We start from the raw sequence: 115,343 nt of genomic DNA on the forward strand, positions 1-115,343 counted from the left end.
CGGGCCACGTCGGCCTTCGACCACACCATGTACAGGGGTACCTCGCCGGAGGACGGGTGGATCTCGACCCAGCGCTCCCGGGGGGGTACCAGGTGGTCGCCCAGGGGCGGGCTCCGGCGCTGCATCTCGAGGAGGTCCTGCCGGGTCGTGAACGGCAGGCGGCGGATGTCATCCAGGCTGCGGATGTCCCGGGGGCTCACCCCCGCCGCGTCCATGCGCTGCCGGTAGAAGGGCGAGTGCCTGTAGAGCCGGCTCACCTGGCGGCGGAGGCGCTCCAGCTGCAACGCCCGGAGCCGGTCCCGGGGCATCGCCTCGACATCCGGTCGGAGCACGGGCCCCTCCCCCCGCGGTTCTTTCTTTGCTTCGATTCCATTTGGCAAGAATCGTGCCAGGACCAGGGGAACGCCATCGCAGACCCCGCGGGTCCGGCCGGGAACTGGTGGAGGGCGCGCCGGTGCGGGTGGCAGGATGGCTCCCCGGGCGCGCGGCGCCGCCGTGGACCCTATGCACGCGCACATAGCCCCGGCGCCGTGCGGGCCGGGGCAGATCGTCTGCATAGAACCGCTGCACGCAAAGGAGGATTTGTTCCGCCTATGACGAACTGCATAGCAACCCATGCAGATCGGCATGGCAGGGGGGAGCCCACCTGAACCGGGCGCTTCTCTTCGTGAAGGCGCTGGTGGAAGCGCTGCCCGACGGGGCCATCGTGGTCGACCCGGGCGGCCGGGTGGTGGCGGTCAACGAGCAGGCCGCGGCGCTCTGCGGGCTACCGGCCGCCGCCATGGAGGGCCGTGGGCTGGGGGAGCTCGCCGGCCTCGCGCGGTGGATGCCCCCCTCGCTCGGGCTGGCCCTGGAAGGCGAGGAGCGCCGCAGCTTCATCCAGGAGGTCGAGGGGCGACGGGTGGTCGCCAGCGCCATCCCGCTGCGCGCGCCGGACGGGCGCCGGCTCGGGGTGCTGGGGCTCCTCCGGGACATCACCGAGCTGGACCGGCTCCAGCGCACCGTCGAGCGCCTGCAGCACACGCAGGAGCGGTACAAGGACGAGCTGCAGGGCCTGCGCCACTCCTGGGCCGAGCGGGACGAGGTGGTGGCCGTCTCGGCCCCCATGCGGCGCGTGCTCGATCTGGTCGAGCGGGTCGCCCGGGTGGACTCCACGGTGCTCCTCCTGGGCGAGTCGGGATCGGGCAAGGGCGTGATCGCCCGGCTCCTCCACCGCCTCAGCCCGCGGGCACAGGGGCCGTTCGTCAAGGTGGACTGCGCCTCGATCCCCGAATCCCTGATGGAGTCGGAGCTGTTCGGCTACGAGTCGGGCGCCTTCACCGGGGCACGGCGGGCCGGCAAGGAAGGGCTGATCGAGCAGGCGCAGGGTGGCACCCTGTTCCTCGACGAGATCGGCGAACTGCCGCCAGGCCTCCAGGCCAAGCTCCTGCAGGTCATCCAGGAGCGCCGGTTCACCCGGGTGGGCGGGGTGCGGCCCGTGGAGGTGGACGTCCGCATCCTCGCCGGCACCCACCGGGATCTCCAGGAGATGGTGCGCCAGGGGCAGTTCCGCCCCGACCTGTACTACCGCCTCCACGTGGTGCCGGTGACCATCCCGCCCCTGCGGGACCGCCCCGAGGACATCCCGGTGCTCGCGCGCCACTTCCTCGACCGTTTCCGCGTCCGCTACGGCGTCGAGCGCCACTTGCACCCCGAGGTCGTCGAGGCCTTCCTCCGGTACAGCTGGCCCGGCAACGTGCGCGAGCTGGAGAACATGATCGAGCGGCTCGTGGTGACCGCCGAGGGGCCCGTGATCCGGCTCTCCGACCTCCCGCCGGCACTCTGGGGCGGCGCCCGCGGCGCCGTCCCGCGGGTGGAGGTGCACGGCATCATGCCGCTCAAGGAGGCGCTGGAGGAGGTCGAGCGGCAGCTGCTCACCCAGGCCCTGCGCCTGTACGGGAGCACCACCCGGGTCGGCGAGGCCCTCGGGATCCACCAGAGCACGGCGGTGCGGAAGCTGCAGAAGCTGCGGCTGCGCGGCGCCGGCCCGCCCGCCGTACCGGCACAGGAGCGGAGCGGGTGATCGCCCTCACTGGACGGCCCCGAGCAGGCGCAGGCCGCGGCTCAGCTTGCTCTCCCGTTCGGGGACGAGACGGGCTCCGGCGTCTTCGGCGGCCCGCGCCAGCAGCCGGCCGAGATGTTCCAGATCCGCCTCGGTTCCCGCCGGTGTGGCCTCCACCTCGACGTCGTGATACACCGGTTCGCCCGGAACCCGCTCGTAGCGGACACGGTCGAGGGACAGGGTCGCCACCACGAGCGCTCCCCGGCGCACCTCCCGGCTGACCCGCTCGGTGGCGGCCACCAGCACGGGGAGGAGGGGTCCAGCCCGGTCGCCGGCGGCCAGGGCCGCCACCGGGATCCAGCCTTCGCCGGCAGGGAGTCCCGCCCTCTGTAGAGCCTCCCGCAAGCTCTCGGGTTCGAGCGGCGCCTCGTATTCCTCCCGGACACTCAGGCCGCTTTCCTGGCGCAGCGTGCGCTTCACCGTCACGAAGGGCCGGCCGCCGGCGTTCCGGATCCGGAAGGCGACGCGGCCCGCGCGCAGCCGGCCGCCGGCCGTGTCGTAGTACACGTCGCGGATCGAGACGGCCCGGGCCGGCCCCAGCGCGTACGCCGCCCCCAGGGCCGGCAGCCGGGCCAGGTATTCGAGCAGCGCGCCGGGACCGCCCGGACCGCCGCCGGCGACCGTGAGCTTGATCTCGCGCTCGGTGCTGCCCCCGGGCGTCACGGCAGGAACTCCGCCCAGACCCGGTTGCCCAGGCGCAGGCCGCGGGGGGTGAGGCGCCAGCGCCCACCGGCACGGGCCATGAGGCCGGCCCGCTCCAGCCGGCCGAGCACGGTGCCGTACACCTCGGCCAGGCTGCGGCCGAAGCGGCGAAGGAAGCGCTCCTCCTCCACGCCGTCCGTGAGCCGGAGGCCGAGGATCATGGTCTCGGCCATCTGTACGGGCAGGTCGAGCGCCTCGCCGCCCTCTTCCGCGGTCCCCCGCTCCCGGACGGCCTGCCGGTAGGCCGCCGGAAGCCGGACGTTCCAGAAGCGGCGACCGCCCAGGTACGAGTGGGCGCCGGCGCCCAGGCCAAGGTACTCCTCGTTTCGCCAGTACACCAGGTTGTGCCGGCACCGGTACCCGGGCCGGGCGTAGTTCGAGACCTCGTACCGCTCGTAACCGTGGGCGGCCAGGAAGGACCCGGCCAGGCGGTCCATGGCCTCTTCCTCTTCTTCAGGAGGGAGCGAGAGCCGGCCGGCCTCGTACAGGGCGTGGAAGGCGGTCCCTTCCTCCACGATGAGGCTGTACGCGGAGACGTGCTCCGGGCCCTGCGCCACGGCCCACTCGAGGGTCTCCCGGAACTGGTCGGTGGTCTGTCCGGGCAGGCCGTACATGAGGTCGAGGTTCAGGTTGCGGAAGCCGGCGAGGCGCGCCAGCCGCACGGCCTCCTCCGCCTCCCGGGCGGTGTGGACCCGGCCGAGGCGGCGGAGCAGGTCGTCCTGGACCGCCTGCACGCCGAGGCTGATCCGGTTGGCCCCGGCCTCCCGCGCGGCGGCGAGCTTCTCCCCTTCGACGTCGACGCTGCCGGGGTTCGCCTCGACGGTGAACTCGGCGTCCGGGGCGACCGGGAAGAGCTCGCGGACCCGCCGGACGACGCGGGCGAGCAGGTCGGCGTCGAGCTGGGTCGGCGTGCCCCCGCCGACGAAGACGGTGGGGACGACCGGGTCGCCGGCGGGGAAGCCCGGCGCGGGCGCGGGCAGGCGGCCGGAGGCGAACCGGCGCGCCCAGTGCTCCATCTCCCGCTCGAGGGCCGCCACGTACGCCTCGTGCTCGGCGCGGGCAGTCCCCGCGTGGGAGTTGAAGTCGCAGTACAGACACTTGCGGGGGCAGTACGGGATGTGAACGTAGAGGGCGATGGGCCGCACGGTCCTCCCCCCTTCCCCGCCCCGGCGGGCGCGCGGGTCACTCGCCGTCGTCCGTGCGCAGGACGGCCATGAACGCCTCCTGGGGGATCTCCACGGAACCGATCTGCTTCAGGCGCTTCTTGCCTTCCTTCTGCTTCTCGAGGAGCTTGCGCTTGCGGGTGACGTCGCCGCCGTAACACTTGGCCAGGACGTCCTTGCGCAGGGCCCGGACGGTCTCCCGGGCGATGATCCGGCTTCCGATCGCAGCCTGGATCGGCACCTCGAACTGCTGGCGCGGGATCAGCTCGCGCAGCTTCTGGACGAGCGCGCGGCCGCGGCGCTCCGCCTTGTCCCGGTGGACGATGACCGAGAGCGCGTCCACCGGCTCGCCGTTCACGAGGATGTCCATCTTGACCAGCCTGGACTCCACGTACCCCTCGAACTCGTAGTCGAGGGAGGCGTACCCGCGGCTGCGGGTCTTCAGCTGGTCGAAGAAGTCGTACATGATCTCCGCCAGCGGCAGCCGGTACGTGAGGAGCACCCGCTTCTCGCCGACGTATTCCATGTTCAGGAAGGTTCCCCGCCGGTCCTGGCACAGCTCCATGAGGGGCCCGACGTACTCGGCCGGGGTGACGATCTGCGCCCGCACCACCGGTTCCTCGATGCGGTCGATGGTCGTGGGCGGCGGCAGCCTGGCCGGGTTCTCCACCATCTCCACGCTGCCGTCCGTCTTGACCACCCGGTACACCACGCCGGGGGCCGTGGCGATGAGGTTCAGCCCGAACTCCCGCTCCAGGCGCTCCTGGACGACGTCCATGTGCAGCAGGCCGAGGAACCCGCACCGGAAGCCGAAGCCGAGGGCCTCGGACGTCTCTGGCTCGTACCGCAGGGCGGCGTCGTTCAGCTGGAGCTTGGCCAGGGCATCCCGGAGCTGGTCGTAGTCGGCCGAGTCCACGGGGTAGAGGCCCGTGAAGACCATGGGAGTCGCCGGGCGGAAGCCGGGCACCGGCTCGGCGGCCGGGCGGTCGGCCCCGGTGATCGTGTCGCCGACTCGGACGTCGCGGACGTCCTTGATCGCCGCCGCCAGGGCCCCCACCTCGCCGGGCCCCAGGGCGTCGATCGGCGTGAGGCGGGGCCGGAAGACATAGAGCTCGTCGACCTGGAACTCCTTGCCGCCGCCCATCATCCGGATTCGGTCGCCCACCCGGAGGGTGCCGTCGAAGATCCGGAAGTGCACCACGACGCCCTTGTACGGATCGTAGAAGGAGTCGTAGATGAGGGCCTTGAGGGGCGCGGCGGGATCGCCGGAGGGGGGCGGGATCAGCGTCACGATCGCCTCGAGGATGTCCCGGGTGCCGATCCCCTCCTTCGCCGAGGCCAGGATGGCGTAGGAGGCGTCGAGGCCGATCGTCTCCTCGATCTCGCGGCGGACCCGCTCGGGGTCAGCCCCCGGCAGGTCGATCTTGTTGATGATCGGGATGATCTCCAGGTTCTGCTCGAGCGCCATGTGGACGTTGGCCAGGGTCTGGGCCTCGATGCCCTGGGACGCGTCCACGACCAGGAGCGCCCCCTCGCAGGCCTTGAGCGCCCGGCTCACCTCGTAGGTGAAGTCGACGTGCCCGGGCGTGTCGATCAGGTTGAGGATGTACGTCTGACCGTCGTCGGCGCGGTACTCCATGCGCACCGACTGCGCCTTGATCGTGATCCCCCGCTCCCGCTCGAGCTCCATGGTGTCGAGGACCTGCTCCCGCATCTCACGGCGGGACAGCGTCCCGGTGTACTCGATCAGCCGGTCGGCGAGGGTGCTCTTCCCGTGGTCGATGTGGGCGATGATGGAGAAGTTCCGGATCCGTTCCTGGTCCACCATGGGCTGCGCACCGGCCTCCCGGGCGTTCCTCGGGTCCGCGTTATTATAGCAGAGCCCGGAACCGGTGAGCACGGGCCGCCCGTCGGGCGGCCGTCCCCCTGGCCGCGCTTGCGGCGGGCCGGTTCTCGATGATGCAATTCGGAGTTAGATGCCATCTATCTGCATGGGCACCGGCAAAGGCGTTTTCACTTGGACGGCCCCCACGCCCGGCCCCTACCATAGGAGGTGCACGACACCCCAGGTCCGCAGGGCACGGAGGCGGTTGCACGGTGATCGGACAACGTGTAGCGAAGCTGCGCGCCGCACGGGGCGAGTCCCTGCGCGAAGCGGCGCTGCGCACCGGCGTCAGCCACACCACGATCGCCCGGATCGAGAAGGGCGAGGTCACGTGCTCGTTCCACAGCACGCTGCGGAAGATCGCTGACGGGTACGGTGTGCGGCTGGAGTACCTCCTGACGGGCCGGGAACCCCAGCAGGACTTCTACGAGGCGGTGCGCCGTCTCCCGCCGGACGTGCGAGCCCGGCTGTACTTCGTGCATCCGGCCGAGCGGACCCGCCTGGTACTGGAATACCTCCTCGCCGAGTTCCCCGAAGAGTTCACCCTCGAACAGGTCGCCCAGAACGCCGGGGTGGAGCCGCGCCGGCTCCAGGATTTCCTCGCGCGGCAGGACCGGCCCGCCGACAGCGACGAGCTCTACCTGCGCGTCGCGGCGGCGCTCGGCCGGCTCACGGGGATCGACCTGCACTGGATCCGCTGTGGCTGTGCGCCCGACGAGGTGCCGGGGCACCTCTCCCCCGACACCCTAGCGGCCTACCTGGCGGTCGTCCGCAAGGCCGTCGAGGCCGGGGTCCGCCCCGAGACCCTTGCGCTGGCCATCGACCTGCTGAGCGTCCGCTCCGAGGCCGCACTTGCCGCCGGTCGCGCGTGACCCGGGCGGCCCTCTGGACGGTCTGGCAATCCTAACGCCTCCCTGGGCCGGAACCGCACACCCGGTCCAGCAGCGCGTCCCGGAGCGCCTCCGGACCCGGGAGCCGGAGGGCAGGCAACCCGCCGCCGATCTGGGCCGCGCTCATGCTCACCTGGCGCAGGGCAAGGGCCACCACGACCGCGACCACGAGCGGAAGCCACTGGACCCGGCGCCGGCGCACCGGGCGGACCGGCCCGAGAAGCCACTGCAGGTCGCGCGAGGGACGGACCCCTTTCACGGAGATCACCCCGCGTAGTATCTCCAGACGACCGCGGCTTCCGCCCCCTCCGGCGCGCGCCCCGCCTTGGCTCCGCCGGCGCCGCCCGCGCCGCGGAGCGACTCCGTCCCCGGCGCCTCGCCGGCGGCGACGAGGTCCGCGACCACGCCCGCCACGAGCTCGGCGGCGCGCAGGGCCTCCTCCATGCTGTTCTGCGCCGAGCCGAACTCGAGGAGCAGCGCCCCCGGCCGCAGATCCTGGTTGTACCGCTGGTTCCGGCGGATGATGCCGCGGGAAAGCCCGGGGTAGCGCTGGTTCATGGCCTGGTGCAGTCGCTCCGCCCAGGCCAGGTTCTCCCGCCAACGGGGGTGCGGCAGGTCCCGGTCGCCCATCCCGACCACGATGGCCACCCGGGCGACCGCACGGCCGCCGACCTGCACCGTCGTGACATCCCGCGGGGCGGCGTCCCGGTGCAGGTCGAAGAGCACCTGGACAGTCGGAAAGCGGTCCAGGATGTACTCGGCGGTCTTGCGGGAGTAGGCGTACGCGCCCAGGTACGTGTACGCGTTGCGCGAGGGCGAGTGGACCACCGTGATGCCGCGCTCGCACAGGCGCTCGGCCAGCCGGCGCCCTACCCGGATGATGTTCCGGTTCGGGTCGGTGGAGGACACGAGCTGCCACTCCTCGTCGGTCTTGGGCTGAAGCCCGGGGAACTCGGAGATGTACGACTCGTAGTCGTGTGTGTGGTAGATCCCGACGAGGGGAACGCCCCCCGCCACCACGGGGGTGCCGGGAGGGCGCGCGCACCCGGCTCCGGCGGGCGTGCGTCCCGCGGTGGCACGTCCGGAGACCGGCGGGGAACCGGGTGCCGGGCCGGGCGGAGGCGGGGAGACGCCCGGGCCGCCCGGTAGACCTGCCCCGCCGGGAGCCCCGCCGGCGCGGGAGGCTTGTCCACCTCGCGGAGGGCCCGGGGGGCTCTCCGGCAGCTCCAGCCGCCGCGGACCGGTGAGGAACGGGAACAACGCCTGCAAGAGCGTCCGCGGTCGGGACGTGCCGTACAGCACGAGGCGCGGCCCGGGCCGACCGAGATACGGGATGGCCCGCGCGAGGAGGAGCCGGGCGGTGGCCGCATCCGGGCGGAAGATCGACTGCCACAGGCCGCCGGGCGGGGGCTCCTCGCGCTCCCAGGTTCCGCCGGGGGAACCACCCGCACCGGACACTCCCCCGCCCGACTCCCCGCCGTGCGCCGGGGCGACGGCCGGCACGGAGGCGGGCGCCGGCGGCCGGCGCTCCACCAGAAGCCCGAGCAGGAACAGGACGACCATCACGTACGCGAGGGCGACCGGCCGCACCCGCCGCAGGCGCTGCATCGCGCAGCCTCACCCCCCGTGGCGGCGCCGTCCCCGGCCGCCTGCCGGCGCTCCGGGCCGGCTTCTGTCCGATGCTATGCCCCCACGCGGCCGGTTATGTCGCACGCACCGCTTCGCCGGCCTGCCCCCCTCCGAGATCGCGCAGTCGCCCCTCGATCCGCACCACAAGCATGCGGATGTCTTCTTCGAAGAACTGGAGCCGGCTGCGGCCCGGCAGATGGAGGTCCACCTGCCAGCCGCCGAAGAAAGGCGACACGATGAACCGGGCCCCCCGCCCTTCCAGGTGCGCCCGGCCGCTCTCGATCGACTGGACGCTGAGGCCAAGCTGCGTAGCCATCGCTCCGGCGATCTCCTCCAGTGTCACCTGTGGCCCCCCTCCCCTTCCCTCGGGTTGCCCACAGGGTTCTCTGCGGGGGAGGGCGGGTCCTGCCCGGCGACAGAAAAGCTCCAGCCCATCGTCCGGACTGGAACTTTTGCGTCCGCGCCGGGTGCCCCTCCGCTAGCGCAGCTCGGTCGGGACGAAGGCGTCGATGAGGCCGATCACGAAGGCGGCGATCAGGGCTCCGACGATCGTCACCGTCACGCCCGGCATGAGGACTCCGACCAGGTAGATCACGGCAGCGGCCACCAGAAAGCCGACGATGCCGCGACCCTGCGGTGAGATCGCCCGACCGAACACGCGCTCCACCAGCCAGCCGATCGCGGCGATCGCCAGCGCCGCCCACAGCGCCGTCCAGAACCCGGCGATGCTGAAGCCCGGCACCAGCCAGGCCACCGCGAGCAGAACGAGTGCCGAGACCACGAAGCGGACAACCGCCCCGAGCATCCGCGCTCACCTCCGCGGGTATTGTCCCCTTCGCCGGTCCCTGTATTCGGCGTTGTCACGGCCGAATGCGCATGCTAGAATACCCGTCGTGGGAGGTGAAGAGCGGTTGGCGAACCACAAGTCGGCGGTGAAGGCGGCCCGGCGGGCGGCCAAGCGGGCGCTTCGCAACCGCATGTGGAAGAGCATGGTGAAGACGGCCATCCGGCGCGTGCGGGAAGCAGTCCTCGCAGGCAACGCGGAGGCAGCGCAGGGTTTCTTGAGCAAGGCCTTCAAGGTGATCGACAAGGCTGCCAGCAAGGGCGTCCTGCACCCCAACACGGCCGCGCGGAAGAAGTCGCGCCTTGCCCGGAGCCTGGCGAAGAGCCAGACGGCCTGACCGCCCGGTTCACCTCCGGTTCCGGCGACAAGTTCACACGAAGACGAAGGAGAACCCGGCGACGCACCGTTGCGGAGCGGGTTTTTCTCTTTTTCTTCTCGTGTTCGATCTCACCGCGCCGGGCGGGACGCCAGGGTGGCCCGGAGCAGTTCGCCGTACTGGCGCGCGACATCGGGCCACGCCGTCATCCGCCGGGCCAGCGCCTTCCGGCCGACCTCCTGGCGAAGGGCGGGGCTCGTCAGGAGGGCCTCGAGAGAGCGGGCCATCGACTCGGCATTCCCGAAGGTGACCAGGATCCCCGCCCCGCCGGCGAGGAAATCGACCGCCTCGCCGAACGGGGTGGACACCACCGGCTTGCCGAGCGCCAGCACCTGAGGCAGGAAGGCGGCGGCGCCGGTGGCCGTCCGCGGCGCCGGCAGCAGGACCACGTCGGCCAAAGCCAGGTGAGCCAGCAGCTCCTCCTCGGAGAGGTGCGTGCCCACGAGCAGCACGTTGCCCTCGAGTCCCAGCCGGCGGATCCACCACTGCAGGTGGTCCCGGTACGTTTCCCCCCGGGCGGCCCGTTCCCCGGGCTCGGTCCCGCCGATGACCACGTACAGCAGGTCCGGCTGCGCGGGGCGCACCAGGCGGATCGCCTCGAGGGCCAGCTCCAGCCCCTGCCCGGGACCCATCACGGTCGGGGTCACGACGACCGGGCGGCCTTCGGCCCCGATCTGCTCCCGAGCCCGCGCGACCACCTCCGGAGGCGGCGGACCCTGGACGCCTCTCGGGATGAGGGCCGTCTTGTGGGCGGGTACGGCGTACACCGACTCGAGGAGGCCGCGCGCCCGGCTGCTCAGGGCCACGACGCGGCGGGAGCGGCGGGCGAGGCGGATCAGGACGTGTCGCTGGGTCGGGGTAGGGTCCGGCCGCACGCTGTGCACCACCGTGACCAGCGGCGGCTCGAGGCGCCGGGCGAAGTCGAGGATCGCGTAGCCGTCCTGGGCGCCGTACAGCCCGGCCTCGTGCTGGAGGAGCACCGCGTCGACGCCCAGGCCGTTCAGGACCTCGGCGGCCTCCCGGTACGAGTTGGGATCGCCCTCGCACAGCTCCGCCACCACCTCGGAACCGTAGCTCGCCTCCCCGGGGTACCGTGAGGCCGCCACGACCCGCACGGGCTGCTCGCAGATTCCGGTTTCTTCCAGCCCGGCGGACAGCGCCGCAGAGAATGCCGCCACCGGGCAGGGACGCGGTCGCCATGCCGAGACCAGCGCCACCCGCATCGGGCGCACCCCCGTGTGCCTCTGCCTGTTTGGTTCCACTCCAAACCGTAAACAAGCATGCCCGCGGGCGGCAAGGTGAATGCCTTCCGGCGATGCAAGGATCTGCCAGAACCGTGCGTCAACGGGTCAAATCAGGCCGCGCCCACGAGGTCGAAGAGGAGCGTCTCCAGGACGAGTTGCCCGTCTGCGCCCGACTTGAGCTGGAGGTCCGCCTCCAGGAGGACCTCCAGCGCGAACTGCAGTTGCTCGCGCCTCAGGCGCCGGGCCTGCCGGTCGAGTTTCTCCCAGTAGCGCGGGTGCTGCCCCTTCTGGCGGGCGATGGCCGCCGGGGACAGCCCCCGCTCCCGCAGCGAGCGGGCTTCCAGGAGCCGCCGGAAGTGGCTCGCCAGCGTGGCCAGCAGCCGCAGGGGCGCCTCGCCCGACGCCAGCATCCGCTGCAGGAGGGCTTCGGCCTGCCCGAGCCGCCCCTCCGCCACGGCATCCACGAGGTCGAAGATCTGCACCTGGGCCGTGCCCGGCACGAGCGCGAGCACAGCCCGGGTGTCGATCCGCTCTGCCGCACCCACGTACAGCACCAGCTTCTCGAGCTCGGCCGACAAGGCGTGGAGGTCGGTGCCGATCTTCTCGAGCAGCGCCTGCGCCGCTTCCCGGTCGAGCCGCTTCCCAAGCGCGGCGGACTTCGCCTCGAGCCAGCTCAGCGCCTGGTCCTGGGACAGCGGCGAGCACTCGACCTCCACCGCCTTCTCCAGCAGGGAGCGGGTGAGCCGCCGCCGCCGGTCGATGTCGCCGGGCGCGTGGAGCACCAGGCACGAGAAGGGGGCCGGTGCGGCCAGGTACTCGAGGAGCCGCTCGGCCTCGCCGGAGGCCCGGTCGCGGTCCTCACCGTCCTCGGGGCCTGCGTCCCCGCCCGCGCGGCCCGGGCCCAGGAGCCGGCACTCCTTCAGCACCACCAGCCGGCGATCCGACAGCAGGGGCGGCGTCCGGGCGAGGAGCACGCCCTGCCGTACCTGATCGGGCCCGGGCTCCACCAGGCTCTCGTTGAAGGCTTCCGTACCCGGTGGGACCAGGCGGGTCCGCAGCGCCGCGAGGAACTCCGCCACCTGGTACGCGTCGGTGCCGTGCACCAGGTAGAGCGAAGCGACCTCTTCCTGCAGCCGCCGGAGCGCCTCCGGCTGACGCATGCACCTCACCTCCCGACGGGCGCGGCCACGGCGGGAATTCAGTTCGACCCCGCAGCGCCGCTCCTCCTGCAGCGGGGCGCGCCCGCAGGAACCGGATCGCTTCGCCGTGAACCTTTGAACCATGAAGCGTGCGCTCGCCTTCATCCTGCTCCTCAGCCTGGCCGGCCTGGCGGGCACAGGCGCGGTCGCCGCCACCCGCACCGCGTGGCGGCGGCTCGCCGCGCCGGTGCGGCGGGCCGGCGCCCACGAAGGCATCGCCGCGGGCGGACAGGCCGCCGGGGCGCCGCCGAAGCCGGCGGAGCCGCTGGTGCTGGTCCTGGTCGACGGCCTGGATGCGGCGGCCGCGCGCCGATTGCCCACCTTCGACTACCTGGCTCGCGCCGGAGGTTTCGCCACGGTGGAGGGGCCGTCGCCCGACTGGCCCGTGACGGCCTGGGCGACCGTGCTCACGGGCGAGGCACCGGCGGATCACGGCCGGGTGCTCCCCAGCCCCCTGCCTCCCCTCGCCGGGCCGAACCTGGTGGCGACCGCCCGGGAGATGGGCGTGTCCGTGGCCCTTGCGGGGGAGCCGGCGTTTCTTTCCCTGCTGGGGGCGGAGGACCCCCAGGAGGCGTTTCCCGTCCCGCCGGGGTGGTCCGGGACCGGCAGCGCCTTCATGGCAGCCGCCCGCAGCGCGCTGGGCCGGGAGGCGCACCTGACCGTGATCCAGATCGGCGGGCTGCACGCCGTCGCTCACGATCTCGGCCGCAGTGGAGATACGGCGCGCCCCCGCGCGGCGGAGGGAGCCGACGGCCCCCCGCCGGCGGAGGAGCGGTGGGCGGAGGCCCTCGGCTGGCTCGACGCCCGGCTCGCCGCGGTGGCGGGCCAGATCGACCTGAGCCGCACGACGCTGGTCGTGCTGGGCACCTTCGCCAGCGGACCGGGTCGCGCCCACGGCCGGGGCGACCCGGTCCCGCTCGCCGCTGCGGGGCCGGGGCATGCCGCCCTCCTCCGGACGCCACCGACCTCGCTGGCCGAAGTCGGTCGCCGGCTGGCCGGTCTTGCCGGCGTCCCGTCGCCACCGCCCCGAAGCCCTGCCGCACAGCCGGCGCTCGCCGGATGGGCGGCCGCACGGTGGGAGCTGGTCCGCCCCCGGCTGCCGTGGGTCGCCGCCGGGCTCTTCCTGGGCGGCCTCTACCTCCTCCTGGCGCTGCGCAGCGCCATCGGCCGGGCCCTCCTCGCCGGCCTCTTGACCTATCACGTGGCCTACTACGCCCTCTTTGCCGCCTTCGGGGGGCGGCTGTCCACTGCCCTGCCCGCGCTCGAAGGACTGGGTTTCGCCTTCTGGCGCGACCGCGCGGCGCAGGCGGGGGGTGCGGCCCTTCTCGCCGCAGCCGTGACCGGCGTCCGCCTGGGCCGCGAGGGGAGCCGGCCACGTCACGCCGCCCTGGGCGGGATCCACCTGGCGCTGGTGATCTGGTGCACCCTGGCGCTGCAGGCCCTGCCGGTGCTCCTCGTCATCGGCTGGGATGGACCCGTCACCTTCCCGGGCACCGGCTGGACGGTGAAGCTCTTCCTCGACCTCATCCAGGGTGCGTTCGTCGGTCTCGGCGCCCCGGTCTGGGCCGGGGCGGCCGGGGTGGCGGCGGCGATCCGCCGGCGCCTGTCGGGGGCGGAACCCGGACCGGTCCCCGTGCCTCCCCGCGGCGCGGCGGGGATACCGGTCTCGCCGCACCATCTGGGTTCGGTGCCGGTCGCCGCGAGCCGCATGCGGCCGTCTGGGCGGCGGCCGGCGAGGCGCCCACCGTCACGCTGAGAGGTAGCCCACCCCGGGTTCACCACGTCCCGAGGAGGCGGCCGCCTTCCCCCGGCAGGCCGGGGAACTGAGTGCGCACACTCAGGGCGCCGGACGCCGGGTCGCCCCGGACGCAGACGGTCCCGTGACGCTCCGTGCGGTACTGGGCGGATGCACCGGGCACGCGCGGGGACCCGGAGCCGGCCGTCGGGGCCTGTCCCGCCACGATGACCACCCGTGCCCCCGCCGGCAGGGCAGACGCCGGGGATTCGCCTTTCGCCGTCACCTGGACGACCGCGGGGGATCGCCACGCTCCCGGCGGACCGCTGGCCGCGGCGGCCGCGCCGGCGATCCGGACGGCGAGAGCTCCCGCCTCGACCTGCACGAGCAGGCCATCCGGAACGCCGGGTGCCTCCGGCGCGGGCCAGGCAGCCAGGCGCACGCCCGGACGCGGCTCCCACCTCTGCGGACCGCCGGCTTCGGACACCAGCCGCACCGGCACGCCCGCCACCCGGGCCATGTCCCGCACGTCGAGCCAGGCACGGGGCGGGTCGTTCACCTGGGGGGTCCAGAGCTCGGCCACCGGATGGGTGGCGAGAACCGTCGCCATGCCACCCGCCTCCCCCTGCCGCGCGGACGTGACGACGGCCAGGTCCAGCCGGCGCACCCCCTGCCGGCGGAGGAACAGGACGACCACGTCGCGGCCGGCGTCGACGCCGGCGTTCGGCCGGGCAGGGCCGGCGTCGACCAGGACGGCCTCTCCGCCGGGCAGCCGCAGCACCGTGGCGGCGCCGGGCCCGACGTGCAGGAAGCAGGCCTCGAGGCGTTCCCGGCTGGTGAAGGAGGGTAGCGCCGGGCCGATCGCCGAAGCCACGCCGGCCCCCGCCAGCAGGGCGAAGCCCGCAAGGGCGGGTCCCGGGCGGAGCAGGCGGCCCGCCGCCCGCCGCACGGGGTCCCCGAGAACCGTCCTCCACCGCCACGCGGCGAGGGCGGCGTAGTACAGCGCCAGCGCCGCCGGGCCGGGCGGACCGATGGGGGCGCCGGCCAGCGGCAGTTCCGCCAGTCCCTCCAGCGGACCGGTCAGGAGGCCTGTGAGGCCCCCCGCCAGGCGGAGCGCCGGGGCCGCGAGGAGCGGGTGGATGAGGCCCAGCCCCATGCCGAACGCCGCCAGAGGCACGAGTGCCAGCACCACGAGCCCCACCCACAGGTTGGCCAGCGGCGAGATCAGCGTCACGTAGCCGAAGCGGCTCAGAAGGAGCGGTTCCACGGCCGCGCCGGCGGCCAGGGTGACGGCCAGGGGTGCGGCGACGGCGGGGAAGAGGTACCGCCCGAGCCGGCTGGCGATCGGCGGGCCGAGCGCCAGGATACCCAGGGTGGCCAGGAACGAGAGCTGGAACCCCAGGTCGAACAGCATGCCGGGCGCAGCGGCCAGGAGAACGAGGGTGGCGGCGGCCAGGCTCGAGTAGCCGTCGGACCGCCTGCCCTGGGCCTGACCGGCGTAGTGGAGGGTCGCGGCGACGCCGGCGCGGAGCACGGGCGGTCCGGAGCCGGCGAGCACGCTGTACGCCCAGATGGCGGGAACCACCGCGAGGGCCGCCGCCCGCCGGGGGGCGCCGAGCCGGGACAGCGCCCAGGCCAAGGGGCCGGTCACCAGGGCGACGTTCCCGCCGGAAGCTGCCAGGACGTGATAGACCCCGGTGAGGCGAAAGGCGTGCCGCCACCGGTCCGGGATCCCTTCGCGGTCGCCCAGGACGAGGCCGGCCAGGAGCGCCGCCCGCTCTGCGGACAGCCACCGCTCCGTCACCGCCCGCAGGCGCTCGCGGGCGGCCTGCGCCCACCGGTGGAGCGCGCCCGTGGCGCCCGGGCCGGCATCCTCGGGTGTAACCCAGGCGGCCACCGTGAGAAAGATGCCGCGGCGGGCGAGTTCTCGCCGCAGGTCCTCCCCGATTCCCGGCAGGGTGAGCGGCGGGACCACCGGCACGCCGCGCACCCGGACCCGGCGGCCCGGAGCCGGCAAGGAACCGGGCGCACCCCGGGCGGCCGGCGCCCGCCAGGTCACGTGCAGGGGCTCCCTGACCGGGACCGGCCCCGCGCGGCGGACCGTCCCGTCGAGCAGGCGCACCGCCTCGGCCCGCACGACCATCTCGGGCCCGCTCCGGCCAATCCCGGCGTTCAGGACCGTCCCGACCACCTCGACGGGACGGTCCACGTATGCGCGCAGGGCCCCCGGCCCGACCCACCGCGGGGTGGCGTGGCGCAGCGCCCCTGCCAGGAGCGCGGCCATCAGGAGGGCGCCGGCCGGAGGCGGCTGCCCGCGCCGGGCGGACAGGGCGACCGTGCAGGCCGCAGCAGCCAGGCCGGCGAGGGGCAGCAGCGGGTGCGGGCGAAGCCAGTCGGCCGCCCAGATGCCCGCGGCGAAGGCGGCCGCCAGGGCCACGAGCGGACGCGGCCTCACAGGGTGAGGTAGGGCCGGAGCTGCTCGAGGCGGGAGGCGCCGATCCCCGGCACCTGCAGCAGGTCCTCGATGCTCCGGAAGCGCTCCACCCGGCGGCGGTGCTCCACGATCCGCTCCGCCAGCACCCTGCCGATGCCGGGGAGGGTCATGAGCTCCTCCACGCCGGCCGTGTTGAGGTTCACCCGCCCCGGAGCGGTTCCCGCCACCCCCGCCTCCCGCCCGCCGGCACCGGCGCGCGGCGGCGCCGCGGCGGGACCGTGGTCCGCCCCCAGTGCTTCGGGTGGCAGGTTCGCGCCCGGAGCGAGGTCCCGGCGCGAGGGGACGAAGATCTTGTCGCCATCGGCCACCGGGCGGGCGAGGTTGAGCGCCCCGGGCAGCGCCTCGGGAAGCGGTTGGGCCGCCGCCACGGCGTCGGCCACCCGCGCGCCGGGCTCGAGCCGGTGAACGCCGGGCGCCGCCACCGCGCCCGCCACGTGCACGGCCAGGGCCTCCCGGCCCTCCGGGCCCTGCCGCGGCGCCTCGGACCCCGGCGCCGGTCCGACGGGTGCCGGCGGCTCACGCCGGGGCCAACCGACCGTGCCTCCCGCCGGCGTCCCCGTCCCCTCGTCCCCGGCCGGAGCCGCCGGCGGCGGCCCGGGCACCTCCCTCGCCCGGTACGCCCGGTAGCCCAGCACGATCACCGCGCCGGTGAAGACGCCGAGCAGCGCGGTGGCCGCCCAGCGCCGGTACCCTTCGAACTCCACCGACCATCCCCCCGAAGGGGGAGTTCGGCGCCTGTTTGGTATTTCCTGCTAGATCTGGGTTCACAAGGTCCACTCGTACCGGCCCGTTCCTTCCCCGCCTGCCCCGGCGTCGGGGTCCGGCGGGAGGAACGCCTCCACGCGGCTCACCCCTGCGAGGCCGGAGAGCGCCTCCCGGACGCGCGCCGCCTCGTCGGGCGCCCGGAGGAGCCCGCGCACGTGCAGGGTGTCGCCCTCTGCCCAGACCGTGAAGCGCTGCGCGCCCAGCCCGGCGCGCTCGAGCCGCTGCCGCGCCTCCCGGGCAGCCCGGGCCTCCCCTTCCTCGCCACCGGCCTCCACCTCCAGGTGCGCGCGGACCTCACGGACACCTGCCACGCCGGCGGCGATCCGCTCCGCCTCCTCCGCCGCCCCGGGCCCGGGCACCCGGCCGAGGAGTTCGACGGACCCACGCCCCAGTCGCGGCGTCACCTGCCGGGTGGCCGGATTGGCGGCAAGCCGCCCCCGGAGTTCTCCCGCACTCTCGCCGTCGGTCCACCCCGGCTCCGCGCCCACGGTGAGGTCGTTTCGCACGTCCCCGACGCCCGGCACGGTGCGGGCGATGGCTTCCGCCGCCTGCTTCTGCGACAGGGTGTCGACGATCCCGTAGAGCCGCACCGTGTCACCGTGGGCCTCGACCCGCACGTCCAGGCCCGCCGATTCCGTGCGCGCCAGGAGCGCCTCCTTCACCCGGCGCTCCAGCCGGGCCTCCTCACGTTCCCCGTGCCCATCCTGCGCCACGTGCCTTGCCTCCTTCGCCGCCGGAACGGGTCCACGTACGCCCGGATGTAGTGTGCGCGGCCGGCGCGACGCCAGGGCCAGCGGGACAGGGCGCGAGACGAGGACCCCGTTTTCTGCCAGTGAGCAGATGTTCGGTATGTTGTTACCGTTTCCGGGAGGAACTGGCTCAAAAACGGCGAAGGAATTTCCTCAGATGGCGGAGCGGGAGCGGCAGGCGCGGGACGCGGCGCCGCGGGTACCGCTCCGGCGCCCGCCAGCCCGGAGGTGATCAGGTGGGTATGAGGACGCTGGCGGTGTGGGCTCACCCGGGGTGCGCGACGCTGGCCGACGCTGCGGCGGAGGTCGCGGCGGAACTGCACGACGGAGGGTTCACCGTGGCAGTGGTGGCGGGCTGTGGAACGGACTTCCATCGCGAGGTGCTGTCCCGGTTCACCGAGACCCTTCTGGTCTACACCCCGGAGGAGTTCGCTTCCTTCCGGGAGGAGGCCGTTGCCAACGTGGTGGGGCTCCTGCACCGCCGCCACGACGCGGTGCTCATCCTGGGTCTGCTCGGGGCCGGTGGACCGCCGCCTTGCTGGGCTTCGGCGGCCGAACATCACGTCCTCCTCCTTCCCGCCGACCCGGCGGCCGCGGCGAGCGTGAGCGAGTGGGTCGGCGGCTGGCAGCGGGCCGGCCGGCCTCTCCCCCACCTCCTGGTCGAGCCGCGGCCCGAGGGCCCCCCGGCCGAGGAGGTCAGCCGGGCCTGCGGGCTGGAACTCATGGGCACGACCGCGGACGTGGCCGGCGCCCGGGAAGAACGCAGGGTGCAGAACCGGGAGCGCATCCGCCGGATCATCCAGGCCGACCGGTCCGAGGCCGGCGCGGACCGCCCACCGGTGCCGTCCGAGATCGAGCCCGACCCCGAGCTCGTCCAGGACCTCGTGCAGACGGTGGAACTGCTGGCGGCGCTGGGCCGCCGCCGCCAGGCCCTGGAGCAGAGCACCGCGGCGGCGCAGGAGGAGTTCGACCGGCTGCGCTCGGCCATGCTGGGCTGCATCGACTCCGACGAGGACCCGGTGGACGGCATCATGGAGGAACAGGTGCGCGCCCTGGTACAGGCCAAGGCGCGCCTGCGGGCCGCGCGGCGGGAGCGGTCCCGGCTGATCGAGGAGATCCGCGGCCCCGCTGCCAGGCTGCGCCGGTGGCTCGACTCGGTCGCCGACGAGGCCGGCTGACAGGCCGGCCGCGGGGAGGTGTGTGCGGGCTCCGGCGGGCGCGCGTCCGGGGGGCGGGCTCCCGCCCGCCCCCCGGAGCACGTATCCTCCGTCCGCCGGCTTCCGTCAGCGCACCACCACGCTGACCAGGCGCCCCGGCACGACGACGACGTTCTCGACCGTCTTCCCGTCCGTGTAGGCCCGGACCTTTTCCAGGGACAGCGCCATCTCCCGGATCTCGTCCGCGGAGGCGCCGACGGGCACCTGGATGCGGTCCCGCACCTTGCCGTTGACCTGGACGGCCATCTCCACGGTCTCCTGGACGAGGGCCGACTCGTCCACTTCCGGCCACGCCTCCAGGTGCACGCTGGTGGTGTGGCCCAACCTCTCCCAGAGCTCGTCCGCCAGGTGTGGGGCGAACGGCGCCATCATCCGCACGGCTGTCTCCAGCGCCTCCGCCAGGACGGCCGGATGCTGGCGGTCCTCCGGGACGTTCGCACGGTAGTCGTAGACGGCGTTGACGAGTTCCATGATGGAAGCGATCGCGGTGTTGAACGCGAAGCGATCCTCCAGATCCGTGGTCACCTTCCGGAGCGTGCGGTGGACCACCCGCCGCAGCGCCCGCTCGGCCTCCCCCAGGGCCGGCGCCTCCGCCGTGGCCGCCTGCTCGCCCGCCCCCACCGGTGCCAGGTGCCGGGCTGCCTGGACCACCGGCACGCTGCTGGTGACCATCCGGTAGAACCGGTTCACGAACCGGGAGGCGCCCTCGATGCCGGCGTCCGACCAGTCCAGGTCCCGCTCCGGCGGCGCGGCGAAGAGGATGAACACCCGGCAGGCGTCGGCGCCGTAGCGGTCGATCATCTCCTCGGGGCTGACCACGTTCCCCTTGGACTTGGACATCTTGGCGCCGTCCTTGATCACCATGCCCTGGGTGAGCAGGGCGGTGAAGGGCTCGTCGAAGTCCAGGTAGCCCATGTCCCGGAGGGCCTTGGTGAAGAACCGGCTGTAGAGCAGGTGCAGGACGGCATGCTCGATGCCGCCCACGTACTGGTCGACGGGCAGCCAGTACCGCACCTTCTCGGGGTCCCACGCCCGCTCGCTGTTGTGCGCGTCCGCGTAGCGCAGGTAGTACCACGAGGAGCACATGAAGGTGTCCATCGTGTCCGTCTCCCGCCGGGCGGGGCCGCCGCACGCGGGGCAGGTCGTGTGCACGAACCCCTCGTGGCGCGCCAGCGGAGAGGTGCCCTCGCCGGTGAACACGAGGTCGGGCGGCAGCAGCACCGGCAGCTGATCCTCCGGCACCGGCACGATGCCGCACCGGTCGCAGTAGACGATCGGGATGGGGGCGCCCCAGGCCCGCTGACGGGATACCAGCCAGTCGCGGAGCCGGTAGTTGACCTTGCGCGCGCCGATCCCCTGCTCCTCGAGGTAGTCGGCGATCCGGCGCTTGCCCTCCTCGCTGGGCAGCCCGCTGAAGGGGCCGGAGTTCACCATCGTCCCCGGATCCACGTACGCCTCGGTCATGCCGTCGGGGTCGAGTGGCCTGTCGGGAGGCTGGATGACCACCCGGATCGGCAGGCCGTACTTGCGGGCGAAGGCGAAGTCCCGCTCGTCGTGCGCGGGGACGCCCATGACGGCGCCGGTGCCGTACTCGTAGAGGACGTAGTTGGCGATCCAGATGGGCACCCGGTCGCCGCTCAGCGGGTTGATCGCGTACGCGCCGGTGAAGAGGCCGACCTTCTCGACGTCCTCCGCCGTCCGGGCGATCTCGCTCTGCGTGCGGACCCACTCGACGAACCGCCGTACCTCGTCCGCCTGGGGCTTGCCCTCGATCAGGCGCTCCACCAGCGGATGCTCGGGGGCCAGCACCATGTACGTGACGCCGAAGACCGTGTCCGGGCGGGTGGTGAACACGGGGATCGGCTCGCCGGTCCCCTCCACGCGGAAGACGATCTCGCAGCCTTCCGACCGGCCGATCCAGTTGCGCTGCATGATCCGCACGCGCTCCGGCCACTTTGGCAGCTTGTCGAGGTCCTCGAGCAGCTCGTCCGCGTAGGCGGTGATGCGGAAGAACCACTGCTCCAGGTTCTTCTTCGTCACCACCGAGTCGCAGCGCCAGCAGCGGCCCTCGACGACCTGCTCGTTGGCCAGCACGGTCTCGCAGGAGGGGCACCAGTTGACCGGCGCCTCCTTGCGGTACGCCAGCCCCTTCTTGAAGAACTGCAGGAACAGCCACTGGGTCCACCGGTAGTAGTCGGGCCGGCACGAATACACCGCCCGGTCCCAGTCGTAGGAGTACCCCAGGGACTTGAGCTGTTCGGTCATCTCGGCGATGTTGTCCCACGTCCACCGATCCGGCGGGATGCGGTGCTGGATCGCGGCGTTCTCGGCCGGCATCCCGAACGCGTCGAAGCCCATGGGGTGCAGGACGTTGTACCCACGCATCCGCCGGAAGCGGGCGATGGCGTCCACGATGGTGTAGTTGCGCACGTGCCCCATGTGGATCTTGCCCGAGGGGTACGGGAACATGGCCAGCGCATAGTACTTGGGCCGGGCCGGGTCCTCCGTGACCTTGTAGATCCCGGCCTCTTCCCACCGCCTCTGCCACTTGGGTTCGACTTCCTTGAACGGAAAGCGCTCCTCCGCGCTCACACGGGTCCCTCCCCGGCAACGTGAACCGAACGTGCACCAAACCAAGAGCCTCCCGCCCCGTAGGGACGGGAGGCTGTCTCCCGCGGTACCACCCTCGTTGGCCGGCCGTGCGGCCGGCCCGCTCGTCAGGGGGTAACGTCCCCAACGGCCCGGGCTTTCCCCTCGATCGCGAGAGGGCTCACCCGGACAGCTCCGGGGCGAGGTTCAGCCCCCGCGCCCACCGCCCTTCCACCCGCCGGCGGCTCTCTGCAGGGCCGGAGTGGCCTACTGCTCCCCGTCATCGCGATCCCTTATGCAGTCTTTACTATTATGCGGGGTGCCGGGGGCCCCGTCAAGCCGGCCCGACCATGCCGTGCGGCCCCACGGTGCCGGCGAATCCCCTCACCGTGCACCCGCCAGCACCCGGTGGTCCAGCAGGGGGGCATCGCCCCAGAGCCGTTCGAGGCTGTAGAAATCCCGTTCCTCGTTACGCAGGATGTGCACCACGACGTCGCCGTAATCCATGAGCACCCAGCGTCCCAGCCTGTACCCCTCGGTGTGGTGCGGACGGACGCCCATCTCGGCGAGCTTCTCCTCCACGTGGTCCGCCAGGGCCCGAACCTGGATGGGGGTCGCCCCGGAGCACACCACGAAGAAGTCCGCCACCGAGCTCAGCTTCCGGATGTCCAGGATCTGAACGCGCTGTGCCTTCCGGTCCTCCAGCAGCTGGGCCACGTGCTGTGCAAGCTGGGTGGAGGTCAAACGGGCATTCTCCTTCCTGTACTGGATTTGCCTGCCTACTGTTATTCTATTCCATGACGGGGTCCGCGGGCCATCGCTTCGCCCACCCGCGGCGCCAACTCCCGACGCGCGACGGACGCACCGAGCGTGGCTACCCCGCGTGGCGCATGCACGACGCACAACTCACTACTCACCACGCACTACTGACCGCTGGAACCGGCCACGGCTTGCCCGCGCGCCGGCGCTCCGCCAGGAGCCAGTTGCGCGTGCGGACAGAGCCGAGGTGAAGCAGCCGCCCGGTCCGGAGGACGTACGCGATGGTATGATCGAGCCCCGCCAGGAGGGCCTCGTCCAGGTCCCGCTCCGCCAGCCGGCGGAGGATCTCCACGCCGGGGAAGTCCCGCCCGGGCTCGATCATGTCCGCCAGCCAGATCACCTTCTCGAGGAGCCCCATCCCCGGCGTGCCGGTGGTGTGCCAGCGGATCGCCGCGAGGACCTCCGGGTCGCGGGCCAGCCCCTCCTCCCGGACGAGTTCGGCGCCCACGGGGGCGTGCAGGAGATCGGGGAAGGCCTCCTCCGCCGGGTCGGCGATCACCCCGAAGCGCCGCCCGAGTTCCAGGAGCCGCTCCGGGGGAAGCCCCTTCGCGTAGTCGTGGAGGAGGGCCGCCAGCCGGGCCTTCTCCGGGTCGGCACCCCAGCGACGGGCCATCGCCACCGCGGCGTCCACGACGCCCCGGGTATGCCGCAGACGCTCGTCATCCAGCCTGCAGCGCAGGGCCTCCTCGATCCGCGCCAGGTCGATCATCCGGGCCCCCCTTCGTGCCCGCGGTAAAGCCCGTTTTTTCGAATGTACTCCTCCACCCCCGGCGGCACAAGGTACGTGAGAGGGTACCCGGCCCGCGCGCGGGCCCGGAGATCGCTGGCGGAGACGGCCACACCCGGGGTCTCCACGATCCGCACCCGGGCGGTCAGCTCCGGCCCGAGGCGCCGGCGCAGCGCCTCCCATCCTTCGAGGGGGACGCCGGGCCGGACGATGGCGACCAGAGGCCAGCCGGTCAGGAGCCGGCGGTACTCGTGCCAGGTCTCGATCGCCAGGAGCCCGTCCAGTCCGGTCAGGAAGACTAGGTCCCAGTCGGGGTGGCGCCGCTCGAGCTCGGCCATGGTGTCCACGGTGTAGCTGGGCCCGGGCCGCTCCAGCTCGAGCTCGCAGATCTCGAAGAGGGGATTGTCCGCCGCGGCCAGGCGGACCATGGCGAGGCGGTGGGCGGCCGGCGTGACGGGGTGGCCGGTCTTGTGGGGAGGCTCCCCGGCCGGCACGAGCAGCACCCGCTCCAGCCCCACGAGCCACGCCGCCCCCACGGCCGCCGCGAGGTGCCCGTAGTGGACCGGGTCAAACGTCCCGCCGAAGACCCCGATCCGCCGCCGACCCATGGGACCACCTGCCCGTCAGGCTTCGGGCTCCCCGCCCGAGAGCTCGAACTCCACCCCGGCGATCTCCACGGTGTCGCCGTCCCTGGCCCCCCTGGCCCGCAGCTCCGCCTCGATGCCGCTCCGGCGCAGGATCCGCAGGAAGCGGCGCACCGCCTCCTCGTTGTTCCAGGGCGTCATGGCCGCCAGCCGCTCGATCGCCTTGCCCTTCACGACCCAGGCGGCGTCAGGCCGCCGGCGGATGGTGAAGGCCGCCTCGTCCGCCGCGCGGAAGACGCGCTCTGCGGCCTCGCCGGCGTCCGGCACCACCGCCGGGCCCTCGGCCCGCACCGCGTCGAGCAGGTCCGCCACCGCGAGCAGCAGGGCGCCCACGCCCTGGCCCGTGGCGGCGGAGATCGGGAACACGCGGATCCCGCGCGACGCCATCGCGGCTTCGAACGACGGGAGGTGGGCCCGCGCCTCCGCCAGGTCCATCTTGTTGAAGGCCACGACGTGGGGGCGCTCGGCCAGCACCGGGCTGTACAGGGCGAGCTCCTTCCGGATGGTCTCGTAGTCGGCCAGGGGGTCGCGCCCCTCGATCCCGCTGCCGTCGACCACCTGGATGAGGACCCGGGTCCGCTCGACGTGGCGGAGGAACTCGTGCCCGAGGCCGACCCCGGCGTGGGCTCCCTCGATGAGCCCGGGGATGTCCGCCATGACGAAGCTGCGGCCGTCCCCCACCTCCACCACCCCGAGGTTGGGCGTCAGGGTGGTGAAGGGATAGTCGGCGATGCGGGGCCGGGCCGCGGTGGTGTGGGCCAGGAGGGTCGACTTGCCGGCGTTGGGGTAGCCGACCAGCCCGACGTCGGCCACCACCTTGAGCTCGAGGAGCAGCCAGCGCTCCTCACCGGGTTCCCCTTCTTCATACATGGTCGGAGCCCGGTGGGTCGGGGTGGCGAAGTGCATGTTGCCGCGGCCGCCCCGACCGCCGCGGGCGACGACGGCCCGCTGACCCGGCTCGACCAGGTCGAACAGGACCTCCCCCGTCTCGGCATCCCGGACGACCGTGCCAGGGGGCACCTTCACGACGAGGTCCTCCCCGTCCCGGCCGTGCATGCCCTTGCCCTTGCCGTGCTCGCCCCGCTCCGCCCGGTAGTGGCGCTGGTACTTGAAGTCGAGGAGGGTGCGCAGGCCCGGGTCGACCACGAGGACGACGTCGCCTCCCTTGCCGCCGTCGCCGCCGAACGGGCCACCCTCGGGCACGAACTTCTCGCGCCGCATCGCGTTCGAGCCGCGGCCCCCGTCGCCGCCCTTCACGTAGATCCTGGCAAGGTCCACGAACACGTGCCCTCACCCCACATGCGGGCCAACGACGAACGGGCCCCGGCTACCGGTCGCCGGGGCCCGCCGCCCAGTCTTCAGACCGAGGCCTGCTCGAGCGGTACCACACTCACGACCTTGCGGCCCTGGGGGCCCCTCCCGAAGACCACCACGCCGTCGGCGGTGGCGAAGAGGGTGTCGTCACCACCCCGGCGGACGTTGCGACCCGGGTGGAACCGGGTGCCCCGCTGGCGCACGAGGATGCTGCCGGCGGTGACCACCTGCCCGCCGTACCGCTTCACGCCAAGGAACTTCGGGTTGGAGTCCCGCCCGTTGCGGGAGCTGCCCACGCCCTTCTTGTGCGCGAAGTACTGGAGATACATGCCTATCCCCCCTCCGTCACCCGGACGTAGCCGCCGTAATCCTTCTCGATGTCCCGGAGCCCGAGCACCATCGTCTCCAGGATCGCCTGCGCGGTCCGCTCCGCCTCGGGCGTGCCGGGCTCCAGCCGGCAGTCGACGTACCCCTCCCGGTCCTCCTGCCGGACCGCGTGGGGAATCCGGGCCACGGAGCGGAGACCCAGGAGGGCGGTGAACACCACCGCCGTGACCCCGGCGCAGACGATGTCCCGGCCGGCCTCCGCGAACCCCGCGTGGCCCTGGACCGTGAAACCGGTGATGCGCCCGGCCTCGTCCCGCCGGACCCGGACCCGGATCATGCGCTAACCCTCGATGCTCTCGATCTGAAGCTCCGTGAACGGCTGGCGGTGACCCTGGCGGCGGCGGTAGTTCGACTTGGCCCGGAACTTGAAGACCAGGATCTTGGGCCCCTTGCCGTGGCCCACCACCCGGGCGCTCACCCGGGCGCCCGGCACCGTGGGCGTGCCGACCCGGAACTCCCCGTCCCGCTCGACCGCGAGCACCCGGTCGAACGTGACCGTCTCCCCCTCGCCGGCGGGGAGCCGCTCCACCCGGATCTTGTCCCCGGGCGCCACGCGGTACTGCTTGCCGCCGGTCTCGATGATGGCGTACAGCTCGTCCACCCCCCGATGTCAGACTCGCCGGACCGGGCGCAGCGGCCTTCCGGAGCCGGCCTCCGGCTTCTCCGCTGGCTTGGGGCCCTCGCCGCGCGGTTGGGCACCGGTCTGCCGACGGCAGCCAGTGACACTTCATCCTATCACGCGCCCCCCGCCGTGTCAACGCGGCCGCAGGGGCGGTGCCGCAGGGGCGAGCAGCCCCTGCGGCCGGGCGGATCACACCAGTCGGGCGCGGGCGTAGGTCCGGAAGGCCCGGACCACCTCCACCTGCACCTGCCGGCCGACCATCCCGCCGGCGCCGTCGATGTCGATCACGTACCCGTCCAGCCGGGCGATGCCGTCGCCGGGGTTGGTCACGTGCGGCTCCTCCACGGTGACGGTCAGCACCTGTCCCGGGCGGACCGGCAGGGCCTGCGCCTCCACCTCCGCCAGGCTGCCGAGGGCCCGGATGCGCAGGTCGCCCGGGTCGACCTGCGAATTGCCGCGCACGAAGATCGACCGCCCCAGCTCCCGCTCGAGCTGGCGCAGGTGCGCGCCCCCGGGCCCGATCACCAGCGCCGCCACCGACGGGTGCAGCTCCACCAGGATCGCCTCGGCGGCCGAGGTCAGGAGGGTGCGCCGGATCTCCGCCCGCGCCCGGCGGGCCAGCGTGTCCTCGGCGGGGACCCGGCCGCGCCCGTCGCAGTGCGGGCACGGCCGCAGGAGGATCTCGTCCAGGGTCTGCCGGGACTTCTTGCGGGTCAGCTCGACAAGGCCCAGCTGCGTGAGGCCCAGCACGTTCGTGCGGGTGCGGTCCCGCGCCAGGGCCTCCTCGAGCGCCTCGAGAACCCGCTGCCGGTCCTCGGGCAGGTCCATGTCGATGAAGTCCACCACCACGATGCCCCCGATGTCCCGCAGGCGCAGCTGCCGGGCGATCTCCGCCGCCGCCTCGAGGTTCGTGCGCAGCACGGTGTCCCGCAGGTCCGTGGTTCCCACGAACTTGCCGGTGTTCACGTCGATCGCCGTGAGGGCCTCGGTCCGGTCGATGACCAGGTACCCGCCCGACCGCAGCCACACCTTGCGCCGCAGCGCCCGCTCGATCTCCTGCTCCACGCCGTACCGGTCGAAGAGGGACACGGTGGTGGGCGTGTAGAGGCGGACCCGGGAGCGCAGGTGCGGGGCCATCAACTCCAGCCACTCCAGCACCCGCTCGTAGTCGGACGGGGAGTCGATGTAGAGCTCCGTCACGTCGTCGTCGAGCCAGTCCCGCACCACCCGCTGCACCAGGCCGAGGTCCCGGTGGACCAGGGAGCGGGCCTCCGCCGCGCGGGCCCGGGCCTCAACGCCCTGCCAGAGGCGGACCAGGTACTCGATGTCGCGCCGGAACTCGGCCTCGCTGGCCCCCTCGGCGACCGTCCGGACGATGAGGCCCATCCCCGGGGGCCGCAGGGACTCGGCGAGGGCCTTCAGCCGCTCCCGCTCGCGCTCCTTCGTGATCCGCCGGCTCACCCCGACGAACTCCACGCTGGGCATCAGGACCAGGTACCGGCCCGGCAGGGTCACGTGACGGGTCACCCGGGGGCCCTTCGTCCCGCTGGGCTCCTTGACGACCTGCACCAGCAGCTCCTGGCCGGGCCTCACGACGTCCCGGATCGCCGGCGGCGCGCCGTCCACCTCCAGACCCGGAGGGATGGCGTCGTCGACGAAGAGGAAGGCGTTGCGCTCCAGGCCGATGTCCACGAAGGCGGCCTGCATGCCGGGCAGGACGTTCTGCACCCGGCCCTTGTAGATGTTGCCGACGAGCTGCTGCCGGACCGCGCGCTCGAACAGGAGCTCGACGACCTGGCCGTCCTCCCGCATCGCCGCCCGGACCCCGTCGACGTCGACGCTCACCAGGATCTCCTTGGACAAGCCCCTTACCTCCACCCCTGCCTGTACACCCTTTATTGTACAGCCCCCGGGGCTCACCGGCGCTCCAGCAAGGCGGCGAGGGTCGCCTCGGGACCCAGGTGCGTGAAAGCCTCGACGAGACGCGTCTCCGTCAGGGTGCCCAGCGGCTCCAGCGACTCGTCCACCACGAGGACGAGCTGGTAGCTGCGGGACGCCAGGTGCGGGAGCACCTCGCGGAGCCGGCAGCTGCCAAGCGCCACCAGGGTGCGCGCCGGGATCACCCGGCGCTCCCGTAGACCCCCCCGGCGCCGCAGGAGGCTACGCATGGACCGGTAGAGGAGCGCCTCCTGCTCCCGGCCGGCCTCCAGGAAGATGAGGGGACCGCCGACCAGGGCGGTCCAGAGCGGACGCCCTGCCCCCGCCGCCAGCACGCCGGCGGCGAACAGGACCACCCCGCTGACCCGTCCGGCCGCCGCCATCCAGCGGGTGACCTGGGCGGGTCCGTGACGGTGGGCCAGGAGACCGCGCAGCGCCCGGCCGCCGTCGAGGGGCAGGGCCGGGAGCAGGTTGAAGAAGCCGAGGGAAAGGTTCAGGTTCAGGAAGAACTCGACCAGGGCCTGGTCCCACAGGGGCGCGCCCCGGAGAAGGTGGCCGAGGCCGGCCAGGAAGAAGCTCTGCACGGGCCCTGCCAGGGCGACGGGGACCTCGATCTGCGGCTCCTGGCCGAGGTCGACGGCCAGGCGCAGGGAACCGCCCACGGGGGAGAGCCGCAGGGACTCGACCTCCACCCCCATGACCGCCGCCACCAGGAGGTGCGCCAGCTCGTGCGCGGCCAGGGAACCCGCGACGAGCAGGCCGTGCACCGGGTACCCCAGGAAGACCGGCACGGCCAGGAGCACCACGAACAGAGGGTCGACCTCCAGGCGAAGCGCCGGGCCCAGCCGCAGCCGCACGCCGCTTCAGACCCCCGACCCCGCACCCAGGAGGGGAGCGGGGTCCACCGCGCGCCCGTCCTGGCGGACCTCCAGGTGCAGGTGCGGCCTCCAGGGCTCTCCGGGCGGCGGCTCACCCAGGACCCCGAGCACCTGCCCGGCCTCCACCCGCCGCCCGACCCCGGCCCCGGACGGCGTCACCGGCGCGTAGCGCGTGCTGAGGCCGCCCCCGTGGTCGACCTCCACGAAGGGCCCCAGGAGCGGGTCCCGCCCGACCCGGGCGACCACTCCGGCGCGCAGGGCGCGCACGGCGGCGCCCGGCTCAGCCGCGAGGTCGACGCCCTCGTGCAGTTCCTCCCCGCCCCCGGCGCGTCCGCGCCAGCCGAAGGGCGAGATCATCTCCCCTGCCACCGGCCGCGCGCCGGCGCCACCTCCGTCCCCGGCTGCCGGCCCCGGTCCGGCGGAAGGGCCACCGCCCGACGGTCCGCCGGCGGTGGCCCCGCTGCCGGCGGACACGCCCCCGGAGGGCGAGGATCCGGGGCGCTCCAGCGTGATCAGGCCAGGGTAGCCCGGCGCCGGCGCGGCGGCCTGGCCGCCCGGCGGGGAGACCGGGACGCCCCCCTCGGGCAGCGGGGGGCGGGTGCCCAGCGGTGCCTCGTCCCGGGAGGACGGGAGGGCGGGCGGCGGGGTCGGCGGCGAATCGACCCGCCCGGGGGCCGGCGCGGGCGGGAGGATCTCGTCCGCCAGGCGCTGAAGGCGGGCGCGCACCCCGCCATGGACGCCGGCCACCGCCCGCGACCAGCCGCCCTCCCGGGCCGCCCAGGCCGAAACCCGGCGCCAGGCGTCGCTGACGGAGAAGTCGCCGGCCACGTGACGGGCAACGGCCCGACGGGCGCCATCGAGCGAGGCGAAGGGAAGCCAGCGCACCAGGAGCGCCGCCCCCACCAGCGCGGCGGCAAGGGCGGTCTGGAGCCCGAGCCGCGACAGCGTCTCGGCCACGTCCTCCCGGCGCAGGAACTGGCGCAGCCGGCCGGGCGGACGCCGCCGCTCCGGCACCACCCCCGCGGACGGATCGGGCCAGACCTGGCGAACGCGCTCGCGCAACGGCTCCCACCCCCGTCCGCACCTGCCAGTCCACTCCCATACGTATGCCGCTGCCCTTCCGGCATTACGGGATCTCGCCGGCGCCGCCTCGTCCCGCGGAGCCGCGGACGGGCGCGGCGCATGGGCCGGCGGGCAGGGGGCACACTGGGTGACGGAGCCCGCGGTGGCGCCGGAGGGGGGTGCGGAGCGCGTGAACCGAGGTCACGGCGCGGAGCGGCCAAGCGTGAGCGGCCGTCCGGCTGGCGAGACCGGGCGGGAGCAGACGCTCGTCAAGCGCGACAGCCCGGACGACATCCGCGCGGATCGGGAAGGGACGCCGAACGCCCGCCGGGCGCAGCCGGCGGGCGGCGCCGGCGCGGATCCCCACCCCCGTGAGGACCACTGACGCCGATGTGATGAACCGGTCCGCCCTGCGGCCAGACTATCGGCGGAGGTGATGCCTCGTGGCCCGCCAGCAGATCGAGTGCACGGTGAGCAGCTGCTTCTACTGGGGAGACGGCGACCGGTGCCACGCCGAGCGGATCATCGTCACGGGGAACCCGGCCGGGATCCGGAACGCCCGCACTGAGTTCGGCCAGCTGGAGGGGCGGGACGCCGCGCATTCCAGCGAGACCCAGTGCCACACCTTCGTTCCGCGGCAGCAGGGCCCCAAGCCGGGAATCCGGCGGCTCGACGAGGTCTGACCGGAGACACGCGGGCCCGGTGCACGAGCACCGGGCCCGCAGGCTGGGCGGTTCAGCGGCCGAGCTGCCGCCGCCGCACCTCGGCCACCACCTGCTCGGCGCTCAGGCCCCGGGCGTCGATGACCGGCGCCCTCTGGCCCCGGGCGTCCCCACGGCCGGCCAGGTTCTCGCTCATGCCGGTCACGACGATCGCGTCGACCTGCAGGGTGGCGCCCGGCTCGAGCGGCACCACCTCGAACCCTTCGCGCTCCAGCGCCGCACGGACCGGCGCCAGGTTCGGCTCCACGGCTACGCGCCCTGGCACGGCTCTCACCTCGCCGGGCGTAGTGTGAGCCGCCCGGCGGGCCGCGTATTCCGCACCGAGCCGCGGCGAGGCCCGGGACTAGCCCCGGGCCTGGTGGAGTTCGGCCTGACAGCTCCGGCACAGGCCGTAGAACGTCACGATGTGATCCTGGATCTGAAACCCCGTCTTCTTCTGGATGGCCACCTCCAGCGACTCCATCAGGTCGTCCTGGAACTCGGTCACGCTGCCGCAGCGCGTGCAGATCAGGTGGTGGTGGTGGTGTGGCTCGTCCGGATCGTAAATCTCGAACCGCGCCCGCCCGTCGCCGAACTCCAGCTTCTTGAGGACTCCCAGGTCCACCAGGAGGTCGATGGTCCGGTACACGGTGGCGATGCCGTTGTTCGGGTAGAGCGCCTTCAGGTGCGTGTAGACCTCGTCCGCGCTCAGGTGCCGGCCCTTGTTCTGGAGAAAGATGTTGAGGATGGCCCACCGCTGCGGGGTCAGCTTGTGTCCCCGCTCCAGAAGCTTCTCGTAGATGTCCTTGAGGAGGGGCACGGTGCCTCACCTCGCTTGGACCGCCCCCTCCAGCATAGCCGGAACCCCGGGGGGCGTCAACGCGCCCGGGCGCCGGCCCTAACCGGCCCCGCCCGGCGCCCCTGCGCCGTCTGCGGGCGGGCTGCTCCCGCCGCCGGTCATGCCGGTCGTGCCCCCACTGTTCCCTGTCGTCCCGCCGTTCGTGCCGCTACCCGTGGTTCCACCTGCGCCGGTCTGGCCGGCTCCAGCCGTGCCCTCGCTTCCACCCGGCTGGGTGCCAATCCCCGCCGCACCGCCGGCGGCTGCCCCGGCTTGCGAACTCCCGGCCGCCGAGCCGGCTCCGTCGCCGCCAGGAGCCGCAGGCGGCGCCTGGCCGGCCGCGCGGCCGGCGTTGCCCGCCTCCGAGGGGGAGCCGGGCTCACCGGCACCCGCCTTCGCCTTCGCCGCCTCCTGGGCCTGCCGGGCCTTCTCCGCCTCCTGCCGCCCCCGGTCCTGGGCCGCCCACCGCCGGACCACCGCCTCCAGCTCCGCCTGGTCCTCCCGCGCCTTCTCGAGGAACCGGGCCGGCGGCTCCGCGCCGAGGAGCATCCGGTAGGCCTCCGTCCGGAGCTTCACCAGGTCCGGGATGAGGTAATAGACGCCGTGCAGGTACCGGTCGTTCCCGCCGGCGACCAGGGTCTGCAGGTGCGGGCCCTGGGTTTGCGAACCCTGTGCCACTTCCTTGCCGGCCATCGCGAAGTCGAGCAGCTGACCGAGGCCCAGGTCGGTGTCCACGGCCTGGTAGAGGGACCTCACCAGTCCCGGCAGGCGCACCACCACCGAGGGGCTCAGCGCCTTGTCCAGCAGGAGTTTCACGACCTCCTGCTGGCGCCGCATCCGCCCCCAGTCGCCCTCCTCGTCGTGGCGGAAGCGGGCGTACTTCAGGGCCTGTTCGCCGTTCAGGTGCTGGGGGCCGGGCTTGAAGTCGATCACGAGGCCGCCGTTGTCGTCGTAGGGGTCCACGTAGTACATCCGCTTCGGGATGTTCACGTCGATGCCGCCGAGCGCGTCGACGATCTTCTCGAAGCCCTGGAAGTCCAGCCGGGCGTAGTGGTCGATGGGGATGTCGAGCATCCGTTCCACGGTGGCCAGCGCCAGCTCCGTCCCACCGTAGGCGTAGGCGTGTGCGAGCTTGTCGTACCCGCGGCCGGGAATCTCCACTAGGGTGTCCCGTGGCAAGGAGATGAGGGTCAGGACCCGGTCCTTCGGGTGAACCGCCGCGACCAGCACGGTGTCGGATCGCCCCTTGGAGTCCTTGCGGTCGTCGACGCCCAGGATGAGAACCGTCGTGCGGCCGAGGCGAGCCGGCGAGGGCGCGCTCGGCCCTTCCGCCCGGGCCTCGGCCCCCGCGCGGACGCCGACCCGCCCCCCGAAGCCGAAAAGGCGTCTCGCCGCCGCCCCCGCGATGCTGAGGGCGATCACCAGGGCCACCGCCGTGACCACGTACCAGCCGGATCGGGAACCCTTCATCGACCGCTCGACCTCTTGCCCCAACTGCGAGCCGCTTCTCTGCGCGATCCGCTTGATCGAAGGTTAGACGGCGCGGACACGCACCCGGTTCCTCATTATAGCCTTCCTGCCGGTCCCACGGAACGGCAAGGGCTGGCGCCGCCCCGGGACGGCGCCAGCCCCTGCAGAGGTGTACCGGCCCTCAGCCGTCCCCCGCCGGGGCGCAGGCGACCTCCTGGACCAGGCGGTAGGCCCTGGGCGACGGCTTGAGCGGCCGCATGAGCCAGTAGGGGCGGCGCAGGCCGCCCGGACCGGGCGCGGGCCGGGTCAGCTCGAGCCACCGCCGGAAGACCGCCCGGGAGCGGGCGGTATCGACGGCGATGTCCCCGTACCGGTCCTCGGGCCGGGCCTTGGTCACCCGTGCGCGCACGTGCCAGCAGTGGGCCCCGGAGATGGGGTCCGGCTGGACCGGGAAGATGAGGTTCTGGTGCACGCCCGCCTCCCGCCACCCGATCCGGGAGGAGTCGGGGTCGGAGCTCGGGAAGGGCTGAGCCCCGTGGAGCTGCTTCATCTGCCAGTTCGTGCCTGCCCGCTCGAGCTTCACGAGGGACGAGTTCCACCGGTCGCTGCCGTGGTCCTCGTGGAGGCGCCAGCGGCCGAGGTGGTGGGAGCAGGCCACGACGCCGGGCCGGATGGCCTCCGTCACCCACACCCGGTCGACGAGGTAGCCGATCTCCGTCTCCACCCGTACCAGATCGCCCGTCCGCACACCCAGCCGCCGGGCGTCGCGCGGGTTGATCCACAGCGGGTTGTGGTGGGCGGTCTCGTAGAGCCACTTGGCCCCGTTGGTACGGGTGTGGATGAGCGTGGGCAGGCGGAACGTGGGCAGGAGGATGAACTCCGACTCGTCCCAGCGGATCCGTGCGTGGTGCACCTGGCTCGTGATGTGGGGCATGGCCTGGCGGCCGGCCTCGTCGAGCGGGTAGACGGGCAGCGCGTACTCGGGCCAGCCCCAGTCACGCAGGGTCGTGGAGTAGAACTCGAGCAGCCCCGAGGGGGTCGGGAAGCCGGTCCGCGCCTCGCCCTCCACCATGACCCCGACACGGTAGCGCCCCTCCCCGTCCTGGAAGGGCCCGGGATACGGGCGGTAGTTCACCTTGGGCGGCGGCGACGAGGTGTACACGCCGCCGTCCGGCCCCACGGCCGCCCCGGCGAGGACCTGGGGAGGCACGGGCCGCTCGTGCTCCTCGTACACGGCGCCCGGCAGCTCGAAGGCGCCATGCCGGCGCATGTACTCGAAGGGGGTGAGGCCCGCGCGCTCGGCGGCCTCCGGAAGCCCGGGCACGCCGTTCTCGAAGATCCAGCGGTAGTACTCGTCGATGCGGATCTTCTCGCCGGGCCGGTACGGCGACTCGTGGTGCTGCCGGACGCCCAGCGACCCGTCGGGGTCGATCCGCCACGAGAGCTCGATCCAGAACTCGTTTTCCTCCCACACCTCGCCCGGGTTGGCCAAGCGGGTGTCCCCGACCGGCCGGCCGAGGCGCTCCGCCGCCACCCGCCGCACGGGCTGGCGGAAGCCGACCCACTGCTTTGCGTGGGTCTCGTAACTGTGCAGGTCGTGTCGCTCGGGCCCCAGGCCCATGGGAAGGACGTAGTCGGCGTACTGGGCGGTCTCGTTCCAGGTGGGCGTGAGTGCCACGTGCAGGCCGATGCGGTCCGACAGGAACATCTCGATCCACGAGAACCCGTCCGGGTTGGTCCAGACTGGGTTGTAGACCCGGGTGAAGTACACGTCCAGCTTCTTGTCGAGCCGCTCCAGGAGGTGCGGGAGCAGGAAGCTCATCTCGAAGTGGGAGAGCGGGTACTCCTTCGGCCAGTGGGCCTCGTTCCACGCCTCGATCGGGTGCGGGTGGGTCGGCGGCTTGGGCACGAACTTGGCGTAGGCGCTCGGCAGGCACCCGCCCTTCGTCCCGACGGATCCCGTGAGCACGTGCAGGAAGAACAGGTTCCGGGCGACCATCCACCCGCCGAGGTGCCCGGCCGCGGCGCCGCGCCAGATGTGGCTGGCGAAGGCGGTGCCCGCCCGGCCGATCTCCCGGGCGATGGCCCGGAGGGCGCCCGCCTCGACCCCGCACTCGGCGGCGGCCCACTCGGGGGTGTACGGCCGGTAGAGTTCCCGCAGGAGCCACAGGAAGCCGCCGAAGTCGTCCGCGGGCGGGAGGCGCTCCAGCCGGCCGAGGTCGGCCAGGTACTGCAGGTACTCCCGGTCCGCCATGAGTTGGCGCCAGTTCACCCACCGGCGCACGAAGTCGGTGTTGAGGTACCCCTCCTCGATGAGGACGTGGGCGATCGCCAGCAGCATCCCGGCCTCCGTGCCCGGCCAGGGCGACAGCCACCAGTCGGCCGCCGCCGCCGTGTTCGAGAGCCGGGGGTCGACGACCGCGATCCGGGCGCCCGCCTGCTTCGCCTCCATGATCCGCTGGGCGTGCGGGTTGAAGTAGTGTCCCGCCTCCAGGTGCGAGGACATGAGCAGGATGAACCGGGCGTTGGCGTGGTCGGGCGCCGGGCGGTCGATGCCCATCCACATCGCGTACCCCACGCGGGCGCCGGCCGAGCACACGTTCGTGTGGGAGTTGTGACCGTCCACGCCCCAGGTGAGCAGCACCCGCTCGGTGAACAGGTCCTCGCCCGGCCGGCCCACGTGGTAGACCACGCTGTCCCGGCGCCCGGCCAGGAGGGCCGCCCGGATCCGTCCGGCGATGTCGTCCAGCGCCTCGTCCCAACTCACGCGCTCCCACTTCCCCTCCCCGCGGGCGCCCGCACGCCGCAGCGGGTAGAGGATGCGGTCCGGGTTCGACACCTGGGTGACGGTCGCCGGGCCCTTGGCGCAGTTCCGACCCCGGCTGGCCGGATGCAGGGGATGGCCCTCGAGCTTGCGGATCTCCAGGGTCTGGACATCCACGTAGGCCAGGAGTCCGCAAGCGGCTTCGCAGTTGAAGCAGACGGTGGGGACCAGGGTGTACTCCCGTTCGACCCGCCGGGGCCACGCCCGGGCGTCGAGCTCTCGCCACCGTTCCCACTTCTCCGGTGCCGGGTGTGTCTCCAGGGAGCCGAACCCGGGGAAACGCCCCCGGGCGCCGACCTCCTCGGGGATCTCCATCCGCGCCATCGTGCTACCTCCCCTGCGCCGACGGTTCGTGCTCCGCCGCGCTCAGCTGAGTGGAACGCTCTGGCCGGCCTGGACGTAGGCGTGCTCGTACGCCAGGAGCCCGGCCAGGGCCAGCATGGCGCCGCTGGCGCCCCAGCCGGCGCCGGCGGCGAAGGCCGCGGCCGCCGCGAGCGCCAGGCCACCCCAGAAGAGCCGGGCGTAGGTGCCCCGGGTGAGGTGCCAGGCGGCGCGGGCGGCATCCCGGGTGCCGTGCGGGATGGTCAGTTCGGACAGGACCACGGCCACGTGCGCGGCGGCGCCGCCCGCCAGGCCCCACAGGAGCGCCGGCCCGGCCTCCACGCCGGAGGCGATCGCCAGGAGCAGCACCGCGGCCGCCCCGGCCACGAGGGCCTGCACCAGCAGGTGGATGGGCAGCAGCGGGTTCTGCCAGAGGTCCCGCGCCTTCGCCTGGGCAAAGAGGAAGGCCGTGTAGATGGCCGTCAGGGTGCCGAGGATCGCCCCGGGAACCCGTAGCCCGACCACCAGGCCCTGCCAGCCGGCCAGCCGGCCCAGCAGGTCCATCGCCAGGAGCGCACCGTAGGCGGTGATCACGTACGCGCCCCGCGCAAGCCAGGAGTTCCACCGCGGCCGCACGAGAATGCGCCAGAACCGCTCCGGGTGGGCCAGGTCAGCGATGAGCAGGGCACCGGTCAGGCCCAGGAAGAGGAGGGCGACCGCCGTCGCCGCCAGCTCCACCCCGGCGCCCAGGCCCGCCCCGAACCAGGCGAGGAGGGCAGGGACCAGGTAGGCGCCGGCGGCCACCGACTTGGTCCACGTGTAGGCCGAAACCCGCCAGTCCCAGGGAGCGCCGTGGGGGACGTCGTACTGCAGGACGGCCGCCGCGGCGGTGCTGCGGGGCTCCCTCGCCGGCCGGCGGGTGTTGGCGAAGCCGCCCTCCCGCACCAGGAGCTCGAGCAGGAGGTCCGGCTCCGGCGGGTAGCGCTCGTGCTGCTCCGCCGTCGCGTGGATCGGGGGCAGGGCGGCCAGCCCCGGCACGCGCGTGAAGTCGCTGGCGTCGAGGTAGAAGAGCTTGGGGTTGGTCTCCTTCTCGGGCTTGCGCACCGCGACCTTGCCCGTGGCCACCAGCCGGGAGACCTCGCTCTCGGGGTCGGCCAGGTCGCCCACGATGATCGCGCGCTCGGGGCAGACCGCCACGCAGGCGGGCTCGAGGCCCTGGTCGATGCGATGGGCGCAGAAGTTGCACTTCTCGGCGCTGTGCGAGACGGGGTCGATATAGATCGCGTCGTACGGGCACGCGGCCATGCACGCCTTGCAGCCGATGCACGCGTCCCGGTCGAAGTCCACGATCCCGTCCGGGCGGCGGTACATGGCCGTGACAGGGCAGATGGCAGCGCACGGCGCGTCCTCGCACTGGTTGCAGCGGGTCACCTGGAAGTGCCGCTGGACGCTGGGGTAGGTGCCCACCTCGACCTGCTTGACGTAGGTGCGGGTGACGCCCAGCGGCACCTGGTGTTCGGACTTGCAGGCGATCGTGCAGGCGTGGCAGCCGATGCACTTCCCCTGGTCGATGACCTTGCCCCAGAGCGTCATCGGTCAGCCGCCCTTCCGGACGTAGTAGCGGAAGACCCCGCCGTCCTCTTCCCAGTGCAGCAGCTCGTGTTTCTGGCTCTCGCACCACGCCGGGATGTCGGTGACCGACCCGCGGTCGGTGGCGAGGACCTCCAGGATGGCCCCGGCCGGGAGGTCCCGGATCGCCCGGCTGGCGCGGACGACCGGCATGGGGCACAGGAGGCCCCGGGCGTCAAGGGTGGAATCCACCTTCTCCGGCTTCATCTCGCGTGTTCCCCCCCACCCCGCTTACACGAAGAGCGTGACGTGGGCGCGCGACGCCTCGTTCAGGAACGCGGCCGCCCCGCCGACCTCGATCCCGTCGATCAGATCCTCCCGCTTGAAGCCCAGGACGTCCATCGTCATCTGGCAGGCGATCAGGCGGACGCCGCTCTCGATGCAGACGTCCCGGAGCTCGGCGACGGAGGGGACCCCCTTCTTCCGGAACATGTCGGACATCATCCAGGTGGCGGCGCTGCGCACGCCGGGCAAGGCGGCCACCAGGTTGGGAACCGGGATGGGCATCGCCGGGTTACCGATGGGGTCGACCTGAACCCGCAGGTCCCGCTTCAGCAGGTTCAACCCGTAGAAGGTGAAGAAGACGGCCGCGTCCATGCCCATGGCGGCGGCGGCGGAGGCCAGGATGAACGGCGGGTAGGCCCAGTCGAGTGTACCCTTTGAGGCGATGATCCGGCACGTCTGCCTGGCGCGGTCACCCTCCAGTGCCTTCCGAACCTCCGCGGCCACCAGATCCGGCAGCCGTTTCCTGAGGTAGGCCTCGACGGCCTCCTCAAGGGTCCGCCCGGCGGGCACCTCACCTGCCCGGTCCGGCACAGCCATCGGTGATCACTCCTTTCTTGATTAAGCAGTTTTGCAAGCAAGAAGTACGATTGGCGGGTTGAACGCCTTTTCCTGCCTCGGGCAAACGTGTCGTTACCTCCAATTCTACGGCGAGACCCGTTACTTTCGCAATCAAGAAATTGGTCGCCAGAGAAGGCGAGCCGCCAAGGCGGCCGGAAACGCAAGCGCCCTGCCGGGTTGGCGCTCACCCGGGCAGGGCGCAGACTGCCCTTCCGAACCGGAGCGATCGACTTACGAAATCGACGCGGAGGCCGGCCCGCGGCCGGGCCGCCAACCCACCTGGCGGGACATCTCGGCTGCGGCCCGGGTGACGAGCGGGGCCAGCGCCGCCGGGCCGCCCTCGCCGAGGCGGAAGAGCGGCACGCTGATGCTGATCGCCGCCACCTGCCCGCGCGGGTCCCGCACTGCGGCCGCCACGCAGGCGATCCCCTCCATGGACTCCTCCCGGTCGATGGCATACCCGCGCCGCCGCACCCCTGCCAGGTCGATGAGCAGGCCCCGCCGCGTGGTGATGCTCCGGGGCGTCATGGCCGGCAGCGGGTCGGAGCCGTAGCGGCGCTCCACCTCGCCGTCCGGCAGGGTCGCCAGGAGCGCCTTGCCCAGGGCCGTGCAGTGCGCCGGGACCCGCTTCCCCACCGCGGACACCAGCCGGACCGGCCGCACGCCCTCCTGCTTGGCCACGTAGACGATCTCGGTGCCCTCCAGGACGGCCATCTGCACGGTCTCGCCGGTCTCCTCCACGAGCTGGCGCGCCACGGCGTTGAAGGACCGGAAGAGGTCGTTGTGCTCCAGGTACGCGTAGCCCACCTCGAAGGTGCGAAGGCCGAGCCGGTATGGCCCGCGGCCGGACCGGGACACGTACCCCTCCGCCTCCAGGGTGTACAGCACAGGGAACAGGCTGCTTTTCGGGGCCCCCAGCTCCCGGCTGAGGTCCGCCAGGCTGAGCCCGTCCGGATACCTGCCGAGCACCTCCAGCACCTGCATGGTCCGGGCCACCGTCTGGGCGTAGTAGGCGTTCGCACGCTCCACGGCCATGCGCTGCTCACTCCCCCGCGGACCCCGCGCCGAATGTTCGTGATTACGAACGTCTATTCCAATTCTCGTTTGCCGCCCATTCTACGACCAATTGTGTCACGTGTCAACGCGCGTTCCGGCGGCGGCCGGTCGGGCCCGACCGGCCCGCTCACGGATGGCGGCGCCGGCGGGGCTCCACGTCGTGGACGGGAACGTACTGCACGGAGGGGCGACGTCCCGCGGGCTGGGGGAAGAGCTCCATGAGTTCGTAGACCTCGCGGGGCAGCCCGGCACGCACCGGCAGGCCGTAAGACCGGAGCTTCTCGAAGGTGATGGGGTAGTCATGGGTCCACTGCCCCTCCGTGAGGTCGCGGACGATCGTCTCCGCCCGGTCGGGGGGAAGCTTGTCCGCCACCAGCTCGCGGACGAAGTCCTGCACCTGGCGCACGGCCTTCTCCGCGACGTCGGCCAGGATGAGGGTCTCGTCGTCGACCTCGGCCACGGGCTTGCGGCTCACGGCCCGCAGGATGGAGGCGGCGGGGAACTGGCCGAGCTGGGGATCCACCGGGCCGAGCACCGCGTGCTCGTCCATAACGATCTCGTCCGCCGCCAGCGCCAGCAGGGTGCCGCCCGACATCGCGTAGTGAGGCACGAACACGGTCACCCTGGCGGGGTGGCGGCGAAGCGCGGCGGCGATCTGCTCGGCGGCCAGGACGAGTCCGCCGGGGGTGTGCAGGACCAGGTCGATGGGCATGTCCCCCGGGGTGAGGCGGACGGCCCGGAGCACCTGCTCGGAGTCCTCGATGTTGATGTAGCGGGCCAGCGGGATACCCAGGAGGCTCAAGGCCTCCTGCCGGTGGATGAGCGTGATCACCCGCGTGCCCCGGCGCCGCTGAAGTTCGTGGATCTTCCAGAGGCGGCGCAGGTGGATCCGCTGCCGCTCCCAGGCAGGCCACACGAACGTCGCGAACAGGAAGAGGAACCAGAAGAGGCTGGCCGGATCGGCCGTCGGCACGGCGGCAACCCCCCGTGGGGCCCGGGGCCGGAAGAGTCGCCTGCCCGCCGGCCGGGAGCCCCGGCAGGCGAAGACCCCCGGCCCCGGGGCCTCGCCCTAGATCTGCGCCCGGGGCTCTGCGCCGCCGCCCGGCGCCATGGCTGCGCCGGCCATCATCCCTGCCCACTGGCTCAGGTTGCCCTGCACCTGCTGCAGGTTGGCCCCGTTGGCCTGGGCCGGCACGTACCACCCGCGCTGGATCATGATCCGCGCCACCTGTTCCTGGGCGCGGATGGCGTCGGCGCACGCCTGCACGAAGTGCTGGCGCAGCGACGGGTCGGACGACTCGCAGGCCGCCATGGCCGCCTGCATGGCCTCCATCTTGAGGCTGTTACTGCAGCGCATCGCGATCGCCATGTCGGACATCATGTCGGGCACGTCGCTCCCCTTCCTCCTCCGATCGGATCCGCCCCTGGGCCTGCGGCCGCGGCTAGTGCGGCTGCGCGCCCAGCATCTGCTGGATCTTCTGCACGCTCTGCCGGTGCCGCTGCGCCTCGCTCTGCAGGAACTGCCGCAGCTGCGGGTCCTGGCAGCTCTGGGCCTCCAGCATGGCCGCCTGGGCGCTCGCCGCCGCCCCGCGCAGGGCCTCGGAGAGCATGAGGGCCTCGGCCGCCGTGTACTGATGCACGCTCGACACCTCCCGCCGTTAGCTTGCGCGCCCGGGCCGCCGCCATACCCGGGCACGGCCGGGCGGCCCGGAGGGGAAGCGGCCCGGGGCCGTGCACCGCGGTCAGGCCGGGTGGATCGGGATCTGCGGGAGCTTCGGGACCCGGACGTCGATGGTCGTGCCGTCGTACGTGGCCCTCGCCCGGGAGGTGTCCACCGGCGCGGGAAGCGGCACCAGCGTGCGGAACTCCCCGTACGACGTGCTCATCCGGGCGGCTCCCGGGCGCTCCTCCCGGTACTCCTGGCGGGCCCGGCCCGCCAGGTACACGGCCCCCGGGCCCACGCGTACGTCCAGGGACGCGGGGTCGAAGCCGGGGGCGTGGACCCGCACGGCGACCTCGCTGCCCAGGTCGTCGACCTGCACCGCCGGTGACGGAGCCCAGGGCCAGGCGGAAGACAAGAGCCCCCACGCGTGCCGGAGCATCCGCGTCATGTCCTCTGCCAGGCTCTCCAGGTCGCGGCGCATCTCCGCGAACCAGCTGTCCGGGCCACCCCCCGGCCAGGGCTGGATGGGCAGGTTATGCATTGTCCATGCGCCTCCCGCGGGGTGAGATCGGTAACAGTTTATGTTGCCGCCACCCCGCGTGGGCCGGGCGCAGAAGGGTGGCAGAGTGGTAGACAATATCTCAGAGGTGGAAGAAAATCGTGCATGGGAATACGGTATCATGCAGGGAATTCGCGGGCCGCGTCGTATTCTCGTGCCATTAACCTTACACGCACCTGACAAGGAGGCGTCCCCCTGTGCGTGCGGTGCAAGAAGATTTGCGTAACCCCTTCCGGATCGCCCAGCAGCAGGTTCGCCACGCGGTCGACGCGCTCGGCGCCGACGAGCGCGTCTATGAGATCCTGAAAGCGCCGCAGCGCACGGTGGAAGTCCAGATCCCGGTCCGCATGGACGACGGCCGGCTCCAGGTCTTCACCGGATACCGCTGCCAGCACCTCCGGTCGATCGGCCCCACCAAGGGTGGCATCCGGTTCCACCCGCAGGTCACCCTGGACGAGGTCCGGGCCCTGTCGATGTGGATGACCTTCAAGACGGCCGTGGTGGGACTTCCGTACGGCGGCGCCAAGGGCGGCGTGATCGTCGACCCGAAGCAGCTCAGCGAGCGGGAACTCGAAGCGCTGGCGCGCGGGTACATCCGGGAGATCGCGCCCGTCATCGGTCCCGAGCGCGACATCCCGGCGCCGGACGTCAACACCGACGCCCGCATCATGGCCTGGATGATGGACGAGTACGAGCGGACCCGGGGCGGCGGCGCCTTCCCCGGCGTCATCACCGGCAAGCCGCTGGTGCTCGGCGGCTCCGAGGGCCGGGCCGCGGCCACGGGCCAGGGCCTCGTCTACACGGTCCGGGAGGCGGCCGCCCGCCTTGGCGTCCCGCTCGCCGGCGCCCGGGTGGTCATCCAGGGGTTCGGCAACGCGGGCACCTTCACGGGCACGCTGCTGGAGCAGATGGGCGCCCGGGTCGTCGCCGTCAGCGACTCCCGCGGCGGCATCTTCTCCCCGAAGGGCCTCAAGATGGCCGACGTGATCGAGCACAAGCGGCGGACCGGCTCCGTCGTCGGGTTCCCCGAGACCGAGGCGGTGACGCAGCAGGAGCTCCTCCAGCTGGAGTGCGAGATCCTGGTCCCTGCCGCCCTGGAGAACCAGATCACCGGCGAGGTCGCCCGGGGCATCCGCGCCCGCATCGTGGCCGAGGCGGCCAACGGCCCCACCACGCCCGACGGCGACCAGGTCCTCGCCGAGCGCGGGATCTTCCTCATCCCGGACATCCTGGCGAACGCCGGGGGGGTGACCGTCTCCTACTTCGAGTGGGTGCAGAACCTGAGCGGGCTCTACTGGACGGAGGCCGAGGTGCTGCACCGCCTGGAGGAGCGCATGGTCGCCGCCTTCCACAGGGTGACGCGGACCGCCGAAGGGCGGGGCCTCGACATGCGCACGGCCGCCTACGTCGTGGCCGTCCAGCGGATCACCGAGGCCCTCAAGGCGCGGGGTCTCCTGGACTGAGCGCTGCCAGGATGGCGGCCTCGTGCTCCGGCCGGAGGCCGCCGGTGACCAGATCCGCCAGAACGCCGGCCAGCGGGGCCACCCGGTCCTGCTGGCCGGCTTCCGTCAGCCGCGCCGTGGCCAGGTGGCCCAGCGCCAGCCAGTACGCGTCCTCCGGCCCGAACCCCGGGGCCAGCGGCGCCTCCGTCCGCTGCCAGCGTCCGTCGCGCCGTTCGTAGAGGGGCCACAGGAGGCCCAGGGCGTCCAGGAGGGCCAGCTCGTCGATGACTTCCTCCACCACGGTGTCCCGCGGCCCTCTCAGCCCGATCCGGTCGGCCAGGGACTGCAGCCGGTCCACGGGTCCCGACTGGCCGCTCAGTTCGGCCAGCACGGCCGCCGCCAGCACCGTGCCCATCCACCAGTAGTCCTCCGGCCCGAAGGGCCGCCCATAGAGGTCGGGGGCCTCACGCAGGGCCCCCCGCCCGCTCTCCAGCACTTCCCGCACCTGCGGGTCCATTCGCGCGCCTTCCCTCCACGCGGGAGCCGGGGTTTGCCCACGCCGCGAGCCGCTCGGCAAGCTCCTGCAGGCGCCGGTCGACCCGGTCGAAGACGCTCCCGGGGGTGAACCCGCCGTCCGGGAGCGGCTCCCCGGCAGGAACGCCGGTGAGGAGCTCGATCCCCTCCTCCACCGTGCTCACGGCCCAGATGTGGAACTGGCCGGCCCGGACGGCGTCCACCACCTCCGGGCTCAGCATCAGGTTCGCCAGGTTCTGCCGGGGGATCATGACGCCCTGGCGGCCGGTCAGCCCCTTCACCTTGCAGACCTGGAAGAACCCCTCGATCTTCTCGTTCACGCCCCCGATCGGCTGCACCTGGCCGCGCTGGTTGACCGAGCCCGTGACGGCGATGCCCTGGTCGACGGGCAGCCCCGACAGCGCCGAGAGCAGGGCGTAGAGTTCGGTGCTCGACGCGCTGTCGCCGTCCACGGGGACATAGGTCTGTTCGAAGGCGATGCTGGCCGAAAGCGCCAGCGGCCGGCGCTGGGCAAAGCGCTCGCCCAGGTATCCCGAGAGGGTCAGCACGCCCTTGTCGTGGATCTGACCGGACATCTGGATCTCGCGCTCGATGTGAAGGATCCCCTTCTCGCCCATGTAGACGCGTGCGGTGATGCGGCTGGGGGCGCCGAAGCTGTAATCGCCGATCCGCATCACCGTGAGCCCGTTCACCTGGCCCACGACCGCCCCGTCCACGTCGACGAGGAGGATCCCCCGCTCGATGAGCTCACGCGTCCGCTCGGCCGGCAGGGCAGAGCGCTCCGCCTTCTCGGCGATCGCCCGGTCCACGTGCACGGCCCGCACCACGGGGCTACCGTCGGCCGCCGCCCAGGCGTCCGCCTCGTAGATGAGCTCGACCAGCTCGTTGAAGCGGGCGGAGAACTTCTCCCGGTCCTCCGCCAGGCGGTGGCTGTGCTCCATCACCCGGGCCACCGCTCCGGCGTCCAGGTGCCGGAGGCCGTCGCGCCGGCACACCTGGGCGATGAACGAGGCGTAGCCGCGCACGGTCTCCGGGACGACCGGCATGACCGTGTCGAACTCCGCCTTGAGCTTGAAGAGCTTGCGGAACCCCTCGTCGACGGCGTAGAGCAGGTGGAAGAGGTGCGCGCTGCCGATGAGGATGACCTTGACGTTCAGGGGGATGGGCTGGGGGCGCAGCGTCTCCAGGGGTACCAGGCGGAGCTCCTGCCCGGCAGGCTCGATCCGCACCTCGCGGCTCGCCAGCGCCCGCTTGAGCGCGTCCCAGGCGAACGGGCTCTGCAGGAGGTCGGCGGCCTGCAGGATCAGGTAACCGCCGTTGGCGCGGTGGAGGGCCCCCGCCTTGATGCGCGTCACGCTGGTCTGGAACTGCGTGCCCGTCCCGGTGTACTCCACCTTCCCGAAGAGGTTGGTGTACGTCGGGTTGGTCTCCACCACGACCGGGGCGCCCTTCTCCCCGTCCCGCGTCACGAACACGTTGACGCGGAAGCGGGCGAAGGGGTCCGGCCTCTGGCCCGGGCGGAGCTCCTCCGTGGCTTGGGGCGGCAGGGGGGCACCGGGGTTCTGGCCCAGCCGCATCCCGCCGATGAGCTCCTCCTGAACCCGCTCGAGCCACGCCACGACCTCCGGCAGCCCGGTGTAGCGGGCCTTGATCCGCTCCATCACCGGGTGGACGGCCGCCCTCGCCACGGCGGCGTCCAGGGTACGCAGGCTCTCCTGGACGCTCTTCTCGAGCTCCCACATCTGCCGGCTGGCCTCGGCGATCGCCTCCCGCATCTGCTCGGCTCTGCGGGCAATCTCGCGCCGCCTTTCCGGATCCAGCGTGTTGAACTCCTGCTCGGTCAGGGCCTGGCCGCGCAGCACCGGCACCGGCATGTACCCCTGCTCGGTCTGGGTGATCAGGAATCCCTGCTCCTGCGCGGTGGCCTCCAGCCGGGCGACCACCTCGGCCATCTGCGCCCGCGCCCGGCGCACCAGTTCTTCCCGCTGCTCCGCGTGCTCCTTGCTCTCCAGGGCGCGGCCGGCTGCGACGACCGCGTCGTGCAGCATCTCGTCGACGTCGCGGGCGAGCTGCGGCCCGACGCCCGGCGGGAGCCGCAGAGCCTGCGGCTGGTCCGGCTGGTCGAAGTTGCACACGTACACCCAGTCGTCCGCGGGCGGCTCGGCCTCCGCCCGCCGGGCGACGAGGGACCGGGTGTAGCTGGTCTTGCCGGTGCCGGGCGGGCCGGCCACATAGATGTTATACCCCGGCATCTTGATGGCCAGACCGAACTCCAGGGCCTTCACGGCGCGCGCCTGACCCACGAGTCCGGTGAGCTCGGGCAGCTCCGCGGTGGTCGCGAACCCGAGCTCGGCGGGGTCCCACGTGCGGCGCAGGTCTTCGGGTGCGAGCGCCAGCCGCTCTCTCACGTCGTGGCGGCCGCCGGGGACCGCAGGCGAGACCCCGGCAGCCTCCCTCCTCTCCGGACGGGTGACCGGTCGCACCTCGTATTTTACAGTACTGAGTTGTTCGTTGTGGGTTGTGAGTTGTACGTTGTGCGGTGCGCGTATCCACGCCGCGGGTACCTTGCGCCTCCACGACGCGCCCAGGGGGCCGCGCCCGCCCCGGAGCCCCGCCCCACAAACGAACCCCCGCACTGCGAGCGGTGCGGGGGCCACGTTCCACTCACAACTCACAACTCACTGCTCACTGCTCACGACTACTTTCCGGCTTTCCCACCGCTGCAGGTAGGGGAATGGGTTGAGGGTGGTGCCGTCCGGCCGGTACAGGCCCACGTGCAGGTGCGGGACGAACTTGCCCTCGGTGCCCTCCGGACCGTACCCCGTGTTGCCCACGTAGCCGACCAGCTGCCCGGCCTTCACCCGGGCCCCTTCGTACAGGCCCGGCCCGTAGCCGTTCAGATGCGCGTAGTACAGGCTGATGCCGGGCGCGGCATCCAGGGCAACGGTGAGGCGCCACCCGCCATACTCGTTCCAGCCGATCCGCACCACCTTGCCCGAGCCCGCCGCGACCACCGGGGTGCCCTTCGGCGAGAGGATGTCGATCCCCTCGTGCCGGCGGCTCACCTGGCCGTCGGGCGACCAGCTCCGGGGGTCCCCGTAGTTGTCCTGCAGGGGCTCGTACTTGGCACCCTGCGGGAACGGGAAGACGAAGGCCGGGCTCGCCAGGGGATCGCCCTGGACGGCCCCGGCCTGCGGCCGGGTGCGGATGCCCATCGTCTGACCGTCCCAGGTCACGGGGTAGCCGAACTGCGCGGCCACGAACCAGGTGGGCACGTAGATCTCGCCGCCGAGCAGCGCCGGCCGGCCGGGAGCCTCGAGGCGGGTCCCGTTGTGGAACGCGGTCCGGCTGTCCTGCCACAGCGCGAGCGCGTGCCCGGGCGCGGAAAGCTCCACCCGGCGGTCACCCGGGTCCCAGTGTGGGGTCAGGCCCAGGGCCCGGGCCAGCGGCCAGGTGGAGCTGAGAAGCTGCCCGTCGCGCAGGAAGGGTTTCGCCCCCGCCACCGGGGTACCGTTCACGACGACCTGGTACGGACCCGCTGCCAGCGCGGGAAGGGCAGGGAGCCAGGCAGCCACGGCAAGGGAAAGGATGCGGGCGAGACGGCGCCGCCACGCGTGGTGCATGCGGATCACCTGCGGAGGATTTGGTAGGTACCGGGAAGACGGCCGTCTGTTCCCTGACAACCTCTATTCTATCTGGATGTGGTCAGTCGAGACAATAACGGTTGATGAGGAAAATGTTCCCATGCGCGCATGAACGGGCGTGCAGCCTCCGCACGGAAAAAACGGCCGGTGGGCGGCGCCATCGCCGCCCACCGGCCCGCGGCCGGCCGGGACGCTCACAGGAGCCCCATCTGACGGGCCTTCTTCAGCCGGTCGCTCATCATGTCCGGCGTCCACGGTGGGTCCCACACCAGCTCCACGTGGACGTCCTCCACGCCGGGCAGGCTCCGCAGCACGGCTTCCGCCTGCTGGGTGATCATCGGGCCGATCGGGCACGCCGGCGTGGTGAGGGACATCGCCACGAACACCTTGCCGCCGTCGATCTGCACGTCGTACACGAGGCCGAGGTCGACCACGTTGATGTGGAGCTCCGGGTCCTTGACGACCTCGAGCGCCTTCATGACCTCCTCGCGGGTCGGCACCCCACCACCCCCTCAGCCGACGGAGCCCTCCATCTCGAGCTCGATCAGGCGGTTCATCTCGACCGCGTACTCCATCGGCAGCTCCTTGGTGAAGGGCTCGATGAAGCCCTGGACGATCATCTGGGTCGCCTGCTGCTCGGAGATGCCGCGGCTCATGAGGTAGAACAGCTGCTCCGCCGAGACCTTGGACACCGTGGCCTCGTGCTCGATGGCCACATCCTCCTCCGCGATCTCCATGTAGGGGATCGTGTCGGTCTTGGACGCCGGGTCGAAGATCAGGGCGTCGCAGTTCACCTTCACCTTGCTGCCCTCGGCGCCCTTGTGCACCTGCACCAGGCCCCGGTAGGTCGTGCGGCCGCCGTCCTTGCAGATGGACTTCGAGGTGATGGTGCTCGAGGTCCGCGGCGCCAGGTGGATCACCTTGGCCCCGGCGTCCTGGTGCTGGCCCTTGCCGGCGAAGGCGATGGAGAGGATGTCCGCCTTGGCCCCGGGCTCGCGCAGGATGACGGCCGGGTACTTCATGGTGACCTTGGAGCCGATGTTGCCGTCGACCCACTCCATGGTGGCGTCGGCGTACGCGACGGCCCGCTTGGTCACAAGGTTGTACACGTTGTGCGACCAGTTCTGGATCGTGGTGTAGCGGCAGCGGGCGCCCCGCTTCACGATGATCTCGACCACCGCGCTGTGGAGCGAGGAGGACGAGTACGTGGGCGCCGTGCAGCCCTCGACGTAGTGGACGAACGCACGCTCGTCGACGATGATGAGGGTCCGCTCGAACTGGCCCATGTTCTCCGCGTTGATGCGGAAGTAGGCCTGCAGGGGGATCTCCACGTGCACGCCCGGGGGCACGTAGATGAACGAGCCGCCCGACCACACGGCGCTGTTCAGGGCTGCGAACTTGTTGTCACCGGGGGGGACCACGGTGCCGAAGTACTGCCGCACGAGGTCCGGGTACTCGCGGACGGCGGTGTCGGTGTCGACGAAGATGACACCCTTCTCCGCCAGGTCCTTGCGGATGTTGTGGTACACGACCTCGGACTCGTACTGGGCGCTGACTCCCGCCAGGAACTTGCGCTCGGCCTCGGGGATGCCCAGGCGGTCGAAGGTGCGCTTGATGTCCTCCGGCACCTCGTCCCAGCTGCGGCCCTTCTTCTCGACCGGCTTCAGGTAGTAGTAGATGTCGCCGAAGTCGATCTCACTCAGGTCTGCGCCCCAGGTGGGCATGGGCTTCTTCAGGAAGATGTCCAGCGCCTTGAGCCGGAACTCCCGCATCCAGTCGGGCTCGTTCTTGTGCCGGGAGATCTGCTCCACGATCTCGCGGTCCAGGCCCTTGCGGGTCTTGAAGACGAACTGCTCCGGGTCACGGAAACCGTACTTGTATTCTGTGCCCAGGATCTCCAGGGCTTCCTTGGCCATGTGTGTTCACGACCTCCCCTCGGGGTCGAGCCCGCTCATCCCCATCTCCACCGCGTTCCAGGCCAGCGTGGCGCATTTGATCCGCACCGGGTACCGGGCCACCCCCTGGAGGCTCTGGATCTCCCCCAGGTCCCGGAACGGCCCGGCGTCCCCCCGCATCATGGCCCGGAACCGCTCCATGATGCGGCGGGCTTCCTCCAGGGTCTTGCCCTTCAGGGCCTCGCTCATCATGGAGGCGGACGCCATGCTGATGGAACACCCACGGCCCTGCCACCGCACCTCTCGGAGGCGGCCCTCCTCGACCTTGAGCTGCAGGTCGATCGTGTCCCCGCAGGTCGGGTTCTCGAGGTGCACCGTGGTGTCCGGGTCCGGTAGCAGCCCCCGGTTCCGGGGACGGCTGTGGTGGTCCAGGATCACCTGCTTGTAGAGCTCCTGCAGCGGGATGCTGTACCTGTCTTCAGACGACATGGCGGAAGAACTCCCTTGCCCGCGCCAGGCCGGCGACCAGGCGGTCGATATCTTCCTCCGTATTATACACGTAGAACGACGCCCGGTTGGTGGCAGGCACTCCCAGCACCTCGCGGTGCAGCGGCTGCGTGCAGTGGTGGCCGGCCCGGATGGCAATGCCCTCGCCGTCCAGGACGGTGGCCACGTCGTGCGGGTGCACGTCTCCCAGGTTGAAGGCCACCAGCCCCGCCCGGGGCTCGCGGGGGCCGTAAACGGTGACGTCGGGCAGCTCGGCCAGGCGCTCGAGCGCGTACCGCACCAGCGCCTCCTCGTGCTCCCGGATGGCGGCCGGTCCGCCGATGGCGCGGATGTAGTCGACCGCCGCCGCCAGGCCCACCGCACCGGCGACGTTGGGCGTGCCGGCCTCGAACTTCCACGGCAGGTCGTTCCAGGTGGCCCCCTCGTAGGTGACCGACCGGATCATCTCGCCCCCGCCCAGGAGCGGCTGCATCCGCTCCAGGAGCTCGCGCTTGCCGTAAAGGACGCCGATCCCCATCGGCCCCATCATCTTGTGGCCGGAGAAGGCGAGGAAGTCGGCGTCCAGCGCCTGCACGTCCACCGGCATGTGGGGCACGGACTGGGCGCCGTCCACCACGACGATGGCCCCGGCGGCGTGGGCGGCGGGGATGATCCGCTCGATCGGGTTGATCGTGCCCAGGGTGTTCGAGGCGTGGGCGATGGCCACCACCTTGACGCCGTCGAGCATCTCGTCCAGCCGGCGCATGTCGAGCGTCCCGTCCGGCAGGAGGGGGAAGTAGCGCAGGCGGGCCCCCGTGCGGCGGGCGACGAGCTGCCAGGGCACCAGGTTCGAGTGGTGCTCCATCGGGGTGAGGAGCACCACGTCCCCGGGGTGCAGGTGGTCGAGGCCCCAGGCGTAGGCGACCAGGTTCAGCGCCTCGGAGGCGTTGCGCACGAAGACGCAGGTCGCCGGGTCGGGAGCGCCGATGAAGGCGGCCACCTTCGCCCGCGCCTCCTCGTATGCGGCGGTCGCGGCCTCGCCCAGGGTGTGGATCGAGCGGTGCACGTTCGCGTTGATGGTCTCGTAGTACCGCGCGATGGCGTCGATCACCGCCCGCGGCTTCTGCGTCGTCGCCGCGTTGTCGAGGTAGACGAGCGGCTTCCCGTTCACCTCGCGCGCCAGGATCGGGAAATCCTGGCGGATCTTCTCAATGTTCATAGGCCCAACTTCCCGTCGATCAGACTCTCGATCTCGGAACGAAGGCCAGTACCCTGGGCCGCCTCGAGGAGCGGCTGCAGGAAACCCATCACGATCAGCCGCTTGGCCCGGTTCTCCGGGATGCCGCGAGAGCGCAGGTAGAAGAGCTCCTCGTCGTCCACCCGGCCGCTCGTGGCGGCGTGGCCGCCCCGGACCACGTCGTCGTCGTCGATGAAGAGGCTGGGGATCGAGTCGACCCGGCAGCCCCGGTTGAGGAGCAGGGCGTTCTCCCGCAGGAAGCACTCGCAGCCCTTGGCCCCCCGCATGATGTGGCCGACGCCCCGGAAAACCGCCCGGGCACTCCCGGCCAGCACGCCCCGCCCCAGGATGTCGCCGGCGCTGCGGTGGCTGCCCGGCACGTGCAGGTCCTCGGCGACCAGGTCGATGTGCTGGTCGCCGCTCCCGAAGAACACCAGCTTCAGGTTGCCCTGGGCCCCGGGCTCGTCGAGCACCGTGCGCTGCTCGGAGCGCACCAGGCTGCCCCCGAAGTCGCCGATCAGCCAGTCGACCCGGGCGTCCTTCTGCACCAGGGCCCTGCGGGTCGTGAAGCTCCACACCCCGGTGCCCCAGTTCTGGACCGAGGCGTAGCGGACCTGCGCGCCCGGCTTCGCCCAGATCTCGACCGCGCCCGCCTGGACGGTCCGGTCCGGGACCGGCGCCGATCCGACGTACTGGGCGACCGTCACCTCCGCCCCCGGCTCGACCACGACGAGCGTGTGGCCGAAGAGGCCCGCCCCGGCGCCGCCCGCCCACTCCACGGTCTGGATGGGCTCCTCGACCCGGACGCCGGCGGGCACGTGGATGAAGACGCCACCGCGCCAGATGGCGGCGTGGAGGGCGACGAAGATGTGTTCGTCCGGCCGGATCACGCGGGACATGAGATGCTCCCGCACGAGGTCCGGATGCTCCCTGGCGGCGGTCTCCAGGTCGGTCACGATCACGCCGTGCGGCAGCCCGGCAGGTCGGGCCGTCACGACGCCGTTCTCCAGGACAAGGGCCTTGCCGGAGTCTGCCACCTTGCGCAGGCGATCCGGCAGCGGGGCGGCGGGGCCTTCGGGGGCGTCGGCCACCACCTCGGCCAGCCGGACCGGGCTCACGTCCGTGCGCCGCCAGTCCTCGTCATGCGGGCCGGGCAACCGCAGGCTCTGGTACACCTCCCACGCCTTCGCCCGGGCCTCGGTCAGCCACTCCGGTTCCCCCCGCTCCCGGGATCGGGCCACCAGGGCCTCCCGGGAGAGTTCTCCCAGCAGGACAGGCATCCTCCCGAATCCTCCTCCGAGATCGTTCACGCCACCTGGGCGCGGACCCAGTCGTAGCCCTTCTCCTCGACCTCGTCGGCGAGCTCGGGCCCGCCGGTGCGCACGATGCGGCCGTCGACCATGATGTGGACCACGTCCGGCCGGATGTGCTTGAGGATCCGGTTGTAGTGGGTGATGATCAGGGCACCGAACGACTCGGACCGCATGCTGTTCACGGTCTTGCCCACGATCTTCAGGGCGTCCACGTCGAGGCCCGAGTCGGTCTCGTCGAGCACCGCGATGCGCGGCTGCAGGAGGGCCAGCTGCAGCATCTCGTTGCGCTTCTTCTCGCCGCCCGAGAAGCCCTCGTTCAGGTAGCGGCCGGCGAACGACTCATCCATCTCCAGGAGCTGCATCTTCTCCAGGAGCATCTCCTGGAACTCCCAGACGCCGATCTCCTCCCCGCGGATCGAGTTCAGGGCGGTCCGCAGGAAGTTCGCCACGGTCACGCCGGGCACCTCGACGGGGTACTGAAAGGCCAGGAACAGGCCGTGGCGGGCCCGCTCGTCCGGCGGCAGCTCCAGCAGGTTCACCCCGTCCAGGAGGACCTCGCCCGTCACCTCGTACGCGGGGTGCCCCATGATCGCCTTGGAGAGGGTCGTCTTCCCGGAGCCGTTCGGGCCCATGAGCGCGTGGATCTCACCACCGCGGACGGTGAGGTTGAGGCCCTTGACGATCTCCCGGTCCTCGATGCGCACGTGCAGATCCCTGATGACCAGTTCCGGCCGCTGCGACACAGTCCTGTCCCCTTTCGCCCGTTTTCACGGTATTAACGTGATATAACGTGATATAATAGAGGAATCCATCGGCCAAGGCGGTGAACACATGCTGCGGGACCCATTCAAGGTGGCCGCCGTCCTGGGCGACCCCACCCGCTACCGGATCTTCGAGCACATCGTCCGCAGGGCTCCCGGCGGCGTGACCGCTCAGGAGATGGCCCAGCGCTTCTCCCTCCACCCGAACGTGGCCCGCATGCATCTGGCCAAGCTCCAGCGAGCCGGCCTCCTCTTCTCCCGGCCGGATCACCGGGGGCGGAGCGGCCGTCCCGTGCACCTCTACTTTCCGACGGGCCGGGCCGCCACGTTCGCGGTGCCGAGCCGCAACTTCGAACTGCTGGCGGAACTCCTCTCGCTGGCGCTGGCCGAGTTCGGCCCGGCCGGCCTCGAGGCCCTGGACCGCGTGGGGGCTGCGTTCGGCCGTCAGGTGGCGGCGGAGGCCGCCCGGGCCGCCGCGCCTTCCCCGGGCTCGGCCCCGGGCCGGGGGCTGGAAACGGCCGCAGAGCAACTGCGCCAGCAGGGGATCGAGATCGAGGTGGCCGGGGAAGCGGGCGCCACGCGGATCACGGTCACCAACTGCGTGTTCCACGAGCTGGCGCTCTCCCACCCGGAACACGTCTGCCGGCTCTGCGCCGCCGTGATGCACGGCCTCGTGAGTGCCTTCAGCGCCACGGCGGATATCCGGGTGCTGGAGAGCCTGCCGCGGGGCGGGGAACGCTGCGAGTTCGCGGCCACCCACCGGTGAGCCGGTGCCAGGCGACCCTCCGGCCGGCAAGCCAACCGAGAATGAGTATTAGACTCGTTCTACGACGTGAGCATACCACAGGGTAGCCGTGGAATCAACACTGCGAAGCCCCGGGGCGTGCTTGCACCGTACGGCCCTTGGCGCCGTGCGTCAGGTCCGTCAACGTGACATAATAGACACCAGGGGCCGCGGGGCTCGCGTCCGCCCCGCGGCATACGAATGCACCCAGGAGGTGGTCCCGGTGGAGGACGTGCGCCCCCGGGCCATCACCCTGATGGTGGTCACCCTGATCATGACGGCGGCGCTCGTGGGCCAGACGGCCAACCTCATGGTGCGCCAGCGCGACCGGTACACCGCGATGGCCCAGGCCCAGCTGTACAGCCGGCTCAAGATCCCGGCGCCCCGCGGCGAGATCCTGGACCGCCACGGCATTCCCCTGGCGACCAACCGGCCGGCCAACGTGGTGTCGATCCGCTACCCCCATTACAAGGATCCGGAACTGCAGAAGCGGCTCTCCGATCTCCTTGGCATCCCGCTTTCCGAGATGCGAAGCACCGTCCAGCGCAAGCTGAGGGAAGGCCGCCACTACGAGCCCCTGACCATTCTGAAGCCCCTCACCCGCGAGCAGTTCGCCATTCTCACCGAGCAGGCCGAGCGCTACCCCGGCGTCCAGGTGGAGACCGTGGCGCTCCGCAGTTACCCCCGGGGGTCCCTGGCGGCCCAGGTGATCGGCTACACCGGCACGCTCAGCCCGGAGCAGGCACGGCTCCCCGAGTTCAAGGACTACGAGGGCAGCGACCTGGTCGGTCAGGCCGGGCTCGAGGCCTACTACGAGCACGAGCTGCGGGGCCGCAAGGGCGAGTGGCAGGTCGAGGTGGACCCGGGCTACCGCCCGACGGCCGACCTGGGGGTGGCGGTCCAGCCTGTCCCCGGCAACAGCCTGCGCCTGACGCTCGACGCCAACCTGCAGTCGGTGACCGAGCGCGCGCTCGAACGCATCATGAAGTACCTGCAGGAGACGCCCAACACGATCGACGGCCGGATCTACCGGAACGCGCGCGCGGGCGCGGCCGTCGTCCTCGACGCGCGCACCGGCGCCGTGCTGGCCATGGCCAGCTATCCGTCCTACGACCTGAACATCTTCGTGCGTCGCGATCCGCAGGAGGTCCAGGCCACCTTCCAGGCTCCCCTGTCCCCGATGCTCAACCGCGCGATCGGCGCCCGCTACTACCCCGGGTCCAGCTGGAAGATGGTCACCCTGGGGGCCGCCCTCGCCACCGGCGCCGTCAAGCCCACCGAGCGGATCCTCGCCGTGGGGCGGTACGAGCCCACCGGCCAGTCGGACTGGCGAAACCACGGCTGGGTGGACGCCGTGCGGGCCCTGCAGGTGTCGAGCAACATCTACTTCTACGAGATGGGCCGGCGGGTCGGGATCGACAACCTGGTCAACTTCGCCAAGGGCTACGGCTTCGGCCAGCGCACCGGCATCGATCTGAAGGGCGAGCAGGATGGGGTGCTGCCGGACGCCGAGTGGCGCGCGCGGTGGGCCCGGGTGACCGGGGAGAGCTGGACCCTGGGCTACACGACCCAGGTGGCGATCGGCCAGCTCGTCGAGGTGACCCCGCTCCAGCTTGCCCGCTACGCGGCGGCCATCGGCAACGGCGGCAAGCTGCTGCGGCCCTACCTGGTCGATTCGATCGTCGACCCGGGCGGCCGCGTGATCCAGAAGACGCAGCCGCAGGTGGTGGGCCAGTTGCCGGTCCCGCCGGAAGCCCTGGCGGTCATCCGGCGCGGGATGGAGGCCGTCACCGAGCCGGGCGGGACGTCGAGCTTCGCCGTCTGGCCGCTGCCCGGAATCCGGACGGCGGGCAAGACCGGGACCGCCCAGTACGTCGGCAAGGACCCGTACGGTGTCTACGTGGCCTACGCCCCCGCCGAGGATCCCGAGATCGCCGTCGCCGTGGTCATCGAGCAGGCCGGGAGCGGGAGCGCCGTCTCCCACGTGGCCCGCGCCATCATGGCGGCGTACTTCGGGGTCGAGCTGCCGGACGGCGATCCGGCGAAGCTGCCGGCGGAGCCCGAGCCCGGATCGCCGGCGCCCGGCGTGGCGCGCTAGCGCCCGCCGGCCGTTTTTTGCCGATTTTTCCCGACTCGCCCCGACCCCGGCCGCTGTCCGCCCGGGAATACTAAGCGCGGCTCCCGTTCCACTTCGCGGAGGTGAAGGGGATGGCGCAGTTCCAGAACCTGGGCGGGCTGAAGCCCGACGAGAACCGCCAGCAGCGGAACCAGCAGAACGCGGCGGCGGCCCAGGCCGCGGGGCTGGGGCAGCAGGCGGGGGCGCAGGCCGCCTTCGGGGGCCCGATGGCCACCGGCGCCGCCGGGGGGTTCACGGGCCAGGCGGCTGGCGGCACGGCGGGCTTCGCCCAGCTGGGCAACCCGCAGGGTAGCGGTCAGGCAGCGGCCCAGGCAGCCGGCGGTAACCTGCAGAGCGGTCTGACCTCGGGCCTCGCCGGATACGAGGTCACCCCGCAGTACCGGCAGGCCCGGAGCCAGCAGAACGCGCAGGCCGCGCAGCAGGCGGGCCTGGGCCAGCAGCGGTAGCCGCGGCCCGGCAGGGACGGGAGAGGCGCCCCGGCGGGAGCCAGGGCGCCTCTCCGACTGCGGAAAGGGAAATCATCCCCCGGCGCCGGTGAGGAGGAAATGCTCCCAGACGCCGGACCAGAACTCGCTCGTGTCGTGGCCCGGCAGGCCGGGACTGACCTCCAGCCCGAGGTCGTCCCGGAGGCGCCGCAGGGCTCCCTCCGCGGTGTCCCTGTCCGGCAGCGTGCCCAGCTGGACGGTGAGATCCCGGAGCGCCTTCTCGCCCCGGCCGCGGAGGGGCGAGCCCGGAAGTTCGTCCATGAGCTGCCGGACCAGCGGGTGCGCGGCGTTCAGCACCCATCCGTCGACGTACGTGAGGAGGGTCTCCGGCCCAGCACCGTCGAAGGGCAGGACGGAGAGCCCGCCCAGACGCCGGGGCTCGGGCGCGCCGCGGCCGTGGACGGCGTAGCTGACCCCGGCGCGGGTGTCGACCACAACGCGCACGGGCCGGTAGTCCCGCTCGAGCAGGGCGTCCATGACCGGGTGCGAGTCCAGGGACGTGTAGAAAGGAAGCCCGGAGCCGGCCGCCCGTGTCAGCCGGAAGTGGCGGTCCCACCAGAAGTCGTCCGCCAGGTGTGCCCCGCTCTCCGGCCACGCCACCCGGTCCTCGCCGACTGGCACCCGTGCCACCTCCGGGTGGCGCAGGACCTCAGCCCACGGGACGAGCGCGCGCTCGCCGCCGCGCCGCAGGGGATAGACGGGCAGCCCGGCCAGGCGGGACCACACGGCGTCCGACCCCGTGGCCGCCGCGTGGCGCCCCAGGTGGGGCACGTCGAGGAGGGTGCCCAGCGTGTCCCCCGTCTGGACGGGGGTGAGCCGGCAGGAGCGCAGGAGATCGAGGAGATCGTCCGCCAGCCGCTCGTCCAGCCGGCGCACCAGCCGGCGGTACGCCTCGTCCTCCACGAACTCGGTGCGGGCGAGCCGGAGCTGAAGCCTCAGCTCCCGGCTCGACAGGTTGAGGTCGAAGGCGACCGCAGGGCCACCCAGGAACGCCGGCAGCCGGTCCCCGACGTAGATGCCGTCCAGGCTGACGGCCCGCGGGAGCCGCCCGGGGTCGAACTCGGCCACCGCCCGGGCCTCGCCCACCCCGGCCGCGACCAGCCGGCCGGGCACCTCCAGGTACCCGTACTCGATGAACCCCCGGACCCCGTCCCCGTCGAACTCCACGCGGCGCGATCGCAACTGGTGCCGTCGCGCCGGGTCACGGAGCAAGTAGTGGGCCGGATCCAGGAGGCGCAACCGGAACCCGGAGCCGTCGTCGGCCGGAATCACCGTCTCCGCCGTCCCGGCCCGCACCCGGATCGGGAACTCCAGGTGGCGGGCCCAGTGGCGGACGACCTGCTCCAGGTCCGGATACTCCACCCCATCCATGAGGTCCAGCTCCAGCCGGGTGCCCACGGGCAGGTCCGGCCGGCACGCGGTCTTTCGGATCGTGCTGTGCAGGCCCTCGATCTCGAGCCGCACCGGATCGGACCCCGGCAGGTGGTGGCGCGTCTCGACGGTGAGCCGTCGGGCCACCAGGAACGCGGAGAGCGCTCCGATGCCGAAGCGGGCGATCGGGCTGAACCCCAGGGGCCCGTACTGCTCCCGGAAGGCGGCCGAACTGTAGTAGCTGCGGCCCACCCGCAGGAAGAAGTCCCGGACGATGGCCTCGCTCATGCCGGCGCCATTGTCCGCCACCACCAGGCGGCCCGGCTCCCACTCCAAGCTGACCTCCGGTTCATACCCGGAAGTGACGGCGCGGCGGAGCCGGCAGGCGTCCACCGCGTTCTGGAGCAGTTCCCGCACGACGACCCGACGGGGATCGGGGTAGATGTTGTTCCCTGCCAGGAGCTCGATGACCTCGTGGCTCGAAAGCTCAAAGCGCAGAATCTCGGTTTCCGGTTCGGACACCCGAATCCTCCTCCGTGCTCGCCGGCCCGCGGACCCGGCTCGTAGATTTCACGGGCCGGGAGCCCGGTTCCTGCCGGAGGAGAATCCGGCGGGCGCCTAGTGCACGGGGGCTTCGACCCGGGCCAGCTCCTCCACCAGGTGCGGGTTCAGGACCCGGACCCGGACCCCGCGCCGGCCCCGGGAGCTCGCCTGCAGGACCCCGGCCGCCCGCAGCTTCGCGAGCGCCTGGACCAGGGAGCTGTGGTGGACGCCGGCCTCCCGCGCGGCCTCGTTGAGGCGAACGGTGGTGGGCTTGCCGGACCAGCCGGACAGGAGGACGTACATCCCGTGGCGCTCCGCCACCGTCAGGCTGGCCACGGCCTGGCGGGCGGACCTGACGAGCCGGCGGTCTTCGGCGTCCTCCGCGCTGCGGCGGCGAACGAGGACCGCGCCGATCAGGGCGGCCGCGCTCTCGGCCAGGAGTCGCTCGGCCTCGCCGAAGGGCCGGCCGGGGTGGCGGAGCACCAGGAAGCCGAACTGGCGGCCTCCCGCCGCCACCGGGACCACGATGTCACCGTCCCGGGCTTCGGGCGCGGCCGAGGTGACGAGCTGCGGGACGCCGCCGGTCACCCGGGCCAGGGTGGCAAGAAGGCTGGCGGGCTCGACGTTCGGGTCGGAGAGCGCCGCCTGGCTGAGGGACCGGACCGCAGCCCGGATGCTGGTCGTAGGCTCCATCGTGATCGGCATCACAAGCCCTCCCTCACCAACTCCGTCCGTCTTATCCTAACGGCCATGCCCGTAGACTCTGCAGACCCCTTTCTGACTAGTTGCAGTGGACCATCCGTTGCATGTTCGGTCTATCACAAGCCCGGCAGGCCGCGGTTTGGCTCGTGTTCCCGGGCTGGGTTGCGGCAGGGATCATCCCGCGGGAAGCGAACGTTTGCTAGACGGAGCAGGCCCAGCCGGAGGGGGAAACGGATTGCCGCCCCACGACCGTCCACGCCCGCACGCCGCGGCCGGCCTCCTGGCCACCCTCACCGCCCTCGCGTTCGGCCTTGCCGCCTGCCGGCCGGCTCCGGCCGCCCCCGCCTCCGCGCAGGGGCTCGCCTCACCGCCGGCGGCCGGAACCGGGTCCGCCGGGCCGCCACCGGCGCCCCCGCCGCGGCGGTTCAACCTCATCATCGCCGGCGGCACGGTGATCGACGGAACCGGTGGTCCGCCCCGGCGGGCAGACGTCGGGGTGAACGGGGACCGCATCGCCGCGGTCGGCGACCTCTCCCGGGACGAGGCGGGGCGCCGGATCGACGCGACAGGGCTCGTGGTGGCGCCCGGCTTCATCGACCCGCACTCTCACGTCTGGGACACGCTCCCCGGTTACGCGACCGACGCGGACACCACCGCCGCCCTCCGACAGGGCATCACCACCTCGGTCGGGGGTGTCGACGGCCGGTCGCGGTGGCCGGTGGGGGCCGGCCTCGCGGACGTGGAGAAGCGGGGTACGGGGGTGAACTTCGCCACCTTCGTGGGACACGGCACGGTGCGGGCGCAGGTGATCGGTCACGCCGGCCGGGCCCCTTCGCCGGCGGAACTCGCCCGCATGGAGGACCTGGTCCGGCAGGCGATGGCCGAGGGCGCGCTGGGGCTGTCGTCGGGTCTGGAGTACGAGCCCGGCCTGCACGCGACGACCGACGAGCTGGTGGCGCTGGCCCGGGTGGTTGCGGCGGCCGGCGGCGTGTACAGCTCCCACGTGCGGGCCGAGCGCCGGGACGTGCTCGCCGGGGTCCGGGAGGCCATCGCGATCGGGCGGCAGGCCGGGGTCCCCGTCAACCTGTCGCACCTCAAGGTCGTCTACCCGTCGCAGTGGGGGCGGTTCGGGGAGCTGATCGCCGAGGTGGAGACGGCCCGGGCGGAGGGCATCACGGTCTTCGCCGACGTCTACCCATACCTGGCGCCCGACTACGCGATGGACGTGCCCCTGGGCGCCGTGTACGGCTCGCTGCCCCCGGAGACCTTGGTCGTGAAGCAGGCGCCCGAGCGCGCGCTGGTGGGCGAGTCGGTCGCCGCGCTCGCCGCCCGGACCGGACGCGACGCGAGGGAGTTCGCCCGCGATCTGGCCCGGACGGGCGGGGTGACGGTAGCCGCGGAGATCGTCCGACAGGACCAGCTCGAGGCGCTTCTCAAGGCGGACTGGACCGTGGTCGGGACCGACGGGGGATCGCCGCCGCTCGAGCCGGACCCGGCCCGGGCGCTCGGCCGGATCCATCCCCGCAGCTACGGCACGTTCCCGCGCGTCCTGCGCTGGACCCGGGAGGGACTCCTTCCCCTCCCGGCCGCCGTCCGGAAGATGACGGGAGAGACCGCCGACCGCCTGGGCCTGACCGGGCGCGGGTACGTCCGGGAAGGCGCGTACGCCGACATCGTCGTCTTCGACCCGGAGACCGTCGCCGACCGGGCCACCTGGTGGGACCCGCAGCAATACCCGGAGGGCATCCTCTACGTCCTGGTCAACGGCCAGGTCGCCGTCGAGCGGGGCGAGCGGGTCCCCGGCATCCGCGCCGGCCGTGTGCTCCGGCACGGCGGCGCGGTCGGGGCGCGCTCCGGGGTGGAAGCCGCAGCGGAAGACACCGGTTCCGATTGACTTCGCGGAGATATGGACCGTACAATGAGGTCACCTTAATACCATAAGGGGGTAGGGGAAGCACCCATGGGCCCTCAGCGCCTGGCCCTCGCTGCGCTGCTGGTGGGAGCCGCAACCGCGCTCGCCGGCTGCGGCCAGCGAAGCGAGACATCGGCGGACAAGGGCGGAGCGCAGCAGGTCGAGCTCGTGGCGAGGTCCGACCTGAAGTTCTCCGTGGACACCCTGAGCGTGAAGGCGGGCCAGCCGGTCGCCCTGGTGCTCCGGAACGAGGACACCGCCCAGCTCCACGACTTCACCATCCTGAAGATCCCGGTGAAGGATGTACGCGGGGGCAACGAGGCAAAGGGTGAAAACGTCCACGCGGGAATGGACATGGGCATGGAGCCCGCCCTGCACGTTTCCGTCCAGCCCGGCCAGACCGGGCGCCTGGAGTTCACCCCGACGGACAGAGGGCAGTACGAGTTCTTCTGCACGGTACCCGGTCACAAGGACGCGGGCATGAAGGGCACACTCACGGTAAACTGAGGCCATCGGAACCGCGGTCACCTTGACGCCGGACCGCCCGGCCCTGTATCCTCGTTGCCAGGATTGCCAACCGAACCCCTCCGGTGCCGCCTGCCACGGGCGGAGAATAGGGAACCGGGTGCAAGTCCCGGGCGGTCCCGCCACTGTAACCGGGGAGCAAACCGGGCCCGGCAGTCCGGCTTCGAGCCGCTGCCCGGCCAAGCCACTGGAGGACTTCCTCCGGGAAGGCGCCCGGGGCGCGAGGAGCCGGAAGCCAGGAGACCTGCCGGAGGAGGTGTCCGGCCACGGGGCACGGTGTCTGCCCCGGGGCCGGGGTTCGCTGGGGATGATGGTAAAGTTCCCAGCCGGTCATGCACCGGCTGGGCTTGTTCTTTCTGGAGCACTCGCCCTGAGGAGGATGCCGCCGTGAACGGACTGTACCAGACCGTGCGCCGAATTGCAGACCTGGACCGGGAGGCGATGCGCCGCGCCCGGGATCGCCTGGACCGGCTCACCAAGCCGCAGGGAAGCCTGGGCGTCCTCGAGGACCTGGCCGAGCGGCTGGCCGGGATCACCGGCAGCCCGCTGCCGCGCCTCGGCGACCGGGCCGTGGTCGTCATGGCCGCCGACCACGGCGTGGCGGCCGAGGGCGTCAGCGCCTACCCGCAGGAAGTGACCGCCCAGATGGTCCGGAACTTCGTGCAGGGCGGCGCCGCGATCTGCGTGCTGGCGCGGCAGGCCGGGGCCCGGGTGACGGTGGTCGACATGGGCGTGCGGGAACCCACCGCCGCCCACGGGGTGGTCGAGCGGCGGATCCGCGCCGGCACCGGCAACATCGCCCGGGGGCCGGCCATGACCCGCGAGGAGGCCGTGGCGGCCCTGGAGACCGGGATCGAGATCGCACGCATGGAGATCGCCCGCGGCGCCACGCTGCTGGCCACCGGCGACATGGGGATCGGCAACACGACGGCGGCCAGCGCCGTCACGGCCGCCATCAGCGGGCAGCCGGTCGCCGCCGTGGTCGGCCGCGGCACCGGCATCCCGGACGGGCGGCTCGCCCTCAAGGTGCGGGTGGTCGAGGAGGCCCTGCGCGTGAACCGCCCCGACCCCGGCGATCCGGTCGACGTCCTGGCAAAGGTGGGCGGGCTCGAGATCGGCGGCCTGGCGGGCCTCATCCTGGGCGCCGCGGCCGCCCGGGTCCCCGTCCTGGTTGACGGCTTCATCGCCGGCGCCGCCGCCCTCCTCGCCGCCCGCCTGGCGCCGGCCGCCGTACCCTACATGCTCGCCTCCCACCTCTCCGAGGAGCCGGGGCACGCCGTTCAGCTCCGCCTCCTGGGGCTGGAGCCGCTCCTGCGCCTCCGGATGCGGCTCGGCGAGGGCACGGGGGCTGCCCTCGCCATGCACCTGGTCGAGGCGGCCACCCGCGTCCTCGCCGAGATGGCGACCTTCGAGTCGGCCGGGGTCTCTACGCGGCTCGAGCCGCCCGCCGGGGATCGAACCGCCGGAGAAGGAGCGAGTTCGACACCACGGACACCGAGCTGAACGCCATCGCGGCGCCCGCGATCATGGGGGTGAGCTGGCCCAGGGCCGCCAGCGGGATGCCCAGGACGTTGTAGATGAACGCCCAGAAGAGGTTCTGCTTGATCTTCCGCATGGTGGCCCGGGAGAGCCGGATGGCGGCGGGAATCCCGCGCAGGTCGCCGGACATGAGGGTGATGTCGGCGGCCTCGATGGCCACGTCGGCACCGGTGCCGATGGCGATGCCCAGGTCGGCCGTGGCCAGCGCCGGGGCGTCGTTGATGCCGTCGCCCACCATGGCGACGACCTTCCCCTCGGCGCGCAGCTTCTCGACCTCGGCCGCCTTGTCCTCGGGCAGCACCTCCGCCAGCACCCGCTCGATCCCGACCTGCCGGGCGATCGCCTCGGCCGTGCGCCGGTTGTCGCCGGTGATCATGACGACGTCGACGCCCAGCTGCTTCAGCTCGGCGATGGCCGCCGCCGAGGTGGGCTTCACCGTGTCCGCCACCGCCACGACACCGGCGACCTGGCCGTCGACGGCCAGGATCATCGCCGTCTTGCCCTCCGCCTCCAGGCGGCGGACCTCCGCCGCCACCGGCGCCGGGTCGACCCCGTGCCGCTCCATGAGCCGGGTGTTGCCCAGGGCGACGCGGCGGCCCTCCACCCGGGCCTCAACGCCGTGGCCGGGCACGGCCTGGAAACCCTCGGGCTCCGCCAGGTGGAGGCCGCGGGCCCGGGCCCCCTCCACCACGGCCCGGGCCAGGGGGTGCTCGGAGCCCCGCTCGGCGGAAGCCGCCAGGCGGACCACCTCCGCCGTGTCCCAGCCGGGAGCCGGCACCACGTCGGTCAGGTCGGGCTCGCCCCGGGTGACGGTGCCGGTCTTGTCCAGCACGACGACCTGGATCTTGTGCGCCTTCTCCAGGTGCTCGCCGCCCCGGATCAGGATGCCGGTCTGGGCGCCCTTGCCCGTGCCGACCATCACCGCCGTCGGCGTCGCCAGACCCAGCGCGCACGGGCAGGCGATGACCAGGACCGCCGTCGCGGCCCGCAGCCCGGTGCTCCAGTCGCCGGTGGCCAGGCCCCAGCCCAGGAGGGTGATCACCGCGACCCCGATCACCGCCGGCACGAAGTAGGCCGAGATGACGTCCGCCAGGCGCTGGATGGGGGCCTTCGAGCCCTGCGCCTCCTCCACCATGCGGACGATCTGGGCCAGGGCGGTGTCCGCCCCCACCCGGGTCGCCCGGAACTTGAAGGTCCCGTGCTTGTTGAGCGTGGCGCCCACCACGGTGTCGCCGGGCCGCTTGTCCACCGGCACGCTCTCGCCGGTGAGCATCGACTCGTCCACCGAGGACTCGCCCTCGACGATGACGCCGTCGACCGGGATGCGCTCGCCCGGCCGGACGACCACGATGTCGCCCACCGCGACGGCCTCGACCGGCACGTCCCGCTCCTCGCCGTCACGCACCACGCGGGCGGTCTTCGCGCCGAGGTCCAGGAGCTTCTGGATCGCCTCGGAGGTCCGCCCCTTGGCGACAGCCTCCAGCATCTTGCCGAGGATGATCAGGGTGAGGACGGTCGCGCCCGCCTCGTAGTAAACGGCCGGGCGGGCGACGGTCCCCGCGGCGTGGCCGCCGGGGGCGCCCACCAGGAAGGTCTCCGCCACGCTGTACAGGTAGGCGGCCGAGGTGCCCAGCGCCACCAGCGTGTCCATGTTGGCGCCGCCGTGCCTGAGGTTCAGCCACGCCCGCCGGTAGAACTGGGCGCCCGCCACCACCTGCACCGCCGTGGCGAGGGCGAACTGGACGTAGGGGCTGCCGAGGACCGTGTGGATCCCCAGCGGCATGAGGACCATGGACTCCAGGAGGAGCGGCAGGGTCAGGGCGGCGGAGAAGAGGAAGAGGTGCAGCTGGTGGCGGATCTCCCGCTGCCGCTCGTCCTTCTGCCGGCCCTTGTCCTCCCGCGCGACCTCGGCGCCGTAGCCGGCCTCGGTGACGGCACGGATCATCTCCTCCACGTCGACGAGGCCGGGGGTGAACTCCACCGTCGCCTTCTCGGTGCTGAGGTTCACGGCCGCCCGCTGCACGCCGGGGAGTCGGGAGAGCCGCTTCTCCACGCGGGCGACGCACGAGGCGCAGGTCATGCCCCGGATGTTCAGAGTGACCTTCTCCCGCGCCACGCCGTAGCCGAGTTCCTCGACGGCGCGGAACATCCGGTCGAGGTCGACCGCCTCGGGATCGAAGACGACGGTGGCCTTCTCCGTGGCCAGGTTGACGCTCGCCTCCCGGACACCCTCGAGGTGGGACAGCCTATTCTGGATGCGCGTCGCGCACGACGCGCACGTCATGCCGGTGATCTGGAACGTGGCCTTCTCCTCGACCTGCTCTCTCTGCGCCACTGCGGTTTCCGCCATGGGCGCTCGCCTCCCGGTTGCCGACTACCCCCCTGGGGTACTACGCCCCCTACTATAGCCCATCCGGCGGGGAGCGTCAACGACCCGCCCGCCTCCCGGGCACGGCCGCAGCGCAAGCATAGTGTGGCCACGGCCGGTCGGGGTGCGGCGGTCGGGGCGGATCCGGGCCGGCGACGCGAAGGCGCCCGCGGCGGGTCCCCGCGGGCGCCCGGGCCTGCCAGGCATCGGGCGGCACGCCGGCCTGCCCGATGTACGGTCTCACCACCAGAAACCGGGAAACGCGGCGATGCCCGGGATCCCCGCGACCGTCGGGAATGCCGATGGCACGGTCGCCACCGTGGTGACCGGCACGGCGTACTCGAACACCCGGTACACGGTCGCATTCGCCGCCGGGTACGAGGCGGCGCCGGGCGCCAGCCAGAGGTCGTCGGCCCCGGCCTGGGCGCCGATGAACGGCGAGATCCCCGAGACGGCGGCACCGCTTGCGTCGAAGAAACCCCACAGCATCCAGGCCACTCTCCTTGCTCTGACTTCTCCTCCGGGCGGGGCGGCTCTCTACATAATACGGCGACAACGAGCGGCGCGCTCCCGGCCCCTTCCCCGGGGCACGCTCCGTGGGGCCCCCTGCGCCGCGGGGGCCTCCGGAGCGGACGTGTCAGAAGAGGAGCGTCTGCCTGCGCATGTGAACGTTCAGCACCAGCCCCACGGCGATCAGGTTGGCGACGGCGGAGGTGGGCCCGTAGCTGATGAAGGGCAGCGGGATCCCGGTCACGGGCATGAGCCCGACCGCCATCCCCGCGTTCTCCAGCACGTGGAAGCCGATCATCGCCGCCACCCCGGTGACCAGCAGCACCCCGTAACGGTCCTTGGCGTGCATGGCGGCGTTCAGCACCCGCCACAGGACGACCAGGAACAGGAGCAGGACCACCGCGGCGCCGATGAAGCCCAACTCCTCCGCCACGGCCGTGAAGATGAAGTCGGTGTGCGACTCGGGCACGTACCCGAGCTGGGTCTGGGTGCCCCGGAACAGGCCCATCCCCGGCAGCCCCCCGCTGGCGATGGCGATGCGGGCCTGGATGACGTTGTAGCAGGCGTTGCGCACGTCCCGCTCGGGCTCCAGCCAGCAGAGGATGCGGTCGACCTGATACCGGCTCACCCCGGGCACCTGGATGCCGTACACCGTGGTGGCGACCACGATGCCCGCCAGCGCCCCGGCCCCCAGCAGGGCGAGGAGTCCCAGCCGCCACCCGGACATGCCCGCCATGTAGAGCATGGCGGCCACGATGGCGAGCAGCACCAGGGCGGTGCCCAGGTCCGGCTGGAGCAGGATCAGGCCCAGCACGGGGGCGATGTGGCCGCCGGCCAGGAGAAGGTGCCAGAAGGACCCCAGGTTCCCCTCCTGGCGGGCCAGGAGCGTGGCCAGCGTGACGATCACGAGCACCTTCGCGATCTCCGAAGGCTGCACGAGGATCACGCCGAGGTCGAGCCAGCCACGGGTACCGTTGACCTCCTTGCCGAGGAAGGGGACGAAGACGAGCGACAGCAGCGCGATGTTCGCGATGTAGAGGAATCGGTACAGCCGCTCGAACTCGGTGTAGTCGAACAGGAGCACAAGAACAAGGCCTGCCAGCCCCAGGAGGAGGCCGGCAGCCTGCTTCAGCACGTAGGCGCTGGATTGCTCCCCGAACTGGCCCCGGGTCGCGCTGGCCACCACGAGGAGGCCGAGCGTCCCGAGGGCGAGAACCGCCGCGAGCAGCACCCAATCCATGTTGCGGAGAAACCGGAGGTCGAAGTTCAACGCCCAAAACCCCCGCGGTCACCGGCAGGCTCGATCCGCATGAATTATAACGGCCGGGCACCCGAGAGGGGTACGGCCGGGAAAGGGTGCCGGCCCGGGGGACCCTGCAGCCGCTGGCGGGCGCTACCGCACCAGCGCGGCCCGGCGCACCCGGCGGACCGGGATGTTCGCCACCAGGACCGCCTGGTGTTCTGCCTGGGACAGGCGGACCTCCATGTTCTCCGTGTCGATCTCCATGTACTCGCTGATCACGTGGATCAGCTCTTCCTTCAGCCGCTCCAGGAATTGCGGCGTGACGCTGGCCCGGTCGTGGACGAGCACCAGGCGAAGCCTCTCCTTCGCGATCTCCGCGCTCGGCGCCTCCCGTCCCAGCACTCTGGCGATCAGGTCGAACACAGCCCCCCGCCCCCTTCACCGGGTCCCGAAGCCGAACGCCCGCTTGAGCCTGGCCAGAAGGCCCTCGTCTGTCTCCAGGTCCATGATGGGCACCTCTTCGCCCATCAGGCGGCGGGTGATGTTGCGGTAGGCCTCCCCGGACCGGGAGTTGCGGTCGAGCACAGCCGGCTCGCCCCGGTTGGTCGTCACGACGATCTGCTCGTCTTCCGGCACCACACCCAGGAGGTCGATGGCCAGGATCTCCAGCATGTCGTCGATCGCCAGCATGTCGCCCTTGCGGACCATCCCCGGGCGGTAGCGGTTGATGATCAGCATCGGCCGCTCTTTCTCCGCGGCCTCCAGCAGCCCGACCACCCGGTCGGCGTCCCGCAGGGCGGACATCTCCGGGGTGGTGACGATGATCGCCTTCTCCGCCCCGGCGATGGCGTTCTGGAACCCCTGCTCGATCCCTGCGGGGGAGTCGATCAGCACCCAGTCGAACTCCTGCCGGAGCTCCTCCGCCAGGTCCCGCATCTGGTCCGGGCGGACGGCGGTCTTGTCCTTGGTCTGGGCGGCCGGCAGGAGGAACAGGTTGTCGAACTGCTTCGACTTGATCAGGGCCTTCCGGTACTTGCAGTGGCCGTTGGCCACGTCGACCAGGTCGTAGACGATGCGGTTCTCCAGCCCCAGGAGAAGGTCGAGGTTCCTGAGCCCGATGTCCGCGTCCACCAGGCAGACCTTTTGCCCGCGCATGGCGAGCCCGGTCCCCAGGTTGGCCGTGGTCGTGGTCTTGCCGACGCCACCCTTGCCCGAGGTGACCACGATCACCTGTCCCATCGGAGTCCCTCCTCGTCCGGCCGCTCGGCCCTCGCTACGCCGGGCTGTACCGCCCCAGGAGCGGCCGCCCCTCCACCACGATTTGCCCGTTCGCCACCCGGGCGACCTCCGGCACCCCGGCTCCGGCCGGATCGGCGTCCGGCGGACGGCCCACGTACCGGCCGATGCGGAGCTGGGTGGGCTCCAGCCGCACGGCCGCCACGATGGCCGTCTCGTCGCCGGCGGCGCCGGCGTGCGCCACCCCGCGCAGGGCACCGAGCACTACGATGTGCCCCGTGGCGACCACCTCGGCACCAGGGTTCACGTCCCCCACGATGACCACGTCCCCCGGGTGCCGCAAGGTCTGCCCGGACCGAAGGGTGCGGGTGACGACCAGCGGCGGGGCGGACCGTGCCGGGCCGAACCCGACCGCGCCGGGCGCATCCGGCTCGACCCGGCGGGGGGAGGGCGGCTGCGCCGAAGGGAGCAGCCGGGTGAGATCCTCCCCTTCGCGGATCTGGCGGGGTACCAGTCCGTGCTGGCGGAGCAGGGCCACCAGCTGGGCCCGCTCCTCCTCCCCGAGCTGGCGCTTCCCGACGGCGACGGTCACCTCCGCACCGCGGAAGAACCCGCCGCTCGCTTCGAGCTTCTCGGCCAGCGCACCCATGAGCGAGTCCCAGCCCGGATGGTCCTCAAGCACGATCAGCAGGCCGTCCCGGGTCCCGCGAAACCATACTTCCTGCCGCATCCAGACTCCCTGCTTTGGCTCGTTGCGGGGACCGCACCCGGCAGGCTCCGGGCACGGGCTTGATCGGTACTTCGTCAACCGAGCGCCAAATCCTCCCTCTACGAGTAAAAAAGAGTAGCGTGCGCGGCCGAGTGCCATTGCCACCGGAAACCTGTCACGACGACCGCCGCGCCCGGACGGGTCACCGGGCCGCCCCGCGCCGGGACGGGGACGGCCGGGACCCGGGGGCCGGTGCGGGGCGCACCGCCACCGCTCCCCGCGGGTCGGGCCGGAAGTGGGTGTACCGCCCCAGGAGCCACAGGTACACGAGGGTGGTGAGGCCGGCAGACAGGATGGCGCCCGGCAGGACGGTCCCGCGCAGCGCCTGGAGGGGGGGGAGGGGCCAGCCGAAGTAGAGCAGGACGCCCAGTGTCAGCCCGCCCGTGAGCAGCCCCCCCGCCGCCCCGCCCACCACCGGCAGGAGGACGTTCTCCTTCACCACGAACCGCTCGGCCTGGCCGGCGACGAGCCCTGCCAGGCCGAGCGTGAGCACGTGCAGTCCCATGAGCCGCCCGATGGCCACGTCGAGCGCGGCGCCGGCCAGCGCCCCGGCCCCGAGCCCGACGGCCGGCCCGAAGAGGAGCCCGTAGCTCACCACCACCGCCAGGAGCACGTCCGGCACCACGCCCCACAGGCGCACGAAGCTGGCGGCCGTGGTCTGGACGAGGAAGGCCACACCGAGAACCCCGAGCAGGTGCCCGTACCTCACGGATTGTCCACCCCGGTCCCCTCGTCCGGCCCGGCCAACACCACCTGCACGAAGTCCAGGCGCGTAAAGTTCACCGCCGGCCGCACGGTGGCAAACTTGACGAGGTTGTTCTCCCGCATCCCCACGGTCTCGACGGTCCCGACCACGAGCCCACGCGGCAGCACTGCGCCGAGGCCGCTGGTCACCAGCGCGTGGCCGGGCTCCACCTGGGCGTCGCGGTTGAAGGGAAACTCCGCGACCGCTCCCTCGCTCCCCCGGCCCTGCACCCGGCCGTCCTCACCGGTGACCGCGTCGAGGATGGACGCCTGGAAGTCCGGATCGATCAGGAGCTTCACGGTCGAGGTGAAGGGAGTCACCCGCTCCACCTTGCCGACCAGGCCCTCGCTGTTCACCACCGCCATGTTGACCCGGACGCCGTCCCGGCTGCCCCGGTCGATGACCACCGACGAGAACCACGCGGAAGGGCTGCGGACGATGACCTGCGCCGGCAGAAGGGAGTAATTCGAGCGGGCCTTCAGACCGAGTTCCGAGCGCAGGGCCCGGTTCTCGTTCTCGAGGTCCGCGTACAGTGCCTGCAGCTGCCGGAGCTGGGCCAGTTCGGCCCGCAGCTGGGCATTCTCTTCCCGCAGCCGCAGGATCTCCTGGATCGCCTGGGCGGTACCGCGGACGCGAGCCGAGGTCCAGCCGGCGACCGACTGGACCGGGTAGAGCAGTGTGGCCAGGATGTTCTCCACCGCCGTGGAGGCGGGGCGCTCGCGGGCTGTCGCGACCATGAGCGCGAACAGGACGACCACCGTCACCAGCCCCGCTACCAGGGCCCGCACACCCCGGGCCCCGTGGGGCGCGGGACGTGGCAGCATGGCGACTCCTCCCGGCGTCAGGCGCGGGCCGCCCGCCGCAGGATGTGCATTTCGTCGAGGACCTTGCCGGTCCCCTTGACGACGCAGAGCATGGGTTCGTCGGCCACGTGCACCGGCATGCCCGTCTCCCGGGACACCAGCACGTCAAGGCCCTTCAGGAGCGAGCCGCCGCCGGTCATCACGATGCCCCGGTCCATGATGTCGGCAGCCAGCTCCGGCGGCGTGTTCTCGAGGGTCACCTTGATGGCCTCGATGATGGCGGCCACAGGCTCCGCGAGGGCCTTGCGCACCTCCTCGCTCGTGATGCGGAGGGTGCGCGGCAGGCCCGTCACCAGGTCGCGTCCCCGGACCTCCATCTGCTCGTCCTGGCCGGTGGGGTAGGCGGAGCCGATGGCGATCTTGACCTCCTCGGCCGTGCGCTCGCCGATGAGCATGTTGTACGTCCGCTTCACGTACTGCACGATGGACTCGTCCATCTCGTCCCCGGCGATCCGGATCGACCGGGACGTGACCAGGCCGCCGAGGGAGATGATGGCCACCTCGGTGGTACCGCCGCCGATGTCGACGACCATGCTCCCGGTCGGCTCCTCCACCGGCAGCCCGGCGCCGATGGCCGCCGCCATCGGCTCCTCGATCACGTACGCCTCCCGCGCCCCGGCCTGCAGGGCCGCGTCCTGCACGGCCCGGCGCTCGACCCCCGTGACGCCGGAAGGCACCGACACCACCACGCGGGGCCGGAACGGCGTGCGGCGGGGCTGCGCCTTGTTGATGAAGTACTTGAGCATGGTCTGCGTGATGTCGAAGTCGGCGATCACGCCGTCCTTCATCGGCCGGACGGCGATGATGTTCCCGGGCGTCCTGCCGATCATCTGCTTGGCGTCCAGACCCACGGCCATGGGCGCCTTGGTGTCCCGGTCGATGGCGACCACCGACGGCTCATACAGAACAATGCCCCGGCCTTTCACGTAGACCAGGGTGGTCGCTGTACCCAGGTCGATCCCCATGTCCCGGGCGAACAGGTTGAAGATGGACACGGCCTGCATGACTCCTTTCTCGGCGTCAGAGCAGAACGCCCGGGCCGTACCGTTCCCGGAGGCTGACGAATTGCCGATCGCCGATCACGATGTGGTCCAGGACCTCGATCCCCATGATCCGGCCCACCTCCGCCAGGCGGCGGGTCACCTCCCTGTCCTCGGGACTGGGCGTGGGATCGCCGCTGGGGTGGTTGTGGACCAGGATGACCGAGTGGGCGCTGCGGCGGATGGGTCCCTTGAACACCTCGCGGGGGTGGACGACGGACGTGCTCAGGCTGCCGACGGACACCGTCTCGACGCCCAGGACGCGCCCCCGCACGTCCAGCAGGACCACCCGGAACTCCTCCCGGTCCAGGCGGCGCATCTCCTCCATGAGCAGCGCCGCGACCTCGGCGGCCGTCCGCACGCTCGGCCGCGCCGCCCGGGCCCGCCACAGGCGCGTCCCCAGCTCCACGGCCGCCTTCAGGCGGGCGATCTTGGCCGGGCCGAGCCCTGCCACGCGCCGGAGTTCCTCCGCCGGAGCCTCGGCGAGGTAGTCGAGCGGGTGCCCGCCCCCCTCGCCCAGGAGAAGCAGTTCCTGCGCCACCTCCACCGCCGTGACCCCCGGCCGGCCCGAGTCGAGGAGCACCGCCAGGAGCTCGGCGTCGGTCAGCGCCCGGGGCCCCTGCGCCAGCAGGCGCTCCCGGGGACGCTCGGAGGGCGGCAGCGACTTCAGGGTCACGCCCTTCCGCAAGGGGAGTGTCCCTCCCGGGGGGCCACCGCCCCCCGCGGCCGCCCACCTACAGCACGGTCAAGCCGAACTCCTCCAGAAGGCGGGCGACGCGGCCGAGAGGCAGCCCGACTACATTATAGTAACACCCGAAAATACGCTCGACCAGCAGGGCTCCGAGCCCCTGCACGGCATAGGCCCCGGCCTTGTCAAGCGGCTCCCCGCTGCGGACGTACCACTCCACCTGGGCGCGCGTCAGAGGCCGCATCCAGACCGTGGTCTCCTCGTGTTCCACCCGTTTCCTCCCGCCCGGGGCGACCAGGGCCACGCCGGTGATCACGACGTGGGACCGGCCCTGGAGCCGCTCGAGCATGCGCACCGCTTCGGCCTCGTCCCGTGGCTTGCCCAGCACGGCCCCATCCAGGACGACGATCGTGTCGGCCCCGAGGACCAGGGCGTCCGGTTCCCGGGCCGCCACGGCCTCCGCCTTGCGCAGGGCCAGCGCGCGGGCGAGGTCCGCTGGCTCGCGGGTCCCGTCCCCCGGGTCTTCCGGCACACCGGAGGGCACCACCTCGAACGACAGGCCGACCTGCTCGAGCAGGCTCACCCGCCGGGGCGATGCCGATGCCAGAACGAGACGCGTCACCTATACCCCTTTCCGATCGGACGTCAGCTTCGCAGAGCCCAGACCAGCGCCAGGGCGAGTCCGACGGCCCCTGCGACCGAGATCCTGAGCTGCAGCTCGAACGAGAAGCCCGCGACCGCCAGGAGCAGGCGCCCCAGGTCGTACGAAACGTGCAGGAACGGGACCGGCAGGGCCTGTCCCACCACGTTCCCCACGACCGCTCCCGCGACGCCGACAACCAACACCAGACCGAGCGAGCGACGCACTCCGGGCCTCCTCCGGGTACCGCCAGCGGGCGGCGCCCACGGGTTTCGCTTGCGATGCTGGTGAGATTCGTGGCCGGGGCCAAGATCTCCTGGCGGCGGCCACCCGCGCGGACGGCACTTGAAGGACCGGGGCGTGCACCACTTTTTTCTATTTTACCCAGGCTACGGCCAGAATGCAACAGGGGCCCCCGGCGGGCCCCCGTGCAGGGACGTGGCGGCGCCGGACCCGGCGGCTACGCGCCGGACGTCCAGCTCCGGAACTGCTCCACCAGGGCCAGGTAGCCCGACATGGCGGCGCGGTACTGGTCCTCCCCGCCCCCCTGAGCGAGCACGCCGATCTGGCCGCCGTTCTGCACGGCCTTTTCGACCATGGCCACGAGGCTCCCGACGACGGGGTCGGACGTGTGCGGGCGCAGTTCGTCGGCCACGCCCTGCAACTGGCTCGTGTACTGAGTGAGGCGATCGGCGCCGGTGGCCTGGCCGGTGGCGTACCGGTCCCACCACGCCGCGGCTTCGTGGAGGTATCCGCTCAGCAGGCCGAGGCCCTTGTCGAACGCAGCCTGGGCAGCGGCGTTCTGCGGGCGCACGGCAGGCTCGGCGGCGATCGACACCGGATTGGCGTACAGGGACAGCTTGGTCGGTCCGCGGTACGCCGACTCCGCCTCCGCCTTGGCCGCCATGGCACCGTCCCGGCTCCCGTAGGCGCCGACCACGACCTTGTACCACTCACCGGCGTGGGACACGGCAGCGGGGAGGCCGTTCTGCTCCAGATCCGCCGCGGCCCGGCGCGCCGCCTCGGGTGACTTCAGGGCGTGTGCCTGGAGGAAGTAGACCGTGAGCGGCCGCCGGGACGTGTCCAGCGGCGCCTGCGCGGACGGCATCCCGGCCATCTCCCCGCCACCCGGAGACCCGGCCGGGTTGGTCCCGCTGCTGGCCGGCTCCTGGCTGGCCCACCGGTCGCTCAGCCAGTTCCCGAGCCACCACGCGCCGGCCAGGGCGAGGACAGTGACGATGACGAAACCGCCGCCCCACCGGTCCTTCCACCTGCTGTCCGACCGGCCAAATCGCTGCATCCCTCTCCCCTCCTGTCCGGCACGGCGGCCGGGGTCGCTCCGGCCCCCGTCCTCATGGTCTGCCGGGAGGGCGGCGTGCAGGTTCGTCCGCCCCGTCCCACAAATGCGTATGACCCACGCTCGCCGCTCATGCTGTTGTGAGTGGTGCGTTGCGCGTGGTGAGGGCGCACGCCGTGGGTGAACACGCGCGGACCTGGGAGGTTCGGAGCAGGGGATTCTCTCTCCGGCGCCGCCCGGAAGGCGAGCAGACCATGCTCCGGCCGGGGGTTGCAGCCGTATGTTGCCAGAGATGGTATAGTCTCCCTCAAAGAGTCAGCCGATGCGAGTCTGCCGGGACGCCAGACCCGCATTTCTTGCGCCTCACGACCCGACCAAGATTGACATAATGCCTGATCCGGAGACGCGCTGGCCTGTCCGGGTCGACACAAGATGCATTTCCGGTGCACCGATTGCCTCACGTACCATCAGGCGGAACGGGGTCTCGCTCCGCAAACCGAAGATGTCCGACGCCGTGTTGGGGCAGGGACGGCCCGGCCGCGCCCCGGGGTCCGCCAGCGGGACGGGCCGGCCGGGTCCCGTGGCCGGATGACGCGCCCCTCCTGCGCTCTGTCCCCGACCCGCGACCCCTGCTTCCTCCAGGCGCACCCGGGTGGGGCCCCTCACGCCGGAGCACGGGTGGACCCGAGGCCCGCGCGTGTTCACCCACACCGTGCGCGCTCACAACTCACAACTCACTACTCACTACTCACAACTGATAACGCGTGCGCCCTCGCCGGCCCCACGAGGTACAGCGAGCCCGTGATCACCACGGCACCGTCCGGTCCGGCCAGAAGGGCCGCCCGGTCGACAGCCCGCTCGAGTTCCGGCTCGACGGTGACCGGCACGCCGTAGGGGAGGACGTACCGGGCCAGCTCGTCCGCCGCCAGGGCGCGCCGCACGCTGCGGGGCGCGGTCGCCACGACGGCCCGGGCGCCCGGGACCAGGGCATCGAGGAGCGGGCGGAGCTGCTTGTCGGCCAGGACGCCGAGGACCAGGACCCTGGGACGCTCGGGCAGGAGGCCGTCCAGCGCCTGGCGCAGCGCGCGGGCGCCGGCCGGGTTGTGGGCGCCGTCGGCGAGGACCAGGGGCTCCTCCCGGAGCACCTCGAGCCGGCCGGGCCACTCTGCGGTGCGAAGCCCCGCCCGCAGGGCAGCCTCGTCCACCCCGCACAGGCGGAGCACGGCGGCCGCCACTGCCGCGTTGCGCAGCTGGTACCTGCCCGCCAGCCGGAGCTCCAGGCCCGGAAGGCCCGGCAGGTCGAACCGCTGGCCGTACAGGTCCCCGCCGCGCGGGAGGGCAGGCGGGGCCAGGACCAGCGGCGCCCCCACCCGGGCCGCCTCGCGGCGCAAGACCCAGAGCGCGCCGGGATCGTCGGCGCCGGTCACGCACGGGACGCCGGGCCGGAGGATCCCCGCCTTGTCCCAGGCGATCCGCTCCCGGGTGGGGCCGAGGACCCGGACGTGATCGAGGTCGACGTTGGTGATGCAGGTGACGGCCGGGCGGGCGACCACGTTGGTCGCGTCGTAGCGGCCGCCGAGCCCCACCTCCAGCACCACCCAGTCGACCTGCCGGCGGGCAAAGTGCAGGAAGGCGACGGCGGTCGACACCTCGAACTCCGTGGGCTGCTCGAAGCCCTCCCGCACCATGGCCTCCACGTGGGGCCGGACCTCGGCCACCAGTTGGGCGACGTCCTCGTCGGGAAGGGGGGCGCCGTCGACCTGGATGCGCTCGTTCCAGCGCTCCAGGTGGGGCGAGGTGTACAGCCCGACCCGGTACCCGGCCGCCCGCAGGCCCGCCGCGACCATGGCGCACACGGATCCCTTGCCGTTCGTGCCCGTCACGTGAACGACCCGGCCCGGAGCGGGCAGCGGGTCGCCGAGCCGGCGGAGAAGCTCCCGCGTGCGCTCCAGGCCCGGTTTCATGCCGAAGCGGTAGAGGCCGTGGATGTAGGCGATGGCCTCCTCGTACGTGATGGGGTGCTCCCCCCCTAACGGACGCGTTCGAGCAGGGCCAGGCGGCTGTCGAGCGCCGACAGCCGCTGGCTGAGGTCGGCCTCCTTCTGCCGCTCCTTCTCGACGGCCTGGGGCGCCGCCCGGGAAACGAAGTCGGGGTTGGCGAGCTTCGTCCGCGACCGCTCCAGCTCGCGAGCGACCTCTTCCCGCTCCCGCGCGAGGCGGCCGATCTCCTTCTCCACGTCGACGACGCCCTTGAGCGGAACGTAGACCTCGGCGCCGGAGACGACGGCGGCGACCGCCTGCTCCGGAGGCGGCGAGCCCGCCGGGAGCACCGTCACCCCCGCGGCGTGGGCGAGCGCCACGAGGTGCCGGCGCGCCCCCTCCAGCGCGGCCTGGAGCTCGGGCGTGGAGGCGACCAGCACCACGTCGGCCCGGCGGCCGGCCGGAACGCCGGCGTCGGCGCGCAGGGCGCGGACGGCCCGGATGACCTCCATCCACAGGCCCACGGTCCGGGCGTCGTCCGGGAACCGGAGGGCGTCCACGGGAACCGGCCAGGGGTCGACCACCAGGGCCGGGGGCGCCCCCTTCGCCCGGGCCGCGGCCCACGCGGCGTGCCGCTCGGGGCGCGCCAGGTCGGCCGCCACCGCGGCCGGGTCGGCGCCGGGGCCGGCAGCCACCAGCACGGTGGCCGACAGGCCGCCCGGCCGGACGAGCTTCTGCCAGATCGCCTCGGTGATGTACGGCATGAACGGGTGCAGCAGGTGCAGGATGCCGTCCAGGACGTACCAGAGCGTGTACTGGGCGATCTGCCGGCTCTCTGCGGCGGCCTCGCCCTGTTCCTCGTCCTTGCCGTAGAGGCGGGGCTTGACCATCTCGATGTACCAGTCGCAGAACTCGTCCCAGATGAAGTCGTAGAGGGCCGTGGCCGCCAGCCCGAGCTCGAAGCGCTCGAGGTTCCCCTGGACGGCCCCGGCGACCTCCTGCAGCCGGGTCACGATCCACCGGTCCTCCGCCCGCCCGTGGGCCGTGAGGGCCGCGGGATAGTCGGGGACGCCGGCGGGGTCGAAGTCCCTCAGGTTCATCAGCGCGAAACGGCTGGCGTTCCAGAGCTTGTTGGCGAAGTTCCGGGCCGCCTCGACCCGCTCCCAGTAGAAGCGGAGGTCGTTGCCGGGGCTGTTGCCCGTCGCCAGCATGAACCGGAGGGCATCGGCGCCGTACCGGTCGATCACCTCCAGCGGGTCGATGCCGTTCCCCAGCGACTTCGACATCTTCCGGCCCTGGCTGTCCCGCACGAGGCCGTGCAGGACCACGGTGCGGAAGGGCACCTCGCCCGTGAGCTCCAGGGCGCTGAAGATCATCCGGGCGACCCAGAAGAAGAGGATGTCGTACCCCGTGACGTTGACGGTCGTGGGGTAGAAGTAGCGGTAGTCCTCGGTCGGGTCCGGCCAGCCCAGGGTGCTGAACGGCCAGAGAGCCGAGCTGAACCACGTGTCGAGGCAGTCGGGGTCCTGCTCCAGCTCCGTGCTGCCGCACTGCGGGCAGACCGTGGGGTCCTCCATCTCGCAGATCTCGGCCCCGCAGCGCTTGCAGGTCCAGACCGGGATCCGGTGACCCCAGTAGATCTGCCGGCTGATGCACCAGTCCTTGATGTTCTCGAGCCAGTGCAGGTACACGCCCTCGAACCGCTCGGGCAGGATGCGCACCCGACCGTCCTTGACCGCCTGGATGGCCGGCTCGGCCAGCGGCTTCATCTTCACGAACCACTGCGTGGAGACGAGCGGCTCGACCACGGTGTCGCAGCGCTGGCAGCGCCCGAGCGCGTGGACGTGCGTCTCCACCTTCTCCAGGAAGCCAGCCGCCTCCATGTCGGCGACGATCTGCCTGCGGCACTCGTACCGGTCCATCCCCGCGTACCGGCCGCCCGCCTCCGTGATCTCGCCCTTCCAGCCGATCACCTGGATGGCCTCGAGGCCGTGCCGCTGGGCCACCTCGAGGTCGTTCGGGTCATGGAACGGGGTGATCTTGACCGCCCCGGTGCCGAAGGCGGGGTCCACGTACTCGTCCGCGACGATCGGGATGAGCCGGCCCGTGGCGGGGTGCCGGACCTTCTTGCCGACGAGGTGGCGGTAACGCTCGTCGTCGGGGTGCACGGCCACGGCGGTGTCGCCGAGCATCGTCTCGGGGCGGGTCGTGGCCACCGAGATGAAGCCGCTCCCGTCCTCGAGCGGGTAGCGGAAGTACCAGAGCCTGCCCTCGGTCTCCTCGTGCTCGACCTCGATGTCGCTGAGGGCCGTCCCGTCCTGCGGGCACCAGTTGATCATGCGCTGGCCCCGGTAGATGAGGCCCTTCTTGTACAGCTGCACGAAGAAGGCCCGGACCGCCCGGGAGCAGCCCTCGTCCATCGTGAAGCGCTCCCGGCTCCAGTCGCACGAGGCGCCGAGCCGCTGGAGCTGGCGGATGATGGTGTCGCCGTACTTGCGCTTCCACTCCCAGACCCGCTCGACGAACCGCTCGCGGCCGAGGTCGTGCCGGGTCAGGCCCTCTTCCTTCCGGAGGACCTCCTCCACCTTGATCTGGGTCGCCAGGCCGGCGTGATCCGTCCCCGGCAACCACAGCGTGGGGTCGCCCCGCATCCGGTGCCAGCGGATCAGGATGTCCTGGAGCGTGTTGTCCAGGGCGTGGCCCATGTGGAGCGCGCCGGTGACGTTGGGCGGCGGGATGGCGATCGAGAAGGGGTCGCGCCCCTCCACGATCGGTGCCCGGAAGTAGTCGCCGTCCAGCCAGAACCGATATGTCTCGGCTTCGACCTCGGCCGGGCTGTAGCGGGAAGGCAGTTCCGCCCCGGCCTCCCGTGGATCGGACATGAAATCGAGGACCTCCTCTTGCTCAGGACGCCTGCCGGCCCGGGGCCAGGGCCGCCAGGACGACCTCGTCCACGTACTGGCCGCCCACGAAGAGCGCACGGCTCAGGCGGGCCTCCTCGACGAGCCCGGCCTGCTTGTACGCCTCGACCAGGTCCGGCCGCGACGCCGGGACCCGCCCCTCGACGCGGTTGAGGTTCAGGTGGCGAAACGCCTGGCGCAGCGCCACGGACAGCGCGTCGGACTCGAGCCCCCGGCCCTGGAACTCGGGCTGGCCGACCATGACGTCCAGCCGGGCCCGCCGGTGGGGCCCCTCGGCCTCCGACAGCCGGACCAGGCCCACGTGGCGCCCGTCCTGGGTGTCGATCGACCAGAGCCGCGTGCCCCGCTCCATGCCGCCACCCAGCCGGGTGAGCCACTTCTCCACCGCGCCGCGGGAGGGGACCGGCACGTCCGGCCCGAACCAGACCCGCTCGACGTCGCTCAGCCATCGCTGCACCCGCTCGGCGTCGGCCGGCTCGGCCGCCCGCAGCACCACTTTCTCCCCTGCCAGCACGTCGCGCCCCCCTTGCCGCTCAGTGCCGGGACCCCCACTCCATCATGGCCTCGAGGATCCCCCCGAGGCTGCGCCCCTTCTCCGTGAGCGAGTATTCCACCCGGGGCGGGATCTCAGGGAAGACCTGGCGGTGGACCACCCCACCTTCCTCCAACTCCTTGAGACGCTCCGAGAGGGTCTTGGGGCTGATCCCCTCCAGCGAGTTCAGGAGTTCGCCGAAGCGCCGCGTGCCCGCCATCAGGTCCCGCAGGATCAGGACGGTCCACTTCTTGCCGATCACGCTGAGCGTCTTCTCGATCGGGCAGTCACGGGCAGCCACCGGCTTTCACCTCGCTGCTATTCCTTTGGAAAGTGACTTCCGCTGCCGAACAGTGTACCAGCGGCTGGCGCCGGCGTCAACTCCGTTCCAGGAGTGCCTCCTTGCGGAGCGGGATCCCGCACCGGTGGCAGTAGTACGCGCCGGTGAGCACGGGCGTACCGCACGCCGGGCAGGGGTCCCCGAAGGCAGGACCGTCCGGCTCCGACGGGGGCCGGGACTCGCGGACGGCGGCCTCGAGCTGCCGCGCGCCCCGCACGAAGAAGAACCCCATCAGGGGAACCAGGAGGTAGAAGAGGGCCTCGACATCGGTGTGCAGGGCCAGGAGGTCGTAGGCGCCGTGCATGGCGACCGGCACGGCCAGGGCCAGCACCCACGCCCGGAGGCGGGCGCGGACGGCGGTGGCGAAGCGGGCCCGGCCGAGGTAGTACCCCATGGCGATGCCGAAGAGCGCGTGGCCCGGGACCGCCAGGAAGGCGCGGGCCCACGCCGTGGCGAAGCCGCCGGTGAAGACGAACACGAGGTTCTCCAGCGTGGCGAACCCGAGCGACAGCGCCGAGGCGTACACGATGCCGTCGTAGGGCTCGCTCAGGTTGGGGCTGCGGTAGACCGTCACCAGGACGCCGGCGAACTTGAAGAACTCCTCGGTCAAGCCGGCACTGACGAAGGCCTGCCACATGACAGCCCACACGCCGGTCAGGCCCAGGCGGGCGCGGATGGGCTCCAGGACCAGGAAGTTCACCGCGAGCACCGGCACCGCCACGAGCGCGCCGGCGAGGAAGGTCCGCGCGATCACCCGGGGAGGCTCCCGCTCGTGCGGGTCACGAAAGTAGAGGTAGAGCAGGATCGCCACCCCGGGGGCGAGGGCGAGCGCCAGGAGCTTGAGGTAGGCCACGTCCGATCCCTCCGCGTCCCTGGCACTCTTCCATGCGGGTCCTCAGTGCTCCTGCCGCTCCGTCCCCGGGTCCTCCCCGGCGAGCTGCAGGAAGCGGTGCCGGCTCAGGCTCATGAGGAGGATCTCGCCCGGATCGTCCCTGCGGGCGGCCGGAGAGAGCACGCCGACCGGGACGAACCCGAGGCTCCGGTACAGCCGTACGGCCCGGGTGTTGTGGCGGTACACCCGGAGGTAGACCGTCCGGAAGCGCCAGCGGCTGAACGCCAGGCGAAGGAAGGTGAGCAGGGCGTCGCGCCCGTAGCCGGCGCCGCGATACGCCCGGTCGCCGATCAGGACCCGGAGTTCCCCGGCGTGGGTTCGCCAGTCGATCCGGTCGAGCTCCACCTCGCCGATGAGCTTCCCGTCCAGGGTTTCGATGCCGAGCGCCCGGAGCCGCCGGTCGGTGAGAACCCGGCGGTACCACGTCTCGACATCCCCGTCGAGGCCCGCGAACTTGTGCCCCATGAGCGCGGTGATCTCGTCGTCGCGGTCCCACTGGGCCAGCCGGGGGAGGTCGGAGCGCAGGACGGGGCGCAGGAGCGTCTTCTCGCCGGTGAGGGGCGTCTCCGCGTACTTCGCCAGGTACCGGGCTGCCGCCTTGGCCAGAACCCCGTTCTGTGATCTCATGGCCTGTCCTCGCGCGCATGAAATAGGCACGTGTCGACAAGACACGTGGCGAACATCCCGGGGATTCGACGGCCCTTCGCGGGGGTCCTTCAGGGAATTCGAGGGCGCCGCTGGTCGCCGCAGGAAACGGACGCTACAATGGCCCCGTGGCAATCGTCCGGATCACGGAGGATCTCGGTTGGCACTCCGATCGTGGCAAGCCGATCTGCTCCTGCTGCTGGTCACCGCCATCTGGGGCTGGACGTTCCCCGTGGTGGAGTCGGCCACCCGCTGGGTGCACGTCTTCCCGTTCCTCGCGCTGCGCTTCGACCTCGCGGCGGCCGTGCTCGCCGTCCTGGTGTGGCCGCGCCTTCGCCGGGCCCCCGCGGCGACGTGGGGAGCAGGGGCGCTCGTCGGCCTGTTCCTCTTCGGCGGGTACGCGCTCCAGACCTTCGGCATGGGCCTGAACCGCTCCCCGGCCAAGACGGGGTTCATCACGGGGCTGTCGGTCGTCCTGGTCCCCGTGCTGAGCCGGATGTGGCTGCGGCGCCCGGTCGCCGTCCAGGCGTGGGCGGGCGTGGCGCTGTCCACCGCCGGGCTGGCGCTCATGACGCTGAACGGTCGGCTCGCGCCGCACGCCGGCGACCTCCTGGTGCTGGGCTCTGCGCTGGCCTTCGCACTGCACGTCACGGCCGTCGCCCGCTACGCCGGGGCGCACGATCCCGCGGCCCTCGCCGCGATCCAGGTCGGCACGGCGGCCCTGGCCGCCCACGCGAGCGCCGTCCTGACGGGCACCTGGCGGCCGCTGTCCACCGTGGACGCCGCCGTGTGGCAGGCGATCGTGATCACCGGGCTGCTGGCCACCGCGCTGGCGTTCTGGCTGCAGAACACCCTGCAGCCCTTCACCACCCCGACCCACACGGCGCTCATCTTCGCCGCCGAACCGGTGTGGGCCGCGGCCTTCGCCTGGCTGCTCAGCGGGGAGACGCTCACCGGCCGGGCCTACGTCGGAGGCGCGCTGATCGTGCTCGGCATGATCCTGGCCGAGCTGTCATCGCTCCTCAAGCGGAAGCCGGCCTCCCGGGGGGAGGCGCGCGAGGCGGCCCGCCAGAGCACGCTCTGACGGGCCGCCTGTCTCACACGCCGTCCGCCGGTCAGGTGGGGAGCTGGCCCGGCTGCTCGAGGGGGACCTCCGCGCCGCCGGGCGGCACGGGCGGGGTCACGTTCACCGTCTCCGACTCCTCGGGCTTGTCGCCCAGGGCGTGCCGCAGTACGTCGTCCATGTGATCGACCAGGACGAGGTTCAGCTTGCGGCGGATGGTGGGAGGTACCTCTTCCAGGTCCTTCTCGTTGTCTCTGGGGAGGATCACGTTCAGGATACCGGCCCGGTGGGCGGCCAGGACCTTCTCCTTCACCCCGCCGACGGGGAGCACCCGCCCCCGCAGGGTGATCTCGCCGGTCATCGCGATGTCCCGCCGCACCGGCCGCCCGGTGAGGGCCGAGACGACCGCGGTGGCCATGGTGATCCCGGCCGACGGGCCGTCCTTGGGGATTGCCCCCTCCGGAACGTGGATGTGGATGTCGTACCGGGTGTGGAAATCCTCGTCCACCCCGAGCTCCCGGGCGCGGCTGCGGATGTAGCTGAACCCGGCCTGCGCCGACTCCCGCATGACCTCGCCCAGCCGGCCCGTGAGGAGAAGGTTTCCCTTCCCCTTCATCACCGTCACCTCGACCGGGGCAGTGTCGCCACCCGTCTCCGTGACCACGAGCCCCGTGGCGACGCCGACCTGGTCCTTCTCCTCCATGTGCCCCCAGCGATAGCGCGGGGCACCGAGGAACGTGTGCAGGTTCTGCTGGGTGACCCGGACGCTGCCCTCCCGGCCCTGGACGATCTGCCGGGCGGCCTTGCGGCACAGGTCGGCGAGGCGCCGCTCCAGGTTCCGGACCCCCGCCTCCCGGGTGTACTCCCGGATGATCGCCCGGATGGCGTTCTCCGAGACGTCCAGCTGGTCCTCCCTGAGCCCGTGCTCCTGGCGCTGCTTGGGCAGGAGGTGCCGGCGGGCGATCTCGACCTTCTCCTCCTCCGTGTACCCGGAGATCGTGATGACCTCCATGCGGTCGAGGAGGGGGCGCGGGATCGTCCAGGTCACGTTCGCCGTGGTGATGAACAGGACGTTGCTGAGGTCGAACGGGACCTCGATGTAGTGGTCGCTGAACTGGCTGTTCTGCTCGGGGTCGAGAACCTCGAGCAGGGCGGACGCCGGGTCGCCCCGGAAATCCGAGGACAGCTTGTCGATCTCGTCCAGCAGGAACACCGGGTTCTTCGAGCCGGCGTTCCGCATCCCCTGGATGATCCGCCCCGGCAGCGCCCCGACGTAGGTCCGCCGGTGGCCCCGGATCTCCGCCTCGTCCCGCACGCCGCCCAGCGAGACGCGCACGAACTTGCGCCCGAGCGCGCGGGCCACGGAGCGGCCGAGGGAGGTCTTGCCGACCCCTGGCGGCCCCACGAGGCAGAGGATGGGGCCCTTCGTCTTGTCCTTCAGCTTGCGGACGGCCAGATGCTCGAGGATGCGCTCCTTGACCTTCTCAAGTCCGTAGTGATCCTCGTCGAGGATCCGCTGCGCCTCGTCCAGGTCCACCCGGTCCTCGGTGGTCGTGTTCCAGGGCAGCCCCGTGATCCACTCGAGGTAGCTCCGGACCACCACCGACTCGGCCGCCATGGGCGGCATCTTCTCGAGCCGGTCGACCTCCCGGAGCGCCTTCTCCTCGATCTCCCTGGGCAGGTTCAGCTCGGCGATCTTCTTGCGGAACTCCTCGACCTCGGAGGCGCGGTCGTCCCGCTCGCCCAGCTCCTTCTGGATCGCCTTGAGCTGCTCCCGCAGGTAGTACTCCTTCTGGGTGCGCTCCATCTGCTTGCGCACCCGGCTCTGGATCCGGCTCTCGATGTCCAGGAGCTCGTTCTCCCGTGCCAGGATCTCCGAGACGAGATCCAGCCGGTCGATCACCCGGAAGGCCTCCAGCACGGCCTGCCGGTCCTCCACCTTGAGGGGCAGGTTGGCGGCCACCGTGTCCGCCAGCCGCCCGGGGTGGGTGATCGTCATCACGGTGGCGAGCGCCTCGGGGGGCGCCTTCTTCGAGCGCTTCACCCACTGCTCGAACTGGCCCACCACCGCCCGCATGAGGGCTTCCGCCTCCGGGCTCGGGTCCGCGACCTCGGCGACCTCTTCGGCCTCCACGCGGAAGTGCGGCGACTCCTGGACATAGCGCCGTACCCTGCACCGGCTGAGCCCCTCGAACACCACCTTCATGGTGCCCCCGGGGACCTTGACCACCTGCTTGATCTCGACCAGGGTACCCACACGGTGGATCTCGTCCGGCGTGGGATCGTCGGTGCGGGTGTCCTTCTGCATGGCCAGGACCATCCGCTTGTCCCGGCCCAGGGCCTCCTCGAGCGCCTTCAGGCTCTTCTCGCGCCCCACCTCGAGGGGCACGATCATCTCAGGAAAAACGACCTGCCCCCGGAGCGGGAGCAGCGGCCATTCCCGGACGGCGGGCTTGCGTTCGGCGGCCATCAGCTCCTCACCTCCTGCGCGGCGGGGCCAAGCTGGTTCGCACTCCATTCTACCACATGGCCGCCGGCACTCCCACCGCCACTGCCGGCCGCTCCGGGACCGCTTCCGGTTCTGCCTCCGCCCCGGCGGGAAGGAGGGCCAGGTCCAGGACCTCGCCGAGGCTCCGCACCGGGACGACCTCCACCCCGGGGAGGCGGGCGTACGCTTCCTGCCAGTTGCCGGCCGGGATGAGCACGCGGGTGGCGCCGGCGTGGCGGGCTGCCTCCAGCTTGGCCGGCACGCCGCCCACGGGCTTGATCTGGCCCCGCACCGACACCTCCCCGGTCATGGCCAGGCGCTCACGCGCGGGACGGTTCAGGATCGCCGAGGCGACGGCCACCGCCATGGTCACGCCCGCCGAGGGGCCATCGACCGGCACACCCCCGGGGAAGTTGACGTGCAGGTCGTAGTCCCGGGGGTCCACCGGCAGGACCAGGCGCAGGGCCGTCCTGGCGTTCTCCGCCGCGGCCCGGGCCATCCCCTGGCGCCGGAGCACCCTTCCGGGCGCCTCGAGCTGTTCCTGGTCGACGATCCCGGTGACCGTCAGGCGCCCGGCTCCCGGCGCCGCGCGCGTGGCCGCCACCTCCACCTCGACCACGGTCCCGACGCCCGGGCCGGTCACCGCCAGCCCCATGGCGACCCCCACGAGGGGCCGCTGCGGCACCTGCCGGTCCGCCCGCGGGGCGAACTGGCAGGCCTGCACCACCCACTCCACCTCCGCGGCGGGAATCCGGCTCAAACCCCGGTTCATCGCGATGCCGGCCGCCATCTGGACGATGTTCGCAGCATCCCGCCCCGACGTGGCGTGCCGCTGGATGATCTCCAGCGCCTCCGGCTCCAGCTCGAGCCCGATCTTCTCCGCCGCCCGCCGGGCGATGAGCCCGATCTCCGCCGGGTACAGGGCCCGGAAGAACACCTCCACGCAGCGCGAGCGGATGGCCGGGGGGATCTCCTGCGGGAGCCGGGTCGTGGCGCCGACCAGCCGGAAGTCGGCGGGGAGGCCGTTCTCGAAGATGTCGCGGATGTGGGCGGGGACGTTCGGGTCGCCCGGGGTGTAGTACGCGCTCTCCAGGAGCACCTTGCGGTCCTCCAGGACCTTGAGCAGCTTGTGCATCTGCACCGGGTGCAGTTCGCCGATCTCGTCCAGGAAGAGCACGCCGCCGTGCGCCCGGGTCACGGCGCCGGGCTTGGGCTGGGGGATCCCGGCGATCCCCAGGGGCCCGGCGCCCTGGTAGATCGGGTCGTGGACGCTGCCGATCAGCGGGTCGGCGATGCCCCGCTCGTCGAAGCGCGCCGTCGTGGCGTCGATCTCGACGAACCGGGCGTCGGGGCCGAAGGGCGAGTGGGGGCTGCGCCGGGCCTCCTCCAGCACCAGGCGGGCCGCCGCCGTCTTCCCCACCCCTGGCGGCCCGTAGATGATCACGTGCTGGGGGTTGGGGCCGCACAGGGCCGCCCGCAGCGCCTTGATCCCCTCCTCCTGGCCCACGATGTCGGCGAACGAGCGCGGCCGGATCCGCTCGGCCAGCGGCTCGCCCAGGCGGAGGGCGCGCATCTTCTGGAGGCGCTCCAGCTCCTTCCGGGACTCCCGCTCGACCACGGCCCGCGAGCCCTGCTGCTGGCGGAGCAGCGTGGTGAAGTAGAGCCCCAGCACGACGACGAAGAGGAGGTTCAGGAGCGTCACCAGGCTGCCGATGGCCACCTGTCTCACCCCCGCGCCCGTCCACGCGACGCTGTCCGCCGGTAGTATGCGCGCGCCCGGACGCGCCGGGGGCGCCCGTTCGGGCGCCCCCGGCCGGCAGTCGCCGGTGCGTCAGGCGGTCTCTTCCTTCTTGTGGCGGCCCCGGGTCTTCTCGGCGACGGTCACGAGGATCGGCGGCTCCTTCTTCAGCACCACGTCCCGGGTGATCACGCAGCGGCTGACGTCGCTGCGGGACGGGATGTCGTACATGACGTCGAGCATGAGGTCCTCGATGATCGCCCGCAGCCCCCGGGCGCCGGTGTTGCGCTTCATGGCTTCCTTGGCAATCGCCCGGATGGCCTCCTCCTTGAACTCCAGGTCGATGCCGTCCATCTGGAGGAGCTTTTGGTACTGCTTGACCAGCGCGTTCTTGGGCTCGGTGAGGACCTTCACCAGCGCGTCCTCGTCCAGGGCATCGAGCGTCACCACCACGGGGAGCCGGCCGATGAACTCGGGGATGAGGCCGAACTTGAGCAGGTCCTCGGGCATGACGTGCTTGAGGACCTCGCCCACGTTGGTCTCCTGCTTGCCCTTGATCTCGGCGGTGAAGCCCATGCCCCGCTTGCCGATGCGCGCCCCGATGATCTTGTCCAGCCCCTCGAAGGCGCCGCCGCAGATGAAGAGGATGTTCGTGGTGTCGATCTGGATGAACTCCTGGTGCGGGTGCTTGCGCCCGCCCTGGGGCGGCACGCTGGCGACGGTGCCCTCGAGGATCTTCAGCAGCGCCTGCTGCACGCCCTCGCCGGAGACGTCCCGGGTGATCGACGGGTTCTCGGACTTGCGGGCGATCTTGTCCACCTCGTCGATGTAGACGATGCCCTTCTCGGCCTTCTCGATGTCGTAGTCGGCGTTCTGGATCAGCTTCAGGAGGATGTTCTCGACGTCCTCGCCCACGTAGCCCGCCTCCGTGAGCGAGGTGGCGTCGGCGATGGCGAACGGCACGTTGAGGATCTTCGCCAGCGTCTGGGCGAGCAGCGTCTTGCCCGAACCGGTGGGCCCGAGCATGAGGATGTTGGACTTCTGCAGCTCGACGTCCTCGAGCTTTCCACCCATGTTGATGCGCTTGTAGTGGTTGTAGACCGCGACCGACAGGATCTTCTTCGCCCGCTCCTGACCGACCACGTACTGGTCCAGAACGGCCTTGATCTCGTGCGGCTTGGGGACGTCCTTGAGCTCGAACTCGACCTCTTCGTTGAGCTCTTCCTCGATGATCTCGTTGCAGAGCTCGATGCACTCGTCGCAGATGTAGACACCGGGACCGGCCACGAGGCGCTTCACCTGGTCCTGGAACTTCCCGCAGAAGGAGCACTTGAGCTGGCCCTTGTCCTCGCCCGTGAACTTGAAGGACATGCCCGCCACCCCCTACCGATTGCGCGCCTTGGGGTGCAGAACCTGGTCGACGAGCCCGTACTGGACGGCCTCTTCTGCGGAAAGCCAGTAGTCCCGGTCGATGTCCTTCAGGATCTTCTCCACCGGCTGGCCCGTGTGCTTGTGGAAGATCTGGGCGATCGTCTCCTTGCTCTTCAGGATCTCCCGGGTCCAGATCTCGATGTCCGTGGCCGTACCGGTCAGGCCGTGGCCGTGGATGGCGGGCTGGTGGATCATCACCCGCGAGTGGGGCAGCACGTACCGCTTGCCGGTGCCCGCCGTGAGCAGCACGGCCCCCATGCTGGCGGCCGTCCCCACGCACATGGTGGAGACGGGGGGCTTGATGTGCTGCATGGTGTCGTAGATGGCCAGGCCGGCGTCGACGGACCCGCCCGGGGAGTTGATGTACATCTGGATCTCGCGGTCGGGGTCGTCGCTCTCCAGGAACAGCAGCTGGGCGATGATCAGGTTCGCCACCTGGTCATCGATGGGGCTGCCGAGGAAGACGATCCGGTCCTTCAGGAGCCGGGAGTAGATGTCGTACGCCCGCTCGCCCCGGTTGGTCTGCTCGATTACCATAGGGACCAAGTAGCTCATCCCTCGGTTCCTCCTTAAGGCACAGCCGCGCCTTACGACTCGGGCTCCTGCCGGGACGTCTCCCCCGGAGGCGATCCGGCGGGGGCGGGACCCTCGCCGCCGGCCGCACCGGCCCCGACGGGCGCCTTCTCGGCGGCCGGAGGCCGGTTGAGCTTCACCAGGTGGTCGATCGCCTTCTGCTTCAGGAGGCTCTCCCTGACCCTTGCACGGTATTCGCGGCTCCGGCGCAGGCTGGCGAGCGAGTTCTGCCGGCCCTGGTACAACCCGGCCAGGGCGTCCAGCTGGGCGTCGATCTCCGCCTCCGACACCTGCAGCCCTTCCCGGGCCGCCACCGCCTCGAGCACCAGGTCGGTCTTCGTGAGGCTTCGGGCCGGCTCCTCGAACTGGTCGTGGAGCGCCCGTTCGTCCTGGCCGGTGGCCTGCAGGTAGGCCTGCACCGTCACGCCCTGGGCGGCCAGGCTGCGCACGAAGTCGTCCAGAAGCTCGTGCAGGCGGCGGTGGACCAGAACCTCCGGCACCTCCACCTCCGCCTCGGCGACGACCGCTTCGACGACCTTATTGCGGAAATCCCGCTCGGCCTGGGCCCGAGCGGAGTCCCGGAGTCTATTCTCGACGTCCGAACGCAACTCCTGCAGGGTCTCGAACGGGCCCACCTGCTTGGCGAAGTCGTCGTTCAGCTCCGGAAGCTCCTTCACCTTGAGGTCTCTCACCGTCACTGTATACGACGCTTTCTTCCCCCGCAGGCGTTCGTCCGGGTGATCGTCCGGATAGGTCAGCTCGACCGTCCGGGTTTCACCCACCCGCGCGCCCAGGAGCTGATTCTCGAAGTCCGGCAGCAGCCGCCCCGTCCCGATCTCGAGGGTGCGCCCCTCCTGCTTGCCCTCCGGCAGAGGCTGGCCGTCCACGGTCCCCTCGATGTCGACGACCGCGTACGACCCCGCGCGCACCTCGCCCCCCTCGTCCGGGACGATCTGCGCCACCCGCTCCCTGAGCTGCTGCAGCTGCCGGTCGACGTCCTCCTCCGTGACCTCGACCTTGGGCTCCTCGATGTCGAACCCCGAGAGGCGGCCGAGCTTCACCTCAGGCTTGACCTGGACCTTGCCCCGGAAGGTCAGGGGCTTGCCTTCCTCCAGCGTGTCCACGTCGATCTCGGGCTCGTCGATCGGTTCGACTCCGCCCTGATCGACCGCTTCGGCGTACGCCTCGGGCACGAGCGCCTGGGCGGCCTCGGCGAGGAGGTTCTCCTTGCCGTAATACCGCTCGAAGATGAACCGAGGGGCCTTCCCCGGCCGGAAGCCGGGGATCCGGGCCCTGCGGACAAGCCTCCGGTAGGTGTCCTCGATGGCTCGCTGGAAGCGGTCCGCCTCCACCTCCACCGAGAACTGCATCCAGTTCTTTTCTAGCCTGTCCCAGGTCGCCTTCATCTACCCTCGTGCTCCTCCTCCAACCAGTATACGGTTCCGGCGATCGCCCCGAACCCGTCGAGCCCCGACGCAACTTCCATATTATACCGCGCCCCGGCCGCACTTCTCAACAGAATACCAGTCCCTTCCATGCACTCCGGCGCCGGACCCCACCCCGGGCACGGGTTGCCGCCAGTTTACTCTTCGGCCGCGTTCCCCGGCCCCCCTGCCGCCAACCGGCCCAGCTGCCTGACGGGCGGCCCGGACGAACCCTGGGTGTCGGGAACACCCTCCTTGACAGGCCTGTCAGGGAAAGGCTATAATGCGAACATCTGTTCCACGTCGGAGGAATCCCCATGTCCGGGCCTTCGGCGGCCCGTGCCGCGGTGCTGTTCGCCCCGGTGGCCCAGGGCGCGATCGAGGCGGTCGTGTATGGCTACGGTCCGCTGCACCTGCGCCAGGCGCTCGGCGAGGGCAGCCTGACCGTGGTGACTTTGTTCATGGGCGCGACCGCCCTGGTGACGTTCCTCGTGGCGGGCGCCTGGGGCCGGCTGGGCGATCGGAGCGGGCGGACGCTCGAGCTCATGGCAGGAGGACTCGCCGGCGCCGGGGTGGGACTGTACCTGCTGCCGGCCGGCCGCACCTCCGCCGCGTTCATCGCGCTGGCGGTCGCGTCGGCGGGACTCCTGGCCGCCGTGGGACCCCTGGGCGTCGCCTGGCTCACGGTGCGCACGCCGCGGCAGCCGGCGCTGGAGGCCGCGCGGTTCTACCGGGGTCGGTCCATCGGGTGGGCGGTCGGGAGCTTCGGCACTAGCTACCTGGTCCGGGCGGGAGGGATCGCCGGCGTCACCCGCGCGTTCTGGGCCGGGGGCGGTCTCGCCCTGGTCGCGGCGCTGACCCTGGCTGCCGCCGCGCTGGCGGGGCGGCGGCCTGCGCCCATCGGTGGTGCCGCGCTGCCCGGCGCCGCACCGGTGCGCCAGCGCGACCCGGGGCCCGCCGGTTCCGAACCGGGTACCCCGGAGCCGGCCGCCGGGCCGGTCTGGCGCAACCCGTTCGTCGCCGGGGTGGCGCTCACGGTGGTCCTGACGGCCACCGGCAACGAGGCGTTCTTCGCGGTGCTGGCGACCTACCTCACGGAGTTCCTCGGCGGTCCCCCATCGCTGGTGGGCCTCTCCCTGGGGGTCGCCAGCACCCTGGGCATCGCCGTGATCGGGCCCGTGGGCAACCTGGCCGACCGCTGGGGACCCGAGCGGGTGCTCTTCCTGGGCACTCTCGGATACTTCGCCATGTACGCCCTCGTCATCCTCGCCCGCGACCCCGTCGCCGTCACGGCGGCGTTCGCCGTTCCCCTGTACCCCTTCCTCTCGACCGGCGCGACCGGGGTACTGGCCCGCCGGACCTCCGCCCGGAGGCGGGGTGAGGCGATCGGCCTCTACGAGGGCAGCGCGGCGCTGGCAGCGACGGCCGGCAGCCTGGCGGCGGGGCTCGTCGCCGACGCGCTCGGTCTCCCGTGGGTCCCGGTCCTGTCGGTCTCCCTGGCGGCGGCCGGAGCGCTCGCCGCGTGGACGCGGGTAGTGCGGGCGGCCGCGGCCGTGCGCTCACGGTCCCTGTAAGAGGGCCGCCCAGCCTGTCCGTCGCCGAAGGCGAGTACCCCCGGTCCGGCGGGAGAACCTAGGACCGGGGAGGGACAGACGTGGTCGATTGGGAGCAGGTCGACCGGACCGGCCGGGAACTCCGGGAACTGGGGCACCGCCGGGCCGAGCTCGTCCGGCGAATCCGGGAGCTCGAGGCGGCCGGTCGGAAGGAGCGGTGCGTCGAGCTCACGGACGAACTGGAGGCGATCAGCCTCCAGTGTCAGGAACTCCTGAGCCGGCAGCACGGCATCCTCGCCGCGGCGTTCCCGTCGCCCGGCCTGGGACCCGGCGCACAGGCGGGCGACGGCTTCGCGACACCGGAGCGGGTCACGTCGTGAATGGGTGCCGCTCGCGAGTCGGCCCCCGGCTGGATACCGGGGGCCATTCCGCTTGGACCCGCTTCCCACGCCTGGTGCGAGAGGTGGGGGTCGAACCCACACGCCTTTCGGCACAGGATCCTAAAGCCGGTAGGCAGCATTTTCCTGCATCAAGGCGCAGTAACGCGCAGCACGAAGCAAATTCACGGGATTCGCTCCAGAAGCGGCCTTGCGGACTTGGTGTTGCAAGACGCTGCTGGTAATTGCAAGGCGATGACAGGAGTATTTGTCATGGCAACGGTGGTCAGAAGTAGTGGTCAAAACCGAACATCGCCCTGAGGTGCTCGAATCCGGTGAATGAGCCGTTCGGACCCGAAAGCCGCTACAGACGCCGCCCGTAGGACTACGGTACACGGGATACTGTTCGCAGGAGCCGAAATATACGGTTGTTTTGGCGTGGATAGTTCGGCACAGATTGGGTCTGCGAAGGCGGTGGGGTTGACATTCCCTGCAAGCCGTGGTAGTTTAAAGGCAGCCCGCCACGGTGCGCTGCACCGCCGCGTTCCGCCGAACTAGGTGCGGCCCGTGCTAGCCGGATTTCAGGCCGACATCGTGCCCGCTGCGGGCTGGCCCCTGCACGGTGTCGGCTGCCCCGAGGGGCCTCCAGGTCAGTTTTGGCCTGGGGGCCCCTTTCGCTTGCGGAGGAGGTGACGGAATGGAGCTACAGGCCCAGGCTCCGGGCCGCTTCCTGCGCCGTCGCAAGGCCGCTGAGTACTGCGGGGTCTCCTTGCGGACCTTCGACGGCTGGTTGGCGGCAGGACTTCCCCATCTCAAAATTGGCAATATTATCCTGATCGACCGAGACGAGCTGGAGCGGTGGCTTTCCGCCCACCGCCGGGGTGGCTACACGGCAAGCGCATAAACACGAGGCCCCTTGGCGCCGCCACGCCAAGGGGGCCGGTGGGAGGAGGTGAAGCGCGTGCCGCTGCGGGACCTTGACCCCATCCTCCGGGACGAGTTCGACGCTGCCGCCCTATACCGACCCGGCGACCCCGGCTGGCGTGTGTGGAGCGCCCGAAGGGGCCTGGCGCATCTCCCGGAGTGCCACTGGGCTAGGCGCATTTCTCCCGCGAATCGGCAGCGTGCTAGTCGGGCGGAGGCAATGGCGCTCGTGAAGCGCCCGGCACTGTGCTGCTTGCGGCACGAGGTACTGGAAACGCTGCTGGCCGCGGAGTCCGACTGAGCGGACGACGAACCCGCCGACCTGTCCGGCGGGCGCTGCGAAGGGGTGAGCAAGTTTCCATGATGGAACCTACCACAAATCAGCAGACTTGTCAACCTGTGCTGGTGCGGCTCCCGGCAGACCGGGAGCCCACCGGCCCGGCCACCGGCCTTACCACTGGTGGGGCGCACGACGAGGAATCCGCGGGGCTCCGCGACGCCGCCCTGGCCTACGTGCGCCGCGGTTGGCCCGTCTTTCCGCTCCACGGCATCCGCGATGGACGCTGCACGTGCGGGGACCCCGGCTGCCGGGACGCTGGGAAGCACCCTCGGGAGCGCGGCGGCTTCCACACCGCACGGGCCAGCGAGGGGCACGTCATCGTTTGGTGGGCGAAGTACCCCGGTTCGAACATCGGGCTGCCGACCGGACGCACGAGCGGGCTGGCGGCTATCGACATGGACCCGCGAAACGGCGGGGACGAGACGCTTCGCCAGTTCGAGGAGCGTTTCGCGCCGCTCCCCTCGACCGTGGAGGCCACGACCGGCGGGGGTGGCCGTCACATCTTCTTCACGTGCCCGCACGGCGGGCTTCCGAGCCGCACTCTCGGCCCGGGGTTGGAACTCAAGGGGGACGGGTCCTACGTCGTGCTGGCGCCGTCGATGCACCGCTCCGGGCGGCGGTATGCGTGGGCTCCGGGCCGCTCGCCAGATGACATCGAACCTGCACCCCTGCCGGGGTGGATCATCGAGCGTGTCCAGGCCACCGGCAGGGTAGCCCCCGGCCCCGGGCCGAAGCGACCCGCGGAGTTCTGGCGGGCCCTCGTGGCCGAAGGGGCCGCAGAGGGGGAGCGGAACGTCCGCCTCGCGCAGCTTGTCGGCCACCTTCTTCGCTGTGGCGTCGACCCCTGGGCGGTGCTCGAACTGGCGAGGGCGTGGAACGAGGCCCGGTGCCACCCACCGCTCGAAGACAGTGAGGTTGTGAAGGTTGTGAACTCCATAGCTGGAAGGGAACTGCAGCGGAGAAAGGAGGCCACCCGCCGTGGCCGACGCTGATACCCGGAACATCGAGGCCCTTGCAGAAGACGCCGCGGAGGTCGAACAGAAGCCGGAGGAGCGCCGGTCGCAGGCGTCTACTCTGGTCGAGCTAGCGGAGCGGGCCGGTGTTGAACTGTGGCACACCCCTGACGGCGACGGCTTCGGAACGTTCGAGATCAACGGCCACCGGGAGAACTGGCCGCTCGGGTCGAGGGCCTTCCGCCGCTGGCTGGCCCGGCGCTTCTACGAGGAGCACGGCAAGGCTCCTGGGTCACAGGCGCTCCAGGACGCCATCAACGTGCTGGAGGGCCGGGCGCAGTTCGACGGCCCGGAGCACCCCGTCTACGTGCGGATAGCGCAGCACGGCGGGAACGTCTACTTGGACCTAGCCGACGCGGACTGGCGGGCGGTGGAGATCACCCCGACCGGCTGGCGCGTGGTCGATACGCCGCCCGTCCGGTTCAGACGGTCACGTGGCATGTTGCCCCTCCCGGCCCCGGTTCCGGGTGCCAGCGTCGAGGAACTGCGTGCCTTCGTGAACGTGGGGTCCGACGATGACTGGCGGCTGCTTGTGTCCTGGCTTGTCGGGGCGCTGCGTCCATCTGGGCCGTACCCAGTCCTCATCCTCCAGGGCGAACAGGGCAGCGGGAAAAGCACCACCGCACGGCTGGTTCGCCGGATGATTGACCCCGCCGTGGCGGACCTGCGTACGGTGCCACGGGACGAGCGCGACCTCATGATCGCTGCCCGCAACGGCTGGGTGGTGGGCTACGACAACCTTTCGGGCCTGCCGGTGTGGCTGAGCGACGCCCTGTGCCGGGTGGCCACGGGCGGGGGGTTCGGCACACGCACGCTGTACGAGAACACGGAGGAAACGATCATCGATGTACAGCGACCCGTCATCATTAACAGCATCGACTCCCTGGCCGAGCGCGGGGACCTGCGCGACCGCGCCGTCGTCCTCTACCTGCCACCGATCCCCGACGGGCAGCGACAGGACGAGCGCACGCTCTGGACTCGCTTTGAAGAGTCCCACCCGCGCATCTTGGGGGCGCTGCTGGACGCGGTGAGCATGGCCTTACGACGGCATGCTACCGTCCGGCTGGAGCGGCTGCCGCGGATGGCCGACTTCGCTATCTGGGTGACGGCTGCCGAACCGGCGCTCCCGTGGGCGGAGGGGGCGTTCCTGGCCGCGTACGGCGAGAACCGCGCCGAGCAAGAGCGGCAGGCGGTCGAATACGACCCGGTTGCACGGGCCGTCGTGCAGCTTGCGCGATCCGGCGGCTGGGACCGTACGGCGTCGGAGCTGTACGACGCACTCTCCGGCATGGTGGACGAGCAAACCCGGCGCTCGCGGGCGTGGCCGCGCGGTCCAAACGCACTGTCGAGCCGGCTGAAGCGGCTGGCCCCCACGCTCCGGGCCGTGGGCGTCGAGATCGGTGATGGGTACATCGGCCGCGGGAACGAGAAGCGCAAGGTGGTCATCATCCGTCCGAGTATGCAAAAGATCGACCACATCGACCCCATCGACCCCAAGAGGCCGCAAACCCAGTCTACAAGCGGAATCCAGGCGGGGTCGATGTTGGGGTCGGTTGCAATGACAACCGACCCCACCGACCCCAGGATCGACCCCGCGGGGTCGGTTGGGGTCGATGTGGGGTCGATTGGGGTCGATACATCGACCCCGCGCAATCCCGCTTCCAGAGCGGATGGGGCAGATGGGGTCGATGGGGTCGATCTTTCGCAGACATCTTCTACTGCGGGAGGAGAAGCGGGGCGGCAACCTCGCCGCGTGGTCCGGGTTATGCCCTGACCCCATAAAACGGCACAGATTACCAGAAGCCAGCACAGATTGCCAGGACCCAGCACGGATTACCAGCACTGCTGCTGGAAGCCACCCGGCGGGGGGCCGATGACTGCGACCCCCGCCGGCCCGGTAGCACGATATGTTGCCATCAGCAACAGAGGAGGACACCGCCATGCTGACCGTTCGCGAGTACCTGGCCTTCCACCAGCCGCACGTCCTGGCCGTGCTGGTGGCGCGCTACGGTCCCCTCCACAGCCCCCGGCCCCCGAGGCGCTACCGTCCGGCGGTGCGGCTGGTCGCGGACGGCTGGCCGTCCTGGCGGCTGTGGAAGGCCGTCATGCAGGAGCCGCCGAAGCCGGGGCTCGGGGGGCTGCTGCCGGGGGAGCACAGCACGGCCCTGGTGGCGTGCCGTCCTTAGGTCTGTGGAGCGTCTCCTTCGGGCGCACGTGCTGTGAGGTGTTGACTGGATTCGCTCGGACCACCTGGGGCTGGTGGCTTGGTGCCCGCTGGTTGCGCGTGCGGCCCCTCAACCACCAGGGCGACCATCAAAGCGATGATGGAGAGTATCGCTAGTACGGACGATTGCGCTGCAACGGCCAACGCCAGGCCGGGCACCGCGGCAAGCAAAACAAGTCGCGCCCACGCTGGTTTGGAAAACCACCAACGCTCGAACCCACGCTCAGAAGGGAGCGGCTTCGCTGCTTCCTGTTGCGGCGGTGCTGTTGGGCGGGATTCAGCGCCACTTGCCGGTGTACTCGCCGTCTGGACGCGTTGTTCAGGAACCACGGATCGGGCTGATATGTTCCGCAGTGCGTAGGCCACCGCAGCGCCCGCAACGGCGTAAGCGACAAACCCGCCATAGTTCGGCAGGTACGCGTTCGCCTGCCAGAAGCCAACGCCGCGGAAGGCAGGAACAGTCGTACCCTGCGAGTCTCCGAATGTCCACACGAACCGCCCTGACCGAAGACCAACACTCCACAGGGCTCTCTCAGTGGCCTCATCGTGCTGCCCGAAGGCCAGGAAGCCGAGGATGAACAGGTAGACCCCATACCATAGCCACAGACGGTCGGTTCGGCTCATCGTGCTGCCTCACTCCTGTACGACGGTCACGGAGCCTTGGAGCCGCATAGTGCCGTATACATCCTCCAGGCATCCAGCGTCAACGTAGAGCCTTGCTGTACGTAGCCACCAAAGGTCTGGCAGAACTGGAGACGCGCATCGGGAACGTTCAGCTTTACCTTCGCTGGATCGGAGCCGCAGAACTGAACATACTGTGCCCATCCCTGCAACGTAAGGGCTGGTTGTGCTTGGTTGAAGGTTTGGCAGAATTGCAGCCGCGCATCGGCAGGGAGCGCAATTGCGACTGTCTTAGTGGAGTCGTCCCACAACACCTGCGCGCCGAGCGCCTCAGACACGGCCCGAAGCGGGACCATCGTTCGCCCGCCGAGGATTACTGCAGGCACGTCGCTCTGCACGAACCTGCCGTTCACATACACCGATACCACCGGCAGCCCTTGGAACGTCGCCCCCTGCGCGAAGGCCGCACCGCCGACGAGCAACACCGCCGCCACAACGGCCACCGCGAGCCTCCTCGTCCGCGTCCTGAGCATCTTCCTCCTCCCCTTCGAGTACGCCTTGCGGTGCGGGTTGTACGCCCTGCGCGTTGGCGATCCCTGCCATCAGAAGACGGCCGCGTATTCCGTTTTGGAATGCGTCTGACGGTTCTGCATAACACTCATGCATGATTCACCATCCGACCCATTCATTCCACGCATGGTATTTTGTGGCATAAAGTGCTGGAAATGTATGGGTATGTGACCGAACCATATCGCAGCGCGAAGGTGCATGGTAATGTGTGGCAAAGCCTTGAATCCCTCATGCTGTGGGCGCACGCCCCCCGACCCCTCCGGCGCGGCGGCGGGACGCCCCCCAGGGGGGCGGTGGACGGCCCCGGCAGGCCGTTGCCATCAACAACACCCCGCACAGCGGCTGAATTCCGTAAGCTGGAATTGCTGCCAATCCTACCGTCCGTTCTGACGGCCTTCTCGGCGGCGGGGGGCACGGTGGTACTGCCTGCCCCGCCACAGCGGCCCAGCGAGGCCCACGGAGCCACGGCCCTGCGGGGGCGCGGCTCCGAACCGCACGGCGGCTGTGGGAGGCCGTGGCCGGGAGCACCCCGCGCCGCGGCGATCTACGGCACGCGCCTTTGTTGCCGATAGCAACATGACGGCGCGGCCAGCCACCGGCAACAGGTTGCACTTGCCAGTAGCACCGTGCTAAAATGGTCACGGGATATCCGATCTTGATTCGCGTACTTAGGCCGCTTGTAGAGCCGTATGTAGCTCACTGACCACTACGTTGACCACCACGAAGGGGGGCATGGTGCCATGAAGGGCACGATCCGCCAACGCGGGAGGAACTCGTGGCAAGTCCGCATCAGCCGCGGGTACGAAAACGGCAAGAAGCTCCTGGACGAGTACACCGTCCGAGGAACCCGTGAGGACGCCGAGAAGTTCCTGCGGGCGAAGCTGCACGAGATCGACAAGGGTTCGTACACGCCACCGGCGCGGCAGACCTTCCAGCAGCACGCCGAGACGTGGCTCGAAACCTACGCCCGCACGAACCTCCGTCCGACCACAGCGGAAAGTTACGAGGTCCTCCTCCGAAAGCACGCCTTCCCCGCCATCGGCTCGATCCAGCTTGAGAAGCTGACGCCGCAGCACCTCCAGCGGCTCTACGCGGACAAGTTGGCTGAGGGCCTGTCGCCGCGGCGCGTGCAGTACCTGCACCTCGTCATTCATGGGTGCCTGAAGGCCGCCGTGAAGTGGGGGCTGGTTGGGCGCAACGTGGCCGACGCCGTGGACGCCCCGAGGCCCGAGCGGCGGGAGGTGCCGATCCTCACGAGCGAGGACCTGGACAAGCTCATCCGCGCCGCCGAGGGGACCGACCTGGAGCCGGTGGTCCTGCTGGCGGTGGGAGCAGGACTGCGACGCGGCGAGGCCCTCGGGCTGAAGTGGGAGGACGTGGACCTGGACGCCGGTGTTGTCCGGGTGCGGCGGTCCCTCGTGCCCACGAAGGAAGGCGTGCGGTTCCAGGAGCCCAAGACCGCCAGGGGGCGCAGGACGGTGGCGCTGCCGCCCTTCGTGGTGGACGGGCTGAAGCGGTGGCGCAAACGCCAGGCCGAGGTGCGTCTGCAGCACGGCGAGAAGTACCGGGACCAGGGGCTCGTCTGCGCCCGAGAGGACGGCTCCCCGATGCCCCCCGCAAGCGTGACGCACCGCTTTGAGCGGCTGGCCGCGAAGGCCGGGTTCGAGGGGCTGCGGCTGCACGACGCTCGGCACGGGCACGCCACCGTGCTGCTGGCGCAGGGCGTCCACCCGAAGGTGGTCCAAGAGCGGCTCGGGCACAGCACCATCTCCGTGACGATGGACATCTACTCGCACGTCATGCCGGGACTCCAGGAGGAGGCCGCACGGAAGCTGGACGAGGCCCTGAACCGGGCGCGGGCGCGGTCCCGCCGGTCCTCCTGACCGCCCACAGCCCCCGCCGCAGAACGGCAAGCCCCCGGTTCACGCCGGGGGCTTCACCGCGGTGGTCAGGGTCCGGTGGTCAAATTCCTTCGAGAGCCGAACAGTGGTCAGAAGTAGTGGTCAACCGGCCTTCCAATTCCACCTTCTCCCATCACCCGATCCCTTAAACCCGCTTCCCAAGCCTGGTGCGAGAGGTGGGACTTGAACCCACACACCTTTCGGTACAGGATCCTAAATCCTGCGCGTCTGCCAGTTCCGCCACTCTCGCGTACGCCGGAGGGGGCCGGCGAACAGCCGCCGGGGCAGCGGTTCGCTGCCCCGGCACCCTCCGCAGGTCGACGGTGGTTGTCCGGTGGCGGGCCATGTTGGGCTCGAACCAACGACACCCCGCTTAAAAGGCGGGTGCTCTACCAACTGAGCTAATGGCCCGAGTGGCTGGGGCGGCAGGACTCGAACCTACGCATGGCGGATTCAAAGTCCGCTGCCTTACCAACTTGGCTACGCCCCAGTGTGCATGGATGCCCGGTAGTGGCGGGCTGTGAGGGACTCGAACCCCCAACCTGAGACTTAGAAGGTCCCTGCTCTGTCCAGTTGAGCTAACAGCCCCCAGCCCCGGCGACCTGCGGTACCGGCCAGTCGGATGCAGATGCGCAGCAGGCCGGAACCGTTCTCCGACCTGCTAACCTGCCATTCGAATCATACCACAGGGGCGGACGCGCTGGCAAGACGGCCTGCCTCCGAGCCCGCTGCCGGGGCGGTCTCCCGGCGCGCGGCCAGGCACCGGAACGCTTGGGGCCGCCACGCCGGCGGCCCCGGTCAGAACGTCCAGTGGAGCGGGTGATGGGAATCGAACCCACGTACCCGGCTTGGAAGGCCGGTGCTCTACCATTGAGCTACACCCGCACGGCTGGTCGGGGTGGCCCGATTCGAACGGGCGACCTCAGCGTCCCAAGCGCTGCGCGCTGACCATGCTGCGCCACACCCCGGCAGCATGTCGATTATAGACCCGGACCGGCGGCGGTGTCAAAGGCTCCGGCTGCCGTCGAGCCACACGTGCCGGGCCGCCGGGCCGTCCGGCCCGAGCTCGAGCACAGCGCACGAACCCGGCTTTCCGGGCAAGCGCGGAAACGAGGGGCTGCCCGGGTTCAGGAGGAGGACCCCCTCGTGCTCCTCCAGGAGCGGCACGTGGGAGTGGCCGAACACCGCCACCCGGCAGCCCAGCTCCCGCGCCCGCAGGTAGACCCGCAGCGGCCCCTTCTTGGCGTCGTGGCGGTGCCCGTGCACGAGGACGATGCGGACGCCCTCCAGTTCCAGCACCTGCTCGGCCGGCTCCTGGTCGGGGAAGTCGCAGTTGCCCACGACAGCCGCCACCCGGTCGGGAGGGAGGCCGAAGATGGCCGCACAGGCGCGCGCGTCGGCGTGGAAGTCACCCGCGTGCAGCAGGAAGTCGACCGCCCCGAGCCGCCCCCGCAGGAGGCGGACCGGACCGAGGCGGCCATGAGTGTCGCTCAGCACCGCGACGCGCACCGGCAATCCCCCTCCCTGGTCCACCGTACCCGACGGCCCGTCATGCCGGGCGGCCGACGAAGTCCGGCAGCGCCTCGACTGCCAGGCGGATCGCGCGGCCGCGGTGGCTGACGGCGTTCTTCTCCTCCGGGTCAAGCTCCGCCACGGTCCGGCCGTCCGGCAGCTCGAAGACCGGGTCGTAGCCAAACCCGCCGGTGCCGCGGGGTGCCGTGGCGATCCGCCCCTCCAGGGTGCCCCGGAACACGGCCTCGCGCCCGTCGGGGTGGGCGAGGGCGGCGGCACACACGAACCGCGCCCCTCGCGCCGGAGCGGGGACCCCCTCGAGGCGACGGAGTAGGGCGGCGATGCGGTCCGCATCCGTGCCCGGGACCCACCGGGCCGACCGCACCCCCGGCTCGCCGCCGAGAGCGTCGACCTCCAGTCCCGAGTCGTCGGCCATCGCCGGCCGGCCCGTGGCTGCCGCGGCCGCTCGCGCCTTCTTCCGTGCGTTCTCCTCGAAGGTGGCGCCATCCTCCTCCACCTCGGGGGCGAACGGGAACTCCGCCAGGGTCCGGACCCGCACGCCGGCAGGGGCGAGCAGCGCCGCCAGCTCCTTCGCCTTGCCGGGGTTGCGGGTGGCCAGGACCAGCTCCGGGGGACCCTCCCACAGGTCGAGGTGCTCGACCTCTCCCGGAGCGCCCGGCCACAGGCGGCGGGCCACCTTCAGAAAGGCGTCCGGCGAGCCGGTGGTGGCGAAGCGAACGGTACCGCCGGCCCGTCGGGGACCCAAGAGGCCCCGCGTCCGGAGCCACTCCCGGACGGTCCAGGCCGCCTCCCGGCCCGGGTCGACGACCGTGACCCCGGCTCCGACCTGCCGGGCGATCCGCTCCTCCATGTGGGGAAGGTGGGTGCAGCCGAGCACCAGCGTGTCGATGTCCTCCGCGAGCAGCGGCGCCAGGCACCGGCGGATCTCGTGTTCCGCCAGCGGCGAGTCCACCTCCCCGTTCTCCGCCAGGGTGACGAGGATGGGACACGGCACCTGCACGACGCGCGCGTCGGGTCGCAGGGCCCGGATCGCCCGGGGATACACGCCGGACGCCACCGTGGCCTGCGTGGCCACGACCCCGATCCGCCCGGTGCGGGTGAGGCGGGCGGCCGCCCGGGCGCCCGGCTCCACCACCCCGACCGCCGGCACCGGCAGGGAGGGCGCGTCGGGCGCGAGGAGGACTGCGGCAGTCGCCGTGTTGCACGCGACGACCACGAGCCGGGCTCCCGCCTCGGCGAACCAGGCTGCGAAGCGCAGGAAGAAGCCGCGGACCTCCCCGAGCGGCCGCGGGCCATACGGGAAGTGCGCGCTGTCGCAGGCGTAAAGGAAGTCCTCACCCGGCAGCAGGTCCACCAGGGCCCGCAGGACGGTGAGACCGCCTTCGCCGGAATCGAACACGCCGATGGGGCCGTCCGCCAACCGCCCCCGACCCCCCTCCAGAGACGCAGGGGCTCCTGCGGGAAGTGTACGCCGCCGGCGCGGGCCATGACACGCAGACAGGAAGCCCCCGGACCGCCGCCGGTCCGGGGACCGAACCGAGAGGCTACCCACGCGTCATGAGCTGGTTCAGGAGACCGAGGGTGCGGATCAACTGCTCCTTGTCCTCCGCACCGAGCTCGGCGAGGACCCGCGCGAGGTAGGCGCGGCGGGCGGCGAGGACTTCCCCGATGATCGAGTGCCCCTTCGGCAGGATCCGTAGCCGGATGACCCGGCGGTCCGACGTGTCTCGCACGCGCTCGATGAGCTGGTTCCGTTCCATCCGGTCGATCAGGTCCGTGGCGGTGCTGCAGGCCAGGAACATCTTCTGGCACAGTTCGCCCATGGTGAGCTCGCCGTGCTCCCGCAGCACGAGGAGGGCATCGAGCTGGGGCGGGGTGATGTCGAAGTCCGCCAGGATGTCGCGGCCGCGCTTCTTGAGGATGGTCGCCACCGAACGCAGGAGTTCCTCGATCTCCGCCACCTGGCGATCGGTCTCGGCTGACCGTGTCGTCAGCAACCCGTATCACCTCCCCCTCTCGGTGCTGGCTTCACCCAGGTGCTGGTTTCACCTAATTGTACCACAGAGGAAAGGTGATGACGGTAAGACATTCGGCCTCTTCCAGCGAGTCCGCCGGTACACCCGGCTGAGCCCTTACGAACGGACGGCCCGGAAGAAGTCGATCAGGCCCCGGCGGATCCCCTCGGCCGCCCGCCACTGGAAGGCCGGATCGTTGAGGAGCGCCTCCTCGGCCGGGTTGGAGAGGAACGCCACCTCGACCAGCGCCGCGGGCGCCCGGCTCTCCCGCAACACCACGAAGTTGGCCGTCCGGACGCCCCGGTCCGCAAGCCCTGTCGCCTCGGCGAGGCGGCGGTGGATGGCGGTGGCCAGGAGGCGGCTCTGCGGGTGGTTCCGCCAGTAGTACGTCTCGGTACCGCCCGCCGCGGGGCTGGCGGCGGCGTTCGAGTGGACAGAGACGAAGGCGTCGGTGCCGGAGCGGTTCGCCATCGCCGGCCGGTCATACAGTCCGACGGTCGCGTCCCGGTCGCGGGTCATGTGCACGTCGGCACCCGCCAGGACGAGGAGGTCCCGCAGCGCCAGGGCGACCGCGAGGTTCACGTCCTTCTCCAGCGTGCCCGCCGGACCCCGCGCCCCGATCTCCTGCCCGCCGTGCCCGGGGTCGACCCAGATGTGGCGCCCGTGGAGGGAGGATACCTCGAGCTCCAGCACCACGGTCCGGCCGCCATCTTCGCTCCGCAACTCGTGGCCCAGGTAATACGGCAGGTCCAGGCGAACCGCCGTGCCGATCCCGGGTGCGCCAGACGGCTCGACGGCCAGAGCGGTGAACGCGACCCCCTCCGGCGCGATCACCGGCCCGAGCCCCGGCCCCGGCACCACCCCGGCGAGGTTCAGGGTCAGGCGGCGCCCGCCGGGGTCGACGGCGACCGTCGCCTCCGCCGGGCGGGTGGTGCGCACGGTGAGGCGGGTGCGGTCCCCGACCGTCTCCCACTCCACGCCGGCGACGTACGGGGGCAGCCGCACGGCCAGTCCGCCGGGGATGGGCTCGATCACCACCGGGCGCCGCCCGGCCAGGTCCACCACCACGCGCGCGGTGTCCTCCGTGAACTGCCCCGCCCGCACCCGGCGGGCGTCCGGGGCGTCGAGGCGCACCTCCCGGGGGGCCAGCGGCGTCAGCCGCGTGCCCGGGAAGTCGATGACCAGCCGGTCGGGCCCGGCCAGTTCCCGTACCTCGTACCGGTCCAGTTGCCAGCCGCGGATGACCACGGCGACGTCGTCCCCGCCGCCGGACACGAGCCCCAGCACGGCGGGCCGCCGGGCAAGTTCCACCACCCGGTCGGCGCCGCGCCAGCCCACCTCCAGCCCCAGCGTCTCGGCCACGAAGCGCAGGGGGACGAAGGTCCGGTCGCCGACGATCTGCGGCGCCACGTCGAGCGGTACCTCACGGCCGGCCACCCGGGCGGCCGGGTACCCGACCGTGAGGACGATCTCGCCGGCCGCCTCCGGCACGTCCGGCAGGGGCCGGATGCGCACCTCGCGGCGCTCCGGTAGCCACCGCACGTCCGCGCCGAGGGCCTCAGCGACGAAACGGATGGGAACGAACGTGCGATCGCCGGAAATGAAGGACGGCGGGTCGGTCGGGACCGGCCGGCCGTCCAGCTCGAGGCCGACGGTGGGGCCGGGAGACGGGACAGAGGGTGACGGCGGGGCCGGGCCCTCCGCGAGCGCGACCGGGGCCGGTCCGCCGAAGGTGAGGGCGGCCGCCAGGGCCAGGGCGGCGCCCGCCACCCCGACCCTGTGCCGTGGGGGTCGCAGCGTCCGTGACCGGAAGGGCTTCGCCATGGAATACGTGGACGGGAGCCTCAGGGTTCGCCACTCCCTGCCTCTTCAACAGCTTGACGTTCCAACGTTCAAGTGGTTAGACGGTAAAACGCCCCAGGGAAGTTCCCCTGGGGCGTTTTCCAGTTGGTGGAGGCGGCGGGGCACTGCCCCCCGCGTCCGAAGACCCGCCAGACCGGACCTCTCCGAGCGCAGCCCCGGCTTTCGGTCTCGCCGGACGTGGCCCCCCGGGGCAGGGTCCACGTCCCGCCAGCCCCCGCTTGGCTTCGCCGGCCGGTCAGGGGCACCCCGGGTGCCCCTTGCGGGGCCCGGGTCCCGTTCGGCTAGCCCACGGTCTGACGCTCAACTCCGGCGCGTGGGCGGCGGCCCGGAGGAGCGTGCAGTCGCTACGCTAGGGAGCGACTGGGCCGCTCAGGCGGCCAGAGCGAGAGAACGCTCGTTGTCGGCACTTATCGGTTGCCACCTGATTAACGAGGCGGTGACGACCTCGGCTCGCTGTCCGATCCCGCGGCATCCCCGTCGAACCTGTTTCGCCCCCCCGTGACGGCGCCGTCCGCTTTCAGCGGACCCGGGTGCGGAGGGCCCGCTCGATCTCACGGCGGACGTCCCGTTCGGCGATGGCCTCACGCTTGTCGTACTGGCGCTTGCCCCGGGCCAGGGCCAGCTCCACCTTGACTCTACCATCCTTGAGGTAGAACCGCAACGGCACGAGCGTGTATCCCTTCTGCCGCACCTGCCCGTACAGGCGCAGGATCTCGTGCTTGTGCAGGAGGAGCTTGCGCACCCGCTTCGGGTCGTGATTCCACCGGTTGGCCTGCTCGTAGGGACTGATGTGGACATTGTACAGCAGGACCTCGCCGTTCTCCACCCGGGCGTAGGCATCCTGGAGGCTCACCCGCCCCAGGCGGCAGGACTTCACCTCGCTGCCCAGGAGGGCGATCCCGGCCTCGTGCGTCTCTTCGATGAAGTAGTCGTGCCGCGCCTTGCGGTTCTCGGCCAGCGTCCGCTGAGGAGCCGGGCCACGCCGGCCCCGGTCCTGCGCGCCCATCGCCCCTCACCTCCGCCCGGGAGCCTTTATTGTACCGGCCGTCCGGTCCGGTGTCAAACGCCGCCCGCCGCTCGGCCGTGTCAAGCTTCGGTAGGTGACCCGACAAGGCCCGAATTTTTTGGTTCGTTATGCACTCCGCGGCAGCGCCCTCACAAGCTCACGTAGCACGTACTTGACCCACGGCGAGCCGGCAGCTGGTCCGCTGAGCGCCGGCAGGTTCACCCGCAGCCATGCCTCCGGATCATTCAGTTCCCCGGGCTGCACCCGAATCGCCGTCGAGCCGGTTGCCTGGCGCAACACCTCCGACTGCATCGGCCAGGCCTGCCGCCCCATCACCGCCAATTCCCCGTTCGCCCGGGCCGCCAGCAGCCGCACCAGATGGTCCGCTCCCCTGTCACTCCACTGCGCTCCATGGCGCTTCATCCGTCGGGCGACATGGTGGAACACCTGCCCCTCAATGGTGCCCAAACTGTCTGCGGCCCCGGAACGGCAGATGCCGTCCCAGTTCTCCTGCAGGTACTTCCGCAGCCCTGCCACACGCTTGCGCTGCGCCCCACGACTGGCCCGCTCGGCCGTCGCCAGCACCTGCTCCACCTGGCTCCAGTCCTTGACCTTCAGGGCCTCCACCGCCTTCCGGTAGGCCTCCTCGTCATGCGACAGACCCTCCAGCAGCGCCCGGCGGAGGTGGAACGGGTCCAGCTGGTACCTCGCTCCGGCAAACGTCCCCGCCCACTGCTTCACCCACGGGGCACCGTCGCCGCCCACCACCACGTCCTGTACCGCACTCAGATCCCACTTGCTGCCGAAATCCGCATACGTCTGCTCCGAGAAGACCTCCGCACTGGCCAAGCCTGCGGTCACCCGGCGCTCTACCAGTTGCCACCGGTTTTGCCCGACTTGCTCTTTGCCCTCATAGCCGACCGCCAGCTTCAGCCCCAGGTGCCTGTGGGCTCCCCGGGGACCACGGCCTTGGACCACCACCTCGTCCACCTCAATCCGCAACCGCTCGGTCCGCCGCTGCCCCGCCGGCACCTCGCCACGGTCGAACACTGCACGGCGCTGCGCTTCGGCTTGCTCCACCCGTACAGCGCCCACCTCCTGGACCTCACGCCAGACGCTCATCGCTCGGACATCCATGCCCCCCAGCGTGAGCTTCGCCAGCACCGCCGCCGCCCGGTGGTACGGCATCTCCGCGGCCATCGCCACCGCCAGTTCTGTGGCCCACGGCGACAGCCGCTGGCGGGCTGTCCACCCCAGCGCCTCGTCCAGCAGGAAATGGCCTTCCCCGCTCTGACGGTCCCGGTAGTACCGCCGCCGCACCTGCACCTTCCCAAACGGCGTCACGATCGTCCGCGGCTTGCTGTGCACCAACTCATATCGCGCCGCGTCCCGCCGGCGCATCAGCTCGTCGTCCAGCCGGTGCAACGCCAGCACCAGCGCCCGTCGCGCCACCTCCTGCACCAGCCGGAAGATCCCCTTCTCCAGTTCCATGAAGTCGTGGCGGGTCCGCAGCAACTCCGAGATCCCATGCACCAGCAGCAGGATTAGGTCCATGATCTCACGAACTAGCCACATCGAGACCTCACCCATTACCAGGCCTTGTCGGGATGGTTGCTACCGCAACCTACCAGGTGAGGTCTCATTCTTTGTTGTCCCCACCATCTCCTCCCGAAATGTTATCCGGCCCCGCCGCTCCCTCCCGCCGCTTGCGCCGGCGCCGGCCGCCGGTGGCCGGTGCGGCCGGCGCGCCCGGTTCGCGGCCAGCCTCCCGGGCCGGCGGCGGGGCCGGCCCGGCCGTCGCCGGGAGGGCGAACACCACGCCGACCTGCGCGTCCTCCTCCTCGTCGTCGGGCCGGGGGCGCTGCCGGCCGGCGGGGATGGGGATCCCCCACATGTCGACGGCCGGACGCTCCCTCGCCGCCCCGTCCGCGCGCGCCCGCTTCGCCGCGCGGCGCTCGGCCCGTCGCCCGCGCCGGCCGCGCCCGTGCCGGCCTGACCCGGCGCCGGACTTCGCCTCGGGCCCCGTCCGGGATCCGGATTCGACCCGGTCCTCCCCGGGAACCGGCTCCTCCAGCGCGAAGTTCACCTGGCGGGCTTCCAGGTCGACGCTCAGGAGGCGCACCCGCACCGGATCGCCCAGGCGGAACGTGCGGCGGGTGCGCTCACCGACCAGCGCGTACAGCTTCTCGTGGAAGTGATAGTAATCGTCGGCCAGGGTGCTGACGTGGACCAGGCCCTCGACGGTGTTCGGCAGCTGGACGAAGAAGCCGAAGTTCGTCACCCCCGAGATGACCGCGTCCCACACCTCGCCGACCTTGTCGCGCATGAACTGCGCCTTCTTCAGGTCGTACGTCTCCCGCTCCGCCTCCATGGCCACCCGTTCCCGCTCGGAGGACTGAAGCGCCACCTCCGCCACCAGACGCTCGAGCCGGGCCGTTCGCCGGGGGGACAGCCGTCCCCCGCCCGCCCATAGCTCCCGGATGATCCGGTGCACCATGAGGTCCGGATAGCGCCGGATCGGCGAGGTGAAGTGGCAGTAGTACCGCGTAGCCAGGCCGAAGTGGCCCAGGTTCTCGTGGCTGTACCGGGCCTGCTTGAGCGAGCGCAGCACCACCGTGTTGACGAGCCCCTCTTCCTTGCGCCCCCGAACCCAGGCGGTGACGGCCTGGAGGTCCCGGGGCTCCACGCCGGCCTTGCCGGGGCGGAGGGTGTAGCCGAAGAGCCCGAGGAACTCGGCCAGGGCGGCGATGCGGTCCGGGTCCGGCTCCTCGTGCACGCGGTACACGAAGGGGACCTTGAGGCGCGCGTAGTGCTCCGCCACCGTCTCGTTGGCGGCGAGCATGAACTCCTCGATGATCCGGTGCGCGTCGGTTCGCGCCGCCCGCAACACGTCCAGCGGTTCGCCCCGCTCGCTCAGCACGAGCTCCGCCTCGGGCAGCTCGAACTCGAGGCTGCCCCGGGCGATGCGCTTCTGCCGCAGCACCCGCATCAGCTCGTGGGCCGTCTCGAGCATGGGGACGACATCGGCGTACTGCTCTCGCAACGCCGGGTCCCGCTCCTCGAGCATGCGGTGCACGGCCGTGTAGGTCAGGCGGTGACGGCTGCGGATCACCGCAGGGTAGATCTTGTGGCTGCTCACCCCGCCGCGGGGGCCGATCTCCATCTCGCAGACCAGGACCAGCCGGTCCTCGCCCGGGCGCAGGCTGCAGAGGTCGTCGGAGAGCCGGGGCGGAAGCATGGGCACGACCCGGTCGGCCAGGTAGACCGAGGTGCCCCGCCTCAGCGCCTCCCGGTCGAGCGCCGACCCCTCCCTCACGTACCAGGACACGTCGGCGATGGCGACCCACAGCCGCCAGCGCTTGCCCTCCCGGCGTACCAGCACAGCGTCGTCGAAGTCCTTGGCATCCTCCCCGTCGATGGTCACGAACGGCAGCTCGCGCAGGTCCGTCCGCTGCCGGAACTCCTCGGGCGGGATGGTGCCCGGGATGCGCTCGGCCTCTCGCAGCACCCGTGCCGGGAACGCCTCCGGCAGCTCGTGCCGGCGGATGATGCTGAGCACGTCGACCCCGGGGTCATCGGGCTTGCCGAGCCGCTCCACGACGTGGCCCTCGGCGGGCCGCCGGCCCTCGGGGTAGCGCGTGATCCGAGCGACGACCTTCTCCCCCGCCTTGGCCCCGCCGGCGCCCCCCCGGGGCACCACGACCGCCGGGCCGTACCGGGGGTCGTCGGGGACCACGTAGCCACCCTGCCGGTTCCCCTCGTAGGTGCCCACGATCCGCCTCACGGCCCGCTCGAGGATGCGGATCACCTCGCCGCCCGTGCGGGCTCGGGGCCGCGACGGCGGGGACAGGCGCACGACCACCCGGTCGCCGTGCATCGCCCCCATCAGGTCCTCCGGACCGATGAAGACGTCCCCCTCCACCCCCTCGGGCTGCACCTCCGGGGTGAGGAAGGCGAACCCCTTCGGATGGGCCTGGATGCGGCCGACGGCCAGGTTCATCCGCTCCGGCGCACCGTACCGTCCGGTCCGGGTCCGCACCACGAGACCCTCGGCCTCCATCCGGTCCAGGGCCGCCTGCGCCTCGGGCCGCTGCTGCTCGGGTATCTCCATGGCCTCGAACAGCTCCGCCGCGGTCAGCGGCCGGTAGGCCTCGCTGCGGATGAATGCGGCGATGCGCTCCTTCACCTCGTCCCCTCACCGCCCGTCCCGGCGTCTTCGTCCCCGACCCGGCGCTCCCGGAACCGCCAGCCCAACCAGGCCGCGTAGGCGCCCGCCGCCAGGGCCGCCTCGGCCAGGGAACGCCAACGTGGAAGTTCTCCGCGCAGTACCCGAAACACCACATAGCCACCCCCGACCGCGAGGGTGGCTGCGGCCCAGGCGGCCAGCGCCGCCTGCGTGCTGGTCATGCGCCTCTTCACAGGGCCCGCGTGGGCTCCCCCATGCCTTCCGGCTCCTTTCCAGCCGTCTTCACCCATTATAGTGGGCACGGCCGGGGCGGACAAGCCGCGCCACGAGCGCAGCCGCCAGCCCCACGGCCACGAGCAGGGCGGGGACGAGGACGGCTCCGACGGCGGAACCGGCCAGGTGGGGCCAGAAGCCCGGCCCCGGCTCGAGGGGGCCGAAGACGGGCACGACGGGGAGCCGGGCAGAGGTCGCCGGAACGAGAAGCGGAACGATGTACATCGCCGCGAACAGCGCGTGCAGGACGCGGGCCACCACGTAGGGACCCATGCGGACGTCCGTGCCGGTGATCACGCTGGCGACCTGCCCGTGGACGGAGAGCCCGCTCCAGGCGATGATGGCGCTGGCGACCACCGCCCGCGGCACGAGTGCCACGGGCGCGACACTGGCGGCCCGGGTGCCCAGGTCGATCTCCAGCAGGCCGGCGATGGCCGCCGGCACCAGCTCCTGGGGCAGGCCGGCCAGCCGGAAGAGCGCGACGAACGGGGCCGCCACGACCCCACGCAGGCCCACGACCTCCAGCATGCGCACGAAGACGCTGAAGAGCATGATGAAGCCGCAGATCACGAGCAGGGTGCGGACCGACTCGTGCACGGCGTCGCCGGCCAGCTGGCCCAGGCCCCGTCCGTCCTCCCGTCGGGCCTCCAGGAGGCGCTCGACGGCCCGGCGCAGGATGTTCCCCCGCCGGGGCGGCTCGGGCCGGGCGGTCTCCTGCTCGCCCGGCCCGTAGAACCGGAAGATGAGCCCCACCGTGAGCGCGGCGAGGTAGTGGGCGGCCGCCAGCTTGGGGCCGAGCCAGGGCATGCCGAACATGCCCACGGCCACCGCGCCGAGGATGAAGAGCGGGTCGCATATCTTCTCTTTGCAATCGTCCTTCCGGGGCTCCTCGCGCGAATCGCCGGGGGCTTTTTCGCGTGGCGGTGCCGGCGCGCGGTGTCCCGAATCCGCAGGGCGTGTCAGGGCATGCGGGTACCCACCACGGAGTACCGATGATGGTGAACGGCACCCGGAAGGGAGTCACTCGGGTACCGGCAGGGGGCGAACCTTCCGAAACCCAGCCCTGCACGGTGGCGGCAGCTCAGCTGCCGGTCGCAGGTCGGCGGGCACCCGCACGGGTCGACTGCACCGACCGATGGGGCTGGTATACCGCCTGCGGCCGGGTCCTGCCGCACGTGCGTCTGGCTGGTCCCATCCTCCTGGCACACCGCCGCCCCCGGGGAGGGTGTCCCCGGGGCTCTTCCTCTCCCGGGCCCGATCACCAGAACCCGCGGCGCGAAGGGGGACATCTCCGTGATCTTCCAGTTCGGGCGGTGGCGGGTGGAGAACTACGTCCGGACCCCCGGCGGCGAGGTCCTGCTCGACCAGGCCTCCGAGGAGAAACGCCGCGACCTTGTGCGAAAGCTCTACCTGGCGGCTGCACGGCTGATCGCTCCGGCAGGCGTCGAAATCCTGGATGTCCGCCTGGTTCCGGCAAGCATCGCGCTGAGCGTCTCCGGGACACCCGCCCGGGAGGAGGCGCGAAGCCCCGGTGCGTCGCTCCCCTAGTCGGCCCGCCACCTGTGCTCGTCACGCACCGGGCCCGCAGCTGAGGCGTGCCGTCCTCTACATCCGCGTCTCCACCGATGTGCAGGCCCGAGAAGGGGAGTCCATCCCGGCCCAGAGGGCCCGACTTTCCGACTGGGCGCGCGAGAATGGTTACGTCGTGGTCAGGGAGTACGTCGACGCCGGCGAGAGCGCAAGAGTTGCAGACCGCCCCGAGTTCGCCAGGATGCTGCAGGACGCGCGCAAGAGCCCGCGCCCGTTCGATGCGGTCCTCGTCTGGAAATGGGACCGTTTCGCAAGGAACGCAGAGGACGCCGCGATCTACAAGAGCCTGCTCCGGCGCCAGTTGGGCGTCGAACTCATCGCCATCGGAGACCCGCAGAGCTCCGGCGCGGTCGGAGTGCTCATGGAACGCATCCTCGACGTGATCGCCGAGTTTCAGAGCCTCATCACGGCCGAGCACGTGAAGAACACGATGACCTACCTTGCCCGGGACGGAAGGTGGCTCGGCAAGGTCCCCTTCGGGTACCGGCTGGACGACACGGGCAAGCTGGCCGAGAACGAAGAGGAGGCACCGGCGGTTCGCTGGGCGTTCGAAGAGGTCTCCACCCGGCGAATGACGGTGTACGCCGTGGCCGAGGAGTTCGCCCGGGGGCTCCGCTTTCCATCCACCGTCGCCAGGGGCTACAGGTGGTCTCCCACCGCCGTGCGCCAGATGCTCCGGAACCCGGTGTACACCGGCCAGGCGGTGTGGAACCGTCGCTACATGACCGTGGACTCGTCCAGCGGCCTGTCCAAGAAGAACCGGGGCTTTCGGGACCCCACGGAATGGGTGATCGTCGAGGACGCGCACCCGGCGCTGGTCACTAAGGAACTGTTCGAGCGCACGCAGCGGGTGCTGGACGAAATCGGCGCCAGGTTCGCCCGCACGCCGAACGGTGACTACCTCTTCCGCGGCCTCGTGATCTGCGGCCGGTGCGGCCACCACCTTTCGTACAGCAATCCGGACCGGGGTCCCAATCCGAAACTGGTCTGCACGCAATACTACCGAATCCCCTCCGTGGCCTGCCGGCCGATGAACTGCATCCGGCCCCGGGAACTGGAGGAAATCGTCTTCCGCGCCACGGAGGAACTCCTCGAGTCGACTGGGGCACTGCCGGAACTCGCGATCGCCGCCAAGAAAGAGCCGGCGGCTCTCGAGCCGGCAGCCCTGCTCCAGAATGTGCGCCACCGCCTCCAGCGGCTCATCGACGCCTACGAGGCCGGCGTGCTCACTCTCGAAGAGTTCCGCGAACGGCGCGCCTCCCTCGACCAGGAACGGGCCCGGCTGGAGAAACCGACCGCACAGCCCGGGGAAGGTGCAGTCAACCAGGAAGAGGCCATCAAGGCGCTGCGCGAGCGGATTCGGGACGTTCTCCCCGTACTGCGTGACCCGCACCGGTCGGTGACCGAGAAGAATGTCGTCCTCGCTGACGTGATCGACCGGATCGTGGTGAATCGCGTCGACGACTCAGTCCGCATCGTCTGGAGATCCTTACGGGAGTAGCTCCGACCCCCGACTTCGCCCCGCCCGGCCCGGTCTCGGGGGACCGGACAGCCGCCCGCAGCGATGGCGACGAGTGCGACACGGCGCCTGCCGCGACGGAGCCTCCTTCGGCGGGGCGGGGCGGGGCGCGCCGTCCGGCCCACACTCACCGTGTCAACTCCGTGTGCGTGATGGTCATGCGCGCGACGTCGATCTCCATCGCCGCCCGGCGGAAGACCTCCGGCCAGCGGGGCTCCAGGTCACGCCACGCGCCGGGGTAGCGAATGCGGACGCGCTGGGCGAAGTTCCAGACGTCTGCACCCAACGCCTGGGTCCGCCCCAGTGCCCGGGTGATGGCATCGCGCACGTGGGAGGCGAGTGCCTCCTCCACCTTCGCCAGCGTCTCGGGCTCGCTCACGACGCCCCCGCAGGGCACGTCCGCGATCACGACCTCCCCCCACGCGGTGACGCGGAACCGGACACTCGCCTCGGAAAGGACGGGGTCGACGGCGGTGAGCCCGCGCTGCACCCGGGCAGAAAGCCGTCGGCCCGGGTTCCCCGGGCACGGCACGGTGAGGACCTGATCCCGCGCCTGGCCACGGAGCCACATTGCGCCTTCGAGCTCCGATCCCGTCAGCTCCCCCACCCAGCGGTCCCCCCGGAAGATGCCGGCGCCTTCGATCATGACCTCGGATGGCGGGGCTCGCCTCTCCCCGGTGGGATGCGGCACGACCCCGACAACCGGGGCCAGCGGGTCCCAACCGGGCTCGACCAGCGCGCGCAGGAAATCCTTCAGGTTCACCCGGGGGCTGGCGCGGCTGCGGGTCAGTTCCCCCAGCCCCATCGGCATGACGGACTCGAGGAGCAGGGGTTGGGTGAGCAGATCCCGGGCGGTACCGCGCGCCACCACGATCTGGCTGGTGAGTCGGACCTCGTGGGCGCGCAGCAAGAAATCGGAGACCTCGCCGATACCCTCTCGGGCCATTCGCTGCCCGAGCACGATGACCTGGCTGTGCTGGAGCGTCACCTGGCGGGGGATCTTGCGCTGGGAACGCCAGATCGCGTCCGCCAGGGTAGGTGCTCCGGCGAGGACGAGCACCGTGCCGCCGGCGTCCACACGGAGCTCCTCATCGCCTTTGCCCGGCCCTCCGACGGGATCGGCGATGGCCAGGGTGACCTGAAGATCCCCTGACTCTGACCGGTCAATCCCCAGTGCCAGCACCACGGCCAGATCGTTGGCTTCCCGCCGGCTCCAGCACCCG

Annotated in this window: 106 protein-coding genes, 6 tRNA genes, 1 other RNA gene and 1 riboswitch (2 of these 114 only partly in view); of the genes, 24 read left to right on the plus strand and 89 right to left on the minus strand. The window is 71.6% G+C overall.

The features are described 5' to 3' along the window. Positions 1-332, minus strand: partial view of a phenylacetate--CoA ligase family protein gene (locus tag caldi_RS12500; protein WP_264842088.1) — the start only. Its footprint begins 1,018 nt before the window's first position; 332 of the gene's 1,350 nt are visible here — the first part of the coding sequence; it begins with the start codon at positions 330-332; the stop codon falls past the left edge of the window. Between the two features lie 335 nt (positions 333-667). On the opposite strand from caldi_RS12500, the gene caldi_RS12505 reads away from it, so the two are divergent. Continuing rightward, positions 668-2,062: a sigma-54 interaction domain-containing protein gene (locus caldi_RS12505; RefSeq protein ID WP_264842089.1), complete on the plus strand. Its 1,395-nt coding sequence runs from the start codon at positions 668-670 to the stop codon at positions 2,060-2,062. A gap of 6 nt (positions 2,063-2,068) precedes the next feature. Here the strand turns inward: caldi_RS12505 and caldi_RS12510 are convergent, their stop codons facing one another. Genes caldi_RS12510 through lepA form a run of 3 tightly spaced genes read right to left on the minus strand, consistent with a single transcriptional unit; the run spans position 2,069 to position 5,794 of the window. Next, positions 2,069-2,764, minus strand: coding sequence for a CYTH domain-containing protein (locus tag caldi_RS12510; RefSeq protein ID WP_264842090.1), 696 nt, complete (start codon positions 2,762-2,764; stop codon positions 2,069-2,071). Further along, positions 2,761-3,948 (minus strand): radical SAM family heme chaperone HemW, encoded by a 1,188-nt coding sequence (gene hemW, locus caldi_RS12515; RefSeq protein ID WP_264842091.1) that lies wholly within the window; start codon positions 3,946-3,948, stop codon positions 2,761-2,763. Before hemW ends, caldi_RS12510 begins: the two co-directional genes overlap by 4 nt. Positions 3,949-3,985: 37 nt before the next feature. Continuing rightward, positions 3,986-5,794 carry a translation elongation factor 4 gene (lepA, locus tag caldi_RS12520; RefSeq protein WP_264842092.1) on the minus strand — a complete coding sequence of 603 codons (1,809 nt, stop codon included), beginning with the start codon at positions 5,792-5,794 and terminating at the stop codon, positions 3,986-3,988. A 269-nt stretch (positions 5,795-6,063) separates the two neighbouring features. On the opposite strand from lepA, the gene caldi_RS12525 reads away from it, so the two are divergent. Continuing rightward, complete coding sequence (locus caldi_RS12525) at positions 6,064-6,723, plus strand: helix-turn-helix domain-containing protein (RefSeq protein ID WP_264842093.1); 660 nt, start codon at positions 6,064-6,066, stop codon at positions 6,721-6,723. Positions 6,724-6,754: 31 nt separating this feature from the next. Here caldi_RS12525 and caldi_RS12530 read toward each other — a convergent pair whose 3' ends face one another. The 4 genes from caldi_RS12530 to caldi_RS12545 all read right to left on the minus strand — a co-directional run bounded on the left by caldi_RS12530 (position 6,755) and on the right by caldi_RS12545 (position 9,175). Then, a complete protein-coding gene (locus caldi_RS12530; RefSeq protein WP_264842094.1) occupies positions 6,755-7,000 on the minus strand; it encodes a hypothetical protein in 246 nt (81 codons plus the stop codon). Between the two features lie 5 nt (positions 7,001-7,005). Then, the gene (gene spoIIP / locus caldi_RS12535; RefSeq protein WP_264842095.1) at positions 7,006-8,349 is read right to left on the minus strand and encodes a stage II sporulation protein P; all 1,344 of its coding nucleotides are present in this window, start codon (positions 8,347-8,349) and stop codon (positions 7,006-7,008) included. Positions 8,350-8,443: 94 nt separating this feature from the next. Beyond that, complete coding sequence (locus caldi_RS12540; protein ID WP_264842096.1) at positions 8,444-8,713, minus strand: hypothetical protein; 270 nt, start codon at positions 8,711-8,713, stop codon at positions 8,444-8,446. A gap of 135 nt (positions 8,714-8,848) precedes the next feature. Next, complete coding sequence (locus tag caldi_RS12545) at positions 8,849-9,175, minus strand: phage holin family protein (RefSeq protein ID WP_264842097.1); 327 nt, start codon at positions 9,173-9,175, stop codon at positions 8,849-8,851. Between the two features lie 106 nt (positions 9,176-9,281). Between caldi_RS12545 and rpsT the strand changes: the two genes are divergently transcribed. Further along, positions 9,282-9,551: a 30S ribosomal protein S20 gene (rpsT, locus tag caldi_RS12550; protein WP_264842098.1), complete on the plus strand. Its 270-nt coding sequence runs from the start codon at positions 9,282-9,284 to the stop codon at positions 9,549-9,551. Positions 9,552-9,661: 110 nt separating this feature from the next. Here rpsT and caldi_RS12555 read toward each other — a convergent pair whose 3' ends face one another. Together caldi_RS12555 and holA are read right to left on the minus strand one after the other, a co-directional pair. Further along, positions 9,662-10,813, minus strand: coding sequence for a glycosyltransferase (locus caldi_RS12555; RefSeq protein WP_264842099.1), 1,152 nt, complete (start codon positions 10,811-10,813; stop codon positions 9,662-9,664). Positions 10,814-10,944: 131 nt separating this feature from the next. Next, positions 10,945-11,994 carry a DNA polymerase III subunit delta gene (gene holA / locus caldi_RS12560; RefSeq protein WP_264842100.1) on the minus strand — a complete coding sequence of 350 codons (1,050 nt, stop codon included), beginning with the start codon at positions 11,992-11,994 and terminating at the stop codon, positions 10,945-10,947. Between the two features lie 121 nt (positions 11,995-12,115). On the opposite strand from holA, the gene caldi_RS12565 reads away from it, so the two are divergent. Then, positions 12,116-13,789 carry an alkaline phosphatase family protein gene (locus tag caldi_RS12565; protein WP_264842101.1) on the plus strand — a complete coding sequence of 558 codons (1,674 nt, stop codon included), beginning with the start codon at positions 12,116-12,118 and terminating at the stop codon, positions 13,787-13,789. A gap of 19 nt (positions 13,790-13,808) precedes the next feature. On the opposite strand, the gene caldi_RS12570 is transcribed toward caldi_RS12565, so the two are convergent. The 3 genes from caldi_RS12570 to caldi_RS12580 are packed head-to-tail and all read right to left on the minus strand — an operon-like array spanning position 13,809 to position 17,740. Next, the gene (locus caldi_RS12570; RefSeq protein ID WP_264842102.1) at positions 13,809-16,205 is read right to left on the minus strand and encodes a ComEC/Rec2 family competence protein; all 2,397 of its coding nucleotides are present in this window, start codon (positions 16,203-16,205) and stop codon (positions 13,809-13,811) included. Positions 16,206-16,219: 14 nt separating this feature from the next. Next, positions 16,220-16,966 (minus strand): ComEA family DNA-binding protein, encoded by a 747-nt coding sequence (locus caldi_RS12575; protein WP_264842103.1) that lies wholly within the window; start codon positions 16,964-16,966, stop codon positions 16,220-16,222. Between the two features lie 60 nt (positions 16,967-17,026). Further along, the gene (locus tag caldi_RS12580) at positions 17,027-17,740 is read right to left on the minus strand and encodes a BON domain-containing protein (protein WP_264842104.1); all 714 of its coding nucleotides are present in this window, start codon (positions 17,738-17,740) and stop codon (positions 17,027-17,029) included. Positions 17,741-18,012: 272 nt separating this feature from the next. Between caldi_RS12580 and caldi_RS12585 the strand changes: the two genes are divergently transcribed. After that, on the plus strand, positions 18,013-18,954 hold the full coding sequence (locus caldi_RS12585; protein ID WP_264842105.1) for a hypothetical protein: 942 nt from the start codon (positions 18,013-18,015) through the stop codon (positions 18,952-18,954). Positions 18,955-19,059: 105 nt separating this feature from the next. On the opposite strand, the gene leuS is transcribed toward caldi_RS12585, so the two are convergent. From leuS to caldi_RS12640, 11 genes are all read right to left on the minus strand, one after another. Beyond that, entirely contained in the window at positions 19,060-21,585 is a 2,526-nt protein-coding gene (gene leuS, locus caldi_RS12590) for a leucine--tRNA ligase (RefSeq protein WP_264842106.1), read from the minus strand. A gap of 381 nt (positions 21,586-21,966) precedes the next feature. Next, positions 21,967-22,326, minus strand: coding sequence for a ribosome silencing factor (gene rsfS, locus caldi_RS12595; RefSeq protein WP_264842107.1), 360 nt, complete (start codon positions 22,324-22,326; stop codon positions 21,967-21,969). A gap of 169 nt (positions 22,327-22,495) precedes the next feature. Beyond that, positions 22,496-23,110: a bis(5'-nucleosyl)-tetraphosphatase (symmetrical) YqeK gene (gene yqeK, locus caldi_RS12600; RefSeq protein WP_264842108.1), complete on the minus strand. Its 615-nt coding sequence runs from the start codon at positions 23,108-23,110 to the stop codon at positions 22,496-22,498. Next, on the minus strand, positions 23,107-23,736 hold the full coding sequence (gene nadD, locus caldi_RS12605) for a nicotinate-nucleotide adenylyltransferase (RefSeq protein ID WP_264842109.1): 630 nt from the start codon (positions 23,734-23,736) through the stop codon (positions 23,107-23,109). Before nadD ends, yqeK begins: the two co-directional genes overlap by 4 nt. Before the next feature lie 15 nt (positions 23,737-23,751). After that, a complete protein-coding gene (gene obgE, locus caldi_RS12610) occupies positions 23,752-25,056 on the minus strand; it encodes a GTPase ObgE (RefSeq protein WP_264842110.1) in 1,305 nt (434 codons plus the stop codon). Between the two features lie 74 nt (positions 25,057-25,130). Continuing rightward, on the minus strand, positions 25,131-25,415 hold the full coding sequence (gene rpmA / locus caldi_RS12615; protein ID WP_264842111.1) for a 50S ribosomal protein L27: 285 nt from the start codon (positions 25,413-25,415) through the stop codon (positions 25,131-25,133). Between the two features lie 2 nt (positions 25,416-25,417). After that, a complete protein-coding gene (locus caldi_RS12620) occupies positions 25,418-25,750 on the minus strand; it encodes a ribosomal-processing cysteine protease Prp (protein ID WP_264842112.1) in 333 nt (110 codons plus the stop codon). Between the two features lie 3 nt (positions 25,751-25,753). Continuing rightward, positions 25,754-26,065, minus strand: coding sequence for a 50S ribosomal protein L21 (gene rplU, locus caldi_RS12625; RefSeq protein WP_264844800.1), 312 nt, complete (start codon positions 26,063-26,065; stop codon positions 25,754-25,756). A 219-nt stretch (positions 26,066-26,284) separates the two neighbouring features. After that, positions 26,285-27,958 (minus strand): Rne/Rng family ribonuclease, encoded by a 1,674-nt coding sequence (locus tag caldi_RS12630; protein ID WP_264842113.1) that lies wholly within the window; start codon positions 27,956-27,958, stop codon positions 26,285-26,287. A gap of 53 nt (positions 27,959-28,011) precedes the next feature. Further along, positions 28,012-28,890, minus strand: a complete 879-nt coding sequence (locus caldi_RS12635; RefSeq protein WP_264842114.1) for a site-2 protease family protein — start codon at positions 28,888-28,890, stop codon at positions 28,012-28,014. Between the two features lie 6 nt (positions 28,891-28,896). Beyond that, positions 28,897-29,973 carry a M23 family metallopeptidase gene (locus caldi_RS12640; RefSeq protein WP_264842116.1) on the minus strand — a complete coding sequence of 359 codons (1,077 nt, stop codon included), beginning with the start codon at positions 29,971-29,973 and terminating at the stop codon, positions 28,897-28,899. 148 nt (positions 29,974-30,121) lie between these two features. Between caldi_RS12640 and caldi_RS12645 the strand changes: the two genes are divergently transcribed. Further along, on the plus strand, positions 30,122-30,358 hold the full coding sequence (locus tag caldi_RS12645; protein ID WP_264842117.1) for a hypothetical protein: 237 nt from the start codon (positions 30,122-30,124) through the stop codon (positions 30,356-30,358). Between the two features lie 58 nt (positions 30,359-30,416). Continuing rightward, on the plus strand, positions 30,417-30,656 hold the full coding sequence (locus tag caldi_RS12650) for a DUF1540 domain-containing protein (RefSeq protein ID WP_264842118.1): 240 nt from the start codon (positions 30,417-30,419) through the stop codon (positions 30,654-30,656). A 52-nt stretch (positions 30,657-30,708) separates the two neighbouring features. On the opposite strand, the gene caldi_RS12655 is transcribed toward caldi_RS12650, so the two are convergent. The 12 genes from caldi_RS12655 to caldi_RS12715 all read right to left on the minus strand — a co-directional run bounded on the left by caldi_RS12655 (position 30,709) and on the right by caldi_RS12715 (position 41,859). Beyond that, on the minus strand, positions 30,709-30,960 hold the full coding sequence (locus tag caldi_RS12655; RefSeq protein ID WP_264842119.1) for a YkuS family protein: 252 nt from the start codon (positions 30,958-30,960) through the stop codon (positions 30,709-30,711). Positions 30,961-31,038: 78 nt separating this feature from the next. Then, positions 31,039-31,494: a Fur family transcriptional regulator gene (locus caldi_RS12660; protein ID WP_264842120.1), complete on the minus strand. Its 456-nt coding sequence runs from the start codon at positions 31,492-31,494 to the stop codon at positions 31,039-31,041. Positions 31,495-31,572: 78 nt separating this feature from the next. Continuing rightward, entirely contained in the window at positions 31,573-32,982 is a 1,410-nt protein-coding gene (locus caldi_RS12665) for an LCP family protein (RefSeq protein WP_264842121.1), read from the minus strand. A 181-nt stretch (positions 32,983-33,163) separates the two neighbouring features. Next, the gene (locus caldi_RS12670) at positions 33,164-36,130 is read right to left on the minus strand and encodes a molybdopterin-dependent oxidoreductase (RefSeq protein ID WP_264842122.1); all 2,967 of its coding nucleotides are present in this window, start codon (positions 36,128-36,130) and stop codon (positions 33,164-33,166) included. 42 nt (positions 36,131-36,172) lie between these two features. Further along, positions 36,173-37,720: a 4Fe-4S dicluster domain-containing protein gene (locus tag caldi_RS17660; RefSeq protein WP_319951755.1), complete on the minus strand. Its 1,548-nt coding sequence runs from the start codon at positions 37,718-37,720 to the stop codon at positions 36,173-36,175. A gap of 3 nt (positions 37,721-37,723) precedes the next feature. After that, positions 37,724-37,963: a sulfurtransferase TusA family protein gene (locus caldi_RS12685; RefSeq protein WP_264842123.1), complete on the minus strand. Its 240-nt coding sequence runs from the start codon at positions 37,961-37,963 to the stop codon at positions 37,724-37,726. 24 nt (positions 37,964-37,987) lie between these two features. Continuing rightward, complete coding sequence (locus caldi_RS12690; RefSeq protein ID WP_264842124.1) at positions 37,988-38,578, minus strand: DsrE/DsrF/DrsH-like family protein; 591 nt, start codon at positions 38,576-38,578, stop codon at positions 37,988-37,990. A 252-nt stretch (positions 38,579-38,830) separates the two neighbouring features. Next, the gene (locus caldi_RS12695; protein ID WP_264842125.1) at positions 38,831-39,634 is read right to left on the minus strand and encodes an IclR family transcriptional regulator; all 804 of its coding nucleotides are present in this window, start codon (positions 39,632-39,634) and stop codon (positions 38,831-38,833) included. Between the two features lie 148 nt (positions 39,635-39,782). After that, positions 39,783-40,628, minus strand: coding sequence for an SDH family Clp fold serine proteinase (locus caldi_RS12700; RefSeq protein WP_264842126.1), 846 nt, complete (start codon positions 40,626-40,628; stop codon positions 39,783-39,785). 96 nt (positions 40,629-40,724) lie between these two features. After that, complete coding sequence (locus caldi_RS12705) at positions 40,725-41,036, minus strand: spore coat protein (protein ID WP_264844802.1); 312 nt, start codon at positions 41,034-41,036, stop codon at positions 40,725-40,727. Between the two features lie 61 nt (positions 41,037-41,097). Then, the gene (locus caldi_RS12710; RefSeq protein ID WP_264842127.1) at positions 41,098-41,295 is read right to left on the minus strand and encodes a hypothetical protein; all 198 of its coding nucleotides are present in this window, start codon (positions 41,293-41,295) and stop codon (positions 41,098-41,100) included. Between the two features lie 102 nt (positions 41,296-41,397). Beyond that, positions 41,398-41,859, minus strand: a complete 462-nt coding sequence (locus caldi_RS12715; RefSeq protein WP_264842128.1) for an Hsp20/alpha crystallin family protein — start codon at positions 41,857-41,859, stop codon at positions 41,398-41,400. A gap of 224 nt (positions 41,860-42,083) precedes the next feature. On the opposite strand from caldi_RS12715, the gene caldi_RS12720 reads away from it, so the two are divergent. Continuing rightward, positions 42,084-43,340, plus strand: coding sequence for a Glu/Leu/Phe/Val family dehydrogenase (locus tag caldi_RS12720; protein WP_264844803.1), 1,257 nt, complete (start codon positions 42,084-42,086; stop codon positions 43,338-43,340). Here caldi_RS12720 and caldi_RS12725 read toward each other — a convergent pair. The 9 genes from caldi_RS12725 to sufC all read right to left on the minus strand — a co-directional run bounded on the left by caldi_RS12725 (position 43,315) and on the right by sufC (position 53,171). Further along, positions 43,315-43,836, minus strand: a complete 522-nt coding sequence (locus tag caldi_RS12725) for a hypothetical protein (protein ID WP_264842129.1) — start codon at positions 43,834-43,836, stop codon at positions 43,315-43,317. The two genes, caldi_RS12720 and caldi_RS12725, sit on opposite strands and share 26 nt — an antisense overlap. After that, positions 43,784-46,261, minus strand: a complete 2,478-nt coding sequence (locus caldi_RS12730) for a Lon protease family protein (RefSeq protein WP_264842130.1) — start codon at positions 46,259-46,261, stop codon at positions 43,784-43,786. The genes caldi_RS12725 and caldi_RS12730 overlap by 53 nt, the downstream gene beginning before the upstream one ends. A gap of 270 nt (positions 46,262-46,531) precedes the next feature. After that, positions 46,532-47,476 (minus strand): peptidoglycan DD-metalloendopeptidase family protein, encoded by a 945-nt coding sequence (locus tag caldi_RS12735; protein WP_264842131.1) that lies wholly within the window; start codon positions 47,474-47,476, stop codon positions 46,532-46,534. A gap of 215 nt (positions 47,477-47,691) precedes the next feature. Beyond that, positions 47,692-47,997: a metal-sulfur cluster assembly factor gene (locus tag caldi_RS12740; RefSeq protein ID WP_264842132.1), complete on the minus strand. Its 306-nt coding sequence runs from the start codon at positions 47,995-47,997 to the stop codon at positions 47,692-47,694. Between the two features lie 12 nt (positions 47,998-48,009). Further along, a complete protein-coding gene (gene sufB / locus caldi_RS12745) occupies positions 48,010-49,413 on the minus strand; it encodes a Fe-S cluster assembly protein SufB (RefSeq protein ID WP_264842133.1) in 1,404 nt (467 codons plus the stop codon). Between the two features lie 6 nt (positions 49,414-49,419). Next, a complete protein-coding gene (sufU, locus tag caldi_RS12750) occupies positions 49,420-49,881 on the minus strand; it encodes a Fe-S cluster assembly sulfur transfer protein SufU (protein ID WP_264842134.1) in 462 nt (153 codons plus the stop codon). Beyond that, positions 49,871-51,097, minus strand: a complete 1,227-nt coding sequence (locus caldi_RS12755) for a cysteine desulfurase (RefSeq protein ID WP_264842135.1) — start codon at positions 51,095-51,097, stop codon at positions 49,871-49,873. Before caldi_RS12755 ends, sufU begins: the two co-directional genes overlap by 11 nt. Further along, positions 51,094-52,395 (minus strand): SufB/SufD family protein, encoded by a 1,302-nt coding sequence (locus caldi_RS12760; RefSeq protein WP_264842136.1) that lies wholly within the window; start codon positions 52,393-52,395, stop codon positions 51,094-51,096. Before caldi_RS12760 ends, caldi_RS12755 begins: the two co-directional genes overlap by 4 nt. A 26-nt stretch (positions 52,396-52,421) precedes the next feature. Beyond that, the gene (sufC, locus tag caldi_RS12765) at positions 52,422-53,171 is read right to left on the minus strand and encodes a Fe-S cluster assembly ATPase SufC (protein ID WP_319951757.1); all 750 of its coding nucleotides are present in this window, start codon (positions 53,169-53,171) and stop codon (positions 52,422-52,424) included. 88 nt (positions 53,172-53,259) lie between these two features. On the opposite strand from sufC, the gene caldi_RS12770 reads away from it, so the two are divergent. The 3 genes from caldi_RS12770 to caldi_RS12780 all read left to right on the plus strand — a co-directional run bounded on the left by caldi_RS12770 (position 53,260) and on the right by caldi_RS12780 (position 56,556). Further along, positions 53,260-53,955 carry a helix-turn-helix transcriptional regulator gene (locus caldi_RS12770; RefSeq protein WP_264842137.1) on the plus strand — a complete coding sequence of 232 codons (696 nt, stop codon included), beginning with the start codon at positions 53,260-53,262 and terminating at the stop codon, positions 53,953-53,955. A 241-nt stretch (positions 53,956-54,196) separates the two neighbouring features. Then, positions 54,197-56,071 carry a penicillin-binding protein 2 gene (mrdA, locus tag caldi_RS12775; protein WP_264842138.1) on the plus strand — a complete coding sequence of 625 codons (1,875 nt, stop codon included), beginning with the start codon at positions 54,197-54,199 and terminating at the stop codon, positions 56,069-56,071. A 110-nt stretch (positions 56,072-56,181) separates the two neighbouring features. Beyond that, positions 56,182-56,556: a hypothetical protein gene (locus tag caldi_RS12780; RefSeq protein ID WP_264842139.1), complete on the plus strand. Its 375-nt coding sequence runs from the start codon at positions 56,182-56,184 to the stop codon at positions 56,554-56,556. Between the two features lie 72 nt (positions 56,557-56,628). Here caldi_RS12780 and caldi_RS12785 read toward each other — a convergent pair whose 3' ends face one another. Both caldi_RS12785 and caldi_RS12790 read right to left on the minus strand, forming a co-directional pair. Continuing rightward, positions 56,629-58,488: an ATP-binding protein gene (locus caldi_RS12785; RefSeq protein WP_264842140.1), complete on the minus strand. Its 1,860-nt coding sequence runs from the start codon at positions 58,486-58,488 to the stop codon at positions 56,629-56,631. A 96-nt stretch (positions 58,489-58,584) separates the two neighbouring features. After that, on the minus strand, positions 58,585-59,214 hold the full coding sequence (locus caldi_RS12790) for a hypothetical protein (protein WP_264842141.1): 630 nt from the start codon (positions 59,212-59,214) through the stop codon (positions 58,585-58,587). A 232-nt stretch (positions 59,215-59,446) separates the two neighbouring features. Here caldi_RS12790 and caldi_RS12795 point away from each other — a divergent pair, with 232 nt between their 5' ends. From caldi_RS12795 to cobT, 3 genes are all read left to right on the plus strand, one after another. Continuing rightward, positions 59,447-61,105, plus strand: a complete 1,659-nt coding sequence (locus tag caldi_RS12795; protein WP_264842142.1) for an N-acyl-D-amino-acid deacylase family protein — start codon at positions 59,447-59,449, stop codon at positions 61,103-61,105. A gap of 66 nt (positions 61,106-61,171) precedes the next feature. After that, positions 61,172-61,630, plus strand: coding sequence for a cupredoxin domain-containing protein (locus caldi_RS12800; protein ID WP_264842143.1), 459 nt, complete (start codon positions 61,172-61,174; stop codon positions 61,628-61,630). A gap of 64 nt (positions 61,631-61,694) precedes the next feature. Continuing rightward, a riboswitch (cobalamin riboswitch) is annotated at positions 61,695-61,914 on the plus strand. A gap of 121 nt (positions 61,915-62,035) precedes the next feature. Beyond that, positions 62,036-63,151 carry a nicotinate-nucleotide--dimethylbenzimidazole phosphoribosyltransferase gene (cobT, locus tag caldi_RS12805; RefSeq protein ID WP_264842144.1) on the plus strand — a complete coding sequence of 372 codons (1,116 nt, stop codon included), beginning with the start codon at positions 62,036-62,038 and terminating at the stop codon, positions 63,149-63,151. Here cobT and caldi_RS12810 read toward each other — a convergent pair. From caldi_RS12810 to caldi_RS12900, 19 genes are all read right to left on the minus strand, one after another. Beyond that, on the minus strand, positions 63,075-65,537 hold the full coding sequence (locus caldi_RS12810) for a heavy metal translocating P-type ATPase (protein ID WP_264842145.1): 2,463 nt from the start codon (positions 65,535-65,537) through the stop codon (positions 63,075-63,077). The two genes, cobT and caldi_RS12810, sit on opposite strands and share 77 nt — an antisense overlap. A gap of 258 nt (positions 65,538-65,795) precedes the next feature. Continuing rightward, positions 65,796-66,044 carry a hypothetical protein gene (locus caldi_RS12815; protein WP_264842147.1) on the minus strand — a complete coding sequence of 83 codons (249 nt, stop codon included), beginning with the start codon at positions 66,042-66,044 and terminating at the stop codon, positions 65,796-65,798. A 148-nt stretch (positions 66,045-66,192) separates the two neighbouring features. Next, complete coding sequence (gene rodA / locus caldi_RS12820; RefSeq protein ID WP_264842148.1) at positions 66,193-67,335, minus strand: rod shape-determining protein RodA; 1,143 nt, start codon at positions 67,333-67,335, stop codon at positions 66,193-66,195. 123 nt (positions 67,336-67,458) lie between these two features. Further along, a complete protein-coding gene (minE, locus tag caldi_RS12825; protein ID WP_264842149.1) occupies positions 67,459-67,731 on the minus strand; it encodes a cell division topological specificity factor MinE in 273 nt (90 codons plus the stop codon). A gap of 15 nt (positions 67,732-67,746) precedes the next feature. Continuing rightward, complete coding sequence (gene minD, locus caldi_RS12830; RefSeq protein ID WP_264842150.1) at positions 67,747-68,547, minus strand: septum site-determining protein MinD; 801 nt, start codon at positions 68,545-68,547, stop codon at positions 67,747-67,749. A gap of 34 nt (positions 68,548-68,581) precedes the next feature. Then, a complete protein-coding gene (gene minC / locus caldi_RS12835; RefSeq protein WP_264842151.1) occupies positions 68,582-69,274 on the minus strand; it encodes a septum site-determining protein MinC in 693 nt (230 codons plus the stop codon). 181 nt (positions 69,275-69,455) lie between these two features. Then, positions 69,456-70,022 carry a rod shape-determining protein MreD gene (mreD, locus tag caldi_RS12840; protein WP_264842152.1) on the minus strand — a complete coding sequence of 189 codons (567 nt, stop codon included), beginning with the start codon at positions 70,020-70,022 and terminating at the stop codon, positions 69,456-69,458. Continuing rightward, entirely contained in the window at positions 70,019-70,882 is an 864-nt protein-coding gene (mreC, locus tag caldi_RS12845) for a rod shape-determining protein MreC (RefSeq protein WP_264842153.1), read from the minus strand. Before mreC ends, mreD begins: the two co-directional genes overlap by 4 nt. A gap of 17 nt (positions 70,883-70,899) precedes the next feature. Next, the gene (locus tag caldi_RS12850) at positions 70,900-71,910 is read right to left on the minus strand and encodes a rod shape-determining protein (RefSeq protein ID WP_264844805.1); all 1,011 of its coding nucleotides are present in this window, start codon (positions 71,908-71,910) and stop codon (positions 70,900-70,902) included. Between the two features lie 31 nt (positions 71,911-71,941). Continuing rightward, positions 71,942-72,649: a RadC family protein gene (gene radC, locus caldi_RS12855; RefSeq protein WP_264842154.1), complete on the minus strand. Its 708-nt coding sequence runs from the start codon at positions 72,647-72,649 to the stop codon at positions 71,942-71,944. A gap of 46 nt (positions 72,650-72,695) precedes the next feature. Further along, a complete protein-coding gene (locus caldi_RS12860) occupies positions 72,696-73,271 on the minus strand; it encodes a Maf family protein (RefSeq protein ID WP_264842155.1) in 576 nt (191 codons plus the stop codon). A gap of 23 nt (positions 73,272-73,294) precedes the next feature. After that, a complete protein-coding gene (locus caldi_RS12865; RefSeq protein WP_264842156.1) occupies positions 73,295-73,516 on the minus strand; it encodes a hypothetical protein in 222 nt (73 codons plus the stop codon). A 233-nt stretch (positions 73,517-73,749) separates the two neighbouring features. After that, the gene (locus tag caldi_RS12870) at positions 73,750-74,589 is read right to left on the minus strand and encodes an SPOR domain-containing protein (protein ID WP_264842157.1); all 840 of its coding nucleotides are present in this window, start codon (positions 74,587-74,589) and stop codon (positions 73,750-73,752) included. A 734-nt stretch (positions 74,590-75,323) separates the two neighbouring features. Further along, complete coding sequence (locus caldi_RS12875) at positions 75,324-76,550, minus strand: bifunctional folylpolyglutamate synthase/dihydrofolate synthase (protein WP_264842158.1); 1,227 nt, start codon at positions 76,548-76,550, stop codon at positions 75,324-75,326. A 65-nt stretch (positions 76,551-76,615) separates the two neighbouring features. Further along, entirely contained in the window at positions 76,616-79,447 is a 2,832-nt protein-coding gene (locus tag caldi_RS12880) for a valine--tRNA ligase (protein ID WP_264842159.1), read from the minus strand. Positions 79,448-79,469: 22 nt separating this feature from the next. After that, complete coding sequence (locus caldi_RS12885) at positions 79,470-80,000, minus strand: GNAT family N-acetyltransferase (RefSeq protein ID WP_264842161.1); 531 nt, start codon at positions 79,998-80,000, stop codon at positions 79,470-79,472. Positions 80,001-80,019: 19 nt separating this feature from the next. Further along, a complete protein-coding gene (locus caldi_RS12890; protein WP_264842162.1) occupies positions 80,020-80,319 on the minus strand; it encodes a winged helix-turn-helix transcriptional regulator in 300 nt (99 codons plus the stop codon). A gap of 76 nt (positions 80,320-80,395) precedes the next feature. Further along, positions 80,396-81,211: a PrsW family glutamic-type intramembrane protease gene (locus tag caldi_RS12895; RefSeq protein WP_264842163.1), complete on the minus strand. Its 816-nt coding sequence runs from the start codon at positions 81,209-81,211 to the stop codon at positions 80,396-80,398. 42 nt (positions 81,212-81,253) lie between these two features. Beyond that, complete coding sequence (locus tag caldi_RS12900; RefSeq protein WP_264842164.1) at positions 81,254-81,877, minus strand: GNAT family N-acetyltransferase; 624 nt, start codon at positions 81,875-81,877, stop codon at positions 81,254-81,256. Positions 81,878-82,055: 178 nt separating this feature from the next. On the opposite strand from caldi_RS12900, the gene caldi_RS12905 reads away from it, so the two are divergent. Further along, positions 82,056-82,979: a DMT family transporter gene (locus tag caldi_RS12905; protein WP_264842165.1), complete on the plus strand. Its 924-nt coding sequence runs from the start codon at positions 82,056-82,058 to the stop codon at positions 82,977-82,979. A gap of 31 nt (positions 82,980-83,010) precedes the next feature. Here the strand turns inward: caldi_RS12905 and lon are convergent, their stop codons facing one another. The 5 genes from lon to tig all read right to left on the minus strand — a co-directional run bounded on the left by lon (position 83,011) and on the right by tig (position 90,594). Continuing rightward, on the minus strand, positions 83,011-85,428 hold the full coding sequence (gene lon, locus caldi_RS12910) for an endopeptidase La (RefSeq protein ID WP_264842166.1): 2,418 nt from the start codon (positions 85,426-85,428) through the stop codon (positions 83,011-83,013). Between the two features lie 49 nt (positions 85,429-85,477). Continuing rightward, positions 85,478-87,166 (minus strand): ATP-dependent protease LonB, encoded by a 1,689-nt coding sequence (gene lonB, locus caldi_RS12915; protein ID WP_264842167.1) that lies wholly within the window; start codon positions 87,164-87,166, stop codon positions 85,478-85,480. Positions 87,167-87,277: 111 nt separating this feature from the next. Further along, a complete protein-coding gene (gene clpX / locus caldi_RS12920) occupies positions 87,278-88,555 on the minus strand; it encodes an ATP-dependent Clp protease ATP-binding subunit ClpX (protein WP_264842168.1) in 1,278 nt (425 codons plus the stop codon). 12 nt (positions 88,556-88,567) lie between these two features. Continuing rightward, a complete protein-coding gene (locus caldi_RS12925) occupies positions 88,568-89,170 on the minus strand; it encodes an ATP-dependent Clp protease proteolytic subunit (RefSeq protein ID WP_264842169.1) in 603 nt (200 codons plus the stop codon). Between the two features lie 32 nt (positions 89,171-89,202). Beyond that, entirely contained in the window at positions 89,203-90,594 is a 1,392-nt protein-coding gene (tig, locus tag caldi_RS12930) for a trigger factor (protein WP_264842170.1), read from the minus strand. Positions 90,595-90,929: 335 nt separating this feature from the next. On the opposite strand from tig, the gene caldi_RS12935 reads away from it, so the two are divergent. The 6 genes from caldi_RS12935 to caldi_RS12960 all read left to right on the plus strand — a co-directional run bounded on the left by caldi_RS12935 (position 90,930) and on the right by caldi_RS12960 (position 97,005). Continuing rightward, on the plus strand, positions 90,930-92,186 hold the full coding sequence (locus tag caldi_RS12935; protein WP_264842171.1) for an MFS transporter: 1,257 nt from the start codon (positions 90,930-90,932) through the stop codon (positions 92,184-92,186). Between the two features lie 80 nt (positions 92,187-92,266). Continuing rightward, on the plus strand, positions 92,267-92,545 hold the full coding sequence (locus caldi_RS12940; RefSeq protein ID WP_264842172.1) for a hypothetical protein: 279 nt from the start codon (positions 92,267-92,269) through the stop codon (positions 92,543-92,545). A gap of 694 nt (positions 92,546-93,239) precedes the next feature. Continuing rightward, positions 93,240-93,446, plus strand: coding sequence for a helix-turn-helix domain-containing protein (locus tag caldi_RS12945; RefSeq protein ID WP_264842173.1), 207 nt, complete (start codon positions 93,240-93,242; stop codon positions 93,444-93,446). A 419-nt stretch (positions 93,447-93,865) separates the two neighbouring features. Next, entirely contained in the window at positions 93,866-94,798 is a 933-nt protein-coding gene (locus caldi_RS12950; protein WP_264842175.1) for a bifunctional DNA primase/polymerase, read from the plus strand. After that, on the plus strand, positions 94,785-96,593 hold the full coding sequence (locus caldi_RS12955; protein WP_264842176.1) for a hypothetical protein: 1,809 nt from the start codon (positions 94,785-94,787) through the stop codon (positions 96,591-96,593). Before caldi_RS12950 ends, caldi_RS12955 begins: the two co-directional genes overlap by 14 nt. Positions 96,594-96,759: 166 nt before the next feature. Then, positions 96,760-97,005 carry a hypothetical protein gene (locus caldi_RS12960; protein ID WP_264842177.1) on the plus strand — a complete coding sequence of 82 codons (246 nt, stop codon included), beginning with the start codon at positions 96,760-96,762 and terminating at the stop codon, positions 97,003-97,005. Positions 97,006-97,693: 688 nt separating this feature from the next. Here caldi_RS12960 and caldi_RS12965 read toward each other — a convergent pair. After that, the gene (locus tag caldi_RS12965; protein WP_264842178.1) at positions 97,694-98,167 is read right to left on the minus strand and encodes a copper amine oxidase N-terminal domain-containing protein; all 474 of its coding nucleotides are present in this window, start codon (positions 98,165-98,167) and stop codon (positions 97,694-97,696) included. Between the two features lie 807 nt (positions 98,168-98,974). Between caldi_RS12965 and caldi_RS12970 the strand changes: the two genes are divergently transcribed. After that, positions 98,975-100,117 (plus strand): tyrosine-type recombinase/integrase, encoded by a 1,143-nt coding sequence (locus tag caldi_RS12970; protein ID WP_264842179.1) that lies wholly within the window; start codon positions 98,975-98,977, stop codon positions 100,115-100,117. A gap of 183 nt (positions 100,118-100,300) precedes the next feature. Here caldi_RS12970 and caldi_RS12975 read toward each other — a convergent pair. The 16 genes from caldi_RS12975 to caldi_RS13055 all read right to left on the minus strand — a co-directional run bounded on the left by caldi_RS12975 (position 100,301) and on the right by caldi_RS13055 (position 111,827). Next, a tRNA-Leu gene (locus caldi_RS12975) sits at positions 100,301-100,385 on the minus strand. 85 nt (positions 100,386-100,470) lie between these two features. After that, positions 100,471-100,546 (minus strand) — tRNA-Lys (locus caldi_RS12980). A 3-nt stretch (positions 100,547-100,549) separates the two neighbouring features. Continuing rightward, positions 100,550-100,625: transfer RNA gene (locus caldi_RS12985), tRNA-Gln, on the minus strand. Between the two features lie 21 nt (positions 100,626-100,646). Beyond that, a tRNA-Arg gene (locus caldi_RS12990) sits at positions 100,647-100,723 on the minus strand. A gap of 223 nt (positions 100,724-100,946) precedes the next feature. Next, positions 100,947-101,020, minus strand: a tRNA-Gly gene (locus tag caldi_RS12995). A gap of 5 nt (positions 101,021-101,025) precedes the next feature. Further along, positions 101,026-101,103, minus strand: a tRNA-Pro gene (locus caldi_RS13000). Positions 101,104-101,140: 37 nt separating this feature from the next. Further along, entirely contained in the window at positions 101,141-101,644 is a 504-nt protein-coding gene (locus caldi_RS13005; RefSeq protein ID WP_264842180.1) for a metallophosphoesterase, read from the minus strand. Positions 101,645-101,684: 40 nt separating this feature from the next. Continuing rightward, positions 101,685-103,088 carry a glutamate racemase gene (gene murI, locus caldi_RS17665; RefSeq protein WP_319951759.1) on the minus strand — a complete coding sequence of 468 codons (1,404 nt, stop codon included), beginning with the start codon at positions 103,086-103,088 and terminating at the stop codon, positions 101,685-101,687. Positions 103,089-103,212: 124 nt separating this feature from the next. After that, entirely contained in the window at positions 103,213-103,665 is a 453-nt protein-coding gene (locus caldi_RS13020; protein WP_264842181.1) for a MarR family winged helix-turn-helix transcriptional regulator, read from the minus strand. A gap of 135 nt (positions 103,666-103,800) precedes the next feature. Beyond that, positions 103,801-105,453 (minus strand): N-acetylmuramoyl-L-alanine amidase family protein, encoded by a 1,653-nt coding sequence (locus tag caldi_RS13025; protein WP_264842182.1) that lies wholly within the window; start codon positions 105,451-105,453, stop codon positions 103,801-103,803. 178 nt (positions 105,454-105,631) lie between these two features. Further along, positions 105,632-106,042, minus strand: a transfer-messenger RNA (tmRNA) gene (gene ssrA, locus caldi_RS13030). A 21-nt stretch (positions 106,043-106,063) separates the two neighbouring features. After that, positions 106,064-106,552 carry an SsrA-binding protein SmpB gene (gene smpB / locus caldi_RS13035; protein ID WP_264842183.1) on the minus strand — a complete coding sequence of 163 codons (489 nt, stop codon included), beginning with the start codon at positions 106,550-106,552 and terminating at the stop codon, positions 106,064-106,066. A 126-nt stretch (positions 106,553-106,678) separates the two neighbouring features. Beyond that, a complete protein-coding gene (locus caldi_RS13040) occupies positions 106,679-108,142 on the minus strand; it encodes an ISLre2 family transposase (RefSeq protein WP_264841566.1) in 1,464 nt (487 codons plus the stop codon). Positions 108,143-108,191: 49 nt separating this feature from the next. Next, positions 108,192-110,738 carry a ribonuclease R gene (gene rnr / locus caldi_RS13045; RefSeq protein ID WP_264842184.1) on the minus strand — a complete coding sequence of 849 codons (2,547 nt, stop codon included), beginning with the start codon at positions 110,736-110,738 and terminating at the stop codon, positions 108,192-108,194. Continuing rightward, positions 110,735-110,959 carry a hypothetical protein gene (locus caldi_RS13050; RefSeq protein ID WP_264842185.1) on the minus strand — a complete coding sequence of 75 codons (225 nt, stop codon included), beginning with the start codon at positions 110,957-110,959 and terminating at the stop codon, positions 110,735-110,737. Before caldi_RS13050 ends, rnr begins: the two co-directional genes overlap by 4 nt. Positions 110,960-111,020: 61 nt before the next feature. Continuing rightward, complete coding sequence (locus tag caldi_RS13055; RefSeq protein ID WP_264842186.1) at positions 111,021-111,827, minus strand: hypothetical protein; 807 nt, start codon at positions 111,825-111,827, stop codon at positions 111,021-111,023. A 477-nt stretch (positions 111,828-112,304) separates the two neighbouring features. Between caldi_RS13055 and caldi_RS13060 the strand changes: the two genes are divergently transcribed. Further along, positions 112,305-112,559 carry a hypothetical protein gene (locus caldi_RS13060; RefSeq protein WP_264842187.1) on the plus strand — a complete coding sequence of 85 codons (255 nt, stop codon included), beginning with the start codon at positions 112,305-112,307 and terminating at the stop codon, positions 112,557-112,559. Continuing rightward, on the plus strand, positions 112,543-114,102 hold the full coding sequence (locus tag caldi_RS13065; RefSeq protein WP_264842188.1) for a recombinase family protein: 1,560 nt from the start codon (positions 112,543-112,545) through the stop codon (positions 114,100-114,102). Before caldi_RS13060 ends, caldi_RS13065 begins: the two co-directional genes overlap by 17 nt. A 145-nt stretch (positions 114,103-114,247) precedes the next feature. On the opposite strand, the gene caldi_RS13070 is transcribed toward caldi_RS13065, so the two are convergent. Continuing rightward, a protein-coding gene (locus caldi_RS13070; protein ID WP_264842189.1) for a Ger(x)C family spore germination protein crosses the window boundary here: on the minus strand, positions 114,248-115,343 show its 3' portion. The gene runs 56 nt beyond the window's last position; 1,096 of the gene's 1,152 nt are visible here — the last part of the coding sequence; its start codon lies beyond the right edge, outside the window; its stop codon occupies positions 114,248-114,250.

It is taken from the genome of Caldinitratiruptor microaerophilus (assembly GCF_025999835.1).
Classification (GTDB): domain Bacteria; phylum Bacillota; class Sulfobacillia; order Symbiobacteriales; family ZC4RG38; genus Caldinitratiruptor; species Caldinitratiruptor microaerophilus.

Excerpts from the sequence above, each read along its gene's own strand:
- lepA (WP_264842092.1), bottom strand. The coding sequence starts at position 5,794 with ATGGTGGACCAGGAACGGATCCGGAACTTCTCCATCATCGCCCACATC.
- spoIIP (WP_264842095.1), bottom strand. The coding sequence starts at position 8,349 with ATGCAGCGCCTGCGGCGGGTGCGGCCGGTCGCCCTCGCGTACGTGATG.
- caldi_RS12545 (WP_264842097.1), bottom strand. The coding sequence starts at position 9,175 with ATGCTCGGGGCGGTTGTCCGCTTCGTGGTCTCGGCACTCGTTCTGCTC.
- caldi_RS12555 (WP_264842099.1), bottom strand. The coding sequence starts at position 10,813 with ATGCGGGTGGCGCTGGTCTCGGCATGGCGACCGCGTCCCTGCCCGGTG.
- holA (WP_264842100.1), bottom strand. The coding sequence starts at position 11,994 with ATGCGTCAGCCGGAGGCGCTCCGGCGGCTGCAGGAAGAGGTCGCTTCG.
- caldi_RS12565 (WP_264842101.1), top strand. The coding sequence starts at position 12,116 with ATGAAGCGTGCGCTCGCCTTCATCCTGCTCCTCAGCCTGGCCGGCCTG.
- yqeK (WP_264842108.1), bottom strand. The coding sequence starts at position 23,110 with ATGATCGACCTGGCGCGGATCGAGGAGGCCCTGCGCTGCAGGCTGGAT.
- nadD (WP_264842109.1), bottom strand. The coding sequence starts at position 23,736 with ATGGGTCGGCGGCGGATCGGGGTCTTCGGCGGGACGTTTGACCCGGTC.
- rpmA (WP_264842111.1), bottom strand. The coding sequence starts at position 25,415 with ATGTATCTCCAGTACTTCGCGCACAAGAAGGGCGTGGGCAGCTCCCGC.
- caldi_RS12620 (WP_264842112.1), bottom strand. The coding sequence starts at position 25,750 with ATGATCCGGGTCCGGGTCCGGCGGGACGAGGCCGGGCGCATCACCGGT.
- caldi_RS12665 (WP_264842121.1), bottom strand. The coding sequence starts at position 32,982 with ATGAAGGGTTCCCGATCCGGCTGGTACGTGGTCACGGCGGTGGCCCTG.
- caldi_RS12670 (WP_264842122.1), bottom strand. The coding sequence starts at position 36,130 with ATGGCGCGGATGGAGATCCCCGAGGAGGTCGGCGCCCGGGGGCGTTTC.
- caldi_RS17660 (WP_319951755.1), bottom strand. The coding sequence starts at position 37,720 with ATGACGCTCTGGGGCAAGGTCATCGACCAGGGGAAGTGCATCGGCTGC.
- caldi_RS12685 (WP_264842123.1), bottom strand. The coding sequence starts at position 37,963 with ATGAAGCCGGAGAAGGTGGATTCCACCCTTGACGCCCGGGGCCTCCTG.
- caldi_RS12690 (WP_264842124.1), bottom strand. The coding sequence starts at position 38,578 with ATGGCTGTGCCGGACCGGGCAGGTGAGGTGCCCGCCGGGCGGACCCTT.
- caldi_RS12695 (WP_264842125.1), bottom strand. The coding sequence starts at position 39,634 with ATGGCCGTGGAGCGTGCGAACGCCTACTACGCCCAGACGGTGGCCCGG.
- caldi_RS12705 (WP_264844802.1), bottom strand. The coding sequence starts at position 41,036 with ATGATGTCCGACATGGCGATCGCGATGCGCTGCAGTAACAGCCTCAAG.
- caldi_RS12715 (WP_264842128.1), bottom strand. The coding sequence starts at position 41,859 with ATGCATAACCTGCCCATCCAGCCCTGGCCGGGGGGTGGCCCGGACAGC.
- caldi_RS12725 (WP_264842129.1), bottom strand. The coding sequence starts at position 43,836 with ATGGACCCGCAGGTGCGGGAAGTGCTGGAGAGCGGGCGGGGGGCCCTG.
- caldi_RS12735 (WP_264842131.1), bottom strand. The coding sequence starts at position 47,476 with ATGCACCACGCGTGGCGGCGCCGTCTCGCCCGCATCCTTTCCCTTGCC.
- sufB (WP_264842133.1), bottom strand. The coding sequence starts at position 49,413 with ATGGCCAAGGAAGCCCTGGAGATCCTGGGCACAGAATACAAGTACGGT.
- sufU (WP_264842134.1), bottom strand. The coding sequence starts at position 49,881 with ATGTCGTCTGAAGACAGGTACAGCATCCCGCTGCAGGAGCTCTACAAG.
- caldi_RS12755 (WP_264842135.1), bottom strand. The coding sequence starts at position 51,097 with ATGAACATTGAGAAGATCCGCCAGGATTTCCCGATCCTGGCGCGCGAG.
- caldi_RS12760 (WP_264842136.1), bottom strand. The coding sequence starts at position 52,395 with ATGCCTGTCCTGCTGGGAGAACTCTCCCGGGAGGCCCTGGTGGCCCGA.
- caldi_RS12770 (WP_264842137.1), top strand. The coding sequence starts at position 53,260 with ATGCTGCGGGACCCATTCAAGGTGGCCGCCGTCCTGGGCGACCCCACC.
- caldi_RS12780 (WP_264842139.1), top strand. The coding sequence starts at position 56,182 with ATGGCGCAGTTCCAGAACCTGGGCGGGCTGAAGCCCGACGAGAACCGC.
- caldi_RS12790 (WP_264842141.1), bottom strand. The coding sequence starts at position 59,214 with ATGCCGATCACGATGGAGCCTACGACCAGCATCCGGGCTGCGGTCCGG.
- caldi_RS12800 (WP_264842143.1), top strand. The coding sequence starts at position 61,172 with ATGGGCCCTCAGCGCCTGGCCCTCGCTGCGCTGCTGGTGGGAGCCGCA.
- caldi_RS12810 (WP_264842145.1), bottom strand. The coding sequence starts at position 65,537 with ATGGCGGAAACCGCAGTGGCGCAGAGAGAGCAGGTCGAGGAGAAGGCC.
- caldi_RS12815 (WP_264842147.1), bottom strand. The coding sequence starts at position 66,044 with ATGCTGTGGGGTTTCTTCGACGCAAGCGGTGCCGCCGTCTCGGGGATC.
- minD (WP_264842150.1), bottom strand. The coding sequence starts at position 68,547 with ATGGGACAGGTGATCGTGGTCACCTCGGGCAAGGGTGGCGTCGGCAAG.
- minC (WP_264842151.1), bottom strand. The coding sequence starts at position 69,274 with ATGCGGCAGGAAGTATGGTTTCGCGGGACCCGGGACGGCCTGCTGATC.
- mreC (WP_264842153.1), bottom strand. The coding sequence starts at position 70,882 with ATGCTGCCACGTCCCGCGCCCCACGGGGCCCGGGGTGTGCGGGCCCTG.
- caldi_RS12870 (WP_264842157.1), bottom strand. The coding sequence starts at position 74,589 with ATGCAGCGATTTGGCCGGTCGGACAGCAGGTGGAAGGACCGGTGGGGC.
- caldi_RS12875 (WP_264842158.1), bottom strand. The coding sequence starts at position 76,550 with ATGAAACCGGGCCTGGAGCGCACGCGGGAGCTTCTCCGCCGGCTCGGC.
- caldi_RS12880 (WP_264842159.1), bottom strand. The coding sequence starts at position 79,447 with ATGTCCGATCCACGGGAGGCCGGGGCGGAACTGCCTTCCCGCTACAGC.
- caldi_RS12900 (WP_264842164.1), bottom strand. The coding sequence starts at position 81,877 with ATGAGATCACAGAACGGGGTTCTGGCCAAGGCGGCAGCCCGGTACCTG.
- lon (WP_264842166.1), bottom strand. The coding sequence starts at position 85,428 with ATGGCCGCCGAACGCAAGCCCGCCGTCCGGGAATGGCCGCTGCTCCCG.
- clpX (WP_264842168.1), bottom strand. The coding sequence starts at position 88,555 with ATGTCCTTCAAGTTCACGGGCGAGGACAAGGGCCAGCTCAAGTGCTCC.
- caldi_RS12925 (WP_264842169.1), bottom strand. The coding sequence starts at position 89,170 with ATGAGCTACTTGGTCCCTATGGTAATCGAGCAGACCAACCGGGGCGAG.
- tig (WP_264842170.1), bottom strand. The coding sequence starts at position 90,594 with ATGAAGGCGACCTGGGACAGGCTAGAAAAGAACTGGATGCAGTTCTCG.
- caldi_RS12935 (WP_264842171.1), top strand. The coding sequence starts at position 90,930 with ATGTCCGGGCCTTCGGCGGCCCGTGCCGCGGTGCTGTTCGCCCCGGTG.
- caldi_RS12945 (WP_264842173.1), top strand. The coding sequence starts at position 93,240 with ATGGAGCTACAGGCCCAGGCTCCGGGCCGCTTCCTGCGCCGTCGCAAG.
- caldi_RS12960 (WP_264842177.1), top strand. The coding sequence starts at position 96,760 with ATGCTGACCGTTCGCGAGTACCTGGCCTTCCACCAGCCGCACGTCCTG.
- caldi_RS12970 (WP_264842179.1), top strand. The coding sequence starts at position 98,975 with ATGAAGGGCACGATCCGCCAACGCGGGAGGAACTCGTGGCAAGTCCGC.
- smpB (WP_264842183.1), bottom strand. The coding sequence starts at position 106,552 with ATGGGCGCGCAGGACCGGGGCCGGCGTGGCCCGGCTCCTCAGCGGACG.
- caldi_RS13040 (WP_264841566.1), bottom strand. The coding sequence starts at position 108,142 with ATGGGTGAGGTCTCGATGTGGCTAGTTCGTGAGATCATGGACCTAATC.
- caldi_RS13050 (WP_264842185.1), bottom strand. The coding sequence starts at position 110,959 with ATGACCAGCACGCAGGCGGCGCTGGCCGCCTGGGCCGCAGCCACCCTC.
- caldi_RS13055 (WP_264842186.1), bottom strand. The coding sequence starts at position 111,827 with ATGTTCGGCATGCCCTGGCTCGGCCCCAAGCTGGCGGCCGCCCACTAC.